The sequence below is a fragment of the Sinobacterium norvegicum genome, from assembly GCF_923077115.1.
GTDB lineage: Bacteria > Pseudomonadota > Gammaproteobacteria > Pseudomonadales > Sinobacteriaceae > Sinobacterium > Sinobacterium norvegicum.
Genome location: NZ_CAKLPX010000002.1, coordinates 1 through 115343 on the forward strand (window position 1 = coordinate 1; position 115343 = coordinate 115343).

Here is a 115343-nt window from a genome sequence, read left to right on the forward strand (position 1 = left end):
AATTGGAACCACCTGATCCCATCCCGAACTCAGTAGTGAAACGATTCCTCGCCGATGGTAGTGTGGGGTTTCCCCATGTGAGAGTAGGTCATCGTCAGGCTTTTATTCTAAGACCCCGTAAGCTAACACTTACGGGGTTTTTTTATGGCTGGGGTTTCGTTTTGGGCGATCTGAGGAGGATTAGTAATCTTGTTTAACTCAAGCTTTGTATGCTCTTTAGTTGAGGATTATTTATGAATAGAGCCGGGGTAAAAAAACGCTTGTATCTGTACTGTAACTGCCTATAATGCGGCTCAGTCATTCGGTGACAAAGAATTCTGACGTCAGGCTGAGGCCTGTTGTTAACCCGTTTGTCTGACGACCATAGAGAATTGGAACCACCTGATCCCATCCCGAACTCAGTAGTGAAACGATTCCTCGCCGATGGTAGTGTGGGGTTTCCCCATGTGAGAGTAGGTCATCGTCAGACGCTTATTTTAGAAACCCAGCAGATTCAGTCTGCTGGGTTTTTTTATGTCTGCTTATTTTAAACCGACCATTTTATTGTCTTCGTTATGTCTAATAGATTTTGCGAAAACCCGAGCTATTACAATAATTAACAAGATGGTGTTTGATGGCAGCGTTGGTAAAGGCTATGCTTTGAGAGGCTTGTATTTGTACTTTTATAAATCGCTTTTTTTGTAATCAAGAATCGCGATGTAGTGAACGGATTGTCACCAGCTTGCTATTACCAACAAGCAATGAAGTTGATCTGAGTCATTAGATAATCGCAATAGGCTATGTTTCACTGAATGCATAAAATTTAGAGCAGTGCAGTGCGTGTGTTTGCATTTATTGCACTGCTCTAACCCGATAAATAAGTTAGAACGGAGTAAGAGAAATGGGAATAGCAAAGAAGTTTTCATTGGCAGCTGCGGCTGCGGCGACAGCACTGACTGCTTCATTGGCGGTACAGGCCGCTGAAGAGCAGTTCATCTCGATTGGTACAGGTGGCGTGACTGGTGTTTACTACCCTGTTGGTGGTCATATCTGCGGTATGATTAACCGCGATCGTGCCAATCATGGCATTCGTTGCTCTGCGGAGTCCACTGGTGGTTCAGTAGCTAACATCAACACGATCCGTGCGGGTGAGATGGAGTTTGGTATTGCGCAGTCTGATACTCAAGCTGCCGCTTACGACGGTACAGGCATGTTTGAAGGTAATGCCTACAAGGGGTTGCGTTCGGTTTTCTCTCTTCATGCTGAGCCCATTCAAATCTTAGTCCGTGGTGACGCGAATATTAAGACGCTTGATGACCTTGTTGGTAAGCGCGTTAACATTGCCAACCCTGGTTCTGGTAGCCGTGTTAATGCCGATTTGATTATGGCTGAAAAAGGCTGGGATAAATCCACGTTCCGTATCACTGCTGAGCTGCGTAACTCTGAGCAGGCTCAAGCGCTTTGTGATGGTAAGTTTGATGCGACTTTCTGGTCAGCGGGTTTGCCAAACGCCTCAACCCAGGAAGCGACGTCTACCTGTGATGTTAAGGTGCTGCCTATCGACGGCCAGTTCGCCGCCGACTTCCTGAAGAAGTATCCTGCCTATTCAGAGGTAACCGTTCCCGGTGGTATGTTCATGGGTAACGATAACGATATCGTGACACTCGGCCCCCTAGGTACATTGGTTAGCTCAGATAAAGTCTCTGACGATGTTGTCTATGAGTTGACCAAGGCAGTATTCTCTAACTTCAACCGCTTCCGTCGTCTGCACCCAGCATTGAATAACTTGGATGCAGAGGCAATGGCGACCAACTCTTTGGTAGCCCCTATGCACCCTGGTGCAGAGCGTTACTACCGAGAGCGTGAGTGGATTAAGTAAGCGTTAAAATCGTTCGCGCAAACACAACCGCCAGTCTAGGCGGTTGTTCCGTTTTAGCATGACAGGGAAACTCACTGCAGTTTCAGGGGTCTGTCAGCTATGTTTCGCGCATCAGGCCACTGTCTACTTTTTGGCCTGGTGTAATAGGGTTGTTTACACCCTCATATAATCGAGCTGTTGTTCTATGACGCAAAATTATCATATTGATGACGATATCCAGGATTTGGTTGCCGAATCTGATACCGGTAATCGACATCCGAAGCAGTGGTATGCTGCAATTCTTCTCCTGTCGCTTCCGGTTATTTGGTCACTATTCCAGCTTTGGGTTGGTTCGCCGTTGCCCGCTATCTTTGGCGTTGGTTTCCTGAACGATACCGAGGCGAGAGCCATACACCTAGGCTTTGCGCTGTTTCTGACTTTTATGGCCTTCCCCGCAACGCACAACAGCGTCAAGGATTCTATTCCTTGGTATGACTGGTTGCTCGGTTTCAGTGCTGCTTTTTGTGCTTGTTATATTTTTATATTTTATGCCGAATTGGCCACCCGTCCCGGTGCTCCAATCCAGATGGATTTGTTCTTTTCTGTCGCAGGCCTGTTGCTATTACTTGAGGCGACTCGCCGCACCCTGGGGCCACCGTTGGTGATTGTTGCCGTGGTGTTTTTGACCTATGTATTTTTTGGCGACAGTCAATACATGCCGGATGTTATCCGTTGGAAGGGGGCATCGATAGAGCGGGCGATGAGCCATATGTGGCTAACAACAGAGGGTGTCTTTGGTATTGCTCTCGGTGTGTCCTCGGGCTTCGTATTCTTGTTTGTACTATTTGGCGCCTTACTCAATCAAGCTGGTGCCGGTAACTATTTTATTAAAATTGCTTTTTCACTGCTGGGTCATCTGCGTGGCGGGCCGGCCAAGGCGGCAGTGCTGTCGTCTGCGATGACGGGTTTGATCTCCGGTTCCTCGATTGCCAACGTGGTGACCACGGGTACGTTTACCATTCCACTGATGAAGCGGGTTGGCTTTAGTGCGGAAAAAGCCGGCGCCATTGAGGCCTCCTCATCAATCAACGGTGTTTTGATGCCGCCGGTAATGGGCGCGGTTGCCTTTCTTATGGTGGAATATGTTGGTATTCCATATATTGAAGTGATCAAGCATGCCTTCGTGCCAGCGGCAATCTCCTATATTGCTCTGCTGTATATTGTTCACTTAGAGGCCTTGAAAGCCGACATGTACGGCCTGCCAAGATCAGGCCCCATCTATACGATGAAAGTGAAAATGCTGCGGTTCGGTATTATTACCTCCAGTATGGTTGTGCTTGCCGGGTTGCTGTTCTTTTTGATCTCGGCGATCAAGGCGATTACCGGGCCAGTCTCCGTGGTCTTGGTACTGCTAGTCATTCTTGCTGGCTATATCGGTTTGCTCTACATCTCAGCGCGTCAGCCTGAGTTGGAGATGGATGACCCCAACGCGGAGATAGTCGAGCTGCCTATCTTTGCTGATATTTATAAGACCGGTCTGTATTACCTTATCCCGCTAATTACACTGGTTTGGTTTCTAATGGTTGAGCGTAACTCTCCAGGGCTCTCTGCCTTCTGGGCCAGTGTTTTGATGGGCTTTATCCTGCTAACGCAAAAGCCGCTGAAGGCATTCTTCCGCAAGGACGGTATGGGGGTTGCTATTCAAGAGGGCTTAATCGATCTTCGTGATGGCCTGGGTTCGGGGGCACGAAATATGATCGGTATCGGTGTAGCGACAGCGACGGCCGGTATCATCGTCGGCACCGTGACATTGACTGGCATTGGTCAGGTCATGGCCGAGTTGGTTGAGATAGTCTCCGGTGGCGTATTACTGTTCATGCTGATGTTTGTGGCGCTGATCAGTATTGTTCTCGGTATGGGGCTGCCAACCACGGCTAACTATATTGTGGTGTCATCTCTGATGGCCGGTGTTGTGGTCGAGCTAGGGGCACAGAACGGCTTAATCGTTCCGCTGATAGCGGTGCATATGTTTGTCTTCTACTTTGGCATCATGGCTGATGTGACGCCGCCGGTGGGGCTGGCCTCCTTTGCTGCGGCGGCAGTATCGAGAGGCGATCCGCTCAAAACCGGGGTGACAGCATTTTTCTATAGTCTGAGAACAGCATTGTTGCCGTTCCTATTTATCTTTAATACCGATTTATTGTTAATCGATGTGACCTGGTACCAGGGGATTTTTGTCTTCTTTGTCGCCCTGGCTGCAATGCTGGTTTTCGCCGCCGCGACGCAGGGTTTTTGGTTAACACGCTCTAAGTGGTATGAGACGGTAGGCATGTTGGTTATCGCCTTTACCCTGTTCCAGCCGGGCTTCTGGCTGGATCGCGTCGAGAAACCGTTTGAGCGTCATCAGGCAACGGAAATTTACAGCTATATCGAGCGTCAATCAGACGATGCCAATATACGCCTGATTGCTGAGGGTGAAACCCTTGATGGACGCTTTGTATCGTCAACGGTCATTCTGCCGCTGGGCAAGGCCGAGGGGACGCCACAGGAACGTTTGTTAAACAACGTTGGCCTTGAATTGCTGCCCGAGGATGACGGCACTATGTTGGTTGATTTCGTCGAGTACAACAGCCCTGCTGAGCGCTCGTCGATCGATTTCGACTGGAAAATTACCGGTATTAAGGAGGAGACAGATCGGATGGCGAAGGAGGTTTTCTACATTCCGGCCTTCCTGCTGTTAGCGCTGATCGCTTTCTCACAGCGACGGAGAATCGCAAAAGAGCCGGCTAAACAACCGGCGCTATAAATAAAAAAGCCCCTGGAGACAGGGGCTTTTTTTTGCCTTGAATTTTTATTTGGCGTTGAGCTTAAGCTCGGTGATTGACTGCTCTGCGAGATCAGCCGTTGTGGTCGAGTCGAGTACAAAGATCCTGTCGTGCTCAATACCATAGTCGATCAGAGCTAGACGTATATTGTTGGATCGTTGTAAGGCCAGTTGATTGAGTGTGTGAGTATCGATTTGTTGTTGCTCAACCAGGTATTGTTCGATGTGCTGATGGACTTGCTGGTCGATAGCTGCCTCATTCGGTGGCGTGCCATTTTGCTCCGCTTGATCGGTCATCTGGTTGCGAATATCGTCGATGTCCTGACCGCTTTGCTGCTCAAAATAGGGGTAGGCCTGTTGCCAGAATGGCGACACGGCATACTCATCATCGGGTTGAATATCGGCCAGCAACGGTTCAAGCTGTTGCAGCGCCAGTGCCGTGGTATCACCGCGACTATTGGCGTTACTGCGAATCTCAATATCCAATTGCGGGCGCTGTTTAAGCGCTTCGGCCAAGCTGTTCAGCGTGGCATTATTTTGGTTGCCGAGGTCAGCCGTACCAAAATCGAAGGGGATTTGGTTCAGCGGCTGTTCGCTGTCGACCAAGCCGGATAACATACTAAATGGCGATGAGACAACCTTGGTCATAAAGGTTAACAAACTGTCCCAGACCAGCGTGCCATAGTCGAATTCGGGGTCATCAAGATTCCCTTCGACGGCCAGATCAACATCAATTTCACCATTACCGTCTTTTAGCAGCGCGATACCGAGGGCGATCGGCAGAGTTGTTGCCGTTGATGACTCCGTTTTTTCGCCCAGGGTTAACTGGTCGAGGAAAAAGTGGTTATCACCGACAATGTGGTTGTCTTCCAGCTTGTAATCGAGATTGACTGTCAGCTTGCCTTTATCGATAACATAGCCAGCGTAGGCATCGGCATAGGGTGTTAAATTGGTCAGTTCAAGACCGTTGAAATCGAGGGATAAGTTGGTATGACTCTCGGCATCGAAAGGGTTGACGACACCGGCCAAAATCACCGGTGCATACTTATTGACCGACCCCTGAATGTTAACCTTGGCCAATGAGCCAGGGGTTGATGATATGTTATCTATCGAGCCATTGAGCTCGGCGATGGTCATGGCAAAGCGCCGCGACAGTGATAAATCGGCGAAGCGCGATTGGGCATTGGCAAAGCGGATGCTGTTGATCTCGATGGCCATGGGGTCGGCTGGCTGATCATTATGGCTGTCAGCGGTGTTGCCTGCTGCGCTGTGTTTAATGCTGTCTTGGATATTGGTAGTGCCATCTTTATTGATAATGATGCGGGCGAAGAATCCGTCGGTATCGACATTGTTAACAGTCAGTGCATTGTTGCTAAGGTCGAGGTTGAATTGGTCGACGGTCAGTAGATCCCAGCTGACAAACTCCTTGTGCTTTACAGTGTCTTTAACCATAAAATTGTGGATGTCAGCGCTGCCATCGACAACAATATTCAGTTGTTGATCGCTTTCGTTGAGACTGAGATCAATGTTGCTGTGCAGCAGGCCGGAGAGTAGCTCGAGATTGGCCACCGGGGCAATAAAGGGCTGGGCAATATCGAGGGGCAGTTCGCTGATCTCAAAATGCCAAACACTGTTGAGTGGCGATAACTGCAATAGTGGTGTAGCCAGAGTCAGCGCGCTTTTATCTGCACGCTTATTAACGGCAAGTAAGCTCTTGAGTTCGATCGATTCCAGTTGAAATTTGGTGAGGTCAAAATTGTTGGCGTGGAGCGACAGTGGCGACAGCTCTAGCAGGATGTCAGTCCCTGAGGTTTGCTCAATCAGGCTGATATGGTAATCGTCGAAGGCAAAATCACCAATATTAACCTGCCACGGCGTGGCTGGCTGGCCGCTATCAGGCTGTTCTTCATTGGTATCGGAGATCAAGGTGAACAGTTGTTGCAGGTAGGATTGTTGCTGCCGGTCGATGGTTTCATTAATAGCGCCTTGATGACTATTAACCGAGGCAATATCAAGCCGCTGCTGATTGAGGTCGAGAGCCATATTGTTGACGCCAAACTGTTTGAAACTGAGTGCCGGTGATTGCGTTTTTTTGTCAACGATGGCGAGGTCATCAATGATAAAGAAGCCATTGTTAATCAATAAATTGTCATCGAATTGGTAGTCAGCTTTGAATCGAGCGGTGCCACGGGTGACCTCAAACTGTAACTGCTGTTGCATAAAATCCCAGCCATCGCGCAATTGCACGCCGCCGATTTTCAAACTGCCGGAGGAGGCCAGCGGCACAATCGACACCGAACCTTGCCAATCTAATGATTCTCCACCCTTGGTTTGCGCGGCCAGGCGGTAGGGTGACTCGTCACTGGGGAAAGTATTAAAATGCTGAAGCGATAAATCGATAGGGCCAAAGCTTTTAAAGAAGGTGGGCTGACGGTGCTCATCACGGTAAGAGACCGCAATGTTACCGAGTTCTAATTGGCGTATTAATACTCTGGGAATGGCCGTCTCAGCATCTTCTTGTTGGTTGGGCTGTGCAGCAGGGGTATCCAACAGTGCGAGTAAATCATCGATATTACTGCTGCCGTCTTGGTGAATACTGTAGTGATTATAAAAACCATCGAGTAGCACCTTGTCGAAGACAAATGTCAGCCATAGCAAAGAACTGGATTGAAAATTTATATAGAGACGCTCGAAGCCAATCTGGGGTTGTTGACGGCGATCGTAAATATTGAGTTGATGGATGTCGAGTGAAAGCGCCAGCGGGTTGTAGCGAATATGGCCGACGTCGACGGTACGCTCGGTTGCCGTAATGTGCTGCTCGAGTTGTTGTTTGACCAGCAGGGGCACGGCAAAGAAACTAATCACTGTATACAGTAGAAAGCTAATGACAAAAAATTTGATGCTGACCCCGGCAATACGTACCGACAGGCTGTTTTCGATAAGTCCCATTTACGACAACTCGTTCTGTTAGGTAAAAACGGAGACTTATTGTAGGGCTACTGGCCGATAAAAGAAACGAGGCATTGTTGCTTATATCGGCTCAGCTATTCGAAGGCTGGCGTAAGTCCTTATGATTTAGCCTGATTCTCAAACCAACTGCCGACCAGATTGATCCAGTAATTTGCCCCAGTGGGCAGAATGGCATCATTAAAGTCGTAATACGGATTATGCAGCGGTGCTTGATGCTGCTCTGAACCGTTGCCTAACCAAATATAGGCACCGGGATTGTCAGCCAGCATAAAGGCAAAATCTTCGGCGCCCATCGATGGCGCCAGATTTTTTTCAACCTGCTGTTCGCCAATCAGCTGGCGCAGTACGGATGCGGCCAGTGCCGCCTCGTCGGCGGTGTTGACCGTGGCGGGGTAGCGCGGAGTATAGGCGACGGTGGCGCTGGCGCCGTGGGCCAGAGTAATGGCATCGGACAGGCGCTGCATGTGCTCAATAATCAGCTGCTGCACCTCGGCCTTGAAGAAGCGACAGGTGCCGCGAATGACCACCTCATTGGGGATGACGTTAAGGGCATCGCCACCATGAATTTGAGTGACGGTGACGACGGCGGACTCGAGTGGGTCGACAGAGCGACTGACAATGGTTTGCAACGCCAGTACTAATTCCGAGGCGATAACAATCGGGTCGACCCCCTGGTGCGGCATGGCGGCATGGCAGCCCTGGCCGTGGACGGTGATCTCGAAGGTGTCGAAGGCCGACATCACCGACGAATCATTGACCGCAGCGCGGCCAGCGGGCAGTGCCGGCCAATTGTGCATGCCAAAGACCGCATCGACAGGGAACTGCTGAAACAGACCTTCTTTAATCATCTCTCGGGCGCCACCCTCGTTTTCCTCGGCGGGCTGAAAAATAAAATGGACAGTACCGGTAATGCTCTCGGGGTGTTCGGCTAAATAGCAGGCGGCACCCAGCAGCATGGCGCTGTGGCCGTCGTGGCCACAGCCGTGCATCTTGCCGTCGATCGATGACTTATGGCCGCAGCTATTAAGTTCCTGCAAATCGAGGGCGTCCATGTCGGCGCGCAGTGCCAGCGTACCTGCCGCAGGGTCGCTCCCTTTGAGCGTCGCCACAATGCCTGTGGTGCCCAAGCCTCGATGATGTTCGATACCGGCCTGGCTGAGCACCTGGGCAATTAAGGCGCTGGTTTGATGTTCTTCGAAGGCGGTTTCAGGGCAGCGGTGAAAGGCGTGGCGCCATTGGGTCATGCGCTGATGATAGCTGTCGTTATCGGTAATAAATTTCACGGTTCACTCCGGTGTGGCGGGCAGGCAATAAAAAATTAGACGTTGAGGAAGGGCTCGCCAATCAGTGCAGAGCCGACAAAAGTGCCGGTAAAAACCAGCATTGCAACAATGGCAATCTTCCAGCCAGACTGCGTAAAAGTTTGAACCTCGCTGGAGGAAATCGCAACCCCGGCGCAGGCCAATACCGGCGGTAGTATGGCGAGGAAGTTAACCTTGTTCAAATGCTGATCAGGGTGGCAGAGAGATAACGCAAATTTTCATTTTTTATTATAAATCAGCAGCTTGATTTTCGCGTCTACGTTCTCTTCGTCATCAGGGGGTATAATGAACCACGCCGAGGTTGACCTGCGTCAAGGCGGTGCTTGCTATGAGGCATGAAAAATAGGGGTATATACCGCTATATTGTCTATAAATAGAGCAATTTGTAGGCAGTTTATCCCGTTGCCAGATAACCGCAGGGGGGCTAGCCTAACAATATATACATGGGCGTCGAAGAGGGTTTTCATGGGAAGAGTTAAAAACGCAGTGTCCCGCGGCAAAAAGAATATTGAGCGGGGCGGTCGCAGTGCGGGCAAGGAGTTGCTGAGAGTAAGCGATAAACTCAGCGACAGTCACCTGTGTGTCGGTGTTACTGGCTTGAGCCGCAGCGGCAAGACGACCTTTGTCACCAGCTTAATCAATCAGTTGTTAACCTCTGACCACAGCAGCAGTGCGCTGGCAGGCTTCGGCCCTGCGTTAACCAATCGTATTGTCGGCGTCAAATTACACCCGGCCAAGGGCTCACTCGACAGCCAGTTTCCCTATCAGCAAAGCTATCAATCGCTGTGCGGGCAGAGGCCGCAATGGCCGTCTTCGACGACGGATATCAGTGGCTGCGTCGTGGAACTTCGGTTGGCCAAGCGCGGCAGCATCAGCAAGCGCATCGGCAAACCCTATCGCTCATTAATGATTGAGATCCTCGACTACCCCGGCGAGTGGCTGCTGGATTTGCCGTTATTGGATTTAAGCTTCGAGCAGTGGTGTCGACAATCAGCGCGGCAGTTTCAGCAGGGTGTTCGCCAATCATTGCTACAACAACACGTGGCTGCGTTGGCCGATATTGATGCCCTTGCCGACTACTCGCCTGATGCGGGGGATGTGGTTTCCGGATACAAGCAATTGCTGCTGTCATTGAAACAGCAGCACAACCTGAGCTTTATCCAACCGGGCCGATTTCTTATGCCCGGTGATGCCGAGGCTGAAATGTTGCAATTCTTCCCCTTGCTCAATATCGACAAGTTAAGTGGGCAGGATTTGAAGACAGCTTCATCGGATAGCTTTTATAAGGTGTTCGAACAGCGCTACAACGACTATATCGCCGACTTGGTCAAACCGTTTTACCGGCGTTTTTTCAGTAAAATCGACCGCCAGTTGGTGTTGGTTGATTTGATATCGGCGCTGCAACAGGGCGAGGAGCATATCAACGATTTGCGGCAATCCTTGAGTGCGGTGCTGGAAAGCTTCAGTTATGCCCGTCAGTCGTGGCTGCGCCAACTGATCTCGCCCCGAATCGAAAAAGTCAGTTTTGTCGCCACCAAGGTCGACCAGGTGGTGTCGAAGGATCACGACAACGTGCGGCAGCTATTGGCAACGCTGATTCAGCAGTCGTTCCGACAGGTAAAAAATGAGGGTATTGAGCCCTATTGCGAGGCGGCCGCGGCGGTGAGAACCTCGGTTGAAACCACCCACAATGGCGATGCCGCCTTGATCGCACGGCAGTTAAGCGGTGAGCGTGTTGGCTTGGTACACCCAGAAATACCGGCCAGAATGCCGGAGGGGGATGAGTGGCGACGCTTTGACGATTGGCCGTTAAAACCCTTCCAACCAGCACCGGGGGTCTCCTTTGCCAATGGCGACCCACTGCCACATATTCGGGTAGACAGCGTGATCAACAGTTTGATTGGAGATAAATGCTCATGACCAGCCGCGATAAAACCGCCACCTTCGAGGTGGATAGCACCGTGACGACGACAGATGAACAGCGTCAGAGCTATGAGTTCAGCGTCGATGAGCAGCCGGAGCAATTGCCGGAGGCAATCATGGACAGCCATGTGCTGCCCAATCAGGCCGATTACAGTGGCTTACGGCTGGAGGCGTTGCCAATCAAAGGGATTAAGGGCTTGCTCTGGGGGGGGGCGGCACTGATGACCGTCATTGCCGGCTGGCAGTTGGCTGAGATTTTTCAGGCCGCCAGTCAGTGGCATTGGTCGTTGGCGGCCGGCCTTGGAGTCCTGGTGTCGGGCGTCGCTTTCTCTGCCTCTCGCTCGCTCTATTCGCTGCTCAGCAACCGTAAGAGTATGGCCGATGTCGAGTCGCTACAGACCACGGCTCAGATGCTGAACGAGGGCGTTGAGACCGCCTCGACGATGAATTTCGTGGCGGAGTTACAGCGTTTTTACCAGGGTAAGCCACAGGCGGCGTTGCTGCAGGAGTGTTTGGCAAGCCTGCCCGATTACGCCAGCGATAAAGAGGCCTTGGTATACATCGAGCAGGTTTTTATACAGCCACTGGATAAGGAGGCGCACAAGCGCGTATCGAAATACTGTTTACAGACCGGTATTGCTGTCGCCGCCAGCCCCTGGGCCAGCATGGATATGCTGCTGGCGTTATGGCGCAGTCTAAAAATGATTGAAGACGTTGGACAGGTCTACGGTGTGCGGCCATCGAGGTTTAATCGCCTGAGTTTAATCAAAAAAGTAGCGGTGCAAATTGCCTTTGTCGGCGCCACCGAGTTGGTCATTGATCGGGCCATTGATGAGGCATCGATTAATAGCCTGGCGGCCCAGACCACAGGCCAGATCGGCCAGGGTTTGGGTGCGGCTATTTACTGCGGCAGAATAGGGCTGGCGGCGATGGCTGTCAGCCGGCCGGTTGAATGGAGAAAGTCCCAGCGGCCAAAGGTGAAATCATTGGTAGCACCCTTACTGAAACAATTAGCCTCGGTGTTTAAGCGATAAATTACTGTCGACGGGTCGAGGTTATTTCAGCTAGGCAGTATTACCGATTGATATAGCGCCAAGGGCTGGTTATGGTGCGGGCAATATTGTAAAAAATTAAGGTAGATCAATGAAAAAAATATTGCTGGCCAGTCTTTTATTGTTAACACCACTGGCATACTCCGACGCCGCGACAGAGCGGGATGCTGAGAACCTGCTCGATGTCGATCAGGTGTCTGTCGTCGTCGAAGAGGCGGTGTTAAAGTTGCTCGACGAGCAGTTGCAACAGGTGCCAGACTTTGGCGATTACAAGGCAGAGCTGCGAAAGTTCGCCAGTGATTTTGTCCGCTTCGATAATATTAAACCGGAACTAACACAGCTGCTAAGGGAGGCGTTTACGGCGCAGGATCTCAACGATATCGAGAGCTTTATCAGCTCCGGCAGTGGCGAGAAGTTGCTCACTGTTGCCGGTGATATCATTGAGAGCGGGCAGTATAGTTTAGAAGAAATGTTTTCTGCCGAGGCCATAGAGAGTTATCGACAATCTTTCTCTGAGCAAGAGTTGGTCGATATTGAGGCGTTTTTGTCGTCAGAGACCGGCCAAAAAATGAATGAGGCGGCAACGGCTATTGTCGATAATAATGGTCAGGCTTTAATGACGCTGATCTTTGAAGGCTATATGAATGCTTCTACCGAGAGCTGATCAACAATAATTTTTTCGTGCGAGTCAGTTTTTTAATCGCTGCCTCGCGCCTGCTGGCCTCAGACCGGTTGACGTGTATTTCCTGATAGACGATCTCTAATGGCTTTCTGCCATAAAAATATTTAGCCCCTTTTTTTCCTTTCTTTAAGAATGTATTGAGATGCTCGTCGAAGCGACGGTCGGTGTCGGTGGCAATGCCGGTATAGAGGCTCTGGTCGTCACATTGGATGATATAGAGAAACCATTGTTGCATGAAAAACGCCTGTCAGAAAATCGTTGCCGACGAGCTTGGCATGACTTGTTTTGTCCGCCCTCGAAAGCTATGTTTAAAACAATAATATTAAAACGGACGCTGAGATGAAAGCATTGTTGATGATTGTTGTTTTTTTCATGCCCTGGTATGCCGTTGCCGATGCCGCCTCTGAAAAAGAGGCCGAGAAACTGCTTAATACGCTGGGTATGGAACAGGCAATGGAGACCACGATAACAAAAATGCTTGAGGTGCAGTTGCAGCAGAACCCAGGGCTGGCGCCCTATAAGCAAATTATGCTCGATTTCTTTGATAAAAACATGAGCTATCAAAGCCTAAAGCCGGAGATGATCAGTGTGTATGCCAAGGCTTTCAGCGCCGAAGAATTGCAGGATATTAATGCCTTCTATGCCACCGAAACGGGCAGAAAAACACTGTTAGTCATGCCGCAATTGATGGCCGAGGCTGGCAGGATTAGTATGCAGCGAGTGGAAAAAAATATGCCGGAGTTACAGCGGCAGATACAGCAGGAATCGATCAGGCTGGATGGTTTGAAACAGCAATAAAAAAGCCGGCCGAAGCCGGCTTTTTTATTGCGCGATTATACGGCTAACAGCGGCAAATCATCTTTCAGCTTGGGCAGCGGTACGGTCTGGAACTCGGCAACATGGTTGTCCGGCAGCTTGAATTCACAGTGACGCAAAAACTGATGGGTGAACAGCTTGGCCTGCATCGCGGCAAAGTGCATGCCGATGCATTTATGGGCACCGCCGCCAAATGGCATAAAGCAGAAGGGGTGGTTCTTCTGTTCCGCGCGGTCATCACCAAAGCGGTCGGGTTCGAACTCACCAGGACGAGTCCAGTACTCTTCCATCCGATTGGTAAACATGGGGAACTGGAAAATCATCGTATTAGCAGGCACTTTGTGGCCAGCTAATACGCAGTCGCTGATGGTGCGGCGCGCCATGACCATGACCGATGGGTGTAGACGCTGAGATTCGTTAAATACCCAGTCGAGCTGTTCCAGCTGACCGAGGTCCTCATAGTCTAAGAAGTTTTTGTCGAAGGCCTGGCCCTCTTCTCTCAGGCGCTGCTGCCACTCAGGCTGCTTGGCCAAATAATACATCATATGGGTCAGCGTACTGGTGGTAGTATCGTGGGCGGCGAAGAGTAAAAAACCTGCGTGGTCGAGAATCTCGTCGTCGCTGAATAAGGAACCATCGGGTTTGGTTTCCTTGCACATGAACGACAGCATATCTTTGCCATCCCCCTCGCGCCGCGATGGAATCAGTTTTAAAATATAGTCACGAAGATAGCGACTTCCTTTCATGCCGGTGTGAAATTTAAAACCGGGCATGTCGACTTGGTAGAGCCCCAACTGACCTTCGGTGCAGTCCAGAAAGGCTTTGGATAGCGCCGACGATTGATCGAGTGACTCCTCAACACCGTAAAATACCTTTAGTGCCATGCGCAAAAGTAGTTTTTTAATTTCAGGATAGAAACGAAAATCCTTATCCATTTTCCAACTCTTGATACCCTGCTCAAGCACTGGGTTCATCAGTTCAACATAGCCGCGCATGGCCGGGGTCTTAAAGCCCGTCTGCAAGATGCGACGCTGGAAGCGATGCTCATCAAAGTCGTGCATCAATAAGCCGAGACCAAAGAACGGCACCAGTGAGCGGTCATAACCCATGCGCGATGAAAAATTCTTATCGCGGTCGATCAGAATCTCTTTGGCGATATCGGGCCCCAGCGCGATTAAGCCTTTTTCGCGCCCCATTTGCCCCCGTGAGATGGCACCGTATTGCTGCCAGCGCTCGACTGTCATGAGGTGTAAATTTTTAAAAAGGTCGATGGTGTTACCGAGTACCGGTAAGCCGTAGTGGCCGGGAATATGTTTTAACTTGGTATTATTTTTAGCCGATTGATAATCGGGCTTAACAGACGCGTTCATATTTTTTTCTCTCTGTAACCTGGCCGGCGCTCTAAATGAATAGGGCGTCATGTTTTTTTTATTTTTTAAATGACTGTTCTGCTGAGCGAATTTCCTTGATGACCTCGGCAAACAGTTTGGTGTCAGTGCCATAGGCGATGGGGCTGACGCGCTGCACAACATCGCCGCGACTTTGTAGAATTTGCGAAGCCACATCTTTTGGCGTGCCGATGACGGCGATCGCGTTTAACAGTTTGTCGTCAATCAATCCGGCCATTGCTGCCCAGTCACCCTGCTTAGAGAGAGCGTGTAATTCAGCGCTGATGCCTTCGTAGCCAGCGTTTTCTAATACCGGAAGATAGGCCGGTGTCGAGGCATAGAAGGCGATTTGATTGCGGGCGGCGGCGGTGGCGGCCTCAATTTCTTGGTCGCTGAAGCCGGTGGCCATAATCACCTGAGCGGAGACGGCCACCTGTTTATCGACACCGGCTTTGGCAATACCCAATTGTAGATTTGGCAGGCTAAATGCGTTGAGAAACTGCGGCGTGTGGAATGGATGCACCATATAGCCGTCACCGACTTCACCGGCAACCTGGGTCATCAGCTTACCGATACCGGCAAGATAAATGGGTGGACGGCCAGCGGGGTTTGGTCCCGGGCTGAAGGTTGGCATCATCAGCGTGTGTTGATAAAACTCGCCGTCAAAATTTAGACGCTCGTTGGTCTCCCAGCTGTCCCAGATAGCGTGCACGGCCTGAACAAACTCACGCATACGGGCGGCGGGCTTCGACCATGGCATCGAATAGCGACGCTCGATATGAGCCTTCACCTGCGAGCCCATACCCATGATAAAGCGGCCACCGCTCATCATGTGCAAGTCGTAGCCGAGGTGGGCAACGGTCAACGGGCTGCGACCAAAGGCGACGGCAATACCGGTAATCAACTCAATCTCTTTAGCCTGTGCCGAGGCCATGGCCAGCGGCAGAAAAGGGTCGTGTTGGCCTTCAAAGGTATAAACGCCGTTATAACCGGCAGCCTGCAGTTCTTCAGCAAGTGGGCCGGCATCTGCGGGGTTGGCGACTAATAGTGACGCATCAATTTTTAAACTCATAACAAACTCCGCTGATTACTGCTTGTCTTCGTCAGCCAACCACCAGGTCGGCCAATCGTTATTGATAGAAGAGGTCCACGTCGGTGTGCGACGCTCCATAAAGGCAACACCACCTTCGATGGCATCGGGCAGGCCCATTGACTGGTGCAATAGTTTTGTTTCCAGCGCTTCCATCTGCTCGGCTGACATATCATGACTCTGCCACATCAGCTGCTTCGCCAAGCCGACGACCAGCGGGCTGGATTTTTCGGCCAGCGAGTAGGCGAAGGCCATGGCTGTCTCGAGTACCTGATCGGCCTCGACGACCTGCAGTGCCAGGCCTTTTTCGTGGGCCTGTTCGCCGGTCATTTTTTGGCCGGTCAGCATCAGTTCGAGGGCTTTTTCCATGCCAATTAGACGGGGCAGCAACCAGTGGGCGCAGCCGTCGGCAAGAACGCCACGCTGGGCCTGTAGCAAGCCGTATTTGCCTTGTTTACTCAGGAAACGGAAGTCTGCTTGTAGCGCTAAACTAAAGCCAACACCGATGGCGTGGCCGTTACAGGCGGCGATAACAGGCTTCTTCAATTGATAGGCCGGGGTGATTGGGCAGGAGGAAAAGCTCATGTCTTCCTGCTTGTCGAAGGTGTCGCCGCCGCCACTGAGATCGGCGCCGGCACAGAAGGCGGCACCAGCACCGGTGACAACGATGACGCGGACATCATCATCCGCTGCCAGTGCCAGCTGAGCCTGTTGCCACTCTTCACCCATGCCACCGGTAAAGGTATTCAGCGCCTCGGGGCGATTGAGGGTGATGACACCAACGCCGCGATCGATGGCGACTTTGATTGTTTTGTATTCCGTATCGGTGGTCATTTCAAAACATCTCGCAAATTTATTTATGGAACATAATAGCAGTCAATGTCCCAATTATGTATAGTTAAAAAACATTAATTGCATTGAGTTGCTTTTCAAGTAGGCTAGACCTTAACAAAAAATAGGTACATTTTCTTCGTAATGTCTTAATAGTTGCGGTGGTCTCATCTTTAATGGCGAGGCCAGAAAAGTTGGGGTCACCGTAGAATAGCCCGAAAGTCATTCGTGTCGAGAACCCAAAGAGTCATAGGTGAGGTGGTGTCAGCGATGAGCACACAGCAGGAAAAATCAGCCCTAGAAGGCTTTGCCATCGAGGTAACCCAGTGGCTGGACGATAATTGTCCGCTCTCTATGCGTCAGCCTGCCACCATGGATGACCTGGTCTATGGCGGCAAAAAGGCCGAGCTCAGCGCCGATCAGCAATTGTGGCTGGACCGCATGGCCAGCAAGGGCTGGACAGTCCCGACATGGCCCAGTGAATATGGCGGTGGCGGTCTCTCTGCGGCCGAGGCCAAGGTATTGAAAAAGGCCATGGCCAAGCTGGGTTGTCGCCCACCCCTGATTGGTCACGCGATTTGGATGTTAGGCCCGGCATTATTAGAGTACGGCAGTGAGCAACAGAAACAGCAGCATCTGCCGCAGATTGTGCGCGGTGAGATTCGCTGGTGTCAGGGCTATAGCGAGCCCGGCGCCGGATCTGATTTAGCCAATATCCGCTGTAAGGCCGTCGATCAAGGCGATCACTACCTGGTCAGCGGTCAGAAGAGCTGGACCACCGACGGCGATAAGTCCGACTGGATGTTCTGCCTGGTCCGCACCGATGACAGCGGCAAGAAACAACATGGCATCAGCTTTGTGTTGATCGATATGGATCAGCCTGGCATGGCCGTCATCCCCGTACCGCTGATTAACGGCACCGCCGATTTCTGCGACAGCTTTCTCGATAATGTCGTCGTTGCCAAGGACATGGTGGTCGGCGAGATCGACAAGGGCTGGTCGGTGGCCAAGGGCTTGTTAGTACACGAGCGCACGATGATGGCCGATCTACAGGCCTTTATGCCGAAGCCCAAATACAGTATCACCGAATTAGCCGGTCTTTATGCCAAAAACCACAGCACGACCCAGGCATGGCGTGACGACTTAGCCAGACAGCAAATGGACGCTCATGCCCTCGGCCTAACCCAGGCCCGGGTGGCTGAAGAGAGCCGAGTCAACGGCTACGCACCGGCGGCGATGGCACTCAAATATATTGGCACCGAACTCGATCAGCAACGTGAAGAACTGGCGATGGCCATGTTAGGCAGTCAGGGCTTGGGCAACGAGGGCGAGGGCTTTGCACAATGTGAAGTCGACGCCACCAAGAGCTTCCTATTATCCAAGGCCTTGACCATTGGCGGCGGTACCTCTGAGGTGCAGCTTAATATGGTGGCCAAGCATCGGTTAAAAATGCCGGATTAATGACGACATAATCGAGGCGGAGCCTCGGCAAAACAACAGGCCGAGACAGGGCCGAGACAACAAAAATAGCGTAAAACGCAGGAGCAACAATGAACAACGACCTTTGTAAAAAACTCGGTATCGAGTCACCGATATTTGCCTTTACCCACTGCCGCGACGTCGTCGTCGAAGTCAGCAAGGCCGGTGGCCTGGGTGTTTTGGGCGCGGTGGGTTTTACCGTCGAGCAGCTCAAGGCCGAACTCGATTGGATCGATGCCCATATTGGCGACAAGCCCTATGCCGTCGACATTGTTATTCCTCAGAAATATGAAGGCATGGGTGAGACTGATGTCGACACCATGCGTGAGCAGTTAGAAACGCTGATTCCCGATGGTCACCGCATCTTTGCCGAGCAACTATTAACAGCGCATGGCGTACCGAAAAGCCCGGACGATAACGGCCCCAAGGGTGGCCTGCAGGGCTGGACTGAGGCGACAGCGCTGCCGTTACTGCGCGAGGCGCTGACCCGTAAAAACGTGGTAATGATCGCCAATGCCCTCGGCACGCCACCGGTCGATATTATCGAAGAGATTCACGCCACCGGCCGTTTGGTGGGCGCATTATGTGGCAAGGTCAAGCAAGCGCTGTCGCACAAGAAGGCCGGTGTCGATATTATTATTGCCCAGGGCACCGAAGGCGGCGGTCATACCGGTGAAATTGGCTCGCTGGTACTGTGGCCACAGATTATTGACGCTGTTGGTGATACGCCGGTATTAGCCGCCGGAGGTATCGGTGACGGTCGCCAAATGGCGGCGGCCATGTGTTTGGGGGCCGCTGGCGTCTGGACTGGCTCGCTGTGGCTGGCGGTAGAAGAAGCTGAGGCCGACCCGGCCGAGAAAGCGTCTTACTTTAACGCCACCAGCGAAGACACCGTGCGCTCGCGCTCATGGACGGGCAAGCCCTGTCGTATGCTGAAGTCAGATTGGACCGAGGCCTGGGCAGCGGAGGACACCCCAGACCCTCTCGGCATGCCAATGCAGGGTATGGTGACCTTCGATGCGGTCAAGCGCACCAAGAACTATGCCGGTGTCGCCGATACGCAGAAGGTGGCGTTTAACCCTGTCGGCCAAACGGTGGGTTTGATCAACCAGCAGGAAAGCTGCCGCCAAGTTGTATTCAGGTTACTGAACGAATACGCTGATTCGGTCGAGCGCATTAACAGTTTTTTAGAAGACGCCTAACTCTAAAAGAGACATAATGATAAAAGCGTACCAATAGTTTGCCGGTGCGTTTTCATTTTTCAACGCAACAGACATCATTAGCAGCAGCTAATACTAGGAACAGACAATGATAAAAAAAATCGCACTGGCGGTATCGGCCATCACCCTGTCGATGTCAGCATCACTTTCCGTATTAGCGGCCAACATGCCGGAGAAAAACCAATTTTTAGCGGATTCGCATTACGCCCTAGGCCATGTTGATTCTGCCCAGCAAGATTCTGTACCACAGCGCGGCCCCGTCGATGTCAGCCGCCAACTCGATGCCAGTGAAATTGACTATGCCGCTGTTGGTCCCGCCCACTTTGGCTCGCTGACCTCATCAAAGTATGAAGACGGTCGTCGCGTCACCTGGAGCAACGGCCTCGACCGTATCGTCAAACTCGACCACGACACCTTTGAAGTGCTCGCCACCTATTATTTCCCCGAGCAGAAAAAGTGGACAATTGAAGAGGCTGACGAGAGCATCAACCATTTCAACGAGAGTAACCAGGGTTTGTTCGATATTTACCGGGGTTACAAAGACGCCTCGAAGATGCGCGACCTGTCGGCGGTGTATACCCTGCTCGATAAGGACAACAATTATTATGTGGGGAATAAAAAAGGCTCGATCGATGTCTATCGCGATAGCTATCCCGCCGACAGAAACTCTGCTATTACCCCGGCTGCCAGTTTTAAGCTGCCGGACAACCTCGGCTTTGTGATGACGCTGAACATGACCTACGACGGTTGGTTGGTGGTGGTGACTGAACACGGTTATCTGTTAACGGTGAAGCGTGATTTCAGCGAGTACCAGATGTTACGGATTAACCACGCCGAAGGAGCAGAAGACAAGGCCACCGGCCCCGCCGGTAAGGGCTGGGTGCGCAACGGCATGGCCATCGATCAAGACGGCGGTATCTTCCTCGCCTCGCAGGATCATATGCATAAGATCATCTGGAACGGTAAGACCCTGTCCCTTGATGAGGCCGACGGTGCCTGGTCGGTACAGTACCCCAACACGCTGGGCGAGGGCACCGGTGCCACACCGTCGTTGATGGGTTTTGGTGATGAGGACAAGTTGGTGATTATCACCGACGGTAATGACTTGATGAATGTGATGGCGTTTTGGCGCGATGACATCCCCGCCGACTGGACGCCGTTGGCCGGCAAAGACCCGCGTATTGCCGGCAGCCTGCCCGCCAGCATGGGCAGCCTCAACCTGACCGCGATTCAATCGGAGCAGTCGGTGGTGGTCTCGGGCTATGGTGCCCTGGTGGTGAATAATCAACCCAATAATGCCCCCTGGTACCTGCCTAAACAAGCGCAGACATTGCTGGTCGCCTTCCTCGGCTCAAGCCCGCAATACCAGCCCTATGGTGTGCAGAAATTCGCCTGGAACCCCGACAAGAAAGCGCTGGAGAACGATTGGGTCAACACCGAGGTCTCCTCGCCGAACAGCGTGCCCATCGTCAGCCAGGGCAGCAATCTTGTCTACCTCGTCGGTGCCCGTGATAACCAGTGGACACTGGAGGCGATGAACTGGGACAGCGGCGAATCGGCCTTCCATTATGTGATTGGCGATCAGCGTTATAACAGCCTGTTTGCCGGCACACTGCTGGATGAGAATGGCCGTGTTCACTTCGGCACCAGCTGGGGCCGGGTGCGGCTCAATACCGATCCCGCCAAGAGCGGTGTCGTGGTCGGCGCGCAATAATCCTTTTAGTATTATGCGTCCAGGGATGGGCGCATATTTGCAACAGACGAAGCGGCTGTGATTCATATCGGCGCAGCCGTCGGGTACAATAATAATAATTCGTCTGAAAAAGGTATCCTCGTGGCTTCCACTCGCACCGACAGCACTCGTAACAAAATATTTGACGCCGCTATTAGCTGCTATGCCGAGGCGGACGCCAGTCCTACCATCGAACAAATTCTCGCCATTGCCGGCGTGGGCAGAACCACCTTCTACCGTCACTTTAGCAACTTAGAAGATGTCATCGGTCAGGCCGTGGTACGCGATTTAGAATCGTTGATGAGCCGGGTCGAGAGCGAGGTCGGTTATTACCCCGAGGTGGAAGATAAAATTGTCGAGGGCATGATGTTTTGTCTGCGTGAATTACCTCGCCATCCAGTCATCCGTCTTATCTACACCGACTCGACGGCGATGATGTTCAACCGTATTGGCACCTACGAAGACAGTTTTAATCAGCTCGGTGCGCGTAATTCTGAGTTGGTTTATAACCTGGCCAAAGAGCAGGGTAAGATTCGCGAGGGGGTGGAATTATCTGACTTCGTCGAGTGGTGTACCCGTGTGTTGTTGTCGTTTTTAATGACCCCAAGTCAATACCATAACGATACTATTCGCATGCGCCAGACGTTAAAAAACTTCCTGGTCCCGGCTTTAATTGTTCAATAGCAATTCGCTTTATGGCTGTTATAGGCTAATAATAACGGAGTCACTGAGATCACATTCGGGTGTTTAAAACCCGACTTAAACCAGCAAGGATTGTTGTTTATGAAAAACTCTGTACTCATTAAACCCCTTGTCGCCGCGCTATTAACGCTGACGATTATCGGCTGTTCCAGTACCGAAGAAGAGCCTGTTGCCCCGGCCGAAGCCGAGCCAGTGGCTGAACCCGCAGTAGAGCCTCAGCAAGAGGCGGCGAAACCAATGGTTGGCATGGCAAACCCTGCCGCCGTCTTCTGCACAGACACCGGTGGTGAGCTGGTGCCACGAACCAATGATGACGGCAGCGAAGACGCGTACTGCAAACTGTCTGACGGCGGTTATATTGACCAGTGGGAATACTATCGCGCCCAGCATCATCGTCCCAAGGCTGATATGGCCAACCCGGCCGCCGTCTTCTGTGAGCAGAAAGGTGGCATGCTAAAGACCGAGACCGTCGACCAGGTAGCAACCACTTATTGCAACCTACCCGATGGCAGTGCGGTCGAGCAGTGGCAGTATTTCCGCGACAATCATCCGCAGAATTAATCGTCACCTGCACCATAAAAAAACGCACCTTAGGTGCGTTTTTTGTTTTTTAGTATTGAGAAATTAGGCTAAGAAATAATATCCGGCAAAGCCCGACCAGCTTAGCCCCAGCAATAGCCACGGCAGTAAGGCGTTGTTAGCTTTGCTGCTTGGCTCATCGACGACGGTATCCGCCGCTGCAGCAGCCTTAGCCTTGAGTTCCTGCTTGCGCTGTTTATCGCGATCCCGGGCCTTGGCCTTTTGCTGTTTCTTGTATTCGGCAATCCCCTTCTCGATACCCTGAGCAACCAGCTTGGTCTGCTCCTTGGTCTGGCCGGGTTTTTGGATCGACTTGGCGACTTTCATCGCCTCGTCCTTGGTCTGGTTGGAGTTGTGCTGAGCCATAATATCGGTACTTTGCGGTGTATTCTGCCATTGTATCACGGTGGTTGTTATGGCCGCTAAGCCATGAGTACTGCGCGAGAACCGCTGCCAATATCGTCGCAGAGGACGCCGTGAATACCTCCCTGTAGGCTCAGCGTCAGCATCCCTGCTGACGATGCCTCCGCGACGATATTGGCAGCTGCCGAGCTAATGTGGTCTGTTAGGAGGGGGTGGCCGAGTTCGTTGTAGTGGTTTTTACTCTGGCCCAAAATGTCTGCGCTGCTGCCAATACCCTCGCGGAGGACGCCGTGAATACCTCCCTGTAGGCTCAGCGTCAGCATCCCTGCTGACGATGCCTCCGCGACGATATTGGCAGCTGCCGAGCTAATACGGTCTGTTAGGAAAGGTAATGGCCGGCTCAGGCGTGGTGGTTTTTACTCTGACCCTAAATATCATGGGCTTGTTAGCCACTCAATAATGGAACAATTGTGTGATTAAGAAAGTTTGTTCCTTTTTCAGTATGGAGCCAAAAAAAGCCACCTAAATTCAAAAAGACAGTTACCCAATAAACAATTTTAAACTCTTCTTTACTCGATTTGTGACGTAGCTTGTTTTGAGCAAAGTAAGCGCCAGGCCAACCACCAAATGTAGAAAAAAGATGTAATGTGCTTTCTTTTGTTCTCCAGCGCCCATTTTGAGCAGCGGACTTATCAATTGCATAAGCGATAAATGTTATTAAACTCATTGCAACATACAGCCCTGCAACGATTACCGATAATTTTCCGACAACGATAAACGCCAAAAGTCCAATACAAAAAAGTATTGTAAAGGCTACGCCAAGTTTACTACCACCTTTAACTTTTCTTCGATCGCTTGCAGCCTTAGCATCTCTAGAAAATTTGATATTTGTAGCTTTGAACCGATTATTATTTTCTCGAACTAATTCGTAGATGATAACTTCACCATTAACTGGCCTACGTGAACGAGGCTTAAAAGCTTTAATGTGAACAAAAGCACGGTCGCCTCCCCCATTAGGCTCAACAAACCCGAACCCTTTATCATCATTCCAATTTATTACTTTACCTTGAAGCTTCATGCTCCCTCTCGGATTTGATGGCTAACGCCGCGCTTTGCGGCTGGTTTGGAGCGCAGCGGAAAATCAGTCCGATAACAGCGCCTTGTTAGATTCATTTAAAATACGCTGTATATCGCCTAGACACCCAGCCTTGTTCAAGAACTCCGTTTATTTCGACTTCGACTAGAAGCCATGAACGATGTGACTTATCTATTACTTCAGCCAGCGTGCCAATTGGCAAGTTTGTGATCACCTCTGACTTCATACTAGGCCCATCTCTAAAGTGAAGAGAATCCACTGTCGTGACCCTAAATCCGCTTAGTGCTGCTCGATCAAATTTTCGACTTGATGAACGGACAAAGGCTCTTACTTCATAAGGTGTTGTGACAGACTCAAGTTCCTTTCTGGCTTCAATCGCATTCGTCATCATATAGGCGGACAAGCAGCTTAGAAAAATAGGTAAAAAATAGTTGTGGTAAAGGTATAGTAAAATACTCTTGGTTTTCTCAGAGAGAGCATTAAAATCTGTGTGCGAAGATATTTCTTCGCTTATCTGGGCATCTATTTCTATAAGAGACTCATCAGATATCTCTTCGCCCCCCATTTCCGTGGTAAACGCCATGACAACACTTTCGGGAAACGGAGTGTTATTTAAACTTGCCAAGGCTTTAAACGAGGCTAAATTGCTGAGCTGAGATATTTGATTAAAAGCTTCAGATTGGTGTAGCGCGATTGATGCCATTTGGCTTGTTTTGGCAAGGTGCTGTAATTGCTTAGTGACTTCTGATTGCTGGAACGCAATTGTAGAGAGCCGAGTAGATTCAGCAACGGCTCTAAATGACTTCATGGCTTCTGACTCTTGCAGAGCCAGTGCTGCAAATTGATTAGACTCGCTGAACTTTCTAATCGACTTCATAGCTTCTGATTCATTGAAGGCAAGTGAAGCTAATCTACTGCTTTCTGCTGCAATACGAGCAGTCTTCATTAATTCTGATTCGTTAAAAGCCAATGATGCTAGCCTGGTGGTATCACTAAGCTTCCTTATTGATCGCATTGCTTCAGATTCCTGAAATGCCAATGACGCAATGCTCATTTGTTTTTCCATCCGCCGAATTGAGTCGAGCCAAGGAGGATTAATGAGCCTTTCAATACTTTTATCCATATTTTATTTAATCTTCTGCCTTAGTGTGATCCTAAGAATCTAACGCCTCAATAAAGGGCGCGCGTTAGCGTGTCCAGCCGAAGGCGACTTTGATTGAATTGTTAGGTATTTGGAACTACGCCCGAGCCTTGACAGTGAGGGCACGGGTCACCGGGCGGAAGAAGTAGTCTTGTCTGCAAATCCGCTTTATGTAACAGATTTTCTACAACAACCACATATTCTCCTTCAAACCTCTGATTATTTAGTGATAACTCTTGTAGTTGAGTGTTTAAAATACTTAGTGTTTTTGCGACATCTTCTTGACTCATAAGTCACTCCTTTTTATAAGCATTCATTTGTGCATAAGCATCGCCCATTTCTTTAGTTAGGGTCGACTTTCCTGTAACTCCAGTGCCGGGAATTTCTATTTCACATACTTTTAATGCATCATAAATAGATTGATAGTCCGTCCATGCCTGTGCATAAATAATATCTTTCTCGATTATGTCATGAAGCCAATACCCAGCTGTTAGCTGTAAGGCTCTTAGTGCATTATCAACTTGAGGCGTAATAGGGCTTTCAGGGTTTATAGCTCTTATTCCTTTCCAGGCAGCAACCAAATCTGTAGTGCCGGCCTTTTTAGTATGATCGTAAGCTGCTTGCGCTATTTCTCGGTTGCCTTTGTTACTTTGGATTGTATAAATCAGAGACCCTGCAGCAATTACCGCCGAGATAGATGCAATAATATCGGATGTATCCATAGTTGATACCTAACGCCAAAAGCAGCTGGCGGCGAAGCCGTCAGACTGCCTTGCCTTGTTAAAGCTATTGCTCATAGCCAGTTCGATGCCGCTGCTTAATTAACTCTGCACTCTCGCCGAATAGATGTTCAACTAGAGAATAGTCTGGATCAGGACAGCGTTTGATCAGGTTTATAAGCAGTTGGTTATCGTTATTCGAATATTTTATGACCGACCCATACCGTTTTAAGCGCTTATTATCTATAAGTGTACGAGCATAAGCAGGGAAGCCGCTCAAGAAATCATCAAGTTCAATTATAAGGTCATCAGTTAGTTTTATTGCTCGTTCAGTTATATCTATCAGCAGAGAAAGGTCAGCCGGGCTCACAAGCTCACCAAGTTTCTCTTCGTTCATATTTACATAAGCTTGGCTGCCGGTTTGAGCGATAATATGCTCTTTGATCGGTCTTTCTATTTGGTTTCTTTGCTTCCATAACTCCAAGCAGTAGTTATAGTTTAAAATCATCGATCTGATTCTAGTAATTTGGCTCCACTTGTTCGGTTCTTCAGGCTTGGCGCTTGCCTTCGGGATTATAAAAGATAAGTCATCATACCTTCCCGTTATCGGAGTGGCGTGGAATAAAATGCTGGGCACAGCACTAATCCTATGGAAGGGGTTTGCCGTTAATCCTTTTTGATAATTTCCCTTTATCGCTATTAGGGATGATCTCGCTTCCTCAGCCATCAAAGTCCATTTGTTGGCCGCATTCATCTTATCTTTCTCAATTTGGATATTTTCTTGGTGACGAATCGTAAAGTAGGCTATGCCTGCGCCAAGCATTGAAGTGAATAACGCACTTGCAACTGGAAAGACATAATCTTTGAATATGCCTGTCTCATTTTTCAAGCCTTTAATCGCATTAACTAGAAGTTCTGTTTCTTCGTGCATGTGCGGTACTTTCCTTGTGGGCTTTAACGCTTATTCTACTGACTAGTCGGTAATAACGAAAAACCTAGGAAGAGTCGGTATAACACCCTCATTCCCCCATAAAGCGGAACGTTCCGCCTATCACCCTTTTCAGTATTGCCGAATTACGCCAGTAAGTAGTTAATATTTATTGTTTATTAGCGAAGCAACTTATTCGACCAAAAATGAGCGGAATCGCACTTTTATTAATACCCTCCGCTGCAGTCGGTATAATCTGCCATTTTTATACATTCGTTTATGCCCTTATCTCACTGTAATTACAAGGTATTCTGAAATAACTTATAGTATTCTCGGCGTTATGCGGAAAAGGGGGGCAATAGTACTCTTTTTACTGTAATTATATGCAGTGTTTCTCGGTCCGACGAAACCGCCAAATCATACGATATGCCGCCTTACCCCGGCCGCGTAGTCGGTCATTCCCCGCGACTTCAAAAAGCGCAGCGACAGGAGCGGGGTGTGACCGACGGAGTGGCGTGCGAAGCGCTAGCCTCAAAAAGCGCAGCCCGATCATGGCGGCGGGGTGTGACCGACGGAGCGGCGTGCGACGTGCCGAACCCGTGTATTAACCTCAAAAAGCGCAGCCCGGTCACGGCAGCGGGGTGTGACCGACGGAGTGGCGTGCGAAGTGCCGAATCCGTGTATTAACCTCAAAAAGCGCAGCCCGGTCACGGCAGCGGGGTGTGACTGACGGAGTGGCGTGCGAAGTGCTGAACCTGAACCAGGGGGATGTCGGTGAGCTGCTGCATGATTTTCCTGTTTTATTAAACCCAATAAGGATTATTTAAAATCGTAGTTTAGGCCGGTGGCGACAAAAAGGCCTTGCTGCTCATAGAAGCCGATATTACTGCTGCGGTCATTGAACGAGGACAGTATTGAATAGCTGATATTGTTCCAGCCAAAGGGTTCGGCATAAAAATAGGCGAGGAACAGGGCGACTTTATTATCGTCTCGTGTTTGCTGAAACACCGGGTTGAAACCGTCGTATTCATGGCTTTCATAAGTCAGGTTGGCAATGACAGTATGGCGCCCCCTGGACGAGACTGTGCCGAGCTCGATACCAAAGGTATCGAAACTATAAGCCTCGCCGTCAGCTTTTCTGTCGAGGTGGTACAGGGTGGTTGTCATCAGTGTGCCGCGGGCCAGGGGGAAGGTGATGTCGCCGCCAATATAATAGTAGCGGGAGCCCCGTTGCAGCGCTGCCTGCTCATCGGCACTGAGGTTGAGGCTGGCGCCACTCTGCTCATCCTCGATGTCAGATTCACCATAGGCGACTTCAACGCCGAAGGGGGAGTCGACAATACCCTGCCACTTGGCCCTGACCACCGACAACTGTGCCTCTGTTTGGTCTCGCTCCTGCCCGGTTAAGAACGGGTCGGACCAGGTGTCGCTGTCGATTAAATTAGGCACGTAAGCAATCGTCAGATTGGAGCGTTTTGAAAACAGTCGACGGTAGCCCAGCTCTGGGCTGAATTGCCCCTGTACCGCCTTGGAGCGACTGACACCCACATAGGCCTGATCGACCAAGGAGTTGAAGGTGTAATAGAGGTTGCCGGTCAGAGCCGGCAACACCTTGCTGCTGCTGTCGGGGCTGTCCTCGAGGCTGTCGAGGGTTTGTTTGTCGTCATCGCCGGCGGCCATTAATGATTTTCCACCGGTATACATCACGCCAAATAAGATGTCTCCCGAAAAACCCGACTCCTCGGGCAGCGTGTTTCTGGCCATGGCCGAGGTTGTCAGCAATGCTGAGCAGAGTAGAACCGAGAGTGTTAAGCGCATTGAAAAACCTATACTGACGTCAAAAAATTATTGTTATAGCCGCTACAAATACTGGCTGTTATACCCTATACGATGGCGGTGAATAGACAGACCATCAGCCGGTATGAAATAGCCTGTATCCGCCTCCAACATCGTATGAAACTCACGGTTGATAGCCTGCCGAGGTAATAAACTGACCAAAGGTCTCACACCATATAATAACCGTATTAAAGTCGGCGGGGTCGATGTGTTGGGGTACCGACACAATAAAGTTATCGAAGGTGTCGACATCGCCGACGCGTACCATCGATGCTTTTAGGCGCTGGAAGTCGGCCTCGGTTTCAACGAACTGCGGCGACAGATACAGCTTGTAATCCGGCCCCGGCGCCAACGTACCCGCCAGTGAAATAGTCGCGGTATTAATCGACACCTCACCCTCGCCCCAGTGCAGCGCATCACTGTCGGCGCGCTCACGATCAAACTGGCCGACAAACATACGTGCCGTTGCCGCCTCGGCAACGGCGGCGTTATCGGGCGCCGTTGGGGCGGTGATAATAGGCAGTAGATAGATACCTAGGGCAAAACCAAAGCCGATGGCGATAAGGTGGCTAAGAAGTAGTGTTAGTGAGGTTGTTTTCTTCATTCTGCCGGGCTCGGTTTATCGGTTTTAGCGCAGCCCTGCACCAGGGCGATATGCCGAGATGAGGCGGGCTGACAGAGTGCCAAAATACTGCGTTGGCGATTTTCAGTGATTATTTTTTAGCGAGAAATAAGCCGACGGCAATACAAACGGCACCGCCGATATAGTGCAGCATGATTTTATCTGAGAACGATCCGGTCAGCGATTTACTGAACTGCGAGCTGACCGAGCCGGAGAGTTGATAGCCCCAAAAAATCAGACCGGCACCAACAACAAGCAAGATAATGGAGAGTAATTTCTTATTCATGGTCTTTCCCTATATGGATACTCTTAGCCACTATATCGGAATTTTTTATGAAAAAGAAAGCGGCAATAGAAATTACTCGCTGTCTTTTGGTTCGAGTTGAGGCGATCGCTCGATATCGTCGGCATCATGGCGAGTCGCTAGGCGAACAGCGCGATGATGCCTATCCGGGTAAGGGCGATCAGCCCTTGGGCTCGTCCTGCTCAGCCTGCCAGGCATCGATGGCTTCCTTGGCCGACCGAAAAGCATCGACACCGGCCGGCATGCCGCAGTAAACCGTCGAGTGTAATAACACCTCTTGAATTTCCTCTACCGTGCAGCCATTGCGCAGGGCGCCGCGCACATGGCCTTTGAGCTCGGTGGTCGCCTTCAGCGCCGCCAGTGTGGCGATGGTAATCAGGCTGCGGGTCTGCTTGCTGATGGCATCTCTCACCCACACCTCGCCCCAGGCATTGCGAGTGACTAATTCTTGTAGTGGCTGGGTAAAGTCGGTGGTGTTATCCAGCGCCTTGTCGACAAAGGCGTCACCCATGACCTCGCGTCTGACCGCCAAGCCTGCCTGGTATTTTTCGTTGTCCATGGTTACTGTGTCTCCAATAGAGAGGGCACGGATTCATCCGTGGTTGATGACTGATCAATGGCGCCGAATGCGCGTATTTTTACTGACCATAAAGGATTAAACGTTACAGTGGAAGGGCTTTATGATCAGGATAATTGAGGGTGATGAGCCGGTTACTTTTGCCAGCTAATCGGTCGGTCGATGCGCGCTAACGGTGACGGCAATTGTCGTCACCCGCTCGAGTTATTGTCTTGCTGTGAGAAAAATAACTACCGCTTAGCCGCAACACTTCTTGAATTTTTTGCCGCTGCCGCAAACACAGGGCTCGTTGCGGGCGGGCAGCTTATCGACTTTGACAGCACTTTTTTTGTTGAGCAGGGCGGTTAGCTCGGTGATGGACTCAACCGCGCCGTCGCTGTCGTTAATGCTGACAACAGCGTGTAGCTGCGCGTCGGCGACCAGGGCTTCAACCTCCTGCTGACGCGCCTGGTTGGTAACCGTTAATGCCAGCGGGTATTTTTTGCTGCCGGCCTTGCTGCTGGCCTTGGTTTCGTAACCGTATTCAATGTTACTCACCCGCGCATCTTGGCGGCCCTTAAAGAAGAATTTATCTGACATGTTATAACCCAACCGCTGAAAAAATAGGCGGCAACCTGCAATACGCCTGCTGCCACTAAAGGGGCTTAGTTTAGCATATCGGTTGGCCAGATGGCGTTGAAATCCTGGCGAAGAGCGGCGATGACAGCGATCTCAACCAGTAGTGCATCCCAGACTACATTCGTCTCGAAAAACAGCATGTCTTTGATATAAGCAGGTTTAATATCCGCCCCAGATATCTTTGTTCACCGGTGTCTTATTTTTTCGTTTTTTCTTGCCTGTGCCCGCCGGCTTGGCCATCGGTTTTTCGACCGCCGGCAGCGCATCGATCAGCGCCTGATCGACTTCAAAACCTGCTACTGGCTCGCGCTCGAGTCGAAATTTATTTTTCTTCTCAATAATGTTGAAATGATGATAATCCTCGTGGTCGATCAGCGATAAGGCTAAGCCGACTTCACCGGCACGGCCACTGCGGCCAATACGGTGCATATAGTCCAGTGGGCTTCGGGGCAGGTCGAAGTTGATGACCACCGGCAGCTTGTCGATATCGAGGCCACGGGCGGCGATATCGGTGGCAATCAACACCTCAATTTCGCCACGTTTGAATGCTTCTAGCACGCGGCTACGAGCGCCCTGGCCCTGATCGCCATGAAACACTTGGGCGCTGATGTCACGCTTGGCGAGTTTTTCAGATAAGTGCTCGCAGCTGTTTTTAGCGTTGACAAAAATAAGCACTTGTCGCCATTGATGCCGCTTAATTAAGTGGGCTAGAACGGCAGTTTTTTCGCCCTTGTTAACAGTAAAAACACGTTGTACCAGGGTGCTGGCATCGGCGCTTTGTAGCTGTATCTCGACCGGCTCATTCAGTAGGCTCTGGGTTAATGCGCGCACCTGTTCAGGAAAGGTTGCCGAGAATAATAGCGTCTGTTTTTTGTTGGGCATTAAAGCCAGCAGCGCCGATATCTCGTCGCTAAAGCCCAGGCTTAACATGCGGTCGGCCTCATCGAGCACCAGGGTGTTAACCCGGTCGAGCTTGATGGCATTGCTTGAAATCAAGTCGAGTAAGCGACCCGGTGTGGCCACCAGAATATCGCTGCCGCCGCGCAATGCCTGCATCTGGGGGTTGGCGGAGACGCCACCAAAAACCGCCACGGTTTTAATTCGGCCATTAAAATGCACCGCATAAGAGCGAATGCTGTCGGCAACCTGCTGGGCTAATTCCCGGGTAGGGACCAAGATCAGGCCGCTGACATCATTGCCGGCTTGGCCTGTGCGGTTTGAGCGGGGGGCAGTGTCCTGTTGCTGCGATAGCTGCTGCAGCAGTGGCAGGGCAAAGGTGGCTGTTTTACCCGAGCCGGTATTGGCCCCTGCAATCAGGTCACGACCGGCCAATACGCTGGGGATGGCCTGTGCTTGAATGGGCGTAGGCTGTTGATATTCCAGTTCAGTTAAACGGGCGAGCAACGGGGCGATAAGGCCAAGCTCGGTAAAATTGGCGGCGGTTGTGGCGGTAGTCATTACGGTAAAAGGCTCAAAGCTAAGATGTCAGCCCTCTATTTTAGCGTATTTATCGGTCACTCAGTGAGTGGAATCGGTCAAAGCCTACGACAGCATGATTTGACCGCGGCCAACGGCGCCATTTACTGTTCCGGGTAGCCGGTAATCTCGCGTATCGATTGATACAGCGGCTGCATGCGTTGATACATCTTCCTATACACCTCCTTATACAGGCGATCATATAACTGCACCGTCGGCTCGTGGGGTTGAAACACATCGCCCAGGCGGGTCATTTTTTCTATTGCCTGTTCATAGCTTGGGTGGATGCCCAAACCGACACAGCAATTGATGGCCGCACCGAGGCCGGAGGCCTCAAAGGTATGGGGGCGTTCGGCGGCCATGCCAAATATATCGGCGGTTAACTGCATGGCGGCGTCACTCTGTGAACCACCACCGGACACTCTCAGGCGGGTTATCTTGCTGCCACTGCGCTTCTCGATCTGCTCTTTACCGCTGCGCAGCTCATAGGCTAAACCTTCAACAATGGCGCGATAGACATGGGCGCGCTTATGCACATCGCCAAAGCCGATCAGCGCACCCTTGCCCTCTGGCCCGGGTTGGCGTACCCCCGGCGACCAGTATGGCTGCATCATCAACCCCATCGAACCCGCAGGCACCTGGTGTAGTAACTCATCGAATAACTGCTCGGTCTCGACGCCCAGCTCTTTTGCCTTGCGCTGCTCGGCCTGGGCAAATTCATTCTTGAACCAACTGACCATCCAAAAACCGCGGTAGACCATCATCTCGGTGTTGTAGACCTTCGGCATGGCACCGGTGAAAGGAGGGATAAACGGCAGCGTCTCGACGTATTTTGTGGTCGCGGTATTAATGGTGGCGGTGGTGCCATAGCTCAGGCAGCCAATATGCGGGCTGATACCGCCAGCGCCGAGCACCTCGCAGGCCTTGTCCGAGGCGGCGGCGATCATCTTAAGCCCCGCAGGCAGGCCGGTGGCATCGCCAGCCTGTTGACTGATGGTGCCGAGTTGATCCCCCGGCTCGACCAGCTCTGGCATCATGTCGCGAGTCGCGGCCAGCAACGTCCACTTGAGGTCACTTTTTTTCGCCCACTGCTGTTTGCGATAATCGTAGGGTAGATACCCCATAGTGGAACCGGTAGAGTCTTTTAGCTGGCCGGTCAGCTTGTAGGTAAGATAGCTCGACAGGCTGACATAGTGTTTTGTCTTGGCCCAAATCTCTGGTTGATTCTGCGCAATCCAATTGTCTCTGGCCTTTGCCCGCAATTCTGCGATGACATTGCTGAGACCCAGCGCCTTGATCAATATTCCCCACATACCACCGACAGGTTTTTCAATCTCAGCCCTGCGCTGGTCCATCCACACAATCGCCGGGCGAAGCGGGTTTTTTTGGTCATCCAAATTGATCATGGTATAGCGCTGTGTGGTCAGCGATAGCCCGGAAATTTGATCGGCGCTAACAATGCCCTGGGCCCATAATGCCTGACAGGCCTGCGCCAAAGACTGCCAATAATACTCCGCCTCCTGCTCAGCCCAGCCGGGTTGAGTTGAGACGTAGGCCACCAGATCGACCTTGCTTTTGGCAACGACATTCCCCTGGTCATCAAAGACCAAGGCACGAATACTTTGTGTGCCATTATCAATGGCGAGGACATATTTCGGTTGGCTCACAGTGGATCCTTTTATTATTATTTTTGCGTTCTGTTAAACAGGAACGCTGTAATATTTCTGCCAAATTTCTTGATAACGTTGGCGCTCGAAAAGCCATTTTTGATCGTTCCAATGTAATTCTTGGCGACAAATTTCTTGAATTTTATCGGCAAAAATTAACCCCCCGTTTTCGACTAACAGACCAATGCGGGTGCGGCGCAATAACAAATCATCTAAATGAATGACCGCCTCATTTGCCGCCGACCAGCGCAGCTCTGCCCACAGGGCCTGAGCCCCCGGAATAACATCGAGGTCGCCATCGTGGGCCTGGGTTAATAGCGCATCAGTCTCCATGCCATAATGCCCCTGTAGACGTTTTTGTAAGTAACCTGGCAGCGTGGCAAACAGTGCATGATGAGGCGCTGAGGGGGTAAAAATTTCGGCGCCGCAATCTGTCGCATCGAGGCCGGGTAAATACTCGCTGGCCGCCTGCAGGGCATCGAGCGCAATCAATCGGAAGGTGGTCAGCTTGCCGCCGCTGATAGACACCAAGCCTCGGTCGTTCCAGACACTGTGGTCACGCTTTTCCTTCGAGGGATCTAATGCGCCAGAGCTGATTAAGGGCCGCACACCGGCCCAGGATGAAATAATATCCTGCTCAATCAATTCAGCTTTGGGGAATTGCACGTTGGCCACTTTCAATAAATACACCAGCTCTTCACGGGTCATACTGGTTTCGGTGTTGGCTATGGCCGGGTTATCTAAATCGGTGGTGCCGATGACGGTGCGGCCTTCCCAGGGGAAAATAAAAATCGGTCGTCTGTCATCCGGGTGCATGGCGGTAAAGGCGGAGCCTACCGGTAAACGCCAAGAGGGAACCACCACATGACTGCCACGGGCGGGTCGTATTTTCTTTTCATCGCAAACCTCGCCGCGTAATGCATCGGCCCAGGCGCCGGTGGCATTTATTACCACCTTGGCCTTAACGGTATAGTGTTCGCCGGTTTCGGCATCGGCTAACACCGCACCAGTAACATCGTCGCCCTGTTTTATCAGCGATTCAATGCCCATGTAATTGATCACATCGGCGCCGTCTTTTTGAGCCTCGCGCAGCACGCGAATAACCAAGCGTGAATCATCGGTGATGGCATCGGCAAACTGCGTGCCGCCGGTCAGCTGATCCTCGTTAATCAATGGGCTTAGGCGCTCGAAGCTGGCGAGCCGGTGAAATTTTCGATATTTCTTGCCGGCAAAAAAATCATAAATTTTCAGCAGGGTGTTAAACACCACAGGGCCAGGGAACACGCCCTTATAATGTGCCATCAGGTAGCTCATTTGATCGACCAACCCCGGTGCCTCATTCATCAGCCGCTCACGCTCGCTGACCGAATGTCTTGTGGTCTTAATATCACCGGCGGCGATATAACGCAGGCCGCCATGGACCATTTTTGACGAGCGGCTGGAGGTGCCCCAGGCATAATCTTGCCGCTCTACCAGCAGCACTTTCTGGCCGCGACGAGCGGCCTCGCGCGCGATGCCAGCGCCGGTAATGCCGCCACCGGCAATGACCATATCCCAGTGGTTTTTATCATCCTTTAATCGGTCGATCAATAAGTCTCGATGACCGGTTTGCCATGCTTGTTGCCACATCGTTTTCGCTGCCTATTGTCAATGCCGGTGGAAAAATGAATGGGTATGAGAGCACCAATAACACGGGGGTGTTATTGGTTGTCCTCAAGCAAAACACCGGGGTTTAAGCGTCGGTCAGGATCAAAATCATTAACCAGCGTCTCAATCACCCGCATCCCCAACTCGCCTTTTTCAGCCGGCATATAGGGTGCGTGGTCACGGCCAACGCCATGCTGGTGAGAAATCGTTGCCCGGCCCTGGGCGATCACCTTGCTGGTCTTGCCCTTGAGTTTCTGCCAGCGCGCCAGCGTGGCGGGGTAGGTCTCGGCGCAGCGGAAGAAGTAGGTGGTGTAAATGCTCGAACCCTGGCCATAGACATGGGACAGGTGGGTGAAAACCATCACCTCCTCACCCTCGTCCTGCAAAGCCGTACGCAAAGAGGCCTCCATGGCGTTCATTAGCGGGTCGACATTATCCCAGTCTGTCGATGTTTCTAAGGTGTCGACGGCAATGCCCTGGGCCCAGGTTGTCTCGCGTAAATAGGGAAACTTAAAACGGCCATGGGCCCAGATAGACCCCATGATATTGGCTAACGGGCCGCCCACTCCCTTGTGTTGTTTTAGAATTTTCTTCACCTGGCGCATCGAGGCTTTGTTTTGCAGCTTACTGCCGGTGACGCCAAAGGTGAGCATGCAGCGATTGTCATCCAGGCCGCGCAGACGTAAATAGCCATCCAGTAATTTGAACTGTTTTAAGCTGGTGCCTAAATTGGCATGGGCGCGAGTCTCCGCCGCGTTGCTGACGCGCATCATCGACATCGGGATTTTTTGCTGCGCCACCTCGCGGGCAACGGCCTTGCCCGCCGCCCAGTTGGGCATAAAGCAGACCATGAATTTCTCTTCCTGCGCCACCCGCACAACCCGCACCTTAACCTCGGTATAAATGCCCATGCGGCCCTCCATGCCCATGGTCACCTCGCGCATATCCGGGCCGGCTGAAGAGGCGGGAATGGTGGGAATATCCATCGTCCCCTGCAGTGTTTCCAGTTTGCCGCCGGCAAACATTTGTTCGATGCGGCCATAGCGTAAAGACTGCTGTCCGGAGGAACGGGTGGCCACCCAGCCACCGATGGTCGACAGTTCCCACGACTGCGGGTAATGCCCCAGGGTATAACCCCGTGCCTGCAACTGCGCCTCAACCTGTGGCCCCGGTGTACCGGCACCAAACGTCGCAATCTGGCTCTCTTCGTTGAGCTCCATCAGATGATTCATCCGCCCCATATCCACCGTTAGAATCGGTTTGGCATTGGCTTGCGGTGTTATGTGGCCGGCGACAGAGGTGCCACCACCATAGGGGATGACAATAAAATCATGGGCCACGGCAAGATCCAAAATCTGCCGCACCTGAGCGCTGGTTTCGGGGTAGCTAACGCCATCGGGGAAGACGCCAAAATCACCGCTGCGCATGGCCAGCCAATCGGCAAAGCTCTGGCCGCGGGCGTGGCGCACACGCTGCTCGACATCGGTATCGATTAAGGCATGAGCGGGCAGACGAGAGGCGGGCACCGTGGCCATAACACTCTCCAATGATGCATCTTCGAGGGCCTTGGGCTGGCCAATAATACTGCGAATCAAGGCGCCGCCATGGGCCGATACCTCTTTTGTTGTGCTGGTATCGCCCCAACCATTCCAACGACGCATAGTGTTCTCCCGCTTGTTATTTTAATGATGACCAGTAATAGACCCGTAACGCCGGTAGCGCTAATATGACACTCAGTTTACTGCCCCAAGCACCTTTTTCAACGTCGCTTTGGGACACAGAGGTAGTAAATCAGGCCATACCATACTCAGCGATTATATTGAAACCCTATGACCGAAGACCGCCTTGGATCTGCATCAACCGCCGCACTGCGCCAATACTTAAGGGCGGCGCAGGATTATGGTATTGCCGCCGAACACGCGCTGATACAAAACGACCTACCAGTGGGTATCTTAGACAGTACCATTAGTCGCGTTACGGGCACTGAATTCCAGCGCCTCATTCGCTGGCTGGTCGATGCCTGCGATGACCCGCTGTTTGGTTTAAAAAGCGGCGCCTATGTGCAGCCGGGGTCCTACAGCATCTTCGGTTATATGATTATGAATTGTCGCACTACCCGTGAGGCCCTGCACATGACGCCGCTGTATGAGGGGATTGTCGGTGACATGGGGGTGACCAAACTGGAGCAATCGGGCAGCCGCTTAGCGGTACGGTGGGTGTGCCAGTACGATGACCCGGTTATTATTCCCCACATGATCGACAACGTGCTGTACTCGTGGACGCAATTTACTCGCTACCTGGCCGACCTACCCGAGGGCAAACCCTTCTGCGTACAACTGGAGCGACCACGCCCCAACGACCAGCAATTGGCCACCTACCAGCAGCTGTTTGGCTGCGATATTGAGTTCGGTGCCAGCCGCAACGCGCTGATTGTCGATGACGAGCTGTTAGCGGTTCCCATACGCCAGCCGGATCCCGCCCTGTTACAAAGCCTCACCCAGCAGGCTGAATCGATAATGGGTGAGTTAAAACAGAAAAATACCTTGGTGTTGCAGGTTAGAGCCGTATTGCGCCAGCTAATGGAGCAGGAGCTACCGCGCAAAGAAAAAGTCGCCCAAGCCCTGGATATGACTGAGCGCACACTGCAAAGACGGTTGCAGGCCGAGGGCACCGGCTATCAGCAACTGTTAGATGATGTTCGGCGCGAAGCCGCCATCGAGTGGTTAACCACCACACCAACAGCGATTAATGATATTGCCGATAACCTAGGCTTTAGTGAGGTGCGATCGTTTCAGCGTCGCTTCAAATCATGGACCGGCCACGCGCCGGGGGAATACCGTACGCTTCATTCCCCGTTGCCGTAACTGACCGCCCGTTTGGCTCTGGCATCGGTGTTGCTTGGTCGGCGGTTTTTTCATTTTTTGGTTTTTAATCGCTCGGCTAAGAAGTCCACTGCTGCTTTGACTTTTGGCACCAAGTATCGCTGTTTTTGATACAGTAAATACACCGCCATATCAGAATTTTGATTGATCGATAATTCGTGCTCAAAGTTTAGCTCCCGCAACTCCCCAGAGGCAATATGTGGGGCCAGTGCCCATCGGGTCGACATCAATATGCCTTCACCATGACAGGCTTTTTTTGCCAGCCACGCGCCGTTATTTGATATCGCCACCGCAGGCCCTGAGACATCATGCCATTGCCCAGCGATGTTTGATAACCAGGGCGTAGGCCCTGTCGGTGTTTTAAAATACAGACCGCTATGCTGTTTGAGATCCGTGGTGCATTGTGGGGTGCCGTGTTGCGCTAAATAGCCGGGTGACGCGACCGGAATAAAACCGTTATCCATCAGCCTTATTGCCAGCACACGTTCATTGGGCGCGTAACCACCACGGATAGCGATATCGACATCGTCGCGGCCAAGTGTTGATAGCTCATCACTCAGGCTGACATCCAATACAACCTGCGGGTATAGCGCGCTGAAATCGTCCAAAAGAGGAAGCAATATACGCTCGCCAAAACCCACCATCGAGCTGATGCGTAAGCGCCCCATGGGTGTTGTTTGATAGCTGAGAACGGTTTCATTAATTTGATCGAGCTGACTAAGAAGCCCCTGAATATCGTTATAATAAATTTGGCCCACCTCCGTCAGCTTAACGATACGGGTTGAACGCTTTAACAGTGTCGCGCCCAAACTTTTCTCTAAGTCAGCCACCCGCCTCGACAGCGATGACGGCGGCACATTAAAGGCGCGGGCGGCCTGGGTAAAGCTCTCTGTTTCGACGACTTTACTGAAATACCGTATTGCGCGTAGTTGATCCAAGCGGCTTCTCCATTCGGTGGTTGGCGGCGTGTTTTGCTCTATTATTGCCTTAAAGACAATAGTGAATCGCATTATGCCGTATATATTAACGAATTATATCAGGTAATAATGGCCTGACTGCAATAGAAACAATCTGCACATGAGCAATGCTAAGCTGATGTGACGCGCACATATTAACTACTGAGTAGGAGAACATCATGGCAGAGAACAATATCCAGTTGACCTCAACCATCAGCCAAGACAACACCTTAACACTGGCGCTGCAAGCGATCGACATACCGCAACCCGGTGCCGATGAGGTCATTGTGCGCATCGAAGCGGCACCATTAAACCCATCGGATTTGGGCGTTATGTTCAGCGTTGCCGACATGGCAAAAGCGACACAATCGGGGACGGAGACCCGCCCTGTGATTAGCGCAGATATTGCCGCTAAGTTTATGCCCTCGGTGAAAACCCGTGTGGGTAAGGCAACGGCTGTGGGTAACGAGGGGGCCGGTACCGTCATAGCGGCGGGCTCATCCCCGGCGGCACAGGCATTAATGGGCAAAACCGTTGCCGTCATTGGCGGCGGCACGTTTCGTCAATACATCGCTGCCAACGTGCGCAGCTGTCTGGTGCATACAGACGGCACCACGGCCAAGCAGGCGGCCTCGTCTTTTGTTAACCCGCTGACCGTATTATCAATGGTTGAAACAATGCGTGCCGAAGGGCATAAGGCCATTATTCACGCCGCGGCAGCCTCTAACTTGGGCCAAATGTTAAACCGTGTGTGTATTGCCGACGGCATCGACTTAATCAATATTGTTCGCAAAGACGAGCAGGAAACACTGCTGCGTGAAATGGGCGCAAAATATATTGTTAACTCAAGCCGCGATAGCTTTCTTGCCGATTTAACGGCGGCGATTATTGAAACCGGGGCAACCATTGCCTTTGACCCCATCGGTGGCGGGCAATTAACCAGCGATATTCTCAGCTGTATGGAAGTGGCTGCCGCCCGTGATATGACAGAGCACAGCATCTATGGCTCTGATATTTTCAAACAGGTGTATATCTATGGCGCATTAGACCGTGGCCCCATCACCTTAAATCGCAGCTTCGGCTTTGCCTGGGCGGTGAGTGGCTTCTTGTTGTTTAATATTCTGGGTAAATTCAGCCCCGACACCGTTGTTGCGATGCGTCAACGTGTGGCCGACGAAATCACCACCACCTTTGCCAGTCACTATACGCACGAGGTAACCCTGGCAGAGGTATTACAATTACGCGCCATGGCGGCCTACGGTAAACAGGCGACCGGTGAGAAGTATTTGATTACCCCTCAGGGTTAATTGGGTTGCGTTAAACGCCAACATTAGCGCCAATGCCCGGTGCAACGCCGGGCTTGGCACCAATGTGCCGTTGATATCAATACTGGGTGATGCATACGCTCAAGAACAGGCGCGCCCCCTGCGGAGCCTACCTACCGAAAACAGGTCTGCGATCATAAATCAAAGACCTGAGCCTATTGTTCTGTACTGTTATATCCATCGCCTAACATGAGAGCAATAATCTTTATACTCTCTAGGATATAAGATGAATAAGTGCTTCTCTTCTGCCAGAGCCTGACTATTTAATGTGTACAAACCTATCATCAAACAGACAAGTGAAAAGAGGGATGGCATTGCTAAGAAAAAACCGAACTGGGCTATGGCGACACAAACAAACATAGGGTTGCGACTATATCTATACCAGCCATTTGAAACCAACTCGCTTGGCCCATTAGGGTCAATTCCGGATCGCCACTGTTTACCTAATTTATAATGAATCATAATCGTCGAAATAAATCCTAGTGTTAGTAACACTATTCCTGTGAGAATGACTGCTTTCATCTGAAGACTTTCTACTATCCCTAAGTAATTATCGACCGCAGGGAGAAATAATCTACACAGGCAAACTAGCCATATGGTGGCGCGAAAGAATCGAAAGGATATATGATTCCACCATGTTGAGCAGAAACGTTTCCCAGGGAATATTATTTCTCCAGCATTAGACCGCTTCATCAAAATTATTCTCACGGTATAAAACGCTGCAACCGCTGAGTAAAATATAGCCAAATAAATACGCGTAAATTCTGTTATCTCTAATACTTCATTAGCCATATTCATATCTAATTACTCGAAGACGGAGTGCGTGTAACAAATCCAAAGGGGGCGGAGTTAATTGATAGGTTGATCAACTCAGCCCACCTTTGTAAAATTTTTCCTATGGCCCATTGTGCCCTTGCATACCATCCTTGCTTGAGGCTTAACGTCTTGTTCATCTTTTAAAAAAATCTCGTGTATATGTGCTGCGGTAATCAGAAATACGATTGTACCACCGACAACCTCTAAAAATAGGATGTTTTGGCTGCCGCCTGATATCACCATTAATAGCTCTCTGCATTCATCGATCATTTCCGGTGGGCATCCAGCGCGGGCACGAGAAAATGCTGCCGAACAATACAGAAATAATAATAGTAAAGTGAATCTTAGGCTGTTGATGGCGATTTCCTGATCATTTAACGACCTTCGAATTTTTATTCGTTATTGGTGAGTTCCTGCGGAATCTACTGACGAAAACAGGTCTTTGATCATAAATCAAAGGCCTGAGCCTATTGTTGTTGGCGTATAATTACGAAGCAATGCCAACAGGTGTAACGGAAATTTAGTCCTTGGTGTACACGCTTGTTATACGCTTTTTTAAAATTGATTTTGCCTTGTCTAAATTGACTTGTTCTTTTTTTCCAATACGTTTTATTATATTTTTACCATATTGCCATAAGTATTTATCAATGTCGTAATTTGAATAACTGTGTAAATCAAATGATTTTTTAAACTCTTTAAAAACAGCGTAAAAGTCATTGTAGCTTTTAGGGTTGGCGAAGCTTAACTTTGAATTGTAATATTGATTTAGGTAGCCAACCATTACTATCCAGATATAGCTGTCATAGATTGGCAGCTTGTAGCCGCTAAGAAAGTGAATATATTTTGAGCAAAAAGACATATTATTACGCGAATGAATCTTTCCTGATGTGTTGCTAACCCATGACACCTTCGAAATATCATCTACTAACACTGCATATTCTTCTTCGTTTAATTTGATATGCTGGTTATCAACTATTGAGACAATTTTATCTACTACGGGAGCTGTATACTGTATAGCAGTTGAATAAATTTGATTAAGTTCAGCAACTTTAATTGATACTTCATACTGATTAGCTTCATCATTCAAAGATGAAAATAGTTTTCTGAGGCTAGAATTAATTAAATTTCCTCCTTCCGCATCATGCTGATAAAGAGTCAATCTGATGTTTTTCTCATTTATTTCTTGAAGCTTCACAGTTCCCTCTTTGCGTATAACGCGCAAATAACAGGCTAATTAATGGTTGGCTAAAATTGTGTAGCGAAGCGAAACGTAGCCAACTGTTACGTGTCCTTGTTTATTTTCTTGTTAGCTGCGACTTGCACAACCTTATGGCATAACTCTACGAATTCACTGTACTCAAGATCATTTTTAGCATCATTAGTTTGCCAAGAACATATTTTAAAATTTGGTTTACCTAAACCATCGTCTACGTGATCTACTGATGGAAGCATAGCAAATAGTTTTTTATATCTTCGACCGTGCAATTTTGATTGGTCATTATCGTATTTGCTCAATAATGACCAGTCTAGTTTTTCTTGGGTGTATACATCAAGTCCATTACAGTCTAAAACCGCTCGATGAATTTCAATTTTGTACTCTGCAACCATTGCCGTTTTATTACCCCTCGCACGGTCTCTTTTGACGTGTGAGCTTGCTTTTCTATGCAGCCACTTTTCATAAGTTGCTTGCTCGACAATATTTGATAATGGTGCCACAAGTTGATATTTCTTCATACATTCCTTGAGCAGCTAACGCCCGCATCACGAACAATTGAAAGTTGGACTGCTTTTTTGCAGCCTTTGTTTTTTCGCAAAAAAACAGGCTGACTTTTAATTGTCGCTGTGCATGCGTTTGTTATGAGTTGCCAACCTATAGCTCCGATTTCCAATGTCGATGTGCTTGACCAATAACAGACATTAAATCTGAGAAACTGGCTCCTTCATCAAGGCCCTCCAAACTATCCCCCATATTACTATATATATTATGTGTATTAACCCTAGCGGTTGGTGCGTCAACGACATTGTTTAATACAAGCTTACTAAATTTATCGAATCCAAGACGAGTCATTTGACTTAGGTATTCAAGTTTATTGTTCTCAGGATTCAAACCTATATCTGCCAGTGTATACCGGTATACATGCGCCAAAACACCAGCAGAATATGCAATCTCTGGTACAATACGGATGACAAATTGACGAGCTTTATTACATTTTTCAAGTCTATTTTCAGATGTTCCAACCTGTAGTTCAATATCTTTCAAACTTGAACCTTGCATCCATAAGGTTAATGCACCAGTGGCTGTAGTTTTGAAGTAATTTATTTTTTCCAATTCATTAAGCCTAGTAAAATCTCCTTTGAATGTTCTTTCCAAAGATTCCTCTCGAATGAACTTTACAAGCCTATCATATGATTCTGCGATCCATTCTACGAGCCAAGTTATATATTCGATTGGAGTGTGAAGATTTGGTAGAACCTCAATGAGGTCTTGCTCTAATTGACGAATTAATTCTGACTCTAACCCTGATGCTGAAGCAAGTTGATCATACCACTCTATTTCACCATCTGAATCATCACTTTCTCTAATTGTATTGAACGCTCGATTTGCTACCTCAATGCTTTCTTCAATCCAATTATTGTTATTGCTTAACCGGGCTTGATATGCGCTGAAAGTTGAGCGTATAAACCCTGAACAATCACCATCTTCGCTGACAGGTAATTTTTGGATAAAATATTTTACATCTTCATCATCAAAATCATCGGAGATATGTAACTTGTCTAGCACTAGCTGTAGAGGATCTTCAATGGTCAAGCACTGGTCTTCATTTGAAAAGACTTCTTGTATCTCCCTCCAATAATCTGTAATTCTAGTTCTTTCAGAATCAAAACTAACAACTCTTCCTGGTATTACCAAAACAACTCCAGTTGAATTCTTTCCGGCTCTACCAGCCCGACCGGCCGCATTCAGCAACTCATGGGCATCCAATTCTTGCTGTCTATTCTCCAATGGGTCAAACCTAGTATTTCCTGCAATAATTACGCATTCTGCTGGAAGGTTTATTCCTTGTGCCAGTGTGGAGGTAGCCACGATCAAATTAACTCCGCTATCTCTGCCAAATAATGACTCGTGGAGCTGACGTTCCTCTTTTATCAAAAGTCCGTGATGAGGCAACGAAATAGAATCTGCTGCATAGTAAGTATGGTCACCACCAAACTCTAAATTAATAAGATCTTTCAGTTTATTTTCATAATCATTTAACTCTATAACTTCTGGGCTAGTTGAGCGCACACTTTTTACTATTGAATCACATGACTTAGTGTCTGCGGCAAAGATTAGTGTTTTAATATTTACCGACATCGAATTTTTCGCAATTGATGCAGCAACCTGATTTCTATTCGCAGTCAAATAATCGTAATCATTTACACCGAGAGCTACATCTCTATTAGAGAGTCTTGTCAACTTATAATCATTTGAACTGTTAGAATGCCAAGTTTGGTTAAGAGAGAAAAAGCTATATGGAGCAGCCGACAACTCTCTTTTGGCAGCAGCAGTTAGATTGCCTCTCGGAGTTCGATTGGCGCCAGAAATGTACTCATTTAGCTCTGTTATTCGCTGCGAATCATATACAACGCAACCTTTTGCTTGTCTAGTTGGCTTCCATTTAATGTTGAGAGCGAGCACATCTCGATTTATCAGTTCCCTAAGCCAGTTGGAAAGCTCGCTATTATTTTCGATCATTGCAGACATTAGCAATATATCTACATCGCTAGACAGATCTATTATTCGCAGCAAACATAGCATTGCGTCAATACTTCTTCTATCAGCAACCTCTGATGATCTTGAATGGATTAGATGGCATTCATCAAAAACAAATAATCCAACCGAACTGAATGCATCTGGGGTGAAGCTCATTCTTACAAGTAGACTTTCAGGTGTCATTACAGATATGTCTGGCAGAGTCTCTACTTCTAGCTCTTCAACATCAAATGCTTCTATGCTCATTCTTGTTGTAACAGAAGGGAAAGCGGATTTAAGGGACTTTGAAACTTGATCCACTAGTGCCAGAGTAGGAACCACAAAAACTACAGGCTCGTTGCGAATTAAAGAGGTAGCAATCTTCAACTCTGACAGAGTGGATTTACCTCCGCCAGTTGGAAAGCTAACGACTGAAGAAACACCTTGGTCTAGGTAGCCTTGATTAATCGCTTCAATATGATTAGGCCATAAATATGGGCGATCCGCTGATATGCTATTCAGTATACCCTTCCATGATTCATTATTGACGCCATTGGGTGTGGGCGTGTTAACTAAAGCAACTTTCTTGATTGTGTCACTGGCAACATGAAGCAAGCTGGCCAAATAAAATTGCCCTATGTAGATACCTTGATAAGTAAATTTATCATAATGCCTTCCTAGAGTTATCTCTTCATTGCTTTCAGACAAAATCTTTACTTGATTGAATGCTGAGATGGCCTCTTCAAGTGAGTCACTAAATATATCAGAACTACTTGAAATGGAAGTTAACAGAATATTTATCCCACGATGGATATGCGCCCATAACGCATTGGACGCGGCAACCTCTCCCCACTCATTCCCTAAAAGAAAGTCAGGTTGATTCGCATCAAAATCTTTTAATTGACCTGTTAACAGTGATTGTAATGCTTTAATTATTTTAACTTCTATATCTCGACTGTTTTCGACGCTAACTTTACTGATCATCTCTGACGAATCAGCAGTATAGCCGGCGATAAAGTAAAGTAGAGACGCTGAAATTTGCGGGACAATATAGTGATCGTTTAAAGCATCGGATATGTATTCGTTATCTATTACACTACTTATCTGAAAAATCAACTGGTGAGCTGATGCTGCTACAAATGCTGCTGCTTTGTGATCATTTTGACTACTCTGTAGGAATACATATGCTTCATAAGTAGAAGCAATTTTCTTAACCTCATTTAATAATGCGATTAATTGATCATCATTATTAATGTTTTCTCTATATGCTATTCTTGCAGAAACAACTTCTGTATAGCCTTTAGTTAATTCCTTTGGCAAGTTTGGTAAATCCACATCCCCAAAAATTGGAGCCTGACTAATAAGCTCTGCAGCACTAGCATCAAACATCGGGGTTACCTCTATAGGAGTTTAGATGCTCAATAACTTGTTCACTAAAGTGCTGCATCCAATCCCTAAGCTCAGGAATATGTACACATTCGGCGTTTCTATAGTCAACCGTATGGTTTGAGATTGTAGTATCGTAACCTTTGAATAATCTAGCTCTACCTTCGGCGCTCATATGACTCTGACTAGCAGTTGTAGCCACTCTAAACTTTCTTGCTTGCTCCCAAAAAATTGTTTCGATAGCTTCTTCTATATCATTTACAATATCAGGCCTCATGCTAAGCATTGTGGTGACTTCTTGCTGTAATTCGCTTTCCCTTTCACCTAGATAGAACTCATTGAATTCTGGCCACACCTTTTCCCTGATAGTTTTTCGTGGGTTTTCTGTTGCTTTATCTTCGAAAATAATTATATCGCTGACATTTCCATCGTTAATATTTATCTGTAAGCCATCAAATCCCTTTTGAGCTTTCACTAGATGAGGGGCTCTTAGAACTGAGGTGTCACTTTTTGATTTATGGGCTGCTACCCATGAAAATATTTGAAAGATAAGACCATCACGATGATAGGGGTCTTCATTGTCTTCAAGAGTTAACTTATTAATAGCATCATTTACTACATTATCTCTAAAGTTAACCCTGCTTTCGCTGAGTCCCTTAAGGATTTTCTCAACATGTAGCTGTTTTCCCATGAGAACTTTAGCAACCACCTGCGCTAACAAATCTTCATTTGTGATAACCCATGTATGCCCTTGGCAGAGCTCATCAGAAGTATAGGGCGTTAGTGTTATAGGCATAAAATTCCAGTTTTTTTAATTGCTCAATTGTAGAGAAAATTGGATGCAATATTCCCTACTCGAGGTGATTGATTCTAATTCTTAGTATTTCGCAAGATATAACTTTAACGATGAGCACCTTACTCATAACGCCCTGCTAACGGGCAGGCACTGTGGAGGTCTTTTTGGTGTAAATTGGAGCGCAGTGACTTACACCAAAAAGGCCGGAGCAGTGACTGTCCGGTTGAGCAGTTTGTTATAGCTGCGTTATCAGCCATTCAATAAATCCCAAATACCCTGCATTCCCTCATTGATTAAAATGCTGAAAATAAAAGGGAGAATAAGCCCACTCATAAGCCCCCAATAAAGACCAAAAATGCATGGGTTTGCGCTATGACCATAAGTTGGCCAGATACGAAATGAAAACCAAAATTGTGAACCAATCAAGACTAACGCCACCAACCCCAAAACATATCCAGCGGCCGGAGAATAATTATTTGCAGCGAAAGAGAGGACAGCCACAATAATAGTAAGTGCAATGTGCAGCCCGCCAGGCACAACCATTTTTTCGTTTCGAAACATAAGACTGGTCCTCACTCAATACAACTATGAGCTATAACAGTGAATTAATAGGCCAACAGGCGTTATATGTCTTTTGCTGTTTTCGCCCATTATATATTGGCCTAAAAAAATAATTATTATATTTATCAACTGCATACGGTTCAGGCCCAAAAGCAAAGCGAGCCCGAAGTCAACAATAACGTTGTTCTAAGGTTTTCCCTGTAACAAAAAACGCTACCTAATACTATCAACAAGTTACAAGCTATTCTACCGTGTTCAAGCGCCCGGTGGCTTCATAACACGGTCATGCTTGCAAGAAAACACACCCTGTAGCCAGTATTGAGATAGCCTAGGCCGCGCAGTCAGTCATTGCCCTCGACTTCAAAAAGCGCAGCGACAGAAGAGGGGGGTGACTGACGCAGTGGCGTGCGGAGCGGCCAAGCTAAAATTCAATCCCCTATTTTCTCATCCGTTGCCTGTTCAACGCGCAGCATCCAATCGTTGACCCTGTCGTGCCCCTGCAGGCATTCAATGCCCTGACGGCTGTCTTTGAAACAATTCAACATCACATAGACGCTGATGTCGGCGAGCGATAGTGAATCCCCCACCAACCACGGCCCCTGCAGCAGCAGGTCATTCACCGCTTGAATATGGCGCTTGAGGTCGACGGTGAGTTGTTCGCTGCTTTTACGGCCAACACCCTGGGTATTGGTGATGGAGCGTATCGCGCGGGGGAAAACCTTGGTCAAAAACCATTTAGCTATGCCGCGATTATTGGCCATCATTCTCGGGACATTGCTGGCGCTGTTCTCGGCTAAGCCGAAGCGCAGATGCATCTCGTAGAAATACAAACTCTCATCGGCCCAGTCCTCAATAATATGCACCTGTGCCCGCTCGATAGGGGAGGTGGGGATCAGTGATTTTTGTGGCTGGAGCCGTTCCAGCTGATAGGCAATGTCGGTTGAATCGCCGAGGCAGTGCTCACCCTGTTGCAGGCAGGGCAGCTTGCCGGTGGGGTTAAATTTTTTAACTTGCTGGCTGCCGGGCGGGTATTCACGCAGCGTATAGTCCAGCCCCTTGTAGTTGAGGATGCGGATAATTTTATCGCCAAAGGGCGACATCGGCATGTGGTGTAATATCATGATTAAGCGGGCCTTTAGGGTTTAGGTCATCATCTGCATCAGTAAGCGGTCCAGCCACTTGGCGGGCATAATCTTGGCGATCAGCGGCAGCAGCTTACCGACAGCGGTCACCTTGTAGCGGGCCTTCGGTGACCGGCTCTCTAGCGCCTTTACAAGCACCTCGGCGACATCACTGGCCTGGCCTTCGATGGGGCCGATGTCGGCGGATTTCTTCTCGCTGCTGGCCAGTAATTCGCGGTAGGGGTTGCTGTCATCTTGCAACCAGCCGGCGTCGCTCTGCTCGATGGCGGTGGCGGTCAGATTGGTTTTGATAAAGCCCGGCTCGACTAATACCACATCAATGTTGAAATCCTTGAGTTCCATCCGCAGCGAGTCATTAAAACCCTCAACCGCATGTTTAGAGGCGCTATAGATACCGAGCAAGGGCAGGCTCATCATGCCCATCAACGACGATAGATTAATAATACAGCCGCTGCCGGCTTGGCGCATATGCGGGGTGACGTGGCGGATCATCGCCAGCGGCCCCAGTACATTGACGGCAAATTGGCGCTGGGCCTTTTCGGCGCTGACCAGCTCGACGGGCCCCGCCTGGCAGTAACCGGCGTTGTTGATCAGCACATCGATACGGCCATAGGTCTCGATGGCAGATGCCACGGCATGGCTGATAGAAGCCTCATCACACACATCGATGACGTATTTGGCCGCAGCCTGGTCGGGTATATCATCTAACAACTCCGCCGCAGGGGCGCTGGCCAGCACGGTGTGACCTCGGCTGGCGGCATGCTCCACCGTCGCCTTACCGATGCCCGATGAGCAGCCTGTGATTAAAATAATTTTAGCGTTCACTCTTTACTCCTGAATGCGAGTCCATTGTATTTAGCGTAGGGGTTAAGGATAAAGGATAAGTGGTGACATCCCTACCTTATTGAGGTTAACCACCTCAATATTACTGTTAGAGCGCCTCCCTGCGTTGCCAATCGTGGTGAGGCCATGGTGTCTATCGCTGCCAGACGATAGGCCGCGCAGTCAGTCATTGCCATCGACTTCAAAAAGCGCAGCGACAGGAGAGGGGGGTGAATGACGCAGTGGCATTCGGAGCGCCAAAATAGCAACGGTTGTCTGTCAGAGTCGACCACGCAGCAGCCGATGGGCGTCTTCAGCATGGACGCTGAAGCCGAGCCTACAGGGAAGTATGTTCGGCGCACCATCGGTTGCAGCGGGGGCTAGTTGCCAAAGCCGCGCAGTCAGTCATTGCCCTCGACTTTAAAAAGCGCAGCGACAGGAGAGCGGGTGTGACTGACGGAGCGACCTTCGAAGCAGCCAGCCGATTGTCTTTTATTGGCCACAAAAAAGCGGGCTAAAAAGCCCGCTCTCTTAACGTTCTAACACCTCACCAAACGGCTAGTCCATATCGGCCATCAGACGGGCGTTGCCACCGGCGGCGGCGATGTTATTGCTGACGGTTTTCTCGTTAACCAGGCGCAGCATGGCGGCCTCGGCATCGAGGTGAGACAGAATCACCGGCAGCGCACCGGGCTTGTCGCAGGTGGCACTCAGCAGTTGCTGCGCCTTGGCGGGTAGCACTAACACATCAACATTGTCGCTGGCGATCAGCGCCAGATGCTGTTGCTGGTTAGCGACGTTGTGCACGGCTAACACACCGGCGGTGATCAAACCGTGACTGCTGGCCAGCTGGCTGACCACGGCGTCGGTGGTGACCACAACATTACCGCTGACGATGGCCAGGCCAATCAACTGCGCCAGCTGCTGACGGTCGACATCGATCGACGGGTCGATCCACACCAAACCACGGGCTTCGATATTGAGGCTGTTATCCTCGCCGGTGGGGCCCTCCAGCATGCGAGGGCCACAGAGCTCGGCGGCAAACTCGGCACAGGCTTCGGTGGCGACTTCGCCGAGGTTGCGACGAATCAAATTCAGCCGCTCCTCAAAGCCGCTGTGCTGCCAACCCTGTTGGCGCTGTTTAAGCTCGGCAAAGTCGACCTGGCGGCCACTGCTATAGCTGATCTCGGCGCGCTTCTCGATCGCTGTATAAGCCACTAAGCGTTTTAGGTAGTCGGGGCCACCGGCCTTTGGCCCGGTGCCAGAGAGGCCGCAGCCACCGAAGGGCTGTACACCGACGACGGCGCCGATGATGTTGCGGTTAACATAGACGTTACCGGCGTTGGAGGCGGCGACCACCTGATCGACGTGGTTCTGTACCCGCGAGTGAATGCCGAAGGTCAGACCAAAGCCAGTGCTGTTAATCTTATCCATCACGGCATCCAACTCACCGGCCTTGAAGCGCACCATGTGGACCACTGGGCCAAACACCTCGGTGGTGAGGCAGTCGATGCTGTCGACTTCATAGAAACTTGGGGCGAAATAATAACCCTCGCTACACGCGTCGGGGATCTCACAGCGGTGGATCAGTCGACCGTTGCTCTCCATATAGTCGCTGTGCTGCTGCAAACGTGCCAGTGCTTTCTCATCGATGACTGGGCCAACGTCGATGGCGGGGTCGGTCGACAGGCCGATGCGTAATTCCTGCATCGCACCGACGATCATCTCGCTGAGGTTGTCGGCGATATCTTCCTGTACAAACAGCACGCGCAGCGCCGAACAGCGTTGGCCGGCACTCTGGAAGCCAGAACTGATCACATCGTCGACCACCTGTTCAGGCAGCGCCGTCGAATCGACAATCAACGCGTTCTGGCCACCGGTCTCGGCGATCAGCATGGGCAGCTCGCCCTCACGGCTGGCCAGTTGTTGATAGATGTGTTGAGCGGTGGCGGTGGAGCCGGTAAACATCACGCCGCTTAAGGATGGCTCTAACAGTAATGCATTGCCGGCGGTGGGGCCGTCGGTGGGCAGCAGAATAGCGGCGTTAGGGGCGACGCCAGCCTGATGCAATAATTCGAGGGTGCGAGCGGCAATCAGCAGGGTCTGCTCCGACGGCTTGGCCAACACGGTATTACCGGCGACCAGGGCGGCAACCACCTGACCAATAAAAATCGCCAGCGGGAAGTTCCAGGGGCCAATACATAACAGCGTGCCCAAGGCGGCGCGCTTATCGCCGAGCTTTCTGCCGTGTAATGCGTAGTAATGACAGAAGTCGATGGCCTCGCGCAGTTCCGCGTCGGTGTCGGCCAGGCTCTTGCCCGCTTCCAGTGCCAGCAAGCCCATCAACTCGGCCTTGTGCTGCTGTAGTAAGCCGGCAAATTTTTCAATGATGCTGGCACGCTGCTCGGCACCGAGCTGTTGCCAGCTGCCCTGAGCGCTATTGGCGCGGTTGAGTGCCTCTAGCACATCGCTTGAGTCCCAGAGCTTCACACCCTGTGTAAGTGGCTTAAGATTGAACGGCGACAGTACCGGATAGTCTCGCTCGCCACGATTGAGGCTGGCGGCGATGGTCGCAATAGCCGCCTCGGCCTGCTCGATACCGTTGGCAAACAATTGCTCGCACGAGGCTGTTTGTAGGTCGAGACCGGGGGCGACGGCGCGGTCGGTGTAAACCGCCAGTGGTGGCCGAATCTTGGGGTGGGCCACGGGGCTAACCTGACGCATAAACTCTACCGGGTCTTCCAGTAAGGCCTGCGGCGGAATCGTCGGGTCGATAATTTTGTTAACGAACGAGGTGTTGGCGCCGTTCTCCAGCAGTCGACGTACCAGGTAGGCCAGCAGTGATTCATGCTCGCCGACGGGGGCGTAGATACGGGTGGGGCCGTGGTAGATACCCTCGTCTTTTAAGCCCTCATACAGGCTTTCCCCCATGCCGTGCAGGCGTTGAAATTCAAAGCCGGTGTGGTCGTCACTGAGGCCAAGAATCGTCGCCACAGTGTAAGCGTTATGGGTAGCAAACTGTGGATAAAGCCACTGGCGGGCAGCCAGTAACTTATCAGCACAGACACGGTAGCTAAGATCGGTGGCCTGTTTGCGGGTGTAGACGGGGAAGCTATCGAAACCGGCGGTTTGGCTGATTTTGATTTCGGTATCCCAGTAGGCGCCTTTTACTAACCGTACCATTAAGCGGCGCTGGTAGTGCTCAGCGCGCTCGGCCAGCCAGCCGATGACGATCGGTGCCCGGCGTTGATAGGCTTGCACCGCCAGCCCCAAGCCCTGCCACCCCGCCAGTGATTCGTCGGCCATTAATCGCTCGAGTATCTCTAGCGACAGCGCTAAGCGATCGGCTTCTTCGGCATCGATGGTGAGGTTGATATTGTATTTGCAGGCCAGTTTGGCCAGGGTCAGCACCCTTGGCTGTAGCTCGCTGAAGACGCGGTCGCGCTGGCTGAATTGATAGCGCGGATGCAGTGCCGATAACTTGATCGACACACCGGCGGTATTTTCCGGCTGGCTGTTGTCGGTGTTGTTAAGGCCAACCGCTTCAATCGCCTCATGGTACCGTTGGTAGTCGTCGTCGGCATCCTTCATGGTGCGGGCACCCTCGCCCAGCATATCGTAGGAGTACTGGTAGCCCTGTTGTTGCCATTTTTCTGATTTCTTCAGCGCCTCTTCCAGCGTCTCCCCGAGTACAAACTGCTTGCCCATGACCTGCATGGCAATCTTAACCGCCGAGCGAATCAGCGGCTCGCCGGTGCGGCGGACCACAGCACCGAGACCCAGTTTGGCCTTCTCGACATCACCGCGGCCAAGCTTGAGCATTTTACCGGTCATTAACAGGCCCCAGGCTGAGGCGTTCATCAGCCAGACATCGCTCTTGCCGATATAGTCTTCCCACTCGCCGCGGGCCAGCTTGTCGGCAATCAGCGCATCGGCGGTATAGCTGTCGGGCACCCGCAACAACGCCTCGGCGGTACACATTAACAACACGCCCTCGGGTTCTGTTAAGGCGTATTCGTGCATCATGTTCTCGACGCCGAGCTTGCCCTTGGCCTCGCTGCGAATATATTCAACTAACTTAACCGTCCATTGATCGACCTGATGCTGATCGATGATCTGATCATCGGCAACGTTGAGCAGTTGCTGCACAATAGTGTCTTCATTGAGGTGAAAATACGCTGTTAGGCTGGAGAAATCGGCGCTGAACTGCGAGTCAAAACTAGACATGGGCAAACCTATATAACAAGTAAACTAAAGAGGCACTTTGGTGATGTGTTATGCACTGAATCGCCAAACACTGGTGCACCGGCGCTTGGCGATGCACGCTTGAGCTGAAACAGGCTGCACCATGGCAGCCTGGCATCGACTAACGGTTAGGCCTTGGTGGCAACAACCGCGTCGTCAAACTCCTGCTGAATCTGCCCGAGGCTGTCTTGGCCGCCGCGGGAGAACACCACAATACAGAGGGCGCTGACGATAAAGCCGGGGACAATCGAGTAGAGCTCGAAGATACCGCCTTGACCGGCCAGACTGCTCCAGATGATAACGGTGGCAGCGCCACTGACCATACCGGCGAGGGCACCGTTACGGGTCATGTTGCGCCAGAACAGCGAGCCGATGATGACTGACCCAAAGGCGGCACCGAGTCCGGCCCAGGCATTGGCAACCAGCGCCAGAATCGAGCTGGCCGGGTCGGCTGCAATCAGCATGGCAACGGCGGCGACGACGATGACGATGAGGCGACCGACCCATAACAGCTCTTTCGATTCCGCCTCAGGACGGAACAGGCCGTGATAAACATCCTCAGCCAGAGAGCTGGCGGCAACCAACAACTGAGAAGAGATGGTACTCATCGAGGCCGACAATACCGCGGCGACAATGCCGCCCATGACAAAGGGGTGGAACAGTGCGTTGCTCAACGCGAGTAGTGAGGTTTCGGCGCGATCCAGCGGTGCACCGGCGGATTCAAAATAGGCCAGTGCGGCAAGACCGGTCAGCATGGCACCGTACATGGCAAGTATCATCCAGCTCATACAAATAAAGCGCGCCTTGGGTACCTCGTTAACGGATTTAAGTGCCATAAAACGAACGATCACATGGGGCTGACCAAAGTAACCCAGGCCCCAGGCCATTAACGAGATAACGCCGATAAAGGTAACGCCGCTAAACAGACTCATACTGTTAGGGTTGAACTGTTCAGCCAGGGCCATGGTCTCGCTGTAGCCACCCATCGAGGCGATGGCGGCAAAGGGCACTAACAAAATGGCAACAAACATCAGGCAGCCTTGGAAGAAATCAATCCAGGCGACGGCGAGAAAGCCACCAACCACCGAGTAACAGACCACGATCAGACCACCGATAATCAGCCCGTGTATATAGTCGATGCCGTAGTGGCCAAAGGCCGCTTCCAGCGCAATAGCCATGGCGACAAAACCGGAGGCGGTATAGACGGCGTAGAAGATGAGAATAACCACGGCAGTGGCAATACGCAGCCAGCCCTTGTGATCCTTAAAGCGGTTGTGGAAATACGATGGAATGGTTAGCGAGTCCTGAAACTTCTCGGTGAACACACGCAGCCGCGGCGCCACCATTGTCCAGTTGATAAATTGACCCAGAGCCAGGCCAAAGGGCAGCCAAAGCTGGTTAATGCCGTTGATGTAAAAGGCGCCGGGCAGGGCCAGTAGCAACCAGCTACTCATATCAGAGGCGCCAACGGTCAGTGCACCCACTGCACCGCCTAAACTACGGCCGCCCAGCATGTAGTCTGAATGCCCCGTCGTTCGCTGGTAGGCAAAGTAGGCCAGGGTGGCAATGATGGCCAAATATAGAATATATGGCGATAAGGTTATTAATAGTTCGCTCACGTTGGGTTGCTCCCTTATATCGTTATTAATTGACTATTGGCGGCGTACACTATTCGGGCAATAGGTGAATACCAATATACGAGTTGTTTATCTGGCCGATAATTGATCTATGTCGCTCGGTGACGTAATAACAGGCTGTGGCTCCTCAGTATAGAAGCGAAACCGTCACTGATGTTGAGCCTTTGGCTGTTGTTTGGGCCGAGAGTCTGCTAGCGAGCAGGCGCAATAGTTGTCGACTTGGTCGAAAAATAAGCAGGTATATTTGCGACACGATTGTGTAAAAAACAGCCGTTTTTGTGCGACGCCAGTATCACTGGGGCTGGCGCAATCAACACAGGCTTGCGCACAAGCTTATCCACAGAATCTGGGGAAAAAGTGACAAACCGTCATAATTTACAACTTAGGTAGTTTTATCCACTAAGCGCTGTTTTTTTGAGCAAAAACTGCGGCAAGCCCCTATTATCAACGGGTTTTTAATAAATATATGTAAGGGTTGTCGACGTTGTTAATCGCAAAAAGTTATGTTTGCACCGACAAAAGGCACGGAGGCTCAAATAGAGGCGATAATTTTCCACAGCGCAAATGGGGTGAAAAATAGCGGTTGATAACTCAATATTGTTCAATCGCCGCAGGCTAGGCGGCCTACAGAGAAATCAACAGCTTTTTGATGATTTAATGTGTTCATTGATTTGTTGTTTTGGGGCAGATTAGCCCGGCCTGTTAGAATCCGTTATAATCGCCGGCTGCAACTGTAGCTATGCTGTTCTGTCTCTTATTTGGTTGTTTTTGGCAGCAGTGGTGATCAATGCCGCTGTATCAAGACAACACCCCCTGTTCTCTCATTGTTATCGCTTCACCGTCATCGATGGTGTCTGGCCACGCTATTGTTATCGATAATGGCGGCGGTAATCACAGCGGGGGAAATGGGCAGGGCTGGCTATAATATTGGGTAAATCAGATGAAGGTAGTGGGTTATGGGTAAGATCGTTGTCATTTATTCCGGTGGTATGGATTCATTCACGGTATTGAATAAGGCGATTCAGCAGGGGCATGAGGTGTTTGCGCTGTCGTTTAATTACGGCCAAAAGCACAGTAAAGAGCTGGTCTGCGCGAAAACGGTGTGTGACAAGCTGAATATTGTGCACAAGGTCTCCGATATTACCGCCATCTCTGACCTGCTGCAGAGTTCATCGCTGGTCAGCAGTGACATCGAGGTGCCGGACGGCCACTACGAGGCGGAGAATATGAAGTCGACGGTAGTGCCCAACCGCAATATGATTCTGATCTCGCTGGCCATCGGCTATGCCGTCGATATCGGTGCCGAGGCGGTGTGGTACGGCGCCCACTCTGGCGATCACACCATCTATCCCGATTGCCGCCCCGAGTTCGTCGAGAAGATGAACGAGGTGTCTCGTCTGGCTAACTTCGAGGTGGTCGATGTCTATGCTCCTTATCTGTATAAGAGCAAGATTGAAATTCTTGAAGACGGGGTCGAAATGGGCTTGGATTATGGTGACACCTGGACCTGCTACAAGGGCTTAGAGAAAGCCTGTGGCAGCTGCGGCTCCTGCGTCGAGCGGCTGGAGGCCTTTGCCGTGGTCGGTCAAAAAGATCCGGTAGCGTACAGCGAATAAGTATTTTATCGAGTGTTGATAAGTTTTCATCTTGTTGTTAATTAAAGATTTATAGTGTTATTCACAGGGTTGTTATGGCTGTTTATAGTATCAAAGAAATGTTTTATACACTGCAGGGTGAGGGCGGTCAGGCCGGTCGCCCAGCGGTGTTTTGTCGCTTCAGCGCCTGTAACCTGTGGAGTGGTCGCGAGCAAGACCGGGCGACGGCGGATTGCCGGTTTTGCGATACCGATTTTGTCGGCACCGATGGAGTTAACGGCGGCCAGTTCAAGACGCCAGAGCAATTAGCCGAGGCGATCACGTCGCTGTGGCCGGATGACAGCATCCCCTGTTTTGTCGTTATCACCGGTGGTGAGCCAGCGTTGCAATTTGATCAGGCCGCCGTCGATGCGCTGCACGATAAGGGCTGTGTGATTGCCATCGAAACCAACGGCACGCTGCCGCTGCCCGAGGGCATCGACTGGGTCTGCGTCAGCCCCAAGCAGGGCACCGAGATTGTGGTGCGTCGCTGTGATGAATTGAAGGTGGTTTATCCGCAGCAGGGCATCGACCCCGCCGACTATCTACAGATAGACGCCGGCCGTTACTATATCTCGCCAGAGAATGATTACCGTCAGGCGCACTTATCGTTGCTTGGCAGCAGCGGTTATCAGCAGGCGATTGATTATTGCCAACAACACCCACAGTGGCGGCTGAATTTACAGCAGCACAAGGTGCTCAATATCGCCTAAACAACAGGCCGAGAAACGTGTGCCAGCGCCGACTGTTGTCATCGAGTAGTGGTGATGTTTGCCGCCCCTGTTGTGGTCAAAAGTGCAGCTGAAAAAGTTGATATAGATTGTAGGTAGTGGACGCAGATTTGCTGGTATAACTGCGAATATTTTATTTTGCCAAAACGACGATAATAGATGCCATCACTTCATGTGTATTTCCATATCTAAGGTTATCTTTACCGCTATTCTCCCCCGTTTAGCGGTTTTTTTTCGCCGTTGAAAAGTGGTGAAAAAAATATTGATCTTGAATATAAGTATTATTGGCAGCGATGGTGGTATAACTGCGAATATTTTATTTTTTCAGAATGACGATAATAGATGCCATCACTTCATGTGTGTTTCCAACATCCAAGGTTATATTTTGCCGCTATTCTCCCCCGTTTAGCGGCTTTTTTTTGCCTGCGTTTTATCTTTCTGATTGATGCTATTGCTCTGCCAGCCAGGGCAATAAATCATCGACTACCTGTTGCCGGTTGGTATCGTTAAACAGCTCGTGTCGGCCGTCGGGGTAAAGCTTGAAGTCTACTGTGTTGCCGTTATGACGCCACATTGCCGCCAGCTTGCTGACCCCCTTGCCCATTTCGCCAACCGGGTCGTTATCACCGGAGAGAATATATACCGGCAGTGCCGCGGGCACACAGGCGATTGCCGCCGGTGTGATGCGCAGCATGGCATCACTAAAGTCACACCACAGTCCGACCGTCGACAATTGGCCACAGAGTGGGTCGTCGATATAGGCATCGACCTGTTGCGGATCGCGGCTTAGCCACTCAAAGCCGGTGCGGCCGCCGCCTACCTGGCGGTTGAAGCTGCTAAACGACAGTTTGTCGATCAGGCTGCTGTGGTGCTGGAGATTGTGGACGGTTCGCTCAAACCACAATATCGGTTTAAGGCTGCGCAACAGCAGTTGGTTGGGCTTGTTCGAGCCGGATAAAATCATTGCCTGATAAGAAAGGGGTTGTTGCATGACACAGTGCTGGGCGATAAAAGAGCCCATGCTGTGGCCGAGTAAGACCAGCGGTTGCTGCGGCCACTGTTGGCGAGCATAATCGGCGACCGCAAAGACATCGTTTAAGACCCCCTGCCAGCCATTACGCTCATCGTCGTAGCAATCATAGTGGCCAGGGTTGGCGGTTTGGGCGCCGTGGCCCCGGTGGTTGTGACCGATGACATGCCAGCCAGCGCTGTTGAGTTGCTCGGCCAACCATTGATAGCGCTCGATGTGTTCGGCCATGCCATGCAGTAGCTGAATAACGCCATTGATCGGTTGCGTGCTGGGCCAAAGAAACACCTCGATATCGGTCTTTCCCGGTCGTTGAATCGCGTGTTTTGTGGCGCGGGAAGTCGCTGCTGGCATAGTCTGTCCTGGTGTTTTATTTAGCGGGGGCGGTAAAGCCTGCGGGCTTAATCAACGCCTCGGGGTCAATTGGATAACCATCGATCAAGATTTCGAAATGTAGGTGTACACCCTTGCTGCGTATGGGTACCTGGTCGAGCAGGGCAATGGCCTCCCCACGTCTGACCACCTGCCCAAGCTTAACCTGTATCGCCGACAATGGCGCGTAAAAAGTGAGGCTGTTGTTGCTGTGGCGAATCGTAATATAGCTGCCTAATGAGGTGCTGATGCCGTCGCTGTAGCGTGGCTGGGCCTGCTCGATAACACCGTCTGCGGCGGCAACAATAGTACTGCCCAGGGGGGCGACTAAGTCGACGCCGGTGTGAAAATCCTGTCTCGGTGCCCGCGTACCATGCTCTTGCTCTCGGTGACGCATGCCGTAGCCCGAACTGAGTGCGGCCTTGGCCAAGGGGGGGGCAAAGTGAATGTTGTTGGCGTCGATGATTGCCGCTATCTGAGCTGGGCTGAGGGGGGAGGGTTGGGGACTGTCCGGAGGTGGCAGCGGCAGTACAAACAGCGCCAAGGTGGCAATGATGCCGGCGATAATCGCCATTTGTGTCGGGGCTGTCGGAGCAACATGATTAAGATGATGGAAGCGAATCCGGTAGGCGGATTGGTGGCTGATAAATTGTTGTACCGTCATCGATGCTGCAGTGGGCTGCGGCTGACTGCATTTTAATACCGCCAACATCGCTTCGGCATAGGCTTTTTTGTCGACAGCGGCGTGGTCGAATAGTTTTTTATCGGTTAACACCTCGCGGTAAACACCGAGTTTGATGTGGCCATACCAGAGAATAGGGTAGAAGAAAAAAATGACCTGAATAATATTTTGCAGTTGTATCCAGAGATCATCAAAACGTGCGATATGGCTGCATTCATGGCCGATGATCAAGTCTATGCTGGACTTATCAAGCTGCCCAATTATATTTTTTGATAAATAGATTTTAGGTGTTAAAACCCCAAGGGTAAACGGCGATATATTGTCATCCCCGACGACCACGGTGATGGGGCGGCGGATGGAAAAACGCTGCCGCCAGCGCTGGCAGCTCTGTTGTAGGTGATGGTTTTGTTCGCTGGAATTTTCCCTGCTGTCGTCGCGGTGTCGATCAGACACTAGGCGATAATAGTGGCCACGTTGCTTTATTGTCATCACCAGTACGCAGGTGCTGCCGATGAGCCATAGCAATAATAACAGCATATTCCAGGTGATTATTGGTAGTTCCATAAAGATAGCGGCGCTGAAGTTTTCGACCGCCTGTTGACTGCGAATGACGTTGTCTTGGCTGAACTCCAATGAAAACCAGTGTTCGAACAGTGTTCGCAGGTTGTATTCGCTGTAATAATTGAGTGGCAGTATGCTGCTGGGCAGAATCAGCGTCAGCGATAATAGCAGCCACAACGAAAATACCAGCAGGGGATTTCGCTTGGCAAAAAATCGTGAAATCAGCAATAGCGGAAAAAAAAGAAACAGCGAATAGGCCAGCTGCATTTTCAGTAGATCGATAATTTGAAAACTGTAAATATCGAGTATGGGCAACCACATGGTCGTTGTGTTTAGCTGCCGCTTTTAATATCGTTTTCGATCAGCTGCGATAACTCATCAATTTCCGCCGCCGTCAAATCGCCTTTTTGGGCAAACATCGAGACCACACTGGGGTATTCTACCTTTAAGACCTTTTCGGCAAAGTAGCGTACGATCTTGGCCATGCCAGTGGGGCGGCTGATCATCGCGCGGTAGAGAAAAACACCGTGAAAATTACCGCGTTCGAGCAGGCCTTTTTTCACCATTCTGTCCATGACCGTCTTGGTGGTCGAGTAGGCCCAGCCATTATCGAGTTGGTCGTGTACCTCGCGAATACTGAACTTCTCAGCCAGCCACAGCACCTGCATGATCTCATGTTCAGACTTGGACAGCTCGGGCAGTGGTTGGAGGCTCATAATACGACCTTAAAAGATTAACAATGGACGGATATTGTTGCGATTTAACGGCGAATTATAGTAAGTCATTTGCCGTTAAAAGCCAAACCTCCTCGACGATTGTTGGCGATGATCAGAGCGTAGCTTTAAGCTACGTTGATGGTATGAGTCGTCGATGCCTATTGCTATAATGATCGTCATTATTTCGATGACTGAAGAATCCTATGTACAAAGCCCTGCTGCTCGACCTCGATGAAACTCTCTGTGACACCACCGGGGCGAATAACCTCGCCTTGCAAGCCATGGCTGAGCGGGCGGCAGCGCTGCACACGGGTATCGATGGCGAGGTGTTTAGCCGCCAGTACCTGACCGGCATTTACCGCGACTTCACCCCCGAGCAGGCAGCGTATTTTCTGCCGATTAATGATGAGGGGGCATTTCGGCTGTTGTTGATTGAGACAATTTTGGCCGGCCTCGGTGTCGACGCACCCTATCATGCCGAGACCTTGCAGCAGTGTTTCGACGACACTCGCAATCAATGTTTCGGCTTCTTCGATGGTGTTGCCGATAAGCTGCAGCAGTGGCGCCAGCACTATCAATTGGTGGTGATTACCAACGGCCCAGAGTTCTCGCAGTTGGCCAAGGTAGCCGCCGTGCAGCTACACGATTATGTCGATCATATTATTATCGGCGGCCAGGAGCCGGAACAGAAGCCGGCGGCCAGTATTTTCAGCAAGGCGTTGACGCTGGCCAACTGCTTGCCCAGCGAGGCGATTCACATCGGCGACTCGCTGACCGCCGATATTGCCGGCGCCAATAACAGTGGTATTCGCTCGCTGTGGATCAGCCACGGTAATCAACGCACCGGTGATGTTGTGCCCACCGATACGGTGGCCACACCGCAGCAGTTTATGGCGTTTATCGATGGCTTGGCGGGGCAATAGTGGTGTCGGAGAACCGTTCAATGTTTGACGTCATCGTCATCGGCGGCGGCGCCGCCGGCTTGATGTGCGCGATGACGGCGGCCAAGCGCGGACGCTCGGTCTTGGTCATCGATGCCAGTAATAAGGTCGGTAAGAAGATTTTAATGTCCGGCGGCGGCCGCTGTAATTTCACCAATATGGAGGTGACGCCAGACAACTATATCTGCGCCAACCCGCACTTTGTTAAGTCGGCCCTGAAGCGTTACAGCAACTGGGATTTTATTGCCATGGTGCTGGAATACGGTATTCCCTACCACGAGCGCAAACACGGGCAATTGTTCTGTGACGACTCGGCCAAGGACATCCTCAATATGCTGCTGGCCGAGTGCGACAAGGCTGGGGTGAAAGTAAATACTCACTGTAATACCAATAAGGTGATGGCGCCGTCGACAGCAAAGCCACACTACACGCTGAAGACCAACCAGGGTGAGTTACGCAGCCAGTCGCTGGTGATTGCCACCGGCAGCCTGTCGATACCAAGCATGGGAGCCAGTGGCTTCGGCCACGATGTTGCCGACCAGTTTGGCTTAAAAGTGTTGCCGCTGCGCGCCGGTTTGGTGCCGTTTACCTTCAGTGATCACGTCAAAGGTATCAGCGAACGTTTATCGGGGCTGGCCCTCGATGGCACGCTCAGCTGTATCGATGTCAATGGTCAGGAACGCAGTTTCAGTGAGGCGGTGCTGTTTACTCATCGCGGCCTCAGCGGCCCGGCGGTGTTGCAGCTGTCCAACTATTGGCAGCCGGGCAGCACCGTCAGCTTCGACATGGTCCCCAGCCTCGATATGCCCGAGTGGTTGCTGGCGCAGAAGCAGAGCAGCCCAAAATCACTGTTGCGTACTCTGATGGGGCAGCACCTGTCCAAGGGCTTGGTGGTTGAGCTACAGGCATTATTCTGGGCCGACTATCAGGACAGGCCGGTGGCTGAGATCACCGATGCAGTATTGAAGCAGGTGGGCGAGCAGATTAACGGCTGGCAGCTAAAGCCCTCGGGCACGGAAGGCTATCGCACCGCCGAGGTCACCCTGGGCGGCGTCGACACCGACGAGATCTCCTCCAAGACATTGGAATCGAAAAAACAGCCGGGGCTATTTTTTATCGGCGAGGTGCTCGATGTCTCCGGCCACTTGGGCGGCTTTAACTTCCAGTGGGCCTGGTCGTCCGGCTTCGCTGCCGGGCAGTATGTTTGATTGGTATGAACAAATTATAAAGCAGACTATTTGAAGAAAACGAAGACAATCCATGTAATCTAAATCACTGATGGCCGCTTACCCTTCAACTACAGACATCGGCCCACCTAACAATTTTTATTAGCCATTTACGGCAGCTCACCGCTCCATAGCGACCATTAAAAAAACCCGAATCAATCGGGGCTTAGGGGCTAAAATGTGCCATAAAGAGACTGTTAGCCCCATACCCAAGCACATCTTAATGATCTAGTATTGCAGTACTATTCAAAGTTATTATCCCTTGATGACTGTATTTTAAGCGTGCCATCAAGATGGATGTCACGCTGTGGAAAGGCGATTACAATATCATTTTCACGAAACAAGCTGTCAATTGAAAAGCGAATATCAGATCGAATTTGACGTGAACTTTTCTCCCCTACTGAATGCACCCAGAAATAAGCATCAAAAACTAAAGAGCTATCACCAAAGTCTTCAAATATTATTTGCGGTGCGGGCTCTGAGAGAACAAATTCGTGATCTGTAACAGCTTGTTCTAGTAGGTTTCTTACTTTTTCAACGTCCGAGCCATAGGCTACGCCAACTCGAATAATGCATCGCAACAGTTTATCTACAAGTGTCCAGTTAACAACAGTTTCTTCGAGTAGTTTTGAATTGGGTATCAGCAAATGCACACCGTCTACTCGCCTAACTCTTGTGGAACGTGTGTTAATTTCCTCAACGCTACCACTTGTTTCCCCAAGCTCAATATAGTCATTGATACGGATAGGCCGCTCCCATATCAATATCCACCCGCTAATAAAATTATTAATAATATTCTGTGCACCAAAACCCAAACCAATCGCCACCGCTCCCGAAACAAAGGCAAAAGCAGTTAATGGCACATTCATTAAATCAAGTGCGGTAATGATCAGAATAATAAAGCCGAATATATACAGAGCACGCCGTACAATCTGAATGATATTGGCATCCATTTCATTTCGTTGCATTTGTGCCGTAGTAATACGGACTAACCAACCCAATAATAGATACCCGCACAAAAACACCACAGGTATAAAAATTAGCTGCCCCACTGTGATGTCATAGCCGCCCACAGAGACAAGCGTAAAATCGACAAACTGTCGAATATCCATCGTCATTAGAACCACCTTTTGAATTTTAGAATCCCAATAACAACTATCGATATGACTGTCATTACTCCAGTCACCATGAAGAAAGCATCAGGATTCTCAATGCCGGGCAAGCCCGCTACGTTCATTCCAAAAATACCGGTAACAAAGGTTATCGGTAGAAATATCAGGGCAACAATTGAAAGTGCATACATACGTGAATTTTGCTGTTCCATAGCTATATTCATCCACTCTTCTTGCAATACCAGAGTCCTCTCACGCACCAGGTCGAGATCCTCAAGATAGCGCGTCATTCGGTCCATTTGTTCTCTCAACCGATAAGGGTAACCTTCAGGCATCGAAGTCATTGAATGAGTATATAGTGAATCAAGAGCTTCGCGCTGGGGTGCTAAATACCTTCTAACACTGGCTATCTCGCGCCGGATACCGGAGATACGAGATCTAGCCCCTTGCTCGTGTTGCGTTTGTGTAGAGATTTCCAAATCTTCTAGCTGATCTTCGATACCATTTACGTAGTCAGAAATCCTATTAGCGATTCTGCCAATAATTGATATAACAAGGTCAGGAATACTTATTGGCCCATCTCCCGATAACAATTCAGAACGTATATCCTGAAGCGATAGCAGGGGGCGTTGACGAACAGTTATCAGCCTACCTTCTTCAATCCACATCCTAAGAGAAACCATATCTTCTGGGTCTGCGCCAGGGTTTAAGTTAATTCCCCTTATAAAGACTAAAGCTCCCTCTTTAGATATCACCGTTCTCGGTCGGGTATCGGGCTGAACAAGTGAATTAACTATTCTCTCTGGAAGGCCCAGAGAATTAAGGAAATTATTAGCAGTCGAGTGACCATAATCAATATGGATCCAACTGTTCCCCATTGCACCATCATTTAAATTAGTGACTCCACCTATTGAATCAAGATTTAGGCCGAAGACAAAACATGGGTCATTGATTTCTATCATAATAGTGACTCTATAGTCGAAAAAACACTCTTCATGGTCACTCTCCCTTCGATAGTGCGTTAATTATTAACGTGCAACGAGGATGTCTTACTCCTGCATCAACACGTATTTGCAGGTTAAAATATTCAAGTCAGGTAGGTCACAATTTTCCATGTCACCGATAATGATATTATCGGTCATATCGCTGGTCTCGATGTAAATGTTCCTAAATTAAGTAATTACCGTATTAACTTATAGGAGCTTTGCCCTCAGCTATGGACATCAGCTAGACTAACGACCCCGATTAACCATCTTAGGCAGCTTTACGCTCCATAGCGACCATTAAAAAAAAACCGAATCAACCGATGCTTAGGGACGGTTCCGTGCCAACAATGGGCACCCATAATTTAGTCTTGGTGTGCTTCTGATTGAGCACCCTCGCTAGGGTTTTTAATAACACCCTTTTGTAATATTAACGTATTAGGGTAGGTAATCAGCTCATTCCCTCTTTTGATCAGAACATGAAAGAGGGCTATTTCTTCTATGACGCCTGAGATATCCTCTTTCTTATCTATTATCCTGACGCGGTCGCCAACCCGATATGGAAACCCAAAAAAAATGATTAGGCTTGCTGTGACATTACTCAATATTGACCATTGACCATTGACCATTGACCATTGACCATTGACCATTGACCATTGCGCAAAAAGCGCAATACCTATGACGGCAAAAACCGACGAGAAAAATATGGATATTTGAGCGTACTCAAAACCTAGTGCAGTCACCAATAGAATGAAGAAAAACACTATTAGTACAAGGTTGACCGTTCTTAGTAATATATTTAACTCGATATAGACTGACTGACTTTTTCCCTGCAATATTACTTATTGCTAATGTAGACACTCTAATACTTGCAAACATAGCAAGTAAAACGCCCAGCGCGATTAAAATATTCATACGTGTTTTCTCTCCGTCTGCATAGCATCAATTTTCTCATGCAGCCTCATTAACTCCAGCTCAAGCTTTAGGTTGATTTCAAAGGTAGCCTTTTGCTCTAACCTATCTTTAGATGCCTGTCGGTTTTGAGACATCATAATAATCGGAGCCTGAAAAGCTGCCAAGCTTGAAAGCCCCAAATTAAGTAAAATGAAAGGGAATGGATCAAAAACAGAGGCGCCTATAAACCAATAGGTATTAAGTAGTATCCATCCAGTAATAAAAGCAAAAAATATTCCAATGAATGCCCATGAACCACCAAAAACAGCAATTTTATCAGCTGCTAGCTGACCAAATGTTAAACCTTCATGAAATGTTTCATTAATATTTTCAGTGACGGAGGTGTTCTCAACGATACTGTCAATAACCTTCTTCTCTCCAGAGCTCAATTCACCGTACTTCTGGCCTAGCAGTGCATTCGCTAGATTTTCAAAATATTTTTTCACGCTCTAAGTCCTCTTTACTGGTTATTGGATAGGGGAATACTCGGGGTCTGAGGGGGCTTGCGTGGCTGCTGCAGGCTCCAACTTTTCCTGAAAGCTTTCCACCTGATCAAAAACGGCATCAACTTTTTTCTTATAAAAAGCCAAGTGAAATAGTGCATCCCCTTCATAGATTAAAGGGAGATTAGTACGCCCAATGACAATGCCGTCTTCTGGGGCAATTACCTGAAGCTCATTCGCACCTAAGGGATCAGAAATAACACCTAAGACACTGCCTTTTTCTGCTTTTGCCCCCAAAGGAACTAATGCCCGCAAAATTCCGCTAAAAGGCGCTCTCACCCAAGAGGTATTTGAGGATATAACCGGTGTTTTAATGCTTTCTTTCGTTTTAGATTGTGCCAACATACCCAGCTCGCGCATCACATTAACAATGCCACGCATTCCTGCTCGAATAGAAACCTCATCAAACCGAAGTGCCTCACCAGCTTCATAAAGCACAACTGGGATATTATTTTCCACCGCAACTGCGCGTAAAGAACCATCTCGAATTTTAGAATCGATTACCGCAGGCACACCAAATATTAGCGCTAAACGTTTCACTTCTGGATTACTCAAATCGGCTCGAACCTGAGGAAGATTATCTCTGTGTCGCGCAGCTGTGTGGAGATCGATACCGTGGGTGCATTTTTTTACAATCTCTTTAAAAAAAGTGTCGGCCATGCGTCCAGCTAATGACCCCTTACTGCTGCCAGGAAATGACCGGTTCAAATCACGACCATCGGGTAAGTAACGTGAGTTAGTAATAAAACCGTGAACATTCACAATAGGAATTGCAACTATTGTCCCTTTAACCTTACTCAATTGTTTAAGCTTCAATAAGCGACGAATAATCTCCACGCCATTTATTTCGTCACCGTGAATGGCCGCACTGATAAACAACACAGGGCCTTTCTGCTTACCATGTATAACATGAATCGGCATTTGGATCGTATTATGTGTCGGCATTGAGGCGAGCGGAATATCAATGGTTTTCTGCTCACCCGGACTTAAACTATGCCCGCCAATCTCGAAATTTATATTCTTCATACCATCTATCTACTTTTTCAGTTGCCAGAAAAACGATACACCTAACCCTTGCCACGCGTGCGGGTTTTATTGGGTTTAGCCATTTTTTCTATACACTCAATAATCATACCGGCAACATCTTTGCCTGTTGCTTCTTCTATACCTTTCAGCCCGGGGGAAGAGTTTACTTCCATCACTAGCGGCCCTCTCTCGGAGCGGAGTAAATCAACACCACAAACATTCAACCCCATCACACTTGCAGCTTTAACAGCGGTAGCTCTTTCTTGAGGTGTCAGTTTAACTAATTGTGCCGAACCTCCTCGATGCAGGTTAGATCGAAATTCACCTTCAGGCGCGGTACGCTGCATAGCGGCAATAACTTTACCGCCAACAACAAAGCAGCGAATATCGCTACCACCAGCTTCTTCTATAAATTCTTGAATTAGGATATTACTTTTAACACCCATAAACGCCTCAATGACACTTTCGGCAGCTTTTTTTGTTTCAGCCAATACAACACCAATGCCTTGAGTACCCTCAAGTAACTTTATTACCAGTGGCGCACCACCTACTTCTCTAATGAGACCAGCAACATCATCCGGTGAATTAGCAAAAGCAGTAACGGGTATGCCCACCCCTTTACGTGACAGTAATTGGGTTGAACGCAGCTTATCGCGTGAGCGGGAGATAGCCACTGATTCATTAACACAATAAGTACCCATCATTTCAAATTGACGTACCACCGAGGTACCGTAAAACGTCACAGAAGCACCGATACGAGGAATGATCGCGTCGAAATCACCAGGAATGAACTCCTCGTCTTTATAGTGTATCGAAGGATTGTCCGTACCCATATCCATAAAGCAGCGAATATGATCAATAACCCGGACATCATGACCACGCTCCTTGGCTGCCTCTACGAGACGGTTTGTGGAATATAAATTTTTATTTCTCGATAAAATTCCAATTTTCATGATCAACTACCTCTGGCTGTTAGGGGCGTATATGTACGTCCATCAAAAACGCTGGCATTCTGCGCTTAATATTTCTATTTGCAACTAATTCTTTAACTTATTTATTTTTTTCAGGGTCTCATCATATAGGTTGTAGAGCTAGAAGCAATAAAGGTTGCGGATGGATCGATCAACAAACGATCTCCCATGCCTTCACGACCAAATAACATGAGATAACTCATGTCAGACCGATTAGTCAGGGTGATGTCAATGGGCCATGATTCGTTACCTAGCCGAAAAAGAGTCGTAATAACATAACGCTCCTCTGACACGCCATTTGAAGACTTAATACGTCGAATATCCTTCAGCGGCGATGAACACGTAATGGTTTCATCAACATTATGTATATTAGGGTGAAGGTCGAACTTTACGCAAGGCTTTCCATCCTGCTGATAGCGAGTGAGATTATCAACGTGCAGTGAGGATGTTTTTGCGCCAGTATCAATACGCGCTTGCAGGTTAAAAATACTCAACTCTGGAAGGTCGCAGTTTTCAATGTTACCAATAATGATCTTATCTGCCATATCTCTGATCTCAATGTAATTACCACTAACTAAGGCTATTAACTTATTAACTAGGGGAGTTTGGCATGTACTCAGGCATTCAACTAGAGGAATTTTCTTGAGATTAGCTGATCAAGGCTGTTCTGTAAGAATTGAGTATCTTAAAACGTAGCCGTCACGCGCTTTCTAAAGGTTGGTGGAGGCCCACTTCGGGTCAATAGCGACGAAAAAGCCCAATTTGATGCTTTAGTCCGCTATGCGGTCAGCTTTGGTCGTCGCTTTCGATCTCGCAAGAAAACACTTAAAGCGCCTATTATTTGGCAATCATTTATGTCATTTGAATAGCAATAGTCTGGATTTGGCCACTTTTGATGAGAATAGTGACCGATGATTTCTCATTGATACTGGAAAAAGCTAGGCGAATCAATGATGGGCTATTCAGTTCGAGGGAAATGCAACACCCTCGACACAAATTCTCTGACAGCTGAAAAATATTGGAAATATAGCTATAAAAACAATTGCTTAAGAGAGTTCTGACTGTGCGTTTGAATTGTCTTCGTTTTATTTCACAATTTGAGAGTTTTTACCTCCCCTATAGAATGGGGCCTACAGGGCAGGACTGTCTTCGTTTTTAATTCGTCGATACATGATAAATATCTATTCCGCCGCACCACGCGATGACAAGCACTTTATGCCGAGCCCCGACTCGGCTATGATTGCCGCAATTCACTAGGAGCCTCCATATGATTCGTTTAACGCAGGTTAAGCTACCACTCGACCATGCCGCCGAGGCCATTGACCTTGGGGTACTGAAGATACTGAAGATTGAGCGCGACGAGTTGGTGTCTGTTGAGGTGTTCAAGCGTGCTTACGATGCGCGCAAAAAAGCCAATATTTTGCTTATTTATACCCTCGACGTGGTCACCAAGCGCGATCAACAACTGCTGAAACAGTTCGATAAAGATAACAATATTCGTCAGACGCCGGATATGAGCTACAACTTTGTCGGCCATGCGCCAGCTGGTTTTGATCAGCGCCCGGTGGTCATCGGCACCGGCCCCTGCGGCATGTTTGTCGGTTTGATCTTAGCGCAGATGGGTTTTAAGCCGATTATTCTCGAGCGTGGCAAGGCCGTGCGTGAGCGCACCAAAGATACCTGGGGCCTGTGGCGTAAGCGAGAGCTCAACACCGAATCTAATGTGCAGTTTGGTGAGGGCGGCGCTGGTACGTTTTCCGATGGCAAGCTCTACAGCCAGATCAAAGACAGCAACCACCACGGCCGCAAGGTACTGCATGAGTTTGTGAAATCCGGTGCGCCGGAGGAGATTCTCTATGTCTCCAAGCCTCATATCGGTACCTTTAAGTTGGTTAAGATGGTGGAGAATATGCGCCATGAAATTACCGAGCTTGGCGGTGAGATTCGCTTCAGCCAGCGGGTTGATGAAGTCAATATCGACGACGGTAAGGTCACCGGTGTCACCTTGAGTGATGGTTCGTCGATTGCGACCAATCATGTTGCCCTGGCCATTGGCCACAGTGCCCGTGACACCTTTGAGATGTTGAAGGCGCAGGGTGTCTATATCGAGCCGAAGCCGTTCTCGATTGGCTTCCGTATCGAGCACCCGCAGTCGATGATCGACGATTGTCGCTTCGGCCCTAACGCCGGCAATGAAATCCTCGGCGCCGCCGATTATAAGTTGGTGCATCACTGTGATAATGGCCGTTCAGTCTACAGTTTTTGTATGTGCCCTGGCGGTACCGTAGTCGCAGCGACCTCGGAAGAGGGGCGGGTGGTGACCAACGGTATGAGCCAGTATTCGCGTAACGAGCGCAATGCCAATGCGGCGATCGTAGTCGGTATCGACCCCAGCGATTTCCCCAGTGACGATGTGTTGGCCGGTATCGATTTGCAGCGAGACTTGGAAGAGCGTGCCTACCATCTTGGTGGCGGCGATTACACCGCACCGGGACAGTTGGTGGGTGATTTTCTTACCGGCACCGCCTCGACAGCTTTCGGTGAGGTTGAGCCCTCGTATAAGCCCGGTATTAAGCTGACGGATATGTCTGAGGTATTACCGGCCTATGCTATTGAAGCCATTCGTGAGGCGATTCCTGCGATGAATAAGAAGATTAAAGGCTTTGCCCGTGCCGATGCGATTTTAACCGGTGTCGAGACGCGTACCTCATCACCGATCTCTATTAAGCGCGATAAAAGCTACCAGAGCATCAATACCGCTGGGCTATACCCCGCCGGTGAAGGCGCCGGTTATGCCGGTGGCATTTTATCGGCGGCGGTCGATGGCTTGAAGGTCGGCGAGGCGATGGCAAAGCAGATGCTTAACATCGGCTGAGTTCGTTGTGGGTAAAAAAAACCGGCCTCGGCCGGTTTTTTTGTGCCTGACGATTAGCGTTGCTGATCGTAGGCGGAGCGAATTTGCTTGGGGTTGAAGCCGGCGACGGTCTGATCGCCGATGACCAGAAAAGGTACCCCGCGAGCTCCCAGCGATTGCAAGGTCTTGGCGGCGCGGCGATTGCTGTCGACATTCATCTCGACAAAGGGAATTTTCTGCTGCTGCAAATAAGCCTTGGCATTCTTGCAGTGTGGACACTTATTGCCGCTATAGAGGGTAACTTTAACCATGATGATGTGTACCGGTATCAGCTTGAAGCACCGGGTCGGTGCAAAGAGTACGAATAGCCGTTATTAGTGCGGCGTTAGAAGTAATCATTATATCACGGCTTAAGGCAGAGGGACTTTGGGCTGTGACCGATCCAAGGTGATGCTAATCGAGGTTATTTCGCATTGTTAATGTTTTGGGGCTGTAATTATTAAGTCGAGTGCTTTAATCTGTGTTTCATCAATCAGTATAAGACTTAAAAGGTAAGGAGGCTCCACCATGGAAAGCCGCGCAGTAGACACCGAAATCATTCTCGCCATTGTGGTATTTGGCTCATTTGTCGTGATGTACTTGCTCGAAGTGCTCGCCGGTAAGATGAAGAATTCAGCCAGACCCAAACGCGACGCAATCTTTACCCTCTTCGGCATGTTCGGCCAGTCGATGGTGCCCGGTGTGATTATTGGTACCCTGGCAGGCATGGCAATGCTGGCCTTATTCCCCGCCCAAAGCGGTAGCTTTGCCGGTAGCTCGTTGTGGCTGACTGCGTTTATACTGTTTGCCTCGATGGAGTTCTGTCACTATGTTATCCACCGCTATGCCCATGAATGGCGCTGGATGTGGAAGCTGCACCGTACCCACCACTCGGGTATGGATATGAATGTCGGGTTGCTTTATCGCTACAATATTTTTTGGTTATTCCTGTTGCCGCAGCCCTGGTTCGGTGCCTTCGCCATGTACACCGGTATGTACGAGGCCTATGCCGTTGCGATCTTTGCCACCTATGCCTGTAATGTATTGACTCATACCGCTTTTCGCTGGGACCTGTACCTGCGTGCCAAGGCGCCATGGTCTGAGCCTATTTGGTGGGTGATTGAGCGTGTGATTACGCTGCCCGATACGCATCACGCACACCATGCTTACGGCAAGGGTGCTCACCCCAACGGCAACTACGCGGTCAGCCTGTTTATCTACGATGTGATCTTTGGCACGGCGAAGATACCGAACCAGCGCCAGAGCAAGTTTGGCCTGCCGATTTCCCCCCGACTACACTGGGCCGAGGAGATGTTTTGGCCGGCGATAAAGAAACCACTGCTGCCTAAGCCAGCCAAGGCAGCCAAGCCCAGTGATGCTGCCACCGCGTAAATTGACAGCACATTTAAAAAGCAGCCTCGGCTGCTTTTTTATTGCTCTAAATAAAGGTGGTCAATAATATCGTCGTTCTTCCATACCGCTAAAACCGTTTGCTCAGTTGTGGTGCTATCGGCAGATTCGATAAAGTCACGGAGCCCGGAGCAGAAATACTGGCCGCAGATATCGGCACGTAATTCATCGGGCAGGCAGCAGCCGTTTTCGGCTTGGTACACACAGCCACCCTCGATGGTTTGGCTGGGGATATAGCTCAAATAGAGCTCGGTTACTGCGTCGAGCTCAATCTCTTGCTGGCTGATTACGCGGCTGATGGTCGACTCTTCGATAAAGGCAAAATATTCGCGACCATTAAAACAGCAGTGCCCCCGGCAGGCGGTGCAGGCGGTGACCAGTGCGTCGCTTAACTCGTCGATGTCATCGGGGGCGAGGAAGTCAGTCACATGATCGCTCTCATCCTCGCCGCTGTAGTACTCGACCAATTGCTGTAGATGCTGCTCGAACTCTTCGATTACTGCGTAATCAAGTGTTGTTGCCTGATTCGGATTGTAAGGAATGGAGACCAGCTGCAGCTCCTCTGGGCTGATATCGAGTGCCTTACAGCTGCTGTCAATCAGTGTTTTTTGCTGCCCTTGGCGATACTGCTCTCGTTGCTCGCGACTGTTTTTCTCATGCTGGAGTACTTGCTGCTGTTGCTTGAGTTTGCAGTCGATCTGCTCGCAGACAGAGAGGCTGTTGGCGATACTGTCTGCCAGCGGTTGTTGGCAGAAACGGCAATGCCGATCAGATAAGCGAGTTTGGGACTTGTTCATAGTTCGATGATTCACAGCGCTAAAAAAGCCATTATAGATGACTGAGCACGGCAAAGCTTGAGCACAGTCCTGTTGCGCTTGGGGTAGCAGTCCGTAAAATGACGTTTTAATTTAAAGTCAGGGTATTAATGTGTCAAATGTATTCGTAGTGATTGTGGCTGTGCTCTTGATTGCTTGGGGAGTCTGGCGAGCAGCGAACAATCAGAAGGTTGGCGCCGCCAACTTGGCGGCAGGTGAAGCGTTTCTCGCCCATAATGCCGATAAACCGGGGGTGGTAACCACGGCGTCGGGCCTGCAGTACTTGGTGCTGACGCAGGGTGAGGGGACTGAGTCCCCGACGGCCAAGAGCCAGGTGACTGTGCACTACCACGGCACGCTGATGGATGGCACTGTCTTTGATAGCTCGGTAGAGCGACGTCAGTCAATCACCTTTGGTCTGAATCAGGTGATCAAGGGTTGGACAGAGGGTGTTCAGTTGATGGTTGTCGGCGATAAATACCGTTTCTTCATTCCCGCCAAGCTTGCCTATGGCAGCCGAAATATGGGAGCTATTGCGGCAAATTCTGTCCTGATTTTTGAGGTGGAACTGCTGGCTTTCTAGCGGTCTCCCTCAAAATAGGGGGATGACGCCGGACTGAAAGCGGACAATAATGTGCGCATATGCAGCGTCAGAGGCAATGGACGACCTCAGCGCAGTGTAGAGAATAGCTGGCGAGCCGCTATCCTTGGCAAGGAAGCTGAGGGGCTCGCTTTTTTTATGCCTGTTGTTTATCGGTTTTGCAGCCTGTTGTAATCGAGTAAGCCCGCATTGAGTGGCTGATGCTGAAAGTATTGGTCATGCAGCCAATCACTGTACTGCCAAAAATTCTTATTGCTGCGCCTGACACCGTAACGGTCGAGCAAGGACCGATATGAGGCTTCATCACTGAGTGCTTCTACCCGGCTAACAAAGTCAGCTAAATCTTGCTCGTCGACGGTGAGGAATAGATTGGGGTAGGAGCCTACCACACCATCCATAACGGAAAGAGTCAGCTCCTTGCTAACAATGCGTGATTTCTCACCAAATAAATACGAGACATTGGTATGGCTGAGATTTCGTATCAGCGTGTAGGTTTTGTCTTCGCCGGTGGTTAAGCGTAACCGCATATAGGCTAATTCAGGCATCTCTTTTAATTTCTCGCCCTTAAGTGATGCCAGTCTTTGTAGCTCAGATAATGTGTTAGATGGGTTGCTGTTGGGCTGAGGGCGATTGATTTCATCGCGGACGAGTACCGCTGAGGGCATCGAGGCGATGATTTTATCCAATAATTCTTGCTTGGGGTTATCGGTGGTATATTCGATGCCTAAATAGTCGTCATTTCGTGATTTTATATTTTCGATATAGTTGGCAACATTCGATTCGGAATCGCGGTACCATGAATTCAACTCTTTCTCACTGGCTTCAGAAGGCAGCAACATTAAAAAATTGTCCTCTCCGTCCATCCGTAAGAAATCCATATAGAGGCGTGTCAGTAACTGGTGGTTGACGTTGCCATAGACATCGTAACCGGCAACCAATAAATAGTGGATGCGTTCGAGCAGGGGGTAGTCGATAATCCAGGCGGTTTTAGGCTGTTTACCCCAAAAACCTTTGACCACGGTGGCGCTGTCGAAATGCCTGAAAATAGTCAGTGCGGCGTTGTCGTTGTGGTTATCGCCATCCCAAATAATACCTAAATCCAAACTTCTTTCTGTTTCATTGGGGAAAATCTTATTGAACTCTTCCAGCCATGCATCATTGTAACGTTGGTTAAGCTTGGAATAGCGACGCCACGCTGATACGGGCAAGATAGTACCGGTATCCTCGGCGGGAAGGCGTAGGTTTTTCTCTTGAGCCTTTAGAAAGTTGTCCATTTGGTATTCACCTTCTGTCGGCGGCGAGACAAACATTACCCAGAACTGATCGTGAATAACATTGAGGGCAATTTGCCCGCGGCATACTGGGCCTTTAATAAAGCCACTGATGGTGAACTCTGCCTCATCAAGCATAAACTTATAGCGGCTTACTGAGGGGATTTGCTCGAAGGTTTCGAAGGGGTTGGCTGCAATGGCTGGCTTATAGCTAGGCAGTGAGGTGACGGTATAGGCGTTGTTAAAAAATATCTCGTTCCAGCGCTGCTCTCTGTTTGCATCTAACCGATAGGGCATGTGGTTTTTAACAGTGACCGTGGGTATATATGGCACGAAGCGATAGTAAAACTGATCTGTTTTTGGGCTGTCAAAAGGCCGCCGGGAAGGAATCAAATTCACGGCTTCGCCGGTGGCTGTGGTCGAGCGCACCAATTTAAAAAACTGTCTTTCATCTCCGGCTGTTGGGCCGGCATCGGGGAAATATATGTTGGCAATATAGAGGTGTTCGAAGATATAGCGAGCAACCAGCTGTTGTTTGAGGCTGTCACCGTTGAGATAGTTTTCCCAGTGCTCTATCTGCTGTAAATATGCGTTGTCCAAAGGTTGCTGTGCCGTCGTTTTGGCGCCAGCTGCCAGCCACTGTGTGAGCGTGTCCAGTTCCTCTTGCTTCAGCCCAGGCAGCGCATAGGGCATACCCCAGAGTGGTTTCTTTTTTTCGAAACGATCAAAGTCTTCAATTTTTGAGCAGTATTGTTTCCGGTTAAGCCCAAAATCGAAGCTGTTGGGTAGGATATCCTGTTCGGGCAGCGGGTGTTGCTCTTTCAGTGCCAGCATACGATAAAAACTGCTGCCCATTAAGTTGGCTTCGGTCAATTGATCTCGCTCGTTGAGCACCGAGAAAAAACCCTTCGCTCGCCATTGCTCAGTGTTTTCGGCATCGACAAACATTCGAGTCAATGACTCGGTGAATAAGCGAGTGCCATCATAGACCACGGCTTGGCTGGCGCCGCGGTCGATGGCCTGATGTGATGACATTTTCAACTGGCAGGGTGCATCATAGCAGCCATGACAGACGACGCAGCGGTTATCGATAATCTCTTTGACCTCACCGTGATAAATGGGAGTCTGTGCTGTGGTTTCAGGGACAACGCGGTCTTTAACTGATGCTGGGCCATAAAGTTGATCGTAACGGTGTTTAAGCATGACGCTACAACCGGCGAGAAAGGTGAGGATAATAAAGCCGGTGACAAGTTTTTTAAGGGTTTGTGGTGTTTTCATACACAACCTCGGTGAATCTATAAGTCTTTGTTTTAATTTTTTTTATTATAGTTTTATATGTCGCGTGTGCCAATATTACGCGAGGATGCTACTGGCCAATCAGCTCGATTTTATCAGCGCCAATGGTATCAGTAGCCCCGACAGCGGTGAGCGCTTGTTGTGTTATTACGCTATTGTCCAACAATGTGCGCCCCCACTGCAAAGCGCTTCGTGTTCGCTGAAGTCGCGCCTGATCGACGGTTTCTTCAACTTGAAAAAAAAGCCCGACGGATAGGCCGTCCCCCATATCGTGATGCCAGGTTTTTTCTGCGTGCGCAGTCGTGTTGCCATCGCTATCGAAGACGAAAAAGACATAGTGAGTCTGCGCATTGGCGTTGCCATAATTTAGCTGCACACCACTCGAAGGCCACAGTGAAAAGGCCAACTGTGGCTCATCAATATTGATCTGCTGGTAGATAAAGGCCATTCGACCATCTTTTGTGGCGACGCTGTCTGGGGCGCCAAGTTGTTGTAGTACTTGGTGATAGGTATCTAGCTGAGCGGAGTCAACAATCTTTGGCGTATGGCCATATTGATGGGAGATAAAGCTGCAACTTGTTAACAGTGTTAGCAGCAAGATAAGTACTAATCTAAGTATCATCAGGGGTATGGCTGAGGGCATAGTCGACCAGCGTGTCAGCGTCATTAAAGAAGAAGATAGCGCGGTCGTAGATAGTTTTCTCTACCGAGTGGTTATACAGTATGAGGATCAGAGAGCTACCCACAGCCTGCTCATTGAGATAGTAGAAAATGGTTTGATCTTTACTGATAACGACCTGTGACGGCGGCCCGAATTGTTCAAGAATGTGTTTCTTTGTAGTCTTACCTCGAATGATATCAACGTCATTACGCCAACTGTTCTCAGCGCCAGTCTCCCGTTGAAACTGACTGCAGCCACTGGTTAAGAGGACGAAAGAAAATATTAACAGGCTAATAATACGCATTGGTATACCGCGATAAAAATGAAAACAGAGACTAACTTTAACATCAACGAGAATGGGCTGCCCGGTCTTGCCGGACTTGGCCCTGCATAACCGAGGTTATTGGTTAATTATTTGGCTGAGGAATAGCTGTGTTCTCTCGTTCTTCGGGTTGTCGAAAAACTCCTGTGGTGGTGCCTCTTCGATAATCTGCCCCTCATCCATAAAAATGACTCGGTCAGCAACGGTCTTGGCAAAGCCCATTTCATGGGTGACACAGATCATTGTCATACCATCCTTCGCGAGACTGACCATGACGTCGAGAACCTCCTTGATCATCTCCGGGTCGAGGGCAGAGGTTGGCTCATCGAACAACATGACGGAGGGGTTGAGGCAGAGGCTTCGCGCGATAGCTACTCGTTGCTGCTGACCGCCAGAGAGTTGGCCGGGATACTTATCGGCTTGATCAAGAATACGGACTTTCGATAGGTATTCTCTGGCAACTTCTTCAGCCTCCTTCTTGGGCTGTTTGTCCACCCATATTGGCGACAACGTACAGTTCTCAAGCACGGTAAGATGAGGGAATAGGTTGAAGTGCTGAAACACCATGCCGACGTTCCGGCGTACTACTTCGATATTTTTCAAGTCCGATGTCAGTTCGGTATTGTTGACGATAATATCGCCTTTTTGATGCTCCTCTAAACGGTTAATCGTTCTGATAGTCGTCGACTTACCCGAGCCAGAGGGGCCGCAGATAACAATACGCTCGCCGCGTTTAACATCGAGGTTGATGTTTTTTAAAACGTGGAACTCACCGTACCATTTGTTGACATTTCGCAGGCTGATAACAATATCATCATCGGCATTTTGTGGGCTGTTTTCGCTCATTATAGTGTCCTAGTTCTTATGGCCGGTATTTAATTTCTTTTCAAGGTTCTGGCTGTACTGCGACATGCTGAAACAGAATATCCAGAAGACAAAGGCAACAAATAAATAACCTTCAATTGAGTAGCCCAGCCATTTGGGGTCGGCCAGTGCGGATTGAACAATGGCAAGCAGGTCGAAGAGACCGATAATCAGTACCAGGCTGGTATCTTTGAACAGGGCAATAAAAGTGTTAACAATGCCGGGAATCATGATTTTCAGCGCCTGCGGTAAAATGACGAGATACATTTTTTTACCGTAGTTGAGACCAAGTGCTTCCGCCGCCTCATACTGCCCCTTGGGAATGGCCTGAAGGCCGCCACGAACCACCTCTGCCATGTAAGCAGACTGGAACATGATAATACCAATCAAGGCCCGCATCAGCTTATCGCTGTCACTGCCATGGCTCATAAATAGCGGCAGCATAACCGAGGCCATAAACAGTACAGTAATCAGTGGAACGCCTCGCCAGACTTCGATGAATACGGTACAGATGCTGCGAATAACAGGCATTTCAGCGCGTCGCCCGAGGGCTAAGGCAATGCCTATTGGCAGCGCGGCAACAATACCGATAAGAGCCAGTACCAGTGTCAGCATCAAGCCGCCCCATTGATGTGTATCGACAGCCTCTAGGCCGAAGCTGCCGCCGAGTAGTAGGTAATAACTGATAATGGGAAAGCCGGTAAGAGAAAAAATGGCAGTATACTTTTTGAAAGGTACTTTTTCCCAGGTCAGTGCGACGAGAAGAACAGATAATAGAGCAAAGACAATATTGACACGCCACTGCTCAGCTTCAGGGTAAAAACCGTAGATAAACTGTTCGAGTCGTACGGTGATAAAGACCCAGCAGGCGCCGCCACTGGCACAGTCGTCGCGGGTAGTGCCCAGCCAATCGGCATCGATAAACGCCCACTCAATAAATGGGTAGCCCAAGGTGATAAGAATATAGCCGACAACAACCGTGGCGATTGAATTGGCCCAGGAGGAGAATAAATTGGCGCGAAGCCAGCCAACAAACCCCGTTTGCAGGTTAGGAGGGGGTTCGCTGGGCAGTGGTGAAAATGGTTCAGCTTGTGTTTTGGAAGACATTAATTAACCCGTTGCAGTTATCGCTCAACCAGAGCGATACGGTTGTTAAACCAGTTCATAAATAATGAAACTAATAAACTAACGGTGAGGTAAACACTCATCGTCATCAAAATAATTTCAATCGCCTGCCCTGTTTGGTTGAGCGTGGTACCTGAGAAAACAGAGACTAAATCGGGGTAGCCAATGGCGGTAGCCAGGGAGGAGTTTTTAATGAGATTAAGGTACTGACTGGTGAGCGGCGGAATAATAACGCGCAGCGCCTGGGGAATAACCACCAGCTTGAGCACTAATTTTTGTGATAGGCCAATGGCTGCCGCCGCCTCTTTCTGCCCCGTATCAATAGATTCAATACCCGATCGAACAATCTCTGCGATAAAGGCTGCGGTGTACATGGTTAAGGCCAGCAACAGCGCCATAAACTCAGGAATAATGGCAATGCCACCCTGAAAGTTAAAGCCTTTCAGTGCGGGTAGATCCCAACTGACAGGACCGCCGGCGGCAAAATAGGCCAGCAATGGCAGTATGAGAATTAAGCCAACACTGATGCTGAATACCGGTATGGTTTGACCGGTGGCCACCTGCCGACGGTGATTGTAAATTGCCAATATGGCGGCAGCGGTTACGGCAACGATAAAGGCGATTGCAACCAGTGAGAAGCCGGATTCAAAAACCGGCTTGGGTAAATAAATACCCCGGACATTGACAAAAATTGACTGAAAAAATTCGAAGCTTTGCTTCGGCCTTGGCAGCGCCCGGAGCACGGCAAAATACCAGAATAGAATTTGTAGCAGCAGTGGGATGTTGCGAAATATTTCAATATAGGTGGCGGCAATTTTAGCCACTAACCAATTATCAGAGAGCCGACTGACACCGATGCTGAAGCCGAGTAATGTGGCCAGAATAACACCAATAAAAGACACTAACAGCGTGTTGAATAAGCCGACAAAGAAAGTGGTGCCGTAGGAGTAGGATTCGTCGTAGGGGATCAGTGATTGAATAATACCAAAGCCAGCAGGATCATCTAGGAAACCGAAACCGGTGGTAATACCTCGGGCATCTAAGTTTTCAAGTGCGTTAGAGGTAATATGAATAAAGAAGGCGGCGACGGCGAGTATGGCCAACACCTGGTATATAAAGCTTCGGACACTGGGGTCATAAAACCATCGTCGATTAAGTGGTTTGACGGGTTCGTGATCCGGTGCTGAAAATAAATCTTTATTAGACATTGTAACATCCGTTAAATATAGCCGGCGAGGATTCGCCGGCTGGAATCGATCAAGCTAACGGAGTTATTAACGCACTGGTGGTGCGTACTGAATGCCGCCATCGCTCCAAAGCGCGTTAAGACCACGGGAGATCTTTAGCGGTGAGTCAGTACCGATATTGCGCTGGAAGATCTCGTCGTAGTTACCGACCTGCTTAACAATATTGTAAGCCCAGTCAGCCTTTAGGCCTAGGTTCTCGCCCAAATCACTGCCGTTACCGACGAAACGCATCACCGATGGATCTTTTGAGCTTTTCATCTTGTCGATATTGGCAGAGGTGAGCTTCATCTCTTCAGCGTTGATAGTGGCAAAGTGTGTCCACTTGACGATATTGAACCATTGGTCATCGCCTTGACGAACAACAGGGCCCAGCGGCTCTTTTGAGATAACTTCAGGAAGAACTATCGCCTTATCCGGCGCGGCTAACTTGATGCGCAGGGCGTAAAGCTGTGATTGGTCAGAGGTTAATACATCACAACGTCCAGCCTCGAAGCCTTTGACTGTTTGGTCGGAGGTATCAAAAACCACGGGTTGGAACTTCATGCCGTTCATACGGAAGAAGTCGGCGAGGTTTAGCTCGGTTGTGGTGCCCGATTGGATGCAAACCGCCGCGCCATCGAGTTCGCTGGCGGAGCTGACACCGAGGTCTTTGCTGACCATAAAGCCCTGACCGTCGTAATAGTTAACGCCGGCGAAGTTTAAACCTAGCGAGGTGTCGCGGGTTTGGGTCCACGTGGTGTTACGTGAAAGAATATCTATTTCGCCTGATTGTAGAGCGGTAAAACGCTCTTTTGCCGTGAGTGGCGTGAACTTTACTTTTTGTGCATCACCCAGCACCGCGGCAGCAACAGAGCGACACATATCGACATCAATACCCTGCCAGTTACCCTTGGCATCGGGGTTAGAAAAGCCAGGCAGGCCTGTCGTAACACCGCATTGTATATAGCCGCGTTTCTGCACAGCCTCTAAGGTTCCGCTGGCTAGGCTTAAGCCTGAAATAGATAAGCTTACCGCTGCTGTTGCCAAAAGAAGTAGTTTTTTCTTCATTTTACTCGTCCCTATCTTATAAAGAATTCGCGTTCGACCTGAATGCGGCGATTATTTAGTTATTATTAAACACTATAAGAAATTAGAGGAAATTGAGTCAGTTGGCAAATATAACTGCAGATTGCTGTCGGCTGATTGAAAAATGGCGGCAGCAAAAAACGATATTTTGCCACCATAACTGAAACCGAGTTAGTGATCGTGATACAAAGGCAGGCTGATTACTGTGGTTAAGCCGCCGTTATCAGCATTGCTTAAGTTGATGTCGCCGCCATAGCTTCGAATTATAGAACGACAGATTGAAAGTCCGAGCCCGACGCTGGAGCCACTGGTGTCGCGTGCCTGATCAAGCCTGACAAACGGTTTAAAAACATCTTCCATTAACGATTCATCGATGCCGCAGCCGTTGTCAGTGATGGTAATGGTCGCATGCTGTGTATCGCTTTGGCAGTGAAACACGACATTTACCATGCCCTGATTATCTTTGCCATATTGCAGGCTGTTATTAATAATGTTCTCGATTACCCGACGAAAGCTGATTGGCGACAGACGGCAATACACTGTTTTTGTCGGATGAAATTGTATGTTTAATTGCGGTAATGGGTAGTCCTCTATAATGGTGTTGATCAGAGAGGTTAACTCAACAGGCTGGCTCTCATGCTGACTTAGGTCGTGATGAGCAAAATTTAAAGTAGCCTTGATCATCGCTTCCATGTTGTCGACAGTCTTCAGCATTTGTTGGCGGTCTTCACTTTCTTCGATAAATTCTAGCCGCAACCGTAAACTGGTAATTGGTGTTCTTAAATCGTGCGAGATAGCCGCCAGCATTTTTGTACGGTCTTCAATAAAATTCGACATCTGCAATTGCATTTTATTAAAGGCATTTATTGTGGGTAATATCTCGGCAGGCCCATCGGCCTTCAGTGGTGTAAAATCATGTTCTTGTCCCATTTTTTGCGAGGCGATTGCCAGTCCCTTTACCGGAGAAAGAGCTTTTTTAATAATGAAATACATGGCGGAAACCGTCAGTAATACAATAATTAATAAGCTGATAATCGCCTGACTGGAATTGCTGTTAACAGCCTCATTAATGGAGGCGTCGAAGTTCAGCCAAATGCCGTCGTTAAGCATGACCGAACCGGATATCTGCGTGTTACTGGCAGCCTCATGCGGTGACTGTAGGCGTTCAAGCTTTTGTGGTTGCTCTCTGAGGATGCGATTGGCCTTTTGCAAGTACTGCTGATATGACTGCATTGACGACGAAGAGGTAATCCGCACGGGGCTTTGCAGCGTGCTGCTGGGCTTCATGCCGAAGATAGAGGAAAGGTCGGGGCGCTGATTGCTGCCGATGTCGGCTCGGCTATTGAGTGTTAATATCAGGCTTTCGCTTTGACAGGCGGCGACAATTGATTGGTGTAGATCCGGCGGCATATGATTGAGAATATTAGCCAGTGCCTGTACCGAGCGTACGGCGTTGTCACTCGACATTGAGTTCATCATATGGTGCCGTTCGGAAGAGAAGATCTTGGCTGCCACAATTAATTCGAAGGTGAGCCCAATGAATATAACGGCGCTGATCTTAGCAATAAGGCTTTTCGGTAGTAGTTTTTTAATCATGAGCCACCTCGCAGGTGAACTGATAGCCGCCACCCCAGATCGTCTTAATCAGTGTTGGGTTCTTCGGGTCGATCTCTAGCTTTTTTCGCAGACGGCTGATAATGGTATCGACGGCGCGGTCGTAAACATCGCTGCCACGGCCCTTGGCAAGCTCCAGTAACTGTTCTCTGCTCAGCACTCTGTTGGGGTTGTTGACAAACACCTGCAACACGGAAAATTCGGCGGTGGTTAACGGTGTTGCCTGTGCTTCATTGTTGCTCAGTAATCGTTGTTCGATGTCGAGGCTCCAACGATCGAAACGATAGCGTATGGCCTCATTCTGTGCGGCGATGGCAGAGGGGGTATAGCGACGCAAGATTGCCTTGATACGGGCGAGTAATTCTCTTGGATTAAACGGCTTGGCGAGGTAGTCATCGGCACCCATTTCTAGGCCGATAATCTTGTCAATATCCTCACCCATGGCAGTCAGCATAATGACGGGGATGTCAGAGGTGGTGCGTAATTCACGGCAGAGGGTAAGTCCATCTTTACCCGGCATCATGACATCGAGAATAATTAAGTCAAAATCTTGTTGATCAAGTTGACGCAGCATTGCATCACCGTCGGCGGCGGTGGTCACAATGTAGTTGTGCTGTACCAAGAAGCGGCTGACTAAATCGCGAATCTCCTGGTGGTCGTCAACAATCAGTAGTTGCTGTGGGCTGGTCATGGCGTGGCCGTAATCGTTGCTGGTGTAGTGCTATAAAAGATATCGCAAATATCGGTGTAATGTTTGTCAAAGTGTGTCAATCCAGCAAAATGACATAACTTTCCATAAACTAAGTGTTTACAGACAAACTTGCGACAAAGTTTTTTGGTTCAATAATCCTGTCAAACAAAAAAGAGGATTTACCCATGAAAACTTCAATTCTTGTATTAGCCGCCGCACTGACTGCTCCCACCCTTGCTTTCGCTGACAAGCCACTGTCGCACGACCGTCAGCCAACCATGGAGGTAAGTACCTCCGCTGGTGAAATCAGCAATGAAGAAGTCATTAACGCAATGATTATATGGTTGGAGCAAAACCCTAAGCAAGAGCAGCAACTCGATGCTTATCTCGATCAGAAGGAGGACTTAAAGGACTGGGAAGGGGAGCACTATACCCATTCATAATCATTAAGCAGTACGCGTTCTAAGAGGGGGCTTGCCCCCTTTTAAAACCGTTTTTTCACATCAGCTGTTCTGCATTCTCGATCAGTAGCACCGCTTCTCGCCCCTCATACTGTGCGCGTAACCAGGGTTTGGCGATGGCAAAGATACGCGGCTGAAGTGACAGGCTGGGCAGTGAAAGCTGAATACTCTGGCCGAGTTTGTTGACGGTAATCGTCGATTCGCCCCGTTCGCCCCGCGCCTTTAGGCTGAGTTGATTGATATCGACCACAGCACCACTACTTTGCAACTGCATCAGATTATTGGCGATATTCTGTAATTCGCTGGCCAATTGTTGACACAGTTGTTTTTTATCGCCGAGTTGACTCATATTGTCGAATGCGAACTGAATGCCATCGTCGCTGCGACACGCCGGCCCCTGCTGCTGAAAACTCCAACGGATATTGGCCTGTTTATTGGTAGGGTCTTGGGGATCATATACAGCGATTCTTTCGCAGTGGTGAAACTGACAAAATTGAGCGGCGATAGTGTGTTCTAACTGGCGTTGGCCGGAGGGCTTTGGGCTGGTGATAATAATGGACTGGTTGTCGACTCTGATCAGCGCCTTCTTGTCGCCGTTAGAGGTAATGCGGATGTTGGAGTCAGCATTTATGCTACTGGCCTGCAGCGATAAATTATTGGCATAGCGCTCCACCGACGCGGCCCACTTTTTTGTTCGCTTTACTTTATTGTCACTGCCGCTGTGTTGTGCATTGTCGCGAGCATTCTTCGCCTCTTGCCGATAGTTGATGGCGAGGTTTTCCAGCGCGATATAGACAAAGTCGGCGCGCTGCTCCAGGGTGAAGCCGTTGAGACCTTGGATCAACTGGTTGTAGGGGATGTCACCACTGGTCAGCTGATTGTCGTTGGCCGCCGCGCCGTTACATATGATTAAAAAGGCATAGATAAATAATCTTGCCAGCGGTGTAACTTTATGACTTGTAATCGGCACGGGCATTCTTATAGGCTGGTTTAGATGAGGTATTATCGTGTTTCAATAATAAATTATTGCCAGCCTAACTAAAGCGTAAGATGATGAATTTAAGAGATGGTCGACAATTTTTTGGCAGTATCTGCTGAGGTATAAGCCCGTCAGAGTCGCCGATAATATTCACACTATGGTGCTGTTTGAACGAATATTATCGACAATTGGCGTTATTGTTGTGCCAGCACCTGCTGTAACCAGATAGATATATCGGCGATCTCACGCGGGTGAACAGCATGCTCAACAGGGTAGGTTTTATACTGGGCTTGATAACCCAATTCTTTTAGTGCTGCGAGGGCATGCTTACCCATGGCTTCGGGCACCATCTGATCTTGGCTGCCGTGAAAAATATGAATTGGCAGTTGTTGGTTGGCCGGGTTAGGTTGAATCGTTTTTGTGGTGGCAAAGTAGGTCGACATAGTCATTAGCCCGGCTAACGGTTTGTCATAGCTAAGCGCAGCCTGGTAGCAGACGGCGCCACCTTGGGAGAAGCCTGCTAAGACGATGCGATTGCTTGGGATACCCTTGGCAATCTCACGCTCAATTAATAATCGGACTGCCTCGCTTGAGGCCATAATCTGATCGAGATCGATTTCGCGCTCCAGCGACATCGCTAAGATGTCATACCAGGCAGGCATGACCATACCGCCGTTGATGGTAATCGGGATGGAGGGTGCGTGGGGGAAAATAAAGCGAACACCGAGGCTGTCGGGTAGCTGTAGCTGTGGGATAATAGGCACAAAATCATGGCCGTTAGCACCGAGGCCGTGTAGCCAGATAACAGCTGCGTCACATTCTTTTTGGGTTTCTACTATCTCACAGGGAAGGTATTGCATGGCTTGGCCTTTCGTCATTTTGACGACTATTTTAAACCAAGCCAGCCTGCAATCCTATGGTAATTGTTACTGTTTACTCATTACTTGGGTGAGGCTTTCGTCGAGAGAGTTGGCCCAGCTTTTTAACGTTCTAGCGGCATCCGATCGGTTGGTGACGCTGTTACTCCATTGATAGTTCATCGTTTCCAGCTGCCGCCTTCTGTCGATAATGCGAGCCATAATCTCACCGCTGCTGGCATCAAAAATCTCCAGTGACAGCGTCATCTCACCCGATGACGTGGTATAGGTACGGGACATATTGGGGCTCATGATATCTGGCGCTACAACATCGAGGTTGATGATCGAGGGTTTGATGACCAGAGTGGTAGAGAGGTTCTCCTGCTTGCTCTCAGCGGGCACTGATTGCAGCACACGGCTAAACTCCTGTACGCAGAGTTCGGATAGCTGCGTTTTAATTTTCTCGACATCTTTGTCGGTGACGCGGTTAGTGAGGGCAACCCGGCTACTGTTCTGGTCGCGCTGCCAATTCTTCTTAAAGGCAACCTGGCAGCCATCGACACTGACGTGTTGATACTGTGAAAACTCGGCGTTTGGTTTGACATACACCGTCGTAAACTCATCGCTATTTTTTAGCGACAGACCGTCATGGGATATTTCTGGCTGAGGGGTGGTGCAGGCTGTGGTAAGCGCAATGGCGCAGCCGGTTGTAAATCGCGTTAAAGTTCTCATTATTGGCTCCGTGAGTGCCGGTAAGTTTGTTATTAGTCTAGCGGATAATTAAAGGCAAAACGTAAAACGTCGAGGTCATTGCTGTGCCTGATACCTAAGCCCAGTCGTTCGACGTCTAGGCCAAAAAAATTAAAGGGTTTTTCTCTGCCGATGGTGAAGCCCAATTCAATAGCGTGGGCCTCGTCGCCGCCAGCAAATTTCTCAGGTATGAAATCGACATCGAGTAGGTAGACATAAGCAATACTATAGAGAGAGACAAAAAAAGTTTGTTCTGCCAGAGTGAAACGGCCAGGCATGATAAGGTCGACACCTGTTTCGATTGAGGCAAAGCCGTCAGAGACACCTTCACGGTCTGTTTTGTAGCCGGCGCGCTGCACTCTGGTCATCCAGCTATGTTGTTGTTGCCAGCCGCTGAAACTGTAATAGGTGCTGGCGCCGAGTGCGTAAAGAAAAGCGGATTCATCGATGCGTGAATTTCGTGAATAGCCAACATCAAAAAATGGTACCAACTTAAGATTTGGTGTCAGCCAGCGATCGAATTCCAGCCCCAGTGTTAATGACAGCGCCGAGACCGAAGAGGGTAGTTTGACATCATCGATTTCCTCAAAATTATAGTCATAGAAACCAACGGATACTGGCATGCGAATGCGGTACTTGTGCTGGCTTTTTTGGTGCTTGGGTTGATACTCGAATGGCATGTTGATAACGGCCAGTTCGCCCGTCGAGGAGGCATAGAAACCTGAGCCAAAATAATTAGAAAGAGCGAAGTGAGGTGACGTCAGCGTCGCCGTTTCGCCGTCTTCGGCAGACACGGGTTGGCTGAGTGAAATGATTGTGAGTGACAAAGACAGCCACAGTGAGCGGATAGATGTATTCAGTTTAATAGCCTTGTTTCATTACTCATCTTAAGATAGAGGTCAATGGCCCTATGATCAATAGTTTTGTCGCTCGTCGTTGAGTGCGCAGCATGGTGGCTTTCGGGTGAGGTCTATTTTTTCTGGTGCGGGATATCAATGTTTCTGTTGTCAAATTGGTATTGATTTATTTTGTAAATCAATACGTATTTTGTACTGATGGTAATATTGAATACTGATCATATTTTTCTTTGTTAGTCATATTTTTACGCGACAAACATAATACTTTCTAAGATGTGTTTCTAAGCCTATCTTCAACCTGGATCTGATGATAAGTCGTTCTTAGGTGCTTCTCATGAATATGACGCGGGTTGAAGATAGAGTATTTTTTATGGATAAAAAATATTTCTTGCTAATCACTCTTTTCTTAATTTCTTGTGGCTCTGGGGATTATGAAAGCTCCGTCTCTGACAGTGGTTACCGGCTGTTGAGTGCTGTGGATTTTAAGCCGCATGGCGAGATAGATAATTTAGAAGTCGCGTCCTATTCCTATGCCTCTAATGACTGCCCATTGGAGTTAACCGCGCTGGTTTACCGTAATAATGCCAAACCTTATGTAATTGTCGATGGCCAAAAAAAATGGTTGTCGGCGGTGTACATCCATGGAGGTGGTTATGTTTCTGGTGCACCTGAGGCATTTGAGAACGCCTATAAGTCAACATTTAAGTACATAGTGGATCAAGGCTATATGTTTTATTCCTTGAGCTACCGTGTTTCCCAGGCGCGGAATCCAACAACTCATGCCTATCACTTGTTGGATGATGGCAGTAAGTGCGATGTTAATAATGTCGAGATTCACAACGACATATACCAGGGTGTCAGCCTGATGGCGCAGCGTCATGTCGGTGTTCCTGGGGTCGAAGAACTATTGGCTGTTAAGGCTGTAGGCTTTGGTATTTCTGCGGGAGGCCATCTAGCGGCCTACGAAGGAGTCCATAATCAATCATACTACCGTGCAGTTGTCGCAATCTCTCCGTTGTTGAATATGGCAGACCTGGTTAATTACTTGAAGAGCGATAACCGGCAACAGGCGCAATACTTCAGTATGGGTTTTGACAACGCTGAAGCCATAGATCTTATTGTTGGTGCGTATTGTGGCGTCAAATCGGTGATATCTGAGATCTCCGTTGCCGATTTATATGACGCATCTATCAATAATCATATAGCTTATAGTGTGCCAATATATCTCCTAGTTGGTGCTCAGGATAATGTTTTACCCCCGGATCATGCTGTTGAGCTATGCGATAGGGTGGCCGCAAACGAAGGCGTCGGCAAGCAAATGATAGAGGCGGTAAAGGGGCGAAAATATTACCAATGTGGCTCACAACACAGATTGCTTTTAGATGAAAACTCAGGGCATAACGTGCCGCTGCCTAAGCAAAGACTATATGATTGGTTTCACCCGCTGGGTTTGCCAGCCGACATACTAAGCCTAGGGCGTGGCTAAAACGGGCAGGGACTGACGCCGTGAATGCGTTTGCCACTGACGGGGTGGTTGAAGTCTATCGTGGTGGCATGCAGCATCAAACGGTCAGCCATCGCCAAGGATTGTTCGTCGCCGTATAAATCGCAACCCAGAATAGGATGGCCGATATGCTGGCTGTGGATGCGCAGTTGGTGAGTGCGCCCTGTCAGGGGAGTGAAAAGAACTCGGCAGCGGTCGCTTTTTTGTTCTAACACTTCGTAATGGCTTTGCGCGGCCTTGCCATCTGGTGAGATTACCTGACGGGGAAAATCACCGCGGGCTATGGGCGCATCAATGGTTCCACCGCTATGTTTGAGTTGGCCGCGTAAAATCGCATTATAGCTTTTCTCAATGGTGCGCTGTTGAAACTGCAGTGTAATCGCTTTGTTAGTGGCTTTATTCAGGGCGATAATCATAATGCCTGAGGTGCCGAGGTCGAGTCGGTGTAGCATCAGCGCCGAGGGGTAGTCCTGCACCAGGCGATGGTGTACCGAGTCTTTATTGAGCGGGTTTTTTCCGGACAGGCTGAGCAGCCCGCTGGGTTTATTAATCAGCAACAAATCATCATCTTGGTAAAGGATGTCAATCTGTTCGAAACAGGGCGGGGCGACGAAGTCGTCGGCGTCTGTGGCCATAGCAGTGCTGTCACTAGTAATAAACCCGCATATTAGTGCAATGAGAAGGCGATTGATAGCATGCTGATAATGCTGCGGCTTGTTGCACTAAAGTGTGGACGGTATGATGTGAGCTACAGAGAAGTCTCGTGATTTTCAAAAAATAATAATAGACGTTATATATCCTAAGGGGTTTTATCATGAAGTTATATTCTTACCCGCCAGCCCCAAGCCCTCAGCGGGTACACTTTTTTATGAAAGAGAAGGGCATCGATCTACCCGTCGAAGTTATTGATATGATGGCTGCTGAGCAACTCGGCGACGCTTATAAAGCCATCAATCCCCGCGGTACTGTCCCGGCATTAGTGTTAGATGACGGCACAGTTATTTCAGACGTCGTTGCAATTTATCGTTATTTGGAAATGATTTTTCCCGACACCCCGTTATTGGGTGCGGATGCGAAAGAGCAGGCGTTGATCAGCGAGTGGGATCACCGCATTGAAATGGAGTTTTTGACGGCTATCGCGGAGGCTCTTCGCAATCACGGCCGTTCATTTAAAGGTCGAGCATTTCCCGGGGATTTAGATATAGAGCAAATCCCTGAATTAGTTGCACGCGGGAGGCTTCGTGCCGAGGCATTTTTTAATATTCTCGACCAACAGTTAGCGAGTAATGTTTATGTCGCTGGTGAAAAGTTCAGTGCAGCAGATATTACCGCCTTTGTCGGTATCAGGTTTTGTGCTTGGATAAAACTGGCCGTGCCAGAGGAGATGGTTAATCTGCAGCGTTGGCTGCTGGCAGTCTCCCAGCGACCAAGCATGGCGACATAGCAAAGGTAGCTATCTTAGTGCAGGTGTTTTGTACACTTAATAAAGAGGAGATGGTCCGCCCTATGCGATTCGAACGCATGACCTTCGCCTCCGGAGGGCGACGCTCTATCCAGCTGAGCTAAGGGCGGTTAAGACTGCCTTTGGGCAGTGTTGGCTGTTATTTGACCACCCAAGAGCGGCCTAACAGGCGAAGCATAATACCTGTGTCGGCGGTGCTATTCAACGGTATTTATTACAGGGCAGAGTTGGCGGTTAATCGCTTCTGCTCGGTGCGGCTGAAGTGCTGCTCGATATAGCGCTGTTGCTGTTCGGCAACATCTTGTTCAGCCAGGCCTGATAACGAAGAAAGTTCGGCCATTTTCAGCTCGTAGTCTGTAACCTTCTGCTGCCATTGTTGGCGCTGTTGGTCCAGCTGTTGTAGCCGTTCGGCGGCGGCTTTGCCGACCAGCGCCTCCCTAGCAATATAACGCTCTTCCTCGTCCTCTTGGCTGATTTTAGCCAGTGCCTTGAGTTGTTGCTGTTGTTGGTAATAACGTTGGTTGGCTTGTTGGTCATGGAAGCCCATGTTGGCCGCGGCCTCGTCGCTAAGCTGTTGTTGGTATAATGGATCGAGCCCCTGTTGTTGATACCGGTGAATACCGTAGGCCATATAGCTATTTTCATCACCAAATAGTTGTTCGACCTGTTGTGAATCGAAAAACTGATGTTGTAGTTGTCGTTTTTCTGCGAGTAATTCTAATGGTGAAAGAGACTGTTCTGCCAACTCAGAGAGTGCGGTTTTGTAACCAATATATTGGCTAAACAATAGCATGACCTGAGGGCTTATTTCGCCGTCTGTACGATCAAATTTTTCAGCCTTCAGCTGCAACAGCTGTGTAATTTCATCGAGGCTGTAATCACCTTGTAGGCTGAGGTAAAATTCAAAGAAATCCCGCAGATTCTGGTTGCCGATGACCTGCCCGTTATCGTCGATATCAATACCACCGTCGGTGGCAATGTTTTGCATATAACGAGGCAGTTGCGAGATGGCTGGAGGCTTGTTCGCCGCGGCCTCGCCTCTGTCGGAGCTGATGGCCTCAGCCGGGTTATTAAGGCGGTTAATGTTTTTTAGCATTATCGGTTTATGACTGACGGCGGCCGGTCTTTCGGCCGCACCCCAGTGCATTATCCCGTAGCCTAGGACGGTGAAACCGCCGAGGACTATGAGAAATCGTAGCTGTACAAACACTATAAGCCGGCCTGTTTCAGGCGGTTGGCGTGCTGGCGGAAGACTGTCAGTGGATCTGTCGATAAAATGTCATGCAGCCCAAGTAGCAGGTTGACCTCGTCAAGGTGGTTCATGCGGTAGTCGTCTCGCACAACCATGCCCAAGTGACTAGAGCAGCGGCCGACTAAACCGTCGTTGGCTTCAAATAGGAAGGGAACGCTGGCTATAGCCATTAACGGGTCGCTCAAGTCGAGCACATTGGTCAGAGGCTGGGTGCCGCTCCACGAATAGTAACGGATACCGTTGACCACATAGTCCCCTTCACCACAGTCACTGGTGGGGACGCCCTGTGGATGGATCTCATTAAATGCTAATGATGCTTCGGTGGTGAGATCTCGGAAAGAGCCGATGGCGTCTTGCTCGTAGCCGCCGCCGCTTACGCCGTCTATCAGCTGTGCCAGCGTGTTGGCGAACAAGCCAATAATGTCTTCACCAAGTGAGCCGGGCTCAACAAAGCGGGCGATATCAGCGGTGGCAGAGCCCTTGTTGGTGCCGCCAATGCCGGTGACCGAGGCGACTAAATCGGGTCTGACAGAGGCGACATAGCGGCTGGTAGGTGAGCCGTGGCTGTGGCCTATGAGATTGAATTTTCGATGACCAGTCACGGCGGATAATGTTTCTAGTTGTGCCAACAGCTGCTCACCTCTTACCTCTGTTTCGTTAGCGGCTGCGACAGTGACGATATAGACGGTGGCACCACTGCGCTCAAGGGCCTGTGGTACGCGATAAAAATAATCCATTCCCAGAATGCTGTCGAAGCCGAAGAGCCCATGAACAAGCACAATGGGGTATTGTGTTTTGGTGTAGTTGCGATCAAAGAATGAGAAAAACCCTGCGTGGGAAGCACTACTAAGCAGCACTGTTAGTAACAGTGCGGGGATAATACGGCGCATGCTATGTTCCTTATATCGACGGCCTTACACTTAACAGCTTTCTGAGGAGAGAAAGGCGATACAGCGGCGTGGTTAGCGAGTAAGCCAGAAATGATTATTATTAGTTATTGTCAGACTGCGCAGTCTATGAGAATAATAGTAGCGGTGTTAGCATCGAACACAATGTGTGATCCTGCTAGCATTGTTGTACTTTTCCGCTAAAGTGCGGATTGGATCGATGTCGCTTTTAGCCTTTTTTATAAGTGTTTGCTGACATAAAAACAATAAGACCAACGCGCTATTCCGCGTCGAACTTAGGCATTCTTGCTAATGAGTTTTTTCTATAGTCGAGACAAATACAGTTATTCCAACGTTGCTTTAGAACTACAAAGAGTGGTTTTTTGCCGCACAAAATATTGGTCGGCTAATTCAATGGCGGCGCCATTGTGGCGGCTATTCTGGTATCCAAAAGAGGGGATTACCTTACGTTTCGACAATGGTGAAACCATAAGCATCAGAAAAGGCTCGCTGTACCTTATACCCGCGGGGGTAAATTTCTCTGGTTCTCAAAGCGAGCCCTTGGATGAGTTTCACATATTATTTAATTTTAACCCGGGGCTTTTTAGCCTGCGCAAGAACATCTATGCCTTTGGGGTTGATGATGAGTTGTTGGCGTTGGTTGGGCAGTTGCAGCACCATAGTAACCAGCACTCCCCATTATTGACGCTGAAGGCAATGTCTATTCTCAATCGCTGCCTGAGTAGTATCGATGAAGATCACTGGCAGGTGGAGCAGGTGGAGCCAAAACTGTGGCCGGTATTACAGCGTATGCGACAGAGTGGCCGAGATAAGGCCAGCAACCAGCATCTCGCCGATACTATAGGGATGAGCGAATCGGCTTTTATCCGGCTATTTACCAAGGAGTTAGGTCTGGCACCGCAGCAATATTTGGCGACACTGAGGATTAATCGATCGAAGGAGATGTTAATTGGTGATGGCGGCAGTATTGAAAAAATAGCCGAGGCCTGTGGCTTCTGCGATAAGAGCCATTTCTCTCGTCAGTTTAAGAAACAGACAGGCTTGTCGCCCAGTCAATACCGTCAACGTCTGTCGTCTAATCATGGTCAGCGGGGAGGGGAATAATGATTGCAAGCCAACGATTGCCTGCTCAGTGTTTTACCGCAGCAGATTATCCCGATATAATGGCTTCACTTTAAAAATTGTCGTACGACTGGCCACCGGCTGATTCTGCAAACTGAGGATAGAACACGTGAAAAAACTAATAACAGCTGCTGCTGCCTTAATGATGAGCCTATCGGTAACAGCGTTTGCTGCCAGCACCGCTAATGACCGTATCGCTGAGCGTATCAAACCGCATGGCAGTGTTTGTGTAGAAGGTCAGGAGTGCGAAGGTGTTGCTGTTGCTGGCGCTGGCGCTGCCGCTCCAGCAGGTGGTGGCGCCAAGTCTGGTAAAGAGATCTTTGATACCAGCTGTGCAGCCTGCCACAATACCGGCGCTGCCGGTGCTCCTGTTATCGGCAAGGCCAATCAGTGGGCAGACCGTATTGCCCAGGGGCTGGACACCCTGCACAAGCACGCAATTGAAGGCTTTAACGCCATGCCTGCCAAGGGTACCTGCATGAGCTGTAGCGATGATGACATTATTGCAACCGTCGATTATATGGTTGAGCAAAGCAAGTAAGCTCGACGATAACATCCTGTAAGCATAAAAAAACCGAGCTTAGTGCTCGGTTTTTTTATGGCCGTCAGTTTGTTGGTTGTTAGTCGGCATAATTCAGTAAGTAGGCGTTGAGCCCGGCATGTCTCAGCATATAAGTGGCCAGCTCGCTGCGTTCATCACCCTCGGGGGTAATATAATACGTTTTGCTACTATCGAGGTCGGCAAGTTTGCTACGCAGTGATGCCACGGGGATGTTAACGCTGTCTGCGTTGCCGCTGCTGCGATACTCGAGGTGTAGCCGAGGGTCAACTAACACATTGTTGGTGTCCGAGCCGAACTGAATAGATGCTTGATCGGCCTTTTGAATCATTTCAGGCATTAGCAGGTCGTAAAAGTCTTCCCGGCTCATCCGGCCGACACAGCCATCTGTCAGCATAATAATACCGGCATTACGAACCGTACCGCCGACCAAGGCTTCTTCACCAAAGTAATCGCCGGCCTTGATTTCAATGGTCACGCCGTTATCGCTGCTGTAGCTCTGGGTTTTGATGGTTGCCCGGCCGCTTTTCATCAGATAAAACGCATCGGGCTCGTCACCAGCATTGAAAATACTTTCACCGACTTCAAGCTCGATATCGGTAAAGGCGCTAAACAGTCGGCCTATGGTGCCCGCACTGAGCTGCTGTATCAGCGGAGAGTCGAGAAACAAGCTCATCCAATCGAGTTGCTCTTCCTGTTCGACTGCGGCATCTACGTTATCGGTATCGGTTGATGCTTCTTGCTGGTTCCACTCGATGGCGTTTTCAACCGAGCGGCTCGGAATGCAGATTAACTCGCAATCACTGTTGGCGACTAATTGAGAGCCCGCAGGGGTAAGCAACTCCAGTGAGGTTTTGTTTTTGCTGTGGTCGACGATATTCCGGTCAAAGAAAGAGGTACGTATTTCAGTGTCGCCGCTGATCAAATAATGATGCAGTGCAAGGTTCTGTGTTTTGCCGATAATAGTGTCACCGGCCGGTACCTTTTTGACCGAGGCTTCCTTTAATAGGTTTTCCAGTAGAGTGTCGTCAACGTGTTGAAATTCTGTAAATTCTTTGAGTTCTACAACTGAAATCATTTTCTATTACTCTGTAACGGGTCGGGCTAGGTAACTTTAGTCGGAGCAGCGTAATAGAGCCAGTTTTACTGGGAAAAATATGAGACAGGCGTCACATTTTATTTTTATTAGCTATCGATCAGTCCCTGGGCCTTAAAACAGTCGGTCAAAAAGTCGATGGTTACCCGTAGTTTTGGGCTCAAGTGTCGGCGTTGAGAGTAAATTAAATACACTGGTACCGTCGGGCCACTATAGGCGGGTAATATTTTGATTAATTCTCCGTTGTCGCTCTCTTCTTGTACAGCGAATTCAGGCAGCATTGAGATGCCGTGCCCGTCTTTTACTAATTCTACCGTTTGGAGCGCGTCGTTCATGATCAGATTGCCGCCAATTTCAACAAAATTGCTGTCATTCTCTGAAATGAGCTGCCAGGTGGTGAAGTTGTCGATATTGGGGTATTCCACCGGCAGGCAGTTGTGTTGCGTCAATTCGGCACAACTGGTCGGTGCAGGGTGGTTTTTTAGGTATTCAGCCGAGGCATAAAGTGAGCTTTTGACCGTGGCAATACGCTTGCAAATCAGTGAGCTATCGGGCTGGTCCCCCACGACGATAGCGATATCGATATCATTGCCGCGGGCCAGTTGCTGGCTGCTATTTTGGCTGGTGCCGTGGCGTAGCTTTAGCTCGGGGTATTGTTTTAGAAATGCGGCTAGATAGGGGCGGATAACAGAAAATCCGTAAATTCTTGGCATATCGACAGAGACAATACCGCTCGGTGTGCCTTTTAAAGAGGCTGCCAGGTCTAAGACCTGCGAATATTCGTTGGTAATCAGGTTGCCATGTTCGAGTAATGCCGCGCCCTCGTCAGTCAACTGGACATGTCTGGGCCCGCGGAGAAATAACCTGATGCCGAGATGCTCTTCCAGCGCTGTCACCTGTTTGCTGACCGATGATTTTGAAATTCCCAAGCTGCGCGCGGCTCCTGAAAAACTGCCGTGTTTGGCCACATGGGTAAAAACGGCTAAGCGAGAAAGGTTTTGCATGAGGTGTGTTGCCTGTGTAGCGAGCTAAGGTTTGCTCATTATAGGAGGTCTGAATAAGGGAATGAATAGCCTCGATCGGTGTTTTGAGCCGACTGACACGACTCGGCGATGTTATGTTGCACTTTTAGCTCAAATGGCGAAGGGCGAAAGATTAACATTTGTTAGTAATTTAAGTTGTTTACAGTCGTAAATTGAGACATGCGACTTAATCTCGTCTCCTGTAAGTATGCACTCACTCCTTTTGAATCCATTGTGATTTAACATTTTTAATATAAATCTCCATAATATTTATTTTTGGGTCAATAGGTTTTTGTTTCCACTAGGAAACGCTCGGTTTCCAATCTCGGCTATTTCATGCCGCTAAATCCCTCTCTAGGCTGCGCTACATATCGACAGTTTGTCAGGGCTAATTAATGTTGGCCGGCAACCACTATCGAACACAATAATGACTAAAAAGCAGTACGCAAGGTGGGTAATGAAATGATGAAGATGTTTAACAAAAAGCCAATTGCGATGTTAATCGCATCGACAAGTCTTTTGGCCGGGGCGGCACAGGCGCAGACAGAAACAGTGTTAGCGTTGGAAGAAGTGGTTGTGACCGCACAAAAACGATCAGAGTCATTGCAGGATACGCCGATTGCTATTTCTGCCTTCAATAGCACAGCGCTAGAGAATCTTGGCGTCACCGATGTTACCGATCTGGGCAGCTCAATCCCCTCGGTGACCATGGCCCCGTTTCCTTCCAGTACTTCGACACCGGTAATCTATATTCGCGGCATCGGTACCACTGATATTCAGACCACCAAAGATGGCGCCGTCGGCATGTATATCGATGGCGTTTATGTCGGCCGTGCCAACGGCATGGCATCAGATGTTGCTGATATTGAGCGCATCGAGGTGTTGCGTGGCCCACAGGGTACGCTATATGGCCGCAACACCACCGGTGGTGCGATCAACTTTATCACCGAAAAACCCCATGAAGAGTTTGCCCTGACACAGACATTTAATGCGGCCAATTACGACTCTTTTGGCTCTAAGACCTCGATCAACGTGCCATTGACCGATGACTTGTTTGCCAAGTTCTCCTACATGACCTCACAGAAAGACGGCTGGATCGAGTCTGAAGGCGATGGCGTCACCAGCGATAATGAGCCATCCATCGGCTGGGGTGATGAGGATAAGGAGGCGGCCAATCTGTCGGTGCGCTGGCATATGACCGATACCCTGACCGCCCGTCGTATTATCAGGATGTGGCGGTCGATGACAGTCGCCATGAAGAAACAGATTTGAACGCGACCGAGAACACCAACCTGGTGCGCGGTCACAACCTAACATTCACCATGGATCTGGATACGGTCACCTTTAAGTCGATCAGTGGCTATCGTGATTTGGATTCATTCGCCAGCCAACTATTTGGCAATCAGGAAACATACAGCACCGGTGGTGTGACTCAGGATCAATTCTCTCAGGAATTCCAAGTCATCGGTGATGCCTTCGACAGCCGCTTAGAGTATTTGGCTGGGCTGTATTACTTTACTGAGAGTGCCACCAATGAAGTGTTCTATGAGCAGGCTATTACTGGCACGCCAATAGGTGATGTCACCCTGCGTGATGTTAATAATGTTGATGCGACGACGACGTCATACGCGATCTTTGGTCAGGCCACCTATACACCAGCGATTCTCGATGATGCGCTGCGCTTAACCGTCGGTCTGCGTCAAACTTGGGATGAGCGTGAGGCGGAGAAGAACTTTATTCAAACCGGCGTTTATGACGGTAATGGCGCCTGTGTGACGACTTGTCAGGCTAACGAATTGCAGCAGGGAAAGGATAACTTCCAGAAGTTCAGCCCTTCATTTACCGCAGATTATGCCATTAACGATGAGATTAACGTTTACGGTAAGGTGGCTACGGGTTACCGAGCAGGCGGTTATAACTCGCGCGGTTCATTCGAGAACTTTGCCAACGGTTTCGAACCTGAAAACATGCTGTCTTACGAATTGGGTATGAAGTCTGATCTGCTGGATCGCCGGATGCGACTCAACGTTGCGGCCTTCTATAATGACATTACCGACATGCTGGTTAATGACGGTACCAACACGGCGTATTTTAGCCAGACCGATACCTTTAATGCTGGTCAGGCGACAATTGCTGGTTTTGAAATCGATTCGACTTTTTTGTTGTCCGAAGGGCTGACAGCGAATGTTGGCTATACCTATCTCGATGCAAATATTGAAGAGATGATTATTGACGGTGTCGACCAGGCCGATATAAATGAGATGGCAAATGCGCCAGAGCATGCCGGTAATCTAGCCTTGGATTATATGTTCCCAGCAATGCAGTATGGCCAGGTGGCTGTTAACGTGAGCTATGCCTATCAGGGCGAGACCTACTCGAGTAATATTCCCGGTTCATTGAACGATGATTATGGCCTGTTGAGTGCTCGTGTTTCTCTCTTGGATATTCCCGTCAGCCAGGGCACTGTGCGCGCCGCTGTTTGGGGTAAGAACCTAGCCGACGAAGAATACACCACGTTAATGACGCCGCGTGGTGGTCAAAACTTGGCGATGTTTGGCGAGCCGAGAACCTTTGGTGTTGATGTGACTTACGAATACTAGTCGATATGCTAAATAAAAAAGCCGCGCCAGGTATAATCTGACGCGGCTTTTTTGTTTTCTAAAAATTAAAAATCATCGAGCAAACTTTTTAAACTGGCCATGGTTTCCTTGCCTTTTTTGCGGTTGGCCTCCGGGTCACTTTCACCGCCTTCCCAGACCACATCTTCCTGCGGTAACTCATCAAGAAAACGACTGGGTATGCAGTCTATAACCTCGCCAAACTGTTTGCGCTTGGTGCACCATGTCATGGTGAGCGTTTGCTTGGCGCGGGTGATTCCCACATAGGCGAGGCGACGTTCCTCCTCGATATTATCTTCTTCAATACTGGCGCGGTGAGGCAAGATTTCTTCTTCGCAGCCAATAATAAAAACATGGGGAAATTCCAAACCCTTGGAGGCGTGCAACGTCATTAACTGAACCTGATCTGCGTCTTCCTCATCGGCTTGACGCTCCATCATGTCGCGCAGAATAAGCTTGGTAATAGCGGCGCCAATATCGCTTTCACCGTCGTTGTCCTCTTCAATTTTGGTCAGGCTGTTGGCCAGGGAGTCGATGAGATAACGAATGTTTTCCATACGCTTTTCAGCGGCCTTGGCACTGCTGACGTTTTGATGCAACCAGGCTTCGTAGTCGATATCGGCAATCATTTCGTTGATTGCTTCTATCGGATTATTGCGTTCGGCATTCTCGCGAACGCTGACCAGCCAGCGGCTAAAGCCTTCCAGCCTTTTGATTGATGCCTCGTTTAAGTCGGGGATTTGATAGGGCGACTGAGCCGCAGCAAACATACTGATGTGTTCTTTGTTGGCGTAGCGACCGAGTGCCTCGAGAGTCGATGCGCCTATCTTTCTGCGCGGCACGTTGACGATACGTAAAAATGAATTGTCATCATCAGGATTAATCAGCAGTTTCAAATACGCCATGATGTCTTTGATTTCCTGGCGACTAAAAAATGAGGTGCCGCCAGAGAGTTGATAAGGTATTTGTTGTTGCTGCAATTTCAGCTCTAGCAGGCGCGACTGATGATTGCCGCGGTATAAAATAGCGAAATCTTTAAAGGCGCGGCGATGGCGCAGACGCTGGTCGAGAATCTCGGCGGCGACTCTGTCGAGCTCTGACTCCTCGTTGCGGCACTGGATGATACGCAGCTGATCGCCGAAGCCTAGTTCGCTCCACAATGCCTTTTCAAAAACGTGTGGGTTGTTAGCGATAACCGTGTTTGCAGCTTTTAAGATACGGGCAGTAGAGCGATAGTTTTGCTCCAGCTTGACCAATTTCAAGTGCGGATAATCTTCTCGCAGTTGAAATAAATTTTCTGGTCGGGCGCCGCGCCAGGCATAAATAGATTGGTCATCATCGCCGACCACGGTGAGTTTGCCATTATCCCCTACCAACTGTTTGACCAGGTGATACTGAGCGCCGTTGGTATCTTGATACTCGTCGACCAGCAGGTAACGAATCTTCCGTTGCCAGCGGGCCAGCACATCTGGCTGCTCTTGAAACAGCAGTGTTGGCACCATGATCAAATCGTCGAAATCGACGGCATTATAGGCTTGAAGCAGACGCTGATAGCCCTCGTAAATCATCGCCGCTGCCAACTCGGTATCGTCCTTGGCGTAGCTGATGGCCTTACCCGGCATAATCAGCTCGTTTTTCCAGTTGGAGATAGTCTGTTGGTAGTTGTCAGCCAGGTCTACATCGCCCTCGGCATTATTTTGTAAAATCAGCTCCTTGATAATGCCAAGCGCGTCGGACTGATCGAAGATAGAAAAGTTCTTCTTGTAGCCAATGGCCTTGTGTTCCTTGCCGATGATTTTCATCCCAAGGTTATGGAAGGTCGATACCGTCAGCCCGTGAGAGGCCTTGCCCTTGACCAGTGAGGTTACTCGCTCTTTCATTTCCCGGGCGGCCTTATTGGTAAAGGTCAGGGCGGCGATATTGTGCGCCTTATACCCGCATTGCTCGATCAAATAGGCGATCTTTCGGGTGATAACACTGGTCTTGCCGCTGCCAGCGCCGGCGAGGACCAATAGCGGGCCGTCGATGTATTTGACGGCCTCGGCTTGACGGGGGTTGAGTTTGCTCAAGGGTATGCTCGATAAAGGAGTGATAACGGCGGCTATTTTAGCGCGACTGCCGCCGCGGCGCGACCGATGATTGCACGACCAAAACTATCAACTGTTTAGTCGCTTATTGCCCCCGGTCGAACGCTCTTAGGGTTAAGGCCTCGCTTAAATGCTGGCGGTTGATGTCTTGTAACCCGGCCAAGTCAGCAATACTCCGGGCGATTTTTAGTAATCGATGGTAGGCACGGGCAGAGAGCTGTAATCGCTCCATCGCCTCCTCCATAAACTGCAGATCGGCTCTACTGAGCGGGCAGTAGGCCTCGGTTTCTCGGCTCGACAATAAACCGTTGGCCTTTTTTTGCCGGGCCACTGCGATGGCTCTGGCGGCGATCACCCGCTGGCGAATACTCTCGGAGCCCTCGCCGGGCAGGCGATTGGTGAGTTGTTGTGGTTTGATGGCCTTAACCGGCAGCTGAATGTCGATCCGATCCAGTAACGGCCCTGAGAGCTTGTGACGATAGCGACGTACCTGCTCGACGCTGCAATAGCATTGACGCTGGCCGCTGCCAAAGTAGCCGCAGGGGCAGGGGTTCATGGCTGCAATAAGCTGGAAGCGGGCAGGGTAGAACACCTGCCTGCTGGCGCGGGAGATCATAATACCGCCAGATTCGAGTGGCTCACGCAATACTTCTAATACGCTACGCTGGTATTCGGGTAATTCATCGAGAAAGAGTACACCGTGATGGGCCAGGCTTATTTCACCGGGGCGGGGATTGCTGCCGCCACCGACCAAGGCCACGCCAGAGGCGGAGTGATGAGGCGACCGAAACGGTCGTTGATACCACTGTTGATGCTGGTCGCCATTGACGATGGAATAGATGGTGCCGACCTCCAGCGCTTCGCTCTCGGTGAGCGCCGGTAAAATACCGGGCAACCGGCTGGCCAGCATTGTCTTGCCGCTGCCTGGTGGGCCAAAGAACAGGAGGTTATGTAGGCCGCAGGCGGCAATCTCGAGCGCTCTCCTCGCCTGGGGCTGGCCTTTGACATCGCTAAGATCGGGGTAGTCGGGCGGCAGCAGCTGCTCGTCATTTTGATGTTCCAGCGGCGGAATTTTCTCCCGGCCATGTAAATGGGCGCAGAGCTGTAATAAGTGCTTAGCCGGGATGATTTCTGCCGCGCTGGGGCGGGAGGCCTCGTCCCCGTTGTCGCAGGGGACGATGAGTTGGCGTTGTTGCTTGCTGGCCTGCATGGCAGCGGGTAGGGCACCGAGTACTGGCCGCAGCTCACCGGTGAGTGCTAACTCGCCAATAAACTCACAGTTATTGAGTGATTCCGGCGGTATCTGCCCCGAGGCCGCTAGGATGCCGAGGGCAATGGGTAGGTCGAAACGGCCGCCCTCTTTCGGCAGATCAGCTGGGGCTAAATTGATTGTAATCCGCCGAGCGGGAAATTCGAAGTGTGAGTTGAGAATGGCGCTGCGAACCCGGTCCTTCGATTCTTTGACAGCAGTCTCGGCCAGGCCGACAATGCTGAGCCCGGGCAGGCCGTTGGATAAATGGGTTTCCACCGTCACGAGGGGCGCCTCGACACCGAGCTTGGCGCGAGAATACACAATAGCCAGCGACATAATACCATCCTTGGTTGTCGTTAGATGTTAGCGAAACGTATTGTTACTGCGGGGCCAACATTGGCCGCACTCTCTAGAGCGTAGACCTATCCGTCGATCGTGGTATTACTTTATTTTTTCGTTCAGCTCGGCCAGCTGCTGTTCAAGCTCGTTCAGTTTTTGACGTGAGCGCTGCAGGACAGCAGCTTGGGCGTCGAATTCCTCTCGGCTGACCAAGTTGAGCTTGCTGAAGACAGACTGGCTGGCAGCATGCACCGCCTTCTCGATGTCTTGTCGCTGAGGCGCTCCCTTAAGAAGCTGGCTGAGCTGCTGGCTGAATTCGTCGATAAATTGGTTGTTTAACATTGTCGCGGCACCGAAGTGTTGAAGGCTAATGATAGATAAGTATAGGGGGCGTTAGTGTATCGCCGATTGGGCTGTCTGCAAACCTGAATAAGGCTGCATCAAATGGATGCATGTGGCCAATATATTCAACGGCTAGAGTAGGGTAATCCTGAAAACCTATCCATTACAGCAAAAATTAATGATTAACCCCTATAAAGGTATTGGTTATTTAGCCGCCGAAGGGTAAATTATCCCTGTCTAGAATATTCGACAGGCAAAACGCACCTTAATTGTGCGCTTGCGGTGCATCCGGTTCCATTTGGTGCGCAACGTTGTAGCTAGGTGGTGGCAAATACTAATAAATAGCTGCTATTTTATTGATAAATAATAATATTTAATAAGTTGGCACGCCTCCTGCTCTGTATTCTGGTACAAGTCTTAAAACGATTTTTTTAAAAGGGGCGTTTTGAGGCAACAAACTATTAGACCAAAATGAATAACTATAAACTTGGAGAGAAACCAAATGTTGAAAAAAAGCTTACTAGCGAGCAGTGTTGCAGCAGTATTAAGCCTAGGCGTAATGCCTGCAATGGCAGAAGAAGTTGCCGTTGTTGAAATTGAAGAAGAGGCCGAAGGCCCGAACTATGTTTCTGCCACTGTTGGTGTATCGAACCTTTACTTGTGGCGCGGTTTGAACCTTTCTGACGGTAAAGGTTCTGGCAGCATCTACGGTAGCTTGGATTGGTCGCACGATCTTGGCTTCTACGCCGGTGTCTGGGGCGCGTCTGGTGACGGCTCTCTTGGTACTGAGTATGACCTATACGGTGGCTACACATTTGAAACGGGTGATTTCTTCGCCGACATTATGTTCGCTAACTATGTATATCCTGAACAGGACGACGAGCCGTTCGGCGACAACACCGGCAGCGACGTTATAGTGACGCTAGGCTTTGCCGGCGTTGAAGGTAGCTATACCAAGAGAATCGCCGGTGGCGGTTACGATGATGCCTACCTAACACTGGGTTATAGCTATGCTCAGTTTGGCGCAACTCTTGGTTATCAGCACTTCGCCGATTACGAAGGTGATGGCGAAGATGCTAACTACACGCACCTAGACGTGAACTATGCCTTCAACGACAACCTAACCTTTACAGTTAGTAAGGTTGTCGATCGTAACTCTGACGCGGGCACTTTGGCTGATGTTGCTCCTGATGCAACCCTGTTCGTAGTTGCCTACGACATGGCCTTCGATCTTTAATATAAAGCACTAACAACAGTGTTATATTGTGGTCGCCCTGATTTCAGGGCGACTATATGCAACACAATTCATTAAACAAACTTAGGAAGTGAAATCATGAAAATGATTACCGCGATTGTAAAACCTTTTAAGTTAGACGACGTGCGAGAAGCGCTGTCAGAGATCGGTGTACAGGGTATTACCGTGACTGAAGTAAAAGGTTTTGGCCGCCAGAAAGGTCACACCGAGCTTTACCGTGGCGCCGAGTATGTTGTCGATTTTCTACCGAAGGTAAAAATCGAAGTAGCTGTCGCTGACGGTACTGTAGAACAGACTATTGAAGCCATTACCAAAGCCGCTAATACCGGCAAGATTGGTGACGGTAAGATTTTTGTAACAGCACTTGAACAGGCTGTTCGTATTCGTACTGGTGAGACTGGCGACGAAGCGGTATAACCGCTCGCGCTTGACCTGGGGGGGTGCATAGCCATGCGGCGAGCACTCACTGGTACATAACTTTTGAGATGTTGCTGAGCTGTGGAGGCTTAGAGATATGGAAAACACACTTGTAGAATTACAGTATGCATTAGATACCTTTTATTTCTTGGTATGTGGTGCCCTTGTTATGTGGATGGCTGCTGGTTTTACCATGCTGGAAGCCGGCTTGGTTCGCGCCAAGAATACCACTGAGATTTTGACTAAAAACGTCGCGCTATACGCCACGTCGTGCATTATGTACTTCGTCTGCGGTTACGCCATTATGTACGGCGGCGAATATTTCCTAACAGGCATTGAAGGCAGCGGTTATACACCGGGTGCCGAAGACAATGCCACTTACGCACCATCGGCTGATTTCTTCTTCCAAGTTGTCTTCGTTGCCACTGCCATGTCTATTGTCTCTGGCGCTGTTGCTGAGCGTATGAAGCTCTGGGCTTTCCTAGCCTTTGCCGTTGTGATGACTGGTGTTATCTACCCGATGGAAGGTAGCTGGACCTGGGGCGGCAACGATGTATTCGGCCTATATAACCTTGGTGAGCTCGGCTTCTTAGATTTTGCCGGCTCAGGTATTGTCCACATGGCTGGTGCTGCCGCTGCGTTATCCGGCGTACTCTTCCTCGGTGCTCGTAAAGGAAAATACGGCGTCAACGGTTCTGTTAATGCAATTCCAGGTGCCAATCTACCGATGGCAACATTGGGTACCTTCATCCTGTGGATGGGTTGGTTCGGTTTCAACGGTGGTTCTGTCTTGGCAACCGCCTCTGTCGACAGTGCTAACTCCGTGGCCATGGTCTTCCTTAATACTAACGCTGCTGCTGCGACTGGCCTTGTTGCCGCTCTGATTGTTGCTCGTCTTCTATTCGGTAAGGCGGATCTAACCATGGCGCTGAACGGCGCGTTGGCCGGCCTCGTTGCTATCACCGCTGGTCCAGACACACCGACAGCTGCTGAGGCATCATTGATCGGTGCGGTTGGTGGTATCTTGGTCGTGTTCTCTATCCTAGCCCTCGATAAGGCCAAGATTGATGATCCGGTCGGTGCGATATCGGTTCACGGTGTGGTTGGTCTATTCGGTCTGATGGTTGTACCGATGACTAACGGCGATTCTTCATTCACAGGTCAGCTTATCGGTGCTGCGACCATCTTTGGTTGGGTCTTTATTGCCTCGTCAGTTGTTTGGTTAACACTGAAGGTGATTATCGGCATTCGTGTCAGCGAAGAAGAAGAATATGAAGGTGTCGATCTATCTGAGTGCGGTATGGAAGCGTACCCTGAGTTTACCGGTAAGTAAGCTTCAGCTACTCGCGATAATCGCATAAAAAAACCGCGGCCTAGGCTGCGGTTTTTTATGTCTGATTTTCCTTGTCGCTATGAAAAACCGAGTGGATTTAGCGGATGATAAGTGTAAAACGTTATAAAAATAGGTTCGCACAACCGTTGGCTTTTGGACTATAAATATTAAGCGTTTTAAATCACACATTTTATTAGGTAGATGTCGGCTTGTTGCGTAATAAATAACAATAATAGGGGCTTAAGCCCTTTGCGGAGAGCATTATGGCGGTTAAAACTAAGTCAGCTAAAAAAGCGCCCAAGCCAGCAGCAGGCAATGAATTAGTCGATGTCGATATGGATTTTATCGGCAGTACTGAAGAGTATGCGAGAGCGAGAACCATCGATTCCCGGCGCCGTATCCGCCAGACCATGGATGATGATATCGAGGCCTTTATCAGCGCCGGTGGCTGTATCAATCACATTGCACCAAACGTCACTGCAGACCCGCCAAAAAAACCGGGCAACAGTTACGGTGGTCGCAGCATTTAATCGTGGCGTAGTTTGTTGGCCAGTGTGCTGACAGCCTGTGGCAGCTGCCCAATATGATGAATAATCGCATCCGGGGTGATGCTGTCGTCACGTTCGAGACCTAGGTTATGATCCAGCCATATTCCCTGCCAACCCTGTTGCTGGGCGCCGGCGATATCATGGTGTAAATGATCACCGACATGTATCACCTGATGAGGGCCAAAGCCACCCAGTTGCTGAGCGGTGAGAAATGGCTCAGCCATTGGCTTGCTGGCATTGAGTTGCTCCGCCGACAGGCAAAATTCAAAAAATGTTGCTAACCCAGATTGCGTCACGTCGGCATTGCCATTGGTAATGGCGATTAAGCGATAGTGCCGGGCCAATTCACTCAGCACGGCTGAACTTTCGGGGTAGGGGGTGATTTTGTTGCGGTTGATAATAAAGCGATCGAAGCCTTGTTGGCTGATGGCCTGAGCATCATGACAGCCAAGGTCTGTCAGCAGCTGTTGTGTTGATTCAATTCTGAGCTGACTGATTTGATGGCGCAACCCGGGTTGTTGCTGCAGAAAATGCTGCCGATACTCACGCATGCTTTGCAGGCTATGGTGGTCAGCTAAGGCAGAACACTGCTCGGTCAGCCATCGAAAATAATCCAGCTCGGCATGTTCAAGGGTTGCACGAAGCGGCCATAGGGTGTCATCGAGGTCGAAGCTGATTACTTCTATCGGGGAGTGATCGTTCATCGTTGTTGGCGTTTTGCTCGGGGGTGGGCATCATCATAAACCTTGGCCAGCTGCTGAAAATCAACATGGGTGTAGATTTGTGTCGTGCTCAAATTAGCATGGCCTAACATTTCTTGCACGGCGCGCAGGTCACCGCTGGATTCGAGAATATGAGTGGCAAAAGAGTGTCGCAACATATGCGGGTGAAGATGCTGTGACAATTGTTGATTGCTGGCCAGTAGTTTTAATCTGGCCTGAACGCTGCGGGGCGAGATGCGGCGGCGGCGGCGGCTGGTAAATAGTGGTTGTTGGCTGTCGAGGGGGGCCGGGTGAAATGTCAGCCAGCGTTTGATTGCCTTGATCGCCAGGCGGCCAACGGGCACGGCACGGTCTCGATTACCCTTGCCGGTGACGGTGACCAGTCGGTCATTTAAATCGATATGCTGGATATCCAGTGCCGTTAATTCAGCGAGGCGCAGGCCGCAGCTATACAGTAACTCGGCAATGGCTAGATCACGGATGACTAGTTCGTCCTCGTCTTCGGCGGCGGCAAGTAGGCGCTGACTCTCATCGACATCAAGCAACTTGGGTAGCTTGCGCGGACTGCGGGGAGCGCTGACCAGTTGCGCGGGGTTGCTGGTCAAGGCGCTGTGACGAATCTGATGCTTAAAAAAACTACGGTAGCTGGATAATAATCGCTGAATAGAATTGGCGCTGTTGCCCTGACGATGCAGTTGTGCCGTAAGGCGACGAAGAAGGTCGGCATCGATACCAGCAAGATCGCTAACAGCTTGCTGCGCACAGTACTGCTGGAGCTTGCTTAAATCTCGTCGATAGGCGGCGACAGTGTGACGTGAAGATCGCTTGATCAGAGCGAGGTAATCGAGATACGCAGTAATGGCGGTATTAATAGTGCTGTTGTCCGATTCATTGCCGACCGAATTGGTGCGCTCACTGCTCATAGATTTTCCTGAATGATTAAGCCGATTTTTTCTCATATTGATTCATAAATCGCGGCAGTGTGCGGTTGAGTACTTCGCTGACATAGCTGAGAAACAGTGTGCCCATACTGGAGCGGAAGTAGTTTTCATCGCGACTGCCAATCGCTAAAACACCTATATTATTACCATAGGTCAGTGGGCTGACGGCGGCAGAGCCAACCAGTTTGGCGTCGTCTTCAAATAAGAATTCAAGCTCGTTGGGGCGTAAAACACCGCAGACGGCTCGACTGCTACGCAGCAGGTGGCCGACCTGTTGTTGAGCCTCGAAAACAGGGACTACACGGGCGCTGCAATATTGATAACGCTCGGTATTGCCAAACAGAGTAAGGGCGCAAAAATCGGCATTGAAGTCTGTGGTCAGGCTGTGATTAACAATGCTGACGGCGTGATCTAAGTCCTGTGCATCGAGCAGGGCGAGAACCAGGTTTTTGGTGCGGTTAAACAGCTGATCATTTTCTTTTGCCACGTCGAGCAATGACAGTAGTCGTTGACGCATATTCTCGTTGCGCTGACGCAGTGTTGTCACCTGATGCTGCTGAAGCGAGATAGCCTCACCCTCGTCGTGGGGTAGGTATAGGTTGGCGATTAATTCGTCGTTGAGAATAAAAAAGTCAGGATGTTGTTTTAAGTATTCGGTGACCTGCTCGGCAGTGATGGCCTCATCATTGTCAGCGCGCGTTGTTTTGTCGGTGGGGACGTTCATAAAAGGTTGATCCTCGATCTGCCTGCGGCCGGTTATCCTGTTGGTTGTCGATTTAGCAGAGGTTAAATAACCTGCACGCATCACCTTGGCTGGTAGGGCTAGAGTAGCACGGTTTATAGAAACGGCACGGCCTAGACTCGCCCATTTCATCTAACCACAGCTGGGTCAAAATTTGAATATTATTCTGATTGTTATGACTATTTTGCGAGCTTGGTCTGAGTATAGCCTCGGCCGAGCGGCTGCGCTCGTGCCGAGCCTACTGTTTAAAGGTGAATTTGACCGTCAAAAACGGTCTCGGCGGGCCCCGTCATGAGCACTGGCTCGCCTTCGCCCTGCCACTCTATGTGCAGGCTGCCGCCGGGTAAGTTAACCGTGACTTCACTGTCGAGCATCCCGCGCTGTATGCCGCTGACCACCGCGCCACAGGCACCGGTGCCGCAGGCCAGCGTCTCGCCAACACCGCGTTCATGCACGCGTAGGTTAATCTGCGAGCGGCTAACGATCTCCATAAATCCGACATTCACCTTCTTGGGAAAACGTGGGTGGATTTCCAGTAGCGGCCCGAGCTGTTCAACCAGTTCGGTGTCGATATCGCCAACCTGTAGCACCACATGAGGGTTGCCCATCGAGACAGCGCCAACTTGAATGGTGTGGTCAGCAATGGTGAGGTCATAACTGATTGCCTGGCTGTCAGCCTGGAACGGAATATGTTCTGGCTCGAGGACAGGCACACCCATATCGACAATCACTTCACTGTGGTCTGTGGTCACCAGCTCAATGACGCCGGATTTTGTTTCGACGCTGATACGTTGTTTGGCCGTTAAGCGCTTCTCGCGAACAAAACGGGCAAAGCAGCGGGCACCATTACCGCACTGTTCGACCTCAGAGCCGTCACAGTTAAAGATGCGGTAGCGAAAGTCGATTTCTGGCTGTTGCGGTGGCTCGACAACTAACACTTGATCGCAGCCAATACCAAAACGGCGATCAGCAATCTGACGGACAATCTCCTCGTTAATATTGAGGCGCTGAGTGATCAGATCGAGAACGACAAAGTCATTGCCACAGCCGTGCATCTTGGTAAATTTTAATAGCATATCAATTATCCTATTAAGGCAGCAGCTGCTCGCCGCGAACCATATCGTCGAAGTTTTCTCGCTGACGAATAACGTAGTTGTTGTCGCCATCGACCATCACCTCGGCGGCACGGCCACGGGTGTTGTAATTTGAGGCCATGGTAAAGCCATAGGCGCCGGCACCGAAGAGGGCGAGGTAGTCGCCGGCCTCAATGGCCAACTCGCGGTCTTTGGCCAGGAAGTCGCCGGTCTCGCAGACTGGACCGACAGCATCCCACACCTTGGTTTCAGTGTTATTGCGCTGACACACAGGCTGCAAGTCCATCCAAGCACTGTAAAGGCTGGGCCGGATCATATCATTCATGGCGCCGTCGATAATGGCGAAGTTTTTGTGTTCACCGGGCTTAAGGTATTCGACCTTGGTCACCAGTATGCCTGCGTTAGCGGCGATTGAACGGCCGGGCTCAAATATCAGCTTCAGGGGGCGGTCACCGAGATGCTCTTTGATGGCGTTGACATGCTCTGTTGGTGTTGGTGGTGTTTCGTCTTGATAACAAACACCGAGGCCGCCGCCTAAGTCGAGGTGCTCGATGACAATGCCTTCCTCGGCCAGTTGGTCGACCAGAATCAGTACGCGATCGAGGGCGTCCAAAAAGGGCTTGGTCTCGGTCAATTGCGAGCCGATGTGGCAGTCAATGCCGACCACGGTAATGCCGTCGAGTTGGTGGGCGCGACGATAGACCTGATCGGCGATGGCGATATCAATACCGAACTTGTTTTCTTTTAAGCCGGTAGAAATATAGGGGTGAGTCTTGGCGTCGACATCGGGGTTTACCCGCAGCGATACCTTGGCTTCGACACCGTGCTCGGCGCAGACCTCTGCCAGCGCCTCAAGCTCGGCGGCGGATTCAAGATTGATACAGTGAACGCCGGCTTGCAGGGCAAATAACAGCTCAGACTGGGTCTTGCCAAGGCCGGAGAAAACCACCCGTGAGGCATCGCCGCCGGCCGCCAGTACGCGTTGTAGTTCGCCCTGAGAGACAATGTCAAAACCGGCACCAAGGCGGGCCAAGACATTGAGCACGGCAATATTGGAGTTGGCTTTTACTGCATAGCAGGTCATGCCACTGTCGCCGAGGGCGTTGGCATATTCTAAGTAGCTGTTTTCAAAAGCCTGGCGTGAATAAACGTACAGCGGGGTACCGTGTTGCTCGGCCAGGTGTTGTACCGGGCAGTTCTCGGCCAACAGTTCGCCGTTGGCGTAATTAAATGCAGTCATGACAATCTCTTTGTCGTAGACGATCCCGGTTAGCGCAGCAAGGCTGGCTAGAGTCAGTGGCTACTGATAACGGAGCTGGAAGCAGCATGGCTGTCGGGCAATGTCAGCGGTCCTTTTTGACCGCAGCCAGCGAGAATCAAGGCGATAGCGGAAATGAGCAAAAGATGTCGCATAGTATGCATCCATGAGCGGCGAAAATGACCGCATCAACGTCGTCAGATAGCACCAGCCCTGTGGACGGGTGTCTCTCTATTAAATTTAAGTTGTAGCCATTATAGCGGTGAGAAGTGGGCCAACCCAACCCTTTGGGGAAAAAAACCACAGCAAACTGCTCGGTTTATGGTCAAATCACTGTTGCTGATAGCGAATTTGCCAGAAAATTGTCACCTATCGGCGGTAACAAGTATAAAATCGAAGCGATAAACAGCGGACACACCAAAAACAGTTGGTAGCAAAATGAACGAAATTGAATATCAAGAGCTGGTCGAAGAGACGATTGAAGGCATCGAAGATGCGGTTGATGACAGTGAGCTCGACATTGATTGCGAGCTAAACGGCGGCGTATTGACCCTGACCTGCGAAAACGGCAGTGCCATTATTTTCTCTCGCCAGATCGCCAATCAGGAATTGTGGATGGCGGCAAAGAGCGGCGGCTACCACTTCGGTTATGATAGTGATGCAGAGCAGTGGCTGTGTAGTCGCAGTGGCGATTCGCTGGCGGTGTTGTTTGCTCGGGTGACATTAGAGCAGGTGGGAGAGGCTGTCAGCCTGAATTAAGTCGCGTCTTTCGCCGTCAAATTTAAGCTGAATAACAATAAGACAGGGTTTAAGTGTGATCAAAAAAAATGTCTATCGACTCGCGTCGTCTTTGGTAATGCTGACAGCGGCTGGGTTTGTCACTTCGGCGTCGGCCAGTGAGATATTAAATCAACCGATGTTGCAGGCTGATCTTTCTCCCTTTGCTGCCATTACTGGCTTACCGGCGATGGAGTCAGCAAAACTGCTCGCCAATGGACAGTCTCAGTGGTCGATTAACGCCGAGCTGGCCAATAACTTCGCCTATGAGTCAAGTGACAGCGAGGCAGTCTGGCTTGATGGCGAAAGCTATCGGACGACACTGCGCTGGCGCCGGGGCAGTCAGGCGTTTGGCCAGCGCTGGCAGCTTGGTGTCGATCTGCCCTATCTCAGTCATGACGGCGGTAGCCTCGATGGTTTCATCGAGGATTGGCACGACACGTTTAACCTGCCCAATAGTAACCGAGAGCTGTTTCCACAGGATCAATTAGCTTACCGTTATAGCCGGGTTGGCGGTGAGACCGTCGAGATGCTGGAGAGTGGCGGTGGTATCGGCGATGTGAGTATGACGCTGGCTTGGCAGTTGGTATCCGATGACGTCGACGCCACGGCGGTGTCTGCCTCCTTAAAGCTGCCGACTGGTGACGATGACCAACTGTTAGGCAGTGGCGGTACGGAGTTGGCGCTGGGGATGAGTCACAGTAGTCGGCGTTGGTTTGAAAGTTATCGCCTCACTTATCACCTCGCCGGCGGAGTGTTGGTGGCCGACCAAGGGACTGTGTTAGCTGAGGAAAGAGAGGCTTTTTCGCTTTACGGTGGTGCCGGGCTGAGTTGGCAGTGTTTGAGTGCGCTGGCGCTAAAGGTGCAGCTCGACGGTCACAGCGCCTTGTACGACAGTGATCTGGCACCGATGAAAGAGTCGTTACAGTTTACCGTTGGTGGCAGTATCGGGCTGACGCCAAACTGGGTAATTGATGTTGCCGTGGTCGAGGATATACTGGTCGATAGCACCAGCGATGTGGTTTTCCAGTTGGGGCTGAAGTATCGAGGTGGCGAATAATCTCAGGTCGATGTGCTGAGCCGTTAGTCACTGAGGCAGGCTGAGAGCTGATTTTTACCGGCTTGTTTGGCCTTGTACAGTTGTTCATCGGCTCGTTTTAATAACAGCGACTTGGTGGCGTTTGCTTCACTGACTGTGACGCCGATACTCAACGAAACTTGGGCCTGTGCGCAGATATTATGTTGGCTGATATGACGGTTAAAGGCCTTGCGAATATTATTCAGCGCCGTGTTTGCACCCGCTGCATTGGTCTTCTTTAAAATAACAACAAACTCATCGCCTCCGAGCCTGGCGCAGAAATCGTGATGGGATAGTTGTTGCTTGATGATATTCGCAATATCAATTAACAGGTCGTCACCCACAGCATGACCATAATCGTCATTAATATCTTTGAAACCATCGATGTCTACCATGGCGACATAGAATAATTGACCGTCATTTTGTTGCAAAGCCTCGGTCAAAAAAAGGTCAGCCATGCGACGATTAGCCAGGCCGGTAAGGGCATCGAACAGGGCCATTTCTCTTAACTGGAGTCGTAGCCTAATGTTCTCGCTGCGGTGGCGTTTAAGTCGCTCAAGTACGGTGGCGCCGTAACACCAGAATGTCAATTGCGGCATCAGTAACCAAAACTCATATTCTAACGACAGCCCTCTCCCCTTGTTGATCAGCAGCG

At 49.8% G+C, this 115343-nt stretch carries 109 protein-coding genes, 1 tRNA gene and 2 rRNA genes (1 of these 112 running past the window's edge); 37 read left to right on the plus strand and 75 right to left on the minus strand.

Going from position 1 to position 115343, the window contains the following annotated elements:
• The 4 genes from rrf (L9P87_RS08980) to L9P87_RS08995 form a co-directional block, all read left to right on the plus strand.
• Positions 1–100: ribosomal RNA gene (gene rrf, locus L9P87_RS08980) — 5S ribosomal RNA — on the plus strand; the annotation flags it as partial.
• A gap of 253 nt (positions 101–353) precedes the next feature.
• A 5S ribosomal RNA gene (gene rrf, locus L9P87_RS08985) occupies positions 354–469 on the plus strand.
• Between the two features lie 411 nt (positions 470–880).
• Positions 881–1858 carry a TAXI family TRAP transporter solute-binding subunit gene (locus tag L9P87_RS08990; protein ID WP_237444398.1) on the plus strand — a complete coding sequence of 326 codons (978 nt, stop codon included), beginning with the start codon at positions 881–883 and terminating at the stop codon, positions 1856–1858.
• 184 nt (positions 1859–2042) lie between these two features.
• Complete coding sequence (locus tag L9P87_RS08995; protein ID WP_237444399.1) at positions 2043–4643, plus strand: TRAP transporter permease; 2601 nt, start codon at positions 2043–2045, stop codon at positions 4641–4643.
• A gap of 45 nt (positions 4644–4688) precedes the next feature.
• On the opposite strand, the gene L9P87_RS09000 is transcribed toward L9P87_RS08995, so the two are convergent.
• The 3 genes from L9P87_RS09000 to L9P87_RS09010 all read right to left on the minus strand — a co-directional run bounded on the left by L9P87_RS09000 (position 4689) and on the right by L9P87_RS09010 (position 9135).
• On the minus strand, positions 4689–7610 hold the full coding sequence (locus tag L9P87_RS09000; protein ID WP_237444400.1) for a DUF748 domain-containing protein: 2922 nt from the start codon (positions 7608–7610) through the stop codon (positions 4689–4691).
• A 119-nt stretch (positions 7611–7729) separates the two neighbouring features.
• Positions 7730–8914, minus strand: a complete 1185-nt coding sequence (locus L9P87_RS09005; RefSeq protein ID WP_237444401.1) for a M20 aminoacylase family protein — start codon at positions 8912–8914, stop codon at positions 7730–7732.
• A 35-nt stretch (positions 8915–8949) separates the two neighbouring features.
• Entirely contained in the window at positions 8950–9135 is a 186-nt protein-coding gene (locus L9P87_RS09010) for a hypothetical protein (RefSeq protein WP_237444402.1), read from the minus strand.
• A 283-nt stretch (positions 9136–9418) separates the two neighbouring features.
• Here L9P87_RS09010 and L9P87_RS09015 point away from each other — a divergent pair, with 283 nt between their 5' ends.
• The 3 genes from L9P87_RS09015 (at position 9419) to L9P87_RS09025 (ending at position 12592) form a co-directional block, all read left to right on the plus strand.
• The gene (locus tag L9P87_RS09015; protein ID WP_237444403.1) at positions 9419–10873 is read left to right on the plus strand and encodes a YcjX family protein; all 1455 of its coding nucleotides are present in this window, start codon (positions 9419–9421) and stop codon (positions 10871–10873) included.
• Positions 10864–11910, plus strand: coding sequence for a YcjF family protein (locus L9P87_RS09020; RefSeq protein WP_237444404.1), 1047 nt, complete (start codon positions 10864–10866; stop codon positions 11908–11910). Before L9P87_RS09015 ends, L9P87_RS09020 begins: the two co-directional genes overlap by 10 nt.
• A 109-nt stretch (positions 11911–12019) precedes the next feature.
• The gene (locus tag L9P87_RS09025; protein ID WP_237444405.1) at positions 12020–12592 is read left to right on the plus strand and encodes a DUF2059 domain-containing protein; all 573 of its coding nucleotides are present in this window, start codon (positions 12020–12022) and stop codon (positions 12590–12592) included.
• On the opposite strand, the gene L9P87_RS09030 is transcribed toward L9P87_RS09025, so the two are convergent.
• Positions 12579–12845 (minus strand): GIY-YIG nuclease family protein, encoded by a 267-nt coding sequence (locus tag L9P87_RS09030; RefSeq protein WP_237444406.1) that lies wholly within the window; start codon positions 12843–12845, stop codon positions 12579–12581. The two genes, L9P87_RS09025 and L9P87_RS09030, sit on opposite strands and share 14 nt — an antisense overlap.
• Positions 12846–12949: 104 nt before the next feature.
• Between L9P87_RS09030 and L9P87_RS09035 the strand changes: the two genes are divergently transcribed.
• Positions 12950–13408, plus strand: coding sequence for a DUF2059 domain-containing protein (locus L9P87_RS09035; protein WP_237444407.1), 459 nt, complete (start codon positions 12950–12952; stop codon positions 13406–13408).
• A 35-nt stretch (positions 13409–13443) separates the two neighbouring features.
• On the opposite strand, the gene L9P87_RS09040 is transcribed toward L9P87_RS09035, so the two are convergent.
• Genes L9P87_RS09040 through L9P87_RS09050 form a run of 3 tightly spaced genes read right to left on the minus strand, consistent with a single transcriptional unit; the run spans position 13444 to position 16738 of the window.
• Positions 13444–14796 (minus strand): cytochrome P450, encoded by a 1353-nt coding sequence (locus L9P87_RS09040; RefSeq protein WP_237444408.1) that lies wholly within the window; start codon positions 14794–14796, stop codon positions 13444–13446.
• A 58-nt stretch (positions 14797–14854) separates the two neighbouring features.
• Complete coding sequence (locus L9P87_RS09045; protein WP_237444409.1) at positions 14855–15886, minus strand: TIGR03617 family F420-dependent LLM class oxidoreductase; 1032 nt, start codon at positions 15884–15886, stop codon at positions 14855–14857.
• Positions 15887–15901: 15 nt separating this feature from the next.
• Positions 15902–16738 carry an enoyl-CoA hydratase-related protein gene (locus L9P87_RS09050; RefSeq protein ID WP_237444410.1) on the minus strand — a complete coding sequence of 279 codons (837 nt, stop codon included), beginning with the start codon at positions 16736–16738 and terminating at the stop codon, positions 15902–15904.
• A gap of 267 nt (positions 16739–17005) precedes the next feature.
• On the opposite strand from L9P87_RS09050, the gene L9P87_RS09055 reads away from it, so the two are divergent.
• The 5 genes from L9P87_RS09055 to L9P87_RS09075 all read left to right on the plus strand — a co-directional run bounded on the left by L9P87_RS09055 (position 17006) and on the right by L9P87_RS09075 (position 22429).
• Positions 17006–18196, plus strand: coding sequence for an acyl-CoA dehydrogenase family protein (locus L9P87_RS09055; protein ID WP_237444411.1), 1191 nt, complete (start codon positions 17006–17008; stop codon positions 18194–18196).
• Positions 18197–18285: 89 nt separating this feature from the next.
• Positions 18286–19416, plus strand: a complete 1131-nt coding sequence (locus L9P87_RS09060) for a nitronate monooxygenase (RefSeq protein WP_237444412.1) — start codon at positions 18286–18288, stop codon at positions 19414–19416.
• Positions 19417–19522: 106 nt separating this feature from the next.
• Positions 19523–21148 (plus strand): hypothetical protein, encoded by a 1626-nt coding sequence (locus tag L9P87_RS09065; RefSeq protein WP_237444413.1) that lies wholly within the window; start codon positions 19523–19525, stop codon positions 21146–21148.
• Positions 21149–21268: 120 nt separating this feature from the next.
• Entirely contained in the window at positions 21269–21850 is a 582-nt protein-coding gene (locus tag L9P87_RS09070; RefSeq protein WP_237444414.1) for a TetR/AcrR family transcriptional regulator, read from the plus strand.
• Between the two features lie 99 nt (positions 21851–21949).
• Positions 21950–22429, plus strand: a complete 480-nt coding sequence (locus tag L9P87_RS09075) for a putative hemolysin (RefSeq protein WP_237444415.1) — start codon at positions 21950–21952, stop codon at positions 22427–22429.
• Between the two features lie 63 nt (positions 22430–22492).
• Here L9P87_RS09075 and L9P87_RS09080 read toward each other — a convergent pair whose 3' ends face one another.
• The 16 genes from L9P87_RS09080 to L9P87_RS09155 form a co-directional block, all read right to left on the minus strand.
• Positions 22493–22813 (minus strand): DUF2956 domain-containing protein, encoded by a 321-nt coding sequence (locus L9P87_RS09080; RefSeq protein WP_237444416.1) that lies wholly within the window; start codon positions 22811–22813, stop codon positions 22493–22495.
• A 56-nt stretch (positions 22814–22869) separates the two neighbouring features.
• On the minus strand, positions 22870–23133 hold the full coding sequence (locus tag L9P87_RS09085; RefSeq protein WP_237444417.1) for a hypothetical protein: 264 nt from the start codon (positions 23131–23133) through the stop codon (positions 22870–22872).
• 122 nt (positions 23134–23255) lie between these two features.
• The gene (locus L9P87_RS09090; RefSeq protein ID WP_237444418.1) at positions 23256–23888 is read right to left on the minus strand and encodes a DUF1294 domain-containing protein; all 633 of its coding nucleotides are present in this window, start codon (positions 23886–23888) and stop codon (positions 23256–23258) included.
• A 91-nt stretch (positions 23889–23979) separates the two neighbouring features.
• Complete coding sequence (locus tag L9P87_RS09095; protein WP_237444419.1) at positions 23980–25029, minus strand: SH3 domain-containing protein; 1050 nt, start codon at positions 25027–25029, stop codon at positions 23980–23982.
• Positions 25030–25130: 101 nt separating this feature from the next.
• Positions 25131–25337 (minus strand): hypothetical protein, encoded by a 207-nt coding sequence (locus tag L9P87_RS09100; protein ID WP_237444420.1) that lies wholly within the window; start codon positions 25335–25337, stop codon positions 25131–25133.
• Between the two features lie 3 nt (positions 25338–25340).
• Complete coding sequence (locus tag L9P87_RS09105) at positions 25341–25769, minus strand: hypothetical protein (RefSeq protein WP_237444421.1); 429 nt, start codon at positions 25767–25769, stop codon at positions 25341–25343.
• Between the two features lie 64 nt (positions 25770–25833).
• Entirely contained in the window at positions 25834–26697 is an 864-nt protein-coding gene (locus tag L9P87_RS09110) for a hypothetical protein (protein WP_237444422.1), read from the minus strand.
• 816 nt (positions 26698–27513) lie between these two features.
• Complete coding sequence (locus L9P87_RS09115) at positions 27514–28512, minus strand: DUF2860 family protein (protein ID WP_237444423.1); 999 nt, start codon at positions 28510–28512, stop codon at positions 27514–27516.
• A 142-nt stretch (positions 28513–28654) separates the two neighbouring features.
• Positions 28655–29134 (minus strand): DM13 domain-containing protein, encoded by a 480-nt coding sequence (locus L9P87_RS09120; protein ID WP_237444424.1) that lies wholly within the window; start codon positions 29132–29134, stop codon positions 28655–28657.
• Positions 29135–29243: 109 nt separating this feature from the next.
• The gene (locus L9P87_RS09125; protein WP_237444425.1) at positions 29244–29438 is read right to left on the minus strand and encodes a DUF3185 family protein; all 195 of its coding nucleotides are present in this window, start codon (positions 29436–29438) and stop codon (positions 29244–29246) included.
• Between the two features lie 178 nt (positions 29439–29616).
• Positions 29617–30015: a carboxymuconolactone decarboxylase family protein gene (locus L9P87_RS09130; protein WP_237444426.1), complete on the minus strand. Its 399-nt coding sequence runs from the start codon at positions 30013–30015 to the stop codon at positions 29617–29619.
• A 255-nt stretch (positions 30016–30270) separates the two neighbouring features.
• Positions 30271–30612: a PBPRA1643 family SWIM/SEC-C metal-binding motif protein gene (locus L9P87_RS09135; RefSeq protein WP_237444427.1), complete on the minus strand. Its 342-nt coding sequence runs from the start codon at positions 30610–30612 to the stop codon at positions 30271–30273.
• Between the two features lie 198 nt (positions 30613–30810).
• The gene (locus L9P87_RS09140) at positions 30811–32109 is read right to left on the minus strand and encodes a DEAD/DEAH box helicase (RefSeq protein ID WP_237444428.1); all 1299 of its coding nucleotides are present in this window, start codon (positions 32107–32109) and stop codon (positions 30811–30813) included.
• A 122-nt stretch (positions 32110–32231) separates the two neighbouring features.
• Positions 32232–33794 carry an FGGY-family carbohydrate kinase gene (locus L9P87_RS09145; protein WP_237444429.1) on the minus strand — a complete coding sequence of 521 codons (1563 nt, stop codon included), beginning with the start codon at positions 33792–33794 and terminating at the stop codon, positions 32232–32234.
• A gap of 33 nt (positions 33795–33827) precedes the next feature.
• Positions 33828–35423, minus strand: a complete 1596-nt coding sequence (locus L9P87_RS09150) for a glycerol-3-phosphate dehydrogenase/oxidase (protein WP_237444430.1) — start codon at positions 35421–35423, stop codon at positions 33828–33830.
• Between the two features lie 71 nt (positions 35424–35494).
• Positions 35495–37102 (minus strand): FAD-binding oxidoreductase, encoded by a 1608-nt coding sequence (locus tag L9P87_RS09155; protein ID WP_237444431.1) that lies wholly within the window; start codon positions 37100–37102, stop codon positions 35495–35497.
• Positions 37103–37270: 168 nt separating this feature from the next.
• Between L9P87_RS09155 and L9P87_RS09160 the strand changes: the two genes are divergently transcribed.
• The gene (locus L9P87_RS09160; protein ID WP_237444432.1) at positions 37271–38305 is read left to right on the plus strand and encodes an AraC family transcriptional regulator; all 1035 of its coding nucleotides are present in this window, start codon (positions 37271–37273) and stop codon (positions 38303–38305) included.
• Positions 38306–38355: 50 nt separating this feature from the next.
• On the opposite strand, the gene L9P87_RS09165 is transcribed toward L9P87_RS09160, so the two are convergent.
• Positions 38356–39261: a LysR family transcriptional regulator gene (locus L9P87_RS09165; RefSeq protein WP_237444433.1), complete on the minus strand. Its 906-nt coding sequence runs from the start codon at positions 39259–39261 to the stop codon at positions 38356–38358.
• A gap of 197 nt (positions 39262–39458) precedes the next feature.
• Here L9P87_RS09165 and L9P87_RS09170 point away from each other — a divergent pair, with 197 nt between their 5' ends.
• Positions 39459–40586, plus strand: a complete 1128-nt coding sequence (locus L9P87_RS09170) for a zinc-binding dehydrogenase (protein WP_237444434.1) — start codon at positions 39459–39461, stop codon at positions 40584–40586.
• Positions 40587–40775: 189 nt separating this feature from the next.
• Here L9P87_RS09170 and L9P87_RS09175 read toward each other — a convergent pair whose 3' ends face one another.
• The 8 genes from L9P87_RS09175 to L9P87_RS09210 form a co-directional block, all read right to left on the minus strand.
• The gene (locus tag L9P87_RS09175) at positions 40776–41396 is read right to left on the minus strand and encodes a methyltransferase family protein (protein WP_237444435.1); all 621 of its coding nucleotides are present in this window, start codon (positions 41394–41396) and stop codon (positions 40776–40778) included.
• A 544-nt stretch (positions 41397–41940) separates the two neighbouring features.
• Positions 41941–42615, minus strand: a complete 675-nt coding sequence (locus L9P87_RS09180; RefSeq protein WP_237444436.1) for an HI_0787 family protein — start codon at positions 42613–42615, stop codon at positions 41941–41943.
• 86 nt (positions 42616–42701) lie between these two features.
• Positions 42702–43154, minus strand: a complete 453-nt coding sequence (locus L9P87_RS09185) for a hypothetical protein (RefSeq protein WP_237444437.1) — start codon at positions 43152–43154, stop codon at positions 42702–42704.
• Between the two features lie 136 nt (positions 43155–43290).
• Positions 43291–46542, minus strand: a complete 3252-nt coding sequence (locus L9P87_RS09190; protein WP_237444438.1) for a DEAD/DEAH box helicase — start codon at positions 46540–46542, stop codon at positions 43291–43293.
• Positions 46535–47335: a hypothetical protein gene (locus tag L9P87_RS09195; protein ID WP_237444439.1), complete on the minus strand. Its 801-nt coding sequence runs from the start codon at positions 47333–47335 to the stop codon at positions 46535–46537. The genes L9P87_RS09190 and L9P87_RS09195 overlap by 8 nt, the downstream gene beginning before the upstream one ends.
• A gap of 249 nt (positions 47336–47584) precedes the next feature.
• Positions 47585–47896, minus strand: coding sequence for a hypothetical protein (locus tag L9P87_RS09200; RefSeq protein WP_237444440.1), 312 nt, complete (start codon positions 47894–47896; stop codon positions 47585–47587).
• 428 nt (positions 47897–48324) lie between these two features.
• A complete protein-coding gene (locus L9P87_RS09205) occupies positions 48325–49017 on the minus strand; it encodes a glutathione S-transferase family protein (protein WP_237444441.1) in 693 nt (230 codons plus the stop codon).
• Between the two features lie 21 nt (positions 49018–49038).
• Complete coding sequence (locus L9P87_RS09210; protein ID WP_237444442.1) at positions 49039–49863, minus strand: SDR family oxidoreductase; 825 nt, start codon at positions 49861–49863, stop codon at positions 49039–49041.
• 231 nt (positions 49864–50094) lie between these two features.
• Here L9P87_RS09210 and L9P87_RS09215 point away from each other — a divergent pair, with 231 nt between their 5' ends.
• On the plus strand, positions 50095–50244 hold the full coding sequence (locus L9P87_RS09215; protein ID WP_237444443.1) for a hypothetical protein: 150 nt from the start codon (positions 50095–50097) through the stop codon (positions 50242–50244).
• Between the two features lie 174 nt (positions 50245–50418).
• Here L9P87_RS09215 and putA read toward each other — a convergent pair whose 3' ends face one another.
• Entirely contained in the window at positions 50419–54087 is a 3669-nt protein-coding gene (gene putA, locus L9P87_RS09220) for a bifunctional proline dehydrogenase/L-glutamate gamma-semialdehyde dehydrogenase PutA (RefSeq protein ID WP_237444444.1), read from the minus strand.
• A gap of 146 nt (positions 54088–54233) precedes the next feature.
• Positions 54234–55724: a sodium/proline symporter PutP gene (putP, locus tag L9P87_RS09225; RefSeq protein ID WP_237444445.1), complete on the minus strand. Its 1491-nt coding sequence runs from the start codon at positions 55722–55724 to the stop codon at positions 54234–54236.
• A gap of 805 nt (positions 55725–56529) precedes the next feature.
• Between putP and L9P87_RS09230 the strand changes: the two genes are divergently transcribed.
• The 3 genes from L9P87_RS09230 (at position 56530) to queE (ending at position 58089) form a co-directional block, all read left to right on the plus strand.
• Complete coding sequence (locus tag L9P87_RS09230; RefSeq protein WP_237444446.1) at positions 56530–56667, plus strand: hypothetical protein; 138 nt, start codon at positions 56530–56532, stop codon at positions 56665–56667.
• Positions 56668–56698: 31 nt separating this feature from the next.
• On the plus strand, positions 56699–57358 hold the full coding sequence (queC, locus tag L9P87_RS09235) for a 7-cyano-7-deazaguanine synthase QueC (protein WP_237444447.1): 660 nt from the start codon (positions 56699–56701) through the stop codon (positions 57356–57358).
• A 74-nt stretch (positions 57359–57432) separates the two neighbouring features.
• On the plus strand, positions 57433–58089 hold the full coding sequence (gene queE / locus L9P87_RS09240; RefSeq protein WP_237444448.1) for a 7-carboxy-7-deazaguanine synthase: 657 nt from the start codon (positions 57433–57435) through the stop codon (positions 58087–58089).
• A gap of 466 nt (positions 58090–58555) precedes the next feature.
• On the opposite strand, the gene L9P87_RS09245 is transcribed toward queE, so the two are convergent.
• Genes L9P87_RS09245 through L9P87_RS09255 form a run of 3 tightly spaced genes read right to left on the minus strand, consistent with a single transcriptional unit; the run spans position 58556 to position 61465 of the window.
• On the minus strand, positions 58556–59488 hold the full coding sequence (locus tag L9P87_RS09245; protein WP_237444449.1) for an alpha/beta fold hydrolase: 933 nt from the start codon (positions 59486–59488) through the stop codon (positions 58556–58558).
• 16 nt (positions 59489–59504) lie between these two features.
• Positions 59505–61070: a M23/M56 family metallopeptidase gene (locus L9P87_RS09250; protein WP_237444450.1), complete on the minus strand. Its 1566-nt coding sequence runs from the start codon at positions 61068–61070 to the stop codon at positions 59505–59507.
• Between the two features lie 11 nt (positions 61071–61081).
• Positions 61082–61465, minus strand: a complete 384-nt coding sequence (locus L9P87_RS09255) for a BlaI/MecI/CopY family transcriptional regulator (RefSeq protein WP_237444451.1) — start codon at positions 61463–61465, stop codon at positions 61082–61084.
• Positions 61466–61668: 203 nt separating this feature from the next.
• On the opposite strand from L9P87_RS09255, the gene L9P87_RS09260 reads away from it, so the two are divergent.
• A complete protein-coding gene (locus L9P87_RS09260) occupies positions 61669–62388 on the plus strand; it encodes an HAD family hydrolase (RefSeq protein ID WP_237444452.1) in 720 nt (239 codons plus the stop codon).
• A gap of 2 nt (positions 62389–62390) precedes the next feature.
• A complete protein-coding gene (locus L9P87_RS09265) occupies positions 62391–63614 on the plus strand; it encodes a BaiN/RdsA family NAD(P)/FAD-dependent oxidoreductase (RefSeq protein ID WP_354001893.1) in 1224 nt (407 codons plus the stop codon).
• Between the two features lie 260 nt (positions 63615–63874).
• On the opposite strand, the gene L9P87_RS09270 is transcribed toward L9P87_RS09265, so the two are convergent.
• The 7 genes from L9P87_RS09270 to L9P87_RS09300 form a co-directional block, all read right to left on the minus strand.
• Positions 63875–64750 carry a mechanosensitive ion channel family protein gene (locus L9P87_RS09270; protein ID WP_237444453.1) on the minus strand — a complete coding sequence of 292 codons (876 nt, stop codon included), beginning with the start codon at positions 64748–64750 and terminating at the stop codon, positions 63875–63877.
• The gene (locus L9P87_RS09275) at positions 64750–65706 is read right to left on the minus strand and encodes a zinc transporter ZntB (protein ID WP_237444454.1); all 957 of its coding nucleotides are present in this window, start codon (positions 65704–65706) and stop codon (positions 64750–64752) included. Before L9P87_RS09275 ends, L9P87_RS09270 begins: the two co-directional genes overlap by 1 nt.
• 386 nt (positions 65707–66092) lie before the next feature.
• Entirely contained in the window at positions 66093–66491 is a 399-nt protein-coding gene (locus L9P87_RS09280) for a mechanosensitive ion channel domain-containing protein (RefSeq protein WP_237444455.1), read from the minus strand.
• A gap of 147 nt (positions 66492–66638) precedes the next feature.
• Positions 66639–67127: a DUF1003 domain-containing protein gene (locus L9P87_RS09285; protein ID WP_237444456.1), complete on the minus strand. Its 489-nt coding sequence runs from the start codon at positions 67125–67127 to the stop codon at positions 66639–66641.
• Positions 67128–67148: 21 nt separating this feature from the next.
• Positions 67149–68210, minus strand: a complete 1062-nt coding sequence (locus L9P87_RS09290; RefSeq protein ID WP_237444457.1) for a succinylglutamate desuccinylase/aspartoacylase family protein — start codon at positions 68208–68210, stop codon at positions 67149–67151.
• 41 nt (positions 68211–68251) lie between these two features.
• Positions 68252–69163, minus strand: coding sequence for a 30S ribosomal protein S6--L-glutamate ligase (gene rimK / locus L9P87_RS09295; RefSeq protein ID WP_237444458.1), 912 nt, complete (start codon positions 69161–69163; stop codon positions 68252–68254).
• Positions 69164–69273: 110 nt separating this feature from the next.
• Positions 69274–69726: an ATP-dependent zinc protease family protein gene (locus tag L9P87_RS09300; protein WP_237444459.1), complete on the minus strand. Its 453-nt coding sequence runs from the start codon at positions 69724–69726 to the stop codon at positions 69274–69276.
• A gap of 722 nt (positions 69727–70448) precedes the next feature.
• Between L9P87_RS09300 and L9P87_RS09305 the strand changes: the two genes are divergently transcribed.
• On the plus strand, positions 70449–72056 hold the full coding sequence (locus tag L9P87_RS09305; protein ID WP_237444460.1) for an NAD(P)/FAD-dependent oxidoreductase: 1608 nt from the start codon (positions 70449–70451) through the stop codon (positions 72054–72056).
• A 53-nt stretch (positions 72057–72109) separates the two neighbouring features.
• Here L9P87_RS09305 and L9P87_RS09310 read toward each other — a convergent pair whose 3' ends face one another.
• A complete protein-coding gene (locus tag L9P87_RS09310; RefSeq protein ID WP_237444461.1) occupies positions 72110–72346 on the minus strand; it encodes a glutaredoxin family protein in 237 nt (78 codons plus the stop codon).
• Positions 72347–72602: 256 nt separating this feature from the next.
• On the opposite strand from L9P87_RS09310, the gene L9P87_RS09315 reads away from it, so the two are divergent.
• Positions 72603–73466 carry a sterol desaturase family protein gene (locus tag L9P87_RS09315; RefSeq protein WP_237444462.1) on the plus strand — a complete coding sequence of 288 codons (864 nt, stop codon included), beginning with the start codon at positions 72603–72605 and terminating at the stop codon, positions 73464–73466.
• Between the two features lie 38 nt (positions 73467–73504).
• Here L9P87_RS09315 and L9P87_RS09320 read toward each other — a convergent pair whose 3' ends face one another.
• A complete protein-coding gene (locus L9P87_RS09320; protein ID WP_237444463.1) occupies positions 73505–74281 on the minus strand; it encodes a hypothetical protein in 777 nt (258 codons plus the stop codon).
• A 130-nt stretch (positions 74282–74411) separates the two neighbouring features.
• On the opposite strand from L9P87_RS09320, the gene bamJ reads away from it, so the two are divergent.
• Positions 74412–74882, plus strand: coding sequence for a BamJ family beta-barrel-assembly machinery protein (gene bamJ, locus L9P87_RS09325; RefSeq protein WP_237444464.1), 471 nt, complete (start codon positions 74412–74414; stop codon positions 74880–74882).
• A gap of 167 nt (positions 74883–75049) precedes the next feature.
• Here bamJ and L9P87_RS09330 read toward each other — a convergent pair whose 3' ends face one another.
• The 9 genes from L9P87_RS09330 to L9P87_RS09370 all read right to left on the minus strand — a co-directional run bounded on the left by L9P87_RS09330 (position 75050) and on the right by L9P87_RS09370 (position 85056).
• Entirely contained in the window at positions 75050–77449 is a 2400-nt protein-coding gene (locus L9P87_RS09330) for a fatty acid cis/trans isomerase (protein ID WP_237444465.1), read from the minus strand.
• Positions 77450–77537: 88 nt separating this feature from the next.
• Positions 77538–78089: a hypothetical protein gene (locus tag L9P87_RS09335; protein ID WP_237444466.1), complete on the minus strand. Its 552-nt coding sequence runs from the start codon at positions 78087–78089 to the stop codon at positions 77538–77540.
• Positions 78079–78432 carry a hypothetical protein gene (locus tag L9P87_RS09340; protein WP_237444467.1) on the minus strand — a complete coding sequence of 118 codons (354 nt, stop codon included), beginning with the start codon at positions 78430–78432 and terminating at the stop codon, positions 78079–78081. The genes L9P87_RS09335 and L9P87_RS09340 overlap by 11 nt, the downstream gene beginning before the upstream one ends.
• A 96-nt stretch (positions 78433–78528) precedes the next feature.
• The gene (locus tag L9P87_RS09345; RefSeq protein WP_237444468.1) at positions 78529–79296 is read right to left on the minus strand and encodes an amino acid ABC transporter ATP-binding protein; all 768 of its coding nucleotides are present in this window, start codon (positions 79294–79296) and stop codon (positions 78529–78531) included.
• A 9-nt stretch (positions 79297–79305) separates the two neighbouring features.
• A complete protein-coding gene (locus L9P87_RS09350) occupies positions 79306–80421 on the minus strand; it encodes an amino acid ABC transporter permease (RefSeq protein ID WP_237444469.1) in 1116 nt (371 codons plus the stop codon).
• A gap of 17 nt (positions 80422–80438) precedes the next feature.
• Positions 80439–81647 (minus strand): amino acid ABC transporter permease, encoded by a 1209-nt coding sequence (locus L9P87_RS09355; protein WP_237444470.1) that lies wholly within the window; start codon positions 81645–81647, stop codon positions 80439–80441.
• Between the two features lie 66 nt (positions 81648–81713).
• A complete protein-coding gene (locus L9P87_RS09360) occupies positions 81714–82733 on the minus strand; it encodes an amino acid ABC transporter substrate-binding protein (protein ID WP_237444471.1) in 1020 nt (339 codons plus the stop codon).
• A 189-nt stretch (positions 82734–82922) separates the two neighbouring features.
• Positions 82923–84347, minus strand: a complete 1425-nt coding sequence (locus tag L9P87_RS09365) for a sensor histidine kinase (protein ID WP_237444472.1) — start codon at positions 84345–84347, stop codon at positions 82923–82925.
• Positions 84340–85056: a response regulator gene (locus tag L9P87_RS09370; RefSeq protein WP_237444473.1), complete on the minus strand. Its 717-nt coding sequence runs from the start codon at positions 85054–85056 to the stop codon at positions 84340–84342. The genes L9P87_RS09365 and L9P87_RS09370 overlap by 8 nt, the downstream gene beginning before the upstream one ends.
• A gap of 185 nt (positions 85057–85241) precedes the next feature.
• Here L9P87_RS09370 and L9P87_RS09375 point away from each other — a divergent pair, with 185 nt between their 5' ends.
• On the plus strand, positions 85242–85499 hold the full coding sequence (locus tag L9P87_RS09375; RefSeq protein WP_237444474.1) for a hypothetical protein: 258 nt from the start codon (positions 85242–85244) through the stop codon (positions 85497–85499).
• 55 nt (positions 85500–85554) lie between these two features.
• Here the strand turns inward: L9P87_RS09375 and L9P87_RS09380 are convergent, their stop codons facing one another.
• From L9P87_RS09380 to L9P87_RS09395, 4 genes are all read right to left on the minus strand, one after another.
• Positions 85555–86487 carry a hypothetical protein gene (locus L9P87_RS09380; protein WP_237444475.1) on the minus strand — a complete coding sequence of 311 codons (933 nt, stop codon included), beginning with the start codon at positions 86485–86487 and terminating at the stop codon, positions 85555–85557.
• Positions 86488–86690: 203 nt separating this feature from the next.
• Positions 86691–87374 carry an alpha/beta hydrolase gene (locus L9P87_RS09385; RefSeq protein ID WP_237444476.1) on the minus strand — a complete coding sequence of 228 codons (684 nt, stop codon included), beginning with the start codon at positions 87372–87374 and terminating at the stop codon, positions 86691–86693.
• A gap of 48 nt (positions 87375–87422) precedes the next feature.
• Positions 87423–88085, minus strand: a complete 663-nt coding sequence (locus tag L9P87_RS09390) for a DUF3313 family protein (protein WP_237444477.1) — start codon at positions 88083–88085, stop codon at positions 87423–87425.
• 32 nt (positions 88086–88117) lie between these two features.
• A complete protein-coding gene (locus L9P87_RS09395) occupies positions 88118–88930 on the minus strand; it encodes a hypothetical protein (protein ID WP_237444478.1) in 813 nt (270 codons plus the stop codon).
• Positions 88931–89294: 364 nt separating this feature from the next.
• On the opposite strand from L9P87_RS09395, the gene L9P87_RS09400 reads away from it, so the two are divergent.
• Entirely contained in the window at positions 89295–90446 is a 1152-nt protein-coding gene (locus tag L9P87_RS09400) for an alpha/beta hydrolase family protein (protein WP_237444479.1), read from the plus strand.
• Here L9P87_RS09400 and L9P87_RS09405 read toward each other — a convergent pair.
• A complete protein-coding gene (locus tag L9P87_RS09405; RefSeq protein ID WP_237444480.1) occupies positions 90443–91099 on the minus strand; it encodes an RluA family pseudouridine synthase in 657 nt (218 codons plus the stop codon). The genes L9P87_RS09400 and L9P87_RS09405 overlap by 4 nt on opposite strands.
• Positions 91100–91278: 179 nt before the next feature.
• Here L9P87_RS09405 and L9P87_RS09410 point away from each other — a divergent pair, with 179 nt between their 5' ends.
• On the plus strand, positions 91279–91908 hold the full coding sequence (locus L9P87_RS09410; protein ID WP_237444481.1) for a glutathione S-transferase family protein: 630 nt from the start codon (positions 91279–91281) through the stop codon (positions 91906–91908).
• A 51-nt stretch (positions 91909–91959) separates the two neighbouring features.
• Here the strand turns inward: L9P87_RS09410 and L9P87_RS09415 are convergent.
• The 3 genes from L9P87_RS09415 to L9P87_RS09425 all read right to left on the minus strand — a co-directional run bounded on the left by L9P87_RS09415 (position 91960) and on the right by L9P87_RS09425 (position 94068).
• Positions 91960–92036, minus strand: a tRNA-Arg gene (locus L9P87_RS09415).
• Positions 92037–92140: 104 nt separating this feature from the next.
• Positions 92141–93073: a lipase secretion chaperone gene (locus tag L9P87_RS09420; RefSeq protein ID WP_237444482.1), complete on the minus strand. Its 933-nt coding sequence runs from the start codon at positions 93071–93073 to the stop codon at positions 92141–92143.
• Between the two features lie 62 nt (positions 93074–93135).
• Positions 93136–94068 carry a lipase family alpha/beta hydrolase gene (locus L9P87_RS09425; RefSeq protein WP_237444483.1) on the minus strand — a complete coding sequence of 311 codons (933 nt, stop codon included), beginning with the start codon at positions 94066–94068 and terminating at the stop codon, positions 93136–93138.
• A gap of 411 nt (positions 94069–94479) precedes the next feature.
• Between L9P87_RS09425 and L9P87_RS09430 the strand changes: the two genes are divergently transcribed.
• Together L9P87_RS09430 and L9P87_RS09435 are read left to right on the plus strand one after the other, a co-directional pair.
• The gene (locus L9P87_RS09430) at positions 94480–95190 is read left to right on the plus strand and encodes a helix-turn-helix domain-containing protein (protein WP_237444484.1); all 711 of its coding nucleotides are present in this window, start codon (positions 94480–94482) and stop codon (positions 95188–95190) included.
• 127 nt (positions 95191–95317) lie between these two features.
• Complete coding sequence (locus tag L9P87_RS09435) at positions 95318–95749, plus strand: c-type cytochrome (RefSeq protein WP_237444485.1); 432 nt, start codon at positions 95318–95320, stop codon at positions 95747–95749.
• Positions 95750–95828: 79 nt separating this feature from the next.
• Here L9P87_RS09435 and L9P87_RS09440 read toward each other — a convergent pair whose 3' ends face one another.
• Positions 95829–96845 carry a cyclic nucleotide-binding domain-containing protein gene (locus tag L9P87_RS09440; protein WP_237444486.1) on the minus strand — a complete coding sequence of 339 codons (1017 nt, stop codon included), beginning with the start codon at positions 96843–96845 and terminating at the stop codon, positions 95829–95831.
• 107 nt (positions 96846–96952) lie between these two features.
• A complete protein-coding gene (locus L9P87_RS09445; protein WP_237444487.1) occupies positions 96953–97867 on the minus strand; it encodes a LysR family transcriptional regulator in 915 nt (304 codons plus the stop codon).
• 480 nt (positions 97868–98347) lie between these two features.
• Here L9P87_RS09445 and L9P87_RS09450 point away from each other — a divergent pair, with 480 nt between their 5' ends.
• Together L9P87_RS09450 and L9P87_RS09455 are read left to right on the plus strand one after the other, a co-directional pair.
• Positions 98348–99157, plus strand: coding sequence for a TonB-dependent receptor (locus L9P87_RS09450; protein WP_237444488.1), 810 nt, complete (start codon positions 98348–98350; stop codon positions 99155–99157).
• Positions 99118–100485, plus strand: coding sequence for a TonB-dependent receptor (locus tag L9P87_RS09455; RefSeq protein WP_237444489.1), 1368 nt, complete (start codon positions 99118–99120; stop codon positions 100483–100485). The genes L9P87_RS09450 and L9P87_RS09455 overlap by 40 nt, the downstream gene beginning before the upstream one ends.
• Positions 100486–100550: 65 nt before the next feature.
• On the opposite strand, the gene rep is transcribed toward L9P87_RS09455, so the two are convergent.
• The 3 genes from rep to L9P87_RS09470 all read right to left on the minus strand — a co-directional run bounded on the left by rep (position 100551) and on the right by L9P87_RS09470 (position 104523).
• Positions 100551–102572 carry a DNA helicase Rep gene (rep, locus tag L9P87_RS09460; protein ID WP_237444490.1) on the minus strand — a complete coding sequence of 674 codons (2022 nt, stop codon included), beginning with the start codon at positions 102570–102572 and terminating at the stop codon, positions 100551–100553.
• A gap of 103 nt (positions 102573–102675) precedes the next feature.
• Positions 102676–104178, minus strand: coding sequence for a YifB family Mg chelatase-like AAA ATPase (locus tag L9P87_RS09465; protein ID WP_237444491.1), 1503 nt, complete (start codon positions 104176–104178; stop codon positions 102676–102678).
• 105 nt (positions 104179–104283) lie between these two features.
• On the minus strand, positions 104284–104523 hold the full coding sequence (locus L9P87_RS09470) for an accessory factor UbiK family protein (protein WP_237444492.1): 240 nt from the start codon (positions 104521–104523) through the stop codon (positions 104284–104286).
• A gap of 502 nt (positions 104524–105025) precedes the next feature.
• On the opposite strand from L9P87_RS09470, the gene L9P87_RS09475 reads away from it, so the two are divergent.
• From L9P87_RS09475 to L9P87_RS09490, 4 genes are all read left to right on the plus strand, one after another.
• Positions 105026–105760, plus strand: coding sequence for a TorF family putative porin (locus L9P87_RS09475; RefSeq protein WP_237444493.1), 735 nt, complete (start codon positions 105026–105028; stop codon positions 105758–105760).
• Positions 105761–105856: 96 nt separating this feature from the next.
• Positions 105857–106195 (plus strand): P-II family nitrogen regulator, encoded by a 339-nt coding sequence (glnK, locus tag L9P87_RS09480; RefSeq protein WP_237444494.1) that lies wholly within the window; start codon positions 105857–105859, stop codon positions 106193–106195.
• Between the two features lie 97 nt (positions 106196–106292).
• A complete protein-coding gene (locus L9P87_RS09485; RefSeq protein ID WP_237444495.1) occupies positions 106293–107528 on the plus strand; it encodes an ammonium transporter in 1236 nt (411 codons plus the stop codon).
• A 263-nt stretch (positions 107529–107791) separates the two neighbouring features.
• Positions 107792–108058 (plus strand): hypothetical protein, encoded by a 267-nt coding sequence (locus tag L9P87_RS09490; RefSeq protein WP_237444496.1) that lies wholly within the window; start codon positions 107792–107794, stop codon positions 108056–108058.
• On the opposite strand, the gene L9P87_RS09495 is transcribed toward L9P87_RS09490, so the two are convergent.
• The 6 genes from L9P87_RS09495 to lptM form a co-directional block, all read right to left on the minus strand.
• Positions 108055–108780 (minus strand): HAD family hydrolase, encoded by a 726-nt coding sequence (locus tag L9P87_RS09495; RefSeq protein WP_237444497.1) that lies wholly within the window; start codon positions 108778–108780, stop codon positions 108055–108057. The genes L9P87_RS09490 and L9P87_RS09495 overlap by 4 nt on opposite strands.
• Positions 108777–109721, minus strand: a complete 945-nt coding sequence (xerC, locus tag L9P87_RS09500) for a tyrosine recombinase XerC (RefSeq protein WP_237444498.1) — start codon at positions 109719–109721, stop codon at positions 108777–108779. The genes L9P87_RS09495 and xerC overlap by 4 nt, the downstream gene beginning before the upstream one ends.
• 16 nt (positions 109722–109737) lie before the next feature.
• Entirely contained in the window at positions 109738–110613 is an 876-nt protein-coding gene (locus L9P87_RS09505; protein ID WP_237444499.1) for a DUF484 family protein, read from the minus strand.
• A gap of 113 nt (positions 110614–110726) precedes the next feature.
• Positions 110727–111557, minus strand: a complete 831-nt coding sequence (gene dapF, locus L9P87_RS09510; protein WP_237444500.1) for a diaminopimelate epimerase — start codon at positions 111555–111557, stop codon at positions 110727–110729.
• 13 nt (positions 111558–111570) lie between these two features.
• Positions 111571–112815, minus strand: a complete 1245-nt coding sequence (gene lysA / locus L9P87_RS09515) for a diaminopimelate decarboxylase (protein WP_237444501.1) — start codon at positions 112813–112815, stop codon at positions 111571–111573.
• Between the two features lie 53 nt (positions 112816–112868).
• On the minus strand, positions 112869–112997 hold the full coding sequence (gene lptM, locus L9P87_RS17910; protein ID WP_354001894.1) for an LPS translocon maturation chaperone LptM: 129 nt from the start codon (positions 112995–112997) through the stop codon (positions 112869–112871).
• Positions 112998–113271: 274 nt separating this feature from the next.
• On the opposite strand from lptM, the gene cyaY reads away from it, so the two are divergent.
• Both cyaY and L9P87_RS09525 read left to right on the plus strand, forming a co-directional pair.
• On the plus strand, positions 113272–113592 hold the full coding sequence (cyaY, locus tag L9P87_RS09520; protein ID WP_237444502.1) for an iron donor protein CyaY: 321 nt from the start codon (positions 113272–113274) through the stop codon (positions 113590–113592).
• Between the two features lie 55 nt (positions 113593–113647).
• A complete protein-coding gene (locus L9P87_RS09525) occupies positions 113648–114670 on the plus strand; it encodes a DUF3187 family protein (protein ID WP_237444503.1) in 1023 nt (340 codons plus the stop codon).
• A gap of 23 nt (positions 114671–114693) precedes the next feature.
• On the opposite strand, the gene L9P87_RS09530 is transcribed toward L9P87_RS09525, so the two are convergent.
• Positions 114694–115343: the 3' portion of a GGDEF domain-containing protein gene (locus L9P87_RS09530; RefSeq protein WP_237444504.1), read on the minus strand. It continues 445 nt past the right edge of the window; the window shows 650 of its 1095 coding nt (coding positions 446–1095); its start codon lies beyond the right edge, outside the window — the gene reads right to left on this strand; the stop codon is at positions 114694–114696.

Coding starts and splice junctions, on each gene's coding strand:
- L9P87_RS08990 (WP_237444398.1), top strand. CDS start 881: ATGGGAATAGCAAAGAAGTTTTCATTGGCAGCTGCGGCTGCGGCGACA.
- L9P87_RS08995 (WP_237444399.1), top strand. CDS start 2,043: ATGACGCAAAATTATCATATTGATGACGATATCCAGGATTTGGTTGCC.
- L9P87_RS09000 (WP_237444400.1), bottom strand. CDS start 7,610: ATGGGACTTATCGAAAACAGCCTGTCGGTACGTATTGCCGGGGTCAGC.
- L9P87_RS09015 (WP_237444403.1), top strand. CDS start 9,419: ATGGGAAGAGTTAAAAACGCAGTGTCCCGCGGCAAAAAGAATATTGAG.
- L9P87_RS09020 (WP_237444404.1), top strand. CDS start 10,864: ATGCTCATGACCAGCCGCGATAAAACCGCCACCTTCGAGGTGGATAGC.
- L9P87_RS09025 (WP_237444405.1), top strand. CDS start 12,020: ATGAAAAAAATATTGCTGGCCAGTCTTTTATTGTTAACACCACTGGCA.
- L9P87_RS09030 (WP_237444406.1), bottom strand. CDS start 12,845: ATGCAACAATGGTTTCTCTATATCATCCAATGTGACGACCAGAGCCTC.
- L9P87_RS09035 (WP_237444407.1), top strand. CDS start 12,950: ATGAAAGCATTGTTGATGATTGTTGTTTTTTTCATGCCCTGGTATGCC.
- L9P87_RS09040 (WP_237444408.1), bottom strand. CDS start 14,796: ATGAACGCGTCTGTTAAGCCCGATTATCAATCGGCTAAAAATAATACC.
- L9P87_RS09045 (WP_237444409.1), bottom strand. CDS start 15,886: ATGAGTTTAAAAATTGATGCGTCACTATTAGTCGCCAACCCCGCAGAT.
- L9P87_RS09050 (WP_237444410.1), bottom strand. CDS start 16,738: ATGACCACCGATACGGAATACAAAACAATCAAAGTCGCCATCGATCGC.
- L9P87_RS09055 (WP_237444411.1), top strand. CDS start 17,006: ATGAGCACACAGCAGGAAAAATCAGCCCTAGAAGGCTTTGCCATCGAG.
- L9P87_RS09060 (WP_237444412.1), top strand. CDS start 18,286: ATGAACAACGACCTTTGTAAAAAACTCGGTATCGAGTCACCGATATTT.
- L9P87_RS09065 (WP_237444413.1), top strand. CDS start 19,523: ATGATAAAAAAAATCGCACTGGCGGTATCGGCCATCACCCTGTCGATG.
- L9P87_RS09075 (WP_237444415.1), top strand. CDS start 21,950: ATGAAAAACTCTGTACTCATTAAACCCCTTGTCGCCGCGCTATTAACG.
- L9P87_RS09080 (WP_237444416.1), bottom strand. CDS start 22,813: ATGGCTCAGCACAACTCCAACCAGACCAAGGACGAGGCGATGAAAGTC.
- L9P87_RS09085 (WP_237444417.1), bottom strand. CDS start 23,133: ATGCTGACGCTGAGCCTACAGGGAGGTATTCACGGCGTCCTCCGCGAG.
- L9P87_RS09090 (WP_237444418.1), bottom strand. CDS start 23,888: ATGAAGCTTCAAGGTAAAGTAATAAATTGGAATGATGATAAAGGGTTC.
- L9P87_RS09095 (WP_237444419.1), bottom strand. CDS start 25,029: ATGGATAAAAGTATTGAAAGGCTCATTAATCCTCCTTGGCTCGACTCA.
- L9P87_RS09100 (WP_237444420.1), bottom strand. CDS start 25,337: ATGAGTCAAGAAGATGTCGCAAAAACACTAAGTATTTTAAACACTCAA.
- L9P87_RS09105 (WP_237444421.1), bottom strand. CDS start 25,769: ATGGATACATCCGATATTATTGCATCTATCTCGGCGGTAATTGCTGCA.
- L9P87_RS09110 (WP_237444422.1), bottom strand. CDS start 26,697: ATGCACGAAGAAACAGAACTTCTAGTTAATGCGATTAAAGGCTTGAAA.
- L9P87_RS09115 (WP_237444423.1), bottom strand. CDS start 28,512: ATGCGCTTAACACTCTCGGTTCTACTCTGCTCAGCATTGCTGACAACC.
- L9P87_RS09120 (WP_237444424.1), bottom strand. CDS start 29,134: ATGAAGAAAACAACCTCACTAACACTACTTCTTAGCCACCTTATCGCC.
- L9P87_RS09125 (WP_237444425.1), bottom strand. CDS start 29,438: ATGAATAAGAAATTACTCTCCATTATCTTGCTTGTTGTTGGTGCCGGT.
- L9P87_RS09130 (WP_237444426.1), bottom strand. CDS start 30,015: ATGGACAACGAAAAATACCAGGCAGGCTTGGCGGTCAGACGCGAGGTC.
- L9P87_RS09135 (WP_237444427.1), bottom strand. CDS start 30,612: ATGTCAGATAAATTCTTCTTTAAGGGCCGCCAAGATGCGCGGGTGAGT.
- L9P87_RS09140 (WP_237444428.1), bottom strand. CDS start 32,109: ATGACTACCGCCACAACCGCCGCCAATTTTACCGAGCTTGGCCTTATC.
- L9P87_RS09150 (WP_237444430.1), bottom strand. CDS start 35,423: ATGTGGCAACAAGCATGGCAAACCGGTCATCGAGACTTATTGATCGAC.
- L9P87_RS09155 (WP_237444431.1), bottom strand. CDS start 37,102: ATGCGTCGTTGGAATGGTTGGGGCGATACCAGCACAACAAAAGAGGTA.
- L9P87_RS09160 (WP_237444432.1), top strand. CDS start 37,271: ATGACCGAAGACCGCCTTGGATCTGCATCAACCGCCGCACTGCGCCAA.
- L9P87_RS09170 (WP_237444434.1), top strand. CDS start 39,459: ATGGCAGAGAACAATATCCAGTTGACCTCAACCATCAGCCAAGACAAC.
- L9P87_RS09175 (WP_237444435.1), bottom strand. CDS start 41,396: ATGGCTAATGAAGTATTAGAGATAACAGAATTTACGCGTATTTATTTG.
- L9P87_RS09185 (WP_237444437.1), bottom strand. CDS start 43,154: ATGAAGAAATATCAACTTGTGGCACCATTATCAAATATTGTCGAGCAA.
- L9P87_RS09190 (WP_237444438.1), bottom strand. CDS start 46,542: ATGTTTGATGCTAGTGCTGCAGAGCTTATTAGTCAGGCTCCAATTTTT.
- L9P87_RS09195 (WP_237444439.1), bottom strand. CDS start 47,335: ATGCCTATAACACTAACGCCCTATACTTCTGATGAGCTCTGCCAAGGG.
- L9P87_RS09200 (WP_237444440.1), bottom strand. CDS start 47,896: ATGTTTCGAAACGAAAAAATGGTTGTGCCTGGCGGGCTGCACATTGCA.
- L9P87_RS09205 (WP_237444441.1), bottom strand. CDS start 49,017: ATGATATTACACCACATGCCGATGTCGCCCTTTGGCGATAAAATTATC.
- L9P87_RS09215 (WP_237444443.1), top strand. CDS start 50,095: ATGACGCAGTGGCATTCGGAGCGCCAAAATAGCAACGGTTGTCTGTCA.
- putA (WP_237444444.1), bottom strand. CDS start 54,087: ATGTCTAGTTTTGACTCGCAGTTCAGCGCCGATTTCTCCAGCCTAACA.
- L9P87_RS09230 (WP_237444446.1), top strand. CDS start 56,530: ATGCCGCTGTATCAAGACAACACCCCCTGTTCTCTCATTGTTATCGCT.
- queC (WP_237444447.1), top strand. CDS start 56,699: ATGGGTAAGATCGTTGTCATTTATTCCGGTGGTATGGATTCATTCACG.
- queE (WP_237444448.1), top strand. CDS start 57,433: ATGGCTGTTTATAGTATCAAAGAAATGTTTTATACACTGCAGGGTGAG.
- L9P87_RS09245 (WP_237444449.1), bottom strand. CDS start 59,488: ATGCCAGCAGCGACTTCCCGCGCCACAAAACACGCGATTCAACGACCG.
- L9P87_RS09250 (WP_237444450.1), bottom strand. CDS start 61,070: ATGTGGTTGCCCATACTCGATATTTACAGTTTTCAAATTATCGATCTA.
- L9P87_RS09255 (WP_237444451.1), bottom strand. CDS start 61,465: ATGAGCCTCCAACCACTGCCCGAGCTGTCCAAGTCTGAACATGAGATC.
- L9P87_RS09260 (WP_237444452.1), top strand. CDS start 61,669: ATGTACAAAGCCCTGCTGCTCGACCTCGATGAAACTCTCTGTGACACC.
- L9P87_RS09270 (WP_237444453.1), bottom strand. CDS start 64,750: ATGACGATGGATATTCGACAGTTTGTCGATTTTACGCTTGTCTCTGTG.
- L9P87_RS09275 (WP_237444454.1), bottom strand. CDS start 65,706: ATGATAGAAATCAATGACCCATGTTTTGTCTTCGGCCTAAATCTTGAT.
- L9P87_RS09290 (WP_237444457.1), bottom strand. CDS start 68,210: ATGAAGAATATAAATTTCGAGATTGGCGGGCATAGTTTAAGTCCGGGT.
- rimK (WP_237444458.1), bottom strand. CDS start 69,163: ATGAAAATTGGAATTTTATCGAGAAATAAAAATTTATATTCCACAAAC.
- L9P87_RS09300 (WP_237444459.1), bottom strand. CDS start 69,726: ATGGCAGATAAGATCATTATTGGTAACATTGAAAACTGCGACCTTCCA.
- L9P87_RS09305 (WP_237444460.1), top strand. CDS start 70,449: ATGATTCGTTTAACGCAGGTTAAGCTACCACTCGACCATGCCGCCGAG.
- L9P87_RS09310 (WP_237444461.1), bottom strand. CDS start 72,346: ATGGTTAAAGTTACCCTCTATAGCGGCAATAAGTGTCCACACTGCAAG.
- L9P87_RS09315 (WP_237444462.1), top strand. CDS start 72,603: ATGGAAAGCCGCGCAGTAGACACCGAAATCATTCTCGCCATTGTGGTA.
- L9P87_RS09320 (WP_237444463.1), bottom strand. CDS start 74,281: ATGAACAAGTCCCAAACTCGCTTATCTGATCGGCATTGCCGTTTCTGC.
- L9P87_RS09330 (WP_237444465.1), bottom strand. CDS start 77,449: ATGAAAACACCACAAACCCTTAAAAAACTTGTCACCGGCTTTATTATC.
- L9P87_RS09335 (WP_237444466.1), bottom strand. CDS start 78,089: ATGATACTTAGATTAGTACTTATCTTGCTGCTAACACTGTTAACAAGT.
- L9P87_RS09340 (WP_237444467.1), bottom strand. CDS start 78,432: ATGCGTATTATTAGCCTGTTAATATTTTCTTTCGTCCTCTTAACCAGT.
- L9P87_RS09345 (WP_237444468.1), bottom strand. CDS start 79,296: ATGAGCGAAAACAGCCCACAAAATGCCGATGATGATATTGTTATCAGC.
- L9P87_RS09350 (WP_237444469.1), bottom strand. CDS start 80,421: ATGTCTTCCAAAACACAAGCTGAACCATTTTCACCACTGCCCAGCGAA.
- L9P87_RS09355 (WP_237444470.1), bottom strand. CDS start 81,647: ATGTCTAATAAAGATTTATTTTCAGCACCGGATCACGAACCCGTCAAA.
- L9P87_RS09360 (WP_237444471.1), bottom strand. CDS start 82,733: ATGAAGAAAAAACTACTTCTTTTGGCAACAGCAGCGGTAAGCTTATCT.
- L9P87_RS09365 (WP_237444472.1), bottom strand. CDS start 84,347: ATGATTAAAAAACTACTACCGAAAAGCCTTATTGCTAAGATCAGCGCC.
- L9P87_RS09370 (WP_237444473.1), bottom strand. CDS start 85,056: ATGACCAGCCCACAGCAACTACTGATTGTTGACGACCACCAGGAGATT.
- L9P87_RS09375 (WP_237444474.1), top strand. CDS start 85,242: ATGAAAACTTCAATTCTTGTATTAGCCGCCGCACTGACTGCTCCCACC.
- L9P87_RS09385 (WP_237444476.1), bottom strand. CDS start 87,374: ATGACGAAAGGCCAAGCCATGCAATACCTTCCCTGTGAGATAGTAGAA.
- L9P87_RS09390 (WP_237444477.1), bottom strand. CDS start 88,085: ATGAGAACTTTAACGCGATTTACAACCGGCTGCGCCATTGCGCTTACC.
- L9P87_RS09400 (WP_237444479.1), top strand. CDS start 89,295: ATGAATATGACGCGGGTTGAAGATAGAGTATTTTTTATGGATAAAAAA.
- L9P87_RS09405 (WP_237444480.1), bottom strand. CDS start 91,099: ATGGCCACAGACGCCGACGACTTCGTCGCCCCGCCCTGTTTCGAACAG.
- L9P87_RS09410 (WP_237444481.1), top strand. CDS start 91,279: ATGAAGTTATATTCTTACCCGCCAGCCCCAAGCCCTCAGCGGGTACAC.
- L9P87_RS09420 (WP_237444482.1), bottom strand. CDS start 93,073: ATGCACTGGGGTGCGGCCGAAAGACCGGCCGCCGTCAGTCATAAACCG.
- L9P87_RS09425 (WP_237444483.1), bottom strand. CDS start 94,068: ATGCGCCGTATTATCCCCGCACTGTTACTAACAGTGCTGCTTAGTAGT.
- L9P87_RS09430 (WP_237444484.1), top strand. CDS start 94,480: ATGGCGGCGCCATTGTGGCGGCTATTCTGGTATCCAAAAGAGGGGATT.
- L9P87_RS09440 (WP_237444486.1), bottom strand. CDS start 96,845: ATGATTTCAGTTGTAGAACTCAAAGAATTTACAGAATTTCAACACGTT.
- L9P87_RS09445 (WP_237444487.1), bottom strand. CDS start 97,867: ATGCAAAACCTTTCTCGCTTAGCCGTTTTTACCCATGTGGCCAAACAC.
- L9P87_RS09450 (WP_237444488.1), top strand. CDS start 98,348: ATGATGAAGATGTTTAACAAAAAGCCAATTGCGATGTTAATCGCATCG.
- L9P87_RS09465 (WP_237444491.1), bottom strand. CDS start 104,178: ATGTCGCTGGCTATTGTGTATTCTCGCGCCAAGCTCGGTGTCGAGGCG.
- L9P87_RS09470 (WP_237444492.1), bottom strand. CDS start 104,523: ATGTTAAACAACCAATTTATCGACGAATTCAGCCAGCAGCTCAGCCAG.
- L9P87_RS09475 (WP_237444493.1), top strand. CDS start 105,026: ATGTTGAAAAAAAGCTTACTAGCGAGCAGTGTTGCAGCAGTATTAAGC.
- glnK (WP_237444494.1), top strand. CDS start 105,857: ATGAAAATGATTACCGCGATTGTAAAACCTTTTAAGTTAGACGACGTG.
- L9P87_RS09485 (WP_237444495.1), top strand. CDS start 106,293: ATGGAAAACACACTTGTAGAATTACAGTATGCATTAGATACCTTTTAT.
- L9P87_RS09490 (WP_237444496.1), top strand. CDS start 107,792: ATGGCGGTTAAAACTAAGTCAGCTAAAAAAGCGCCCAAGCCAGCAGCA.
- L9P87_RS09495 (WP_237444497.1), bottom strand. CDS start 108,780: ATGAACGATCACTCCCCGATAGAAGTAATCAGCTTCGACCTCGATGAC.
- xerC (WP_237444498.1), bottom strand. CDS start 109,721: ATGAGCAGTGAGCGCACCAATTCGGTCGGCAATGAATCGGACAACAGC.
- L9P87_RS09505 (WP_237444499.1), bottom strand. CDS start 110,613: ATGAAATGGGCGAGTCTAGGCCGTGCCGTTTCTATAAACCGTGCTACT.
- dapF (WP_237444500.1), bottom strand. CDS start 111,557: ATGCTATTAAAATTTACCAAGATGCACGGCTGTGGCAATGACTTTGTC.
- lysA (WP_237444501.1), bottom strand. CDS start 112,815: ATGACTGCATTTAATTACGCCAACGGCGAACTGTTGGCCGAGAACTGC.
- lptM (WP_354001894.1), bottom strand. CDS start 112,997: ATGCATACTATGCGACATCTTTTGCTCATTTCCGCTATCGCCTTGATT.
- cyaY (WP_237444502.1), top strand. CDS start 113,272: ATGAACGAAATTGAATATCAAGAGCTGGTCGAAGAGACGATTGAAGGC.